Source organism: Pradoshia eiseniae, assembly GCF_002946355.1.
GTDB lineage: Bacteria > Bacillota > Bacilli > Bacillales > Pradoshiaceae > Pradoshia > Pradoshia eiseniae.
Window position 1 is genome coordinate 1 of the sequence record NZ_PKOZ01000011.1, and the last position, 100,259, is coordinate 100,259.

Genomic DNA, 100,259 nt, shown 5'->3' on the forward strand with positions numbered 1-100,259 from the left:
GCGGCTGTGGCGAAGTGGTTAACGCATCGGATTGTGGTTCCGACATTCGTGGGTTCGATTCCCATCAGCCGCCCCATAGATGCGGGTGTAGTTTAGTGGTAAAACCTCAGCCTTCCAAGCTGATGATGAGGGTTCGATTCCCTTCACCCGCTCCAAAAAGAATCATAATGGGCCTATAGCTCAGCTGGTTAGAGCGCACGCCTGATAAGCGTGAGGTCGATGGTTCGAGTCCATTTAGGCCCATATCATTATTCCGCAGTAGCTCAGTGGTAGAGCATTCGGCTGTTAACCGAACGGTCGTAGGTTCGAATCCTACCTGCGGAGCCATTTGGCCCCTTGGTCAAGCGGTTAAGACACCGCCCTTTCACGGCGGTAACACGGGTTCGAATCCCGTAGGGGTCATAAAGCCATGTACGATTTGTACATGGTTTTTTTATTTTCAAGCAACTTTCTAGTAGGTGCTGACCTTTAAGTTAGGCTCTTATAAATTGGTGCTAAATGTAGATTGAAGTAAAAAAATCAGTGTGAAAACTATTTATCCGGTAAAATAGGATGAGTAGAGGTGGTATTGATGAATGTCAAACCCTATATAGATTATAGTAAAGAAAATTATTGGGTAAGCTTAGATGATTCATACGGTAAGGAAGTATATAAAAGGCAATATAAGATAAATAGTGGATTTATCTATGGCGGGATTTCATTCATCATAGATGGCGAGAATCGTACAAGCATTCTTTCAACAGATGATTTGCATAGTACATGGCTGGATCTCGTTCGCTATTACCTCAATGACACGTTTAACTATAAAGAGAAATGGATTATTTTTATTGGCCATACAGACAATCAACTAATCAATCATGAGGATAAAGACCATCCACAAGTACAATTAAAATACTGTGAAAGTCATACAGAATGGATTCCGGTATCCGTTATGAAACAAGCCATTTTAGATGGGTTTCTTACCTTTATGCCAATCATTGAACATGATGTGATTGAAGATCTTTATGATGAAGACGGGAATCCCTTTGAATTTCCAACTGAACTAAAAGAGTTGCTTAGTACATATGATTCATTCGTAAAGCAGAATGGAAGCTAAAGCGTTAAAGAGTCTAACTATAGAACCCTTTGATGCATCATGCAGGACTACGCTTTAAGCGAGATATACTCATAGGGAATAACATTTCATGTTCAAAGGATATAAGATTGTAGACATCACTTTTACTGTCCATCTTGAAACAGTGCACAGCTTTAAAGAGTGCACTGTTTTTATTATTCCCTCCATTCATTGCATTATGAATAAGTGTACTTACCCTACTATATTTTACATTTATTCCTCTCTATGACATTGTGATATATTTACTATATGAAAATATAAAGAGGTGCTTTTGATTGAGTGACAAAGCAAAGCAGTTGTTTGAATATTTATTAGCTGTGAATAACCTGCGTTTTAAGGTTATCCGTGAATATAAAGAGTATGAAAAAACGTGGATTAAGTCGGCCCTTGAAGAATATGGGGAAGGCGTGTTTTTAATGGGGGAGGGAGAAGAGGAGGAAGCTATTCTAGAAATACATCGGCAAACCATTAGCGAGGAAGATAGCACGCCTCCGGATCCTGATGAATCTATAAGGGAGTGGATTACCTACTCGTATGATAACGAGAAGCATTCTCCGAAAATGCCTGATCCAAAGGTGATGACAGAAGGAGAGACAGAGGTAGAAGTCAAATTCGATGAGGAGTCAAATCGGGTTAAACTTTTTAACGAGTGGAAAGCGGCCTGGAGTGATTGGGCGGCTAATATGACGAGGATGAAAAGCGTTCAGGCTCTGTATGAACGTTTCTTTAAGCTGCATCAGGAATTCCAGGTGGAGGGTGAAGGACTGGAGCTGCTCTTAGGGCAGACCATCTTTACATGGAAACATGAAGTGGGAACCATTTCTCATCCCTTGTTCACGACAAAGCTGGATATTGAGCTTGATGCCGATAAGGGTATCGTCATTGTGAAGCCAACGAATCAGGGCTATAAGCTTGAATTGAACATCCTGAGCGGAATTCCGCTTCCGAATAATGATGAGATTCAATCGATTAGTCAAACCGCGCACTATAGAGATGTGTTCGAGGAGGATGTTCGTGATTTATCGAATCAATTTATGAACATCATCGATGCGAGCGGCCGTGTGGCGATGGAGGATGAACCAATCAATCCTTCTAAAGATCCTGTTGGACATGTGGATGAATATGTCCTGATTCTTCGGAAAAAGGATAATCAAGTCCTCAAAAATGATTTAGAGCAAATCATCGAATTGATGCAGCAGGAGGATTTTCAGGATCCAGCCACGATTGCCTCCATTGTCGGGGATGAAGTGAATTTTGATAAGGTAGAGAATAGCCTGAAATGGGATAAGGTAGCGACGGATTTATATTTCCCCTTACCAGCCAATGAAGAGCAGAAGGAAATCGCGCGCCGCCTGGCAACGAATTACGGTCTGACGGTTCAAGGACCTCCTGGAACAGGGAAAACCCACACGATTGCGAATATCGTCTCTCACCTACTGGCCCATGGGAAGAAGATTCTCATTACGAGCCAAAAGGAAAATCCGCTGAAAGTGTTGAAGGAGAAAATCCCGGCGGAAATCCGTGATTTATGTGTGCCGGTTCTCGGCGGAGGGAGAGATTCTCTTAGAGAAATCGAGAACTCCATCCGGACCATCTCCGAGCAGCTCGGGAATCTTTCGACGGAAAAGCTGGAGACGGAAATCGCACGCGACAAGGAAGAGCTGGATAAGAGCCGACGAAAGGAAGCCAGGCTCAAACACCAGCTGCTTGAATACAGCAAAAGCGAGAAGCTAGGCATCGAGTATAAAGGAAATCCGGTCACGAAAGCAGATGTCGCACAAATGCTGACGGAGGAATGTGTTGATTATCAGTGGATTCAAGATAAGGTTGCCATAGATACAGGATTCCCTTTATGCGAACAGGAATTCAATCAGTTATGGGAACTGAGAGGTACACTAGATGAAAAGGATCTCTGCTTGAAGGATTCCGTTCTCCCGGAATCACAGCTGCTAAAAAGCTCAGAGGAAATGCAAAGCTGGCTGGCGACAGGAAAAGAGCTGCAAGAAAAGCATGATCAAGCGATCACGTTTACTGATAAAGTTCAATTTCCTCATGACCTGGCCTATGCCGAGCAGGTAAAGCAGGAGCTTGCGGAGATTTTGACCTATGAAAATGGTTTTGAGGAAGGTTCCTCCTCACAGAAAATCCTCGATGATTATCTGGCTGGAGGCTCACGCAAAGAAAGATGGACGTCCTTCTTCTGTGACATGAAGGCATTGAATGAGGAAATGACGACCATGAATCGGGCAATCATTCAACACAAAATTACTCTTCCGAATAAGTCGGATTATGAGTTAGAGTCCGATATTCTAATTTTTGGCGAACGCTTGCGGGAGAATAAGAAACCGAATTTCATTTTTACGATGACGAAGGGGAAAAACGCTAAATATCTTTGGGAGACGCCTATTCTTAATGGCCAGCCCGTTCGAACAGTTGAAGAGATAGACATCCTGCAGCAGCATCTGCTCTTAAAGAAGAAAAAAGACGAGGCTGTCCGCACATGGAATGCGAATATCGATGAAATTGGCGGCACCCATATCGACCTCGAAGATAAGCGTCTCTTTAGTGCCATCGATCAAGAAATTTCGATCTATGAAAAGACCATGAAGCTAGGTCAATTAATCGAAGGCTTTAAAGAAACAGCTAATCGTCTATCCCTGAACCAGCCGAATTGGCTGGGCTATGCCTATTATGTGGAGCTGCAAACAGCCGTTGAGCATGTCTATGATGTCATCAACTATCAAGAGTGGGAAACAGGCTATCATGCCTACATCGGGCAGCTGAACGAGCTTTCAAAGGAGCAACATGTTCACCCGATTGTGGATTCATTTATCACCATTTTAGAAGATAAGGATGCCTCAAGATGGCATGAGAAGCTGGATGAACTAGAGGCTTTAAGGGAGAAGAAAGAAGAGGTTATTCAATTCTTAAATCTTCATGACAAATTCCAAACGCTTGCACATAAGACGGCGGAATGGATCATGAGCACGTTATCGAAGGATATGCCAAGACCTGAAGAGGTGCACAAGGCATGGGAGCTTAAAGCCCTGTATGATTGGATGACCATCAATGAGGAATTTGAGGCCGAGCGCATCGAGAATAATATCAAGGCGGAACAGGACTATCAGAAGAAATTGATTACCAGCATCGTGTCCAATTCGACCTGGTTGAATCAAATCAACCGGATCACCGATGAACAAAAGCGCGCCCTTGTTGCGTGGAAAAACTTCATCAAGCGCTATGGGAAAGGAACCGGGAACAATAAGCGGTTCTTGGCTGATGCCCGTAAGGAAATGGAAACGGCGCAATCCGCCATCCCGGTCTGGATCATGCCGGTCAATCAGGTCCTGGAAAACTTCCCAATTAGCAATGAGAAGTTTGATGTCATTATTTTTGACGAGAGCAGTCAATGTGACATCATGTCTGTCCCTGTGCTTCTGCGCGGGGAAAAGGTGGTCGTTGTCGGGGATGACGAGCAAATCAGCCCTTATGGAATAGGAACGAAGGATGCAGAGATTGAAGAGTTGATTAATCGTTATTTAGACGGCGTTCCGAACAAACGCTTGTTTGATCATAAAATTTCTCTGTATGAAATCGCGGATCAAATCTTCCCTAAGAACGGCCGCTTGATGCTGAAGGAGCATTTCCGCTGCGTGCCGGAGATCATTCAATTCTCGAATGATCTAAGCTACGGAGGCCAAATGATTCCGTTAAGACTTCCCTTTGATAATGAAAAAATCGAGCCGCCAGTGATGGCGATAAGAGTAGAGGACGGATACCCCTCAGAAGGAACGAATATGGTCAATGAACCGGAAGCGGACAGAATCGTCGAAGATATCGAAAGCATGCTCGCTGACCCGAAATATGATGGTCAAACGATTGGGGTCATTGCCCTGCAAGGGAATAAGCAGGCCGCGCTCATCGAGAATAAAATCCGGGCAACCATTCCGGAAAGTGAATTCGTAAACAGAAAAATCATCTGCGGAAATGCCTATAGCCTCCAAGGTGACGAGCGGGATATTATCTTCCTGTCCATGGTAATCGCCGGTAATCGACGCTTCATGGCCATGACCAAGAAAGACCAGCAGCAAACCTTCAACGTCGCCGCAAGCCGTGCGCGAAATCAAATGAGGCTCTATCACTCAGTCGAATTAGATGAGCTGAAGAAGGATTGCTACCGCTACAAATTATTGAGCTACTGCAAGAACCCGACAAGAGTGAACGACACACTAGAGAATCTAGAGGACAAATGTGATTCTCCATTTGAGGTCGAAGTGCTTCGTATGATTGTGGCCAGAGGCTATAAAGTCCAGCCACAGGTCAAAGTAGGCCAATACCGCATTGACCTCGTCATTGAAGGACTGAGAGACCGACTTGCGGTGGAATGTGATGGCGAGAGATGGCATGGACCTGAGAAATGGGAAGAGGACATGCAGCGCCAATACAATCTAGAGCGGGTCGGCTGGAAATTCTGGCGAGTTCGAGGCAGAGAGTTCTATTATGATAAGAAAAAGGCGATGGAGAGTTTGTGGAGAAGGCTAGATGAATTGGGGATTGAGGCTGATTCTTAGGATACTATGATTTTCTTTTAAGTGGACCAAATGATTTAGACGGCCTGAGTTCTTTATCTTAGAGAGCGCAGGCCGTTTTTCTTTTAGATATTATTATGGCACTGGGAGGTTTCTTCCGAATATTACTATAACAAACCTTTATATAGGACCGATTAGTGAGAAGAACTTAAGGAGCTTAGATTAACGATAGAATAAAATAATGTTAACAGTCTCCAATGGTTGTTAGTGTATGGAAGTTACTGAAATTACATATACAAAAAAATAATATTCTGTTATTTTGGTAGTGTGTTTTTATAATTCTGCGTTATTTATTTTGAATTAATCTTAGAAGGAGTGATTATGTTATGCCTTATAGTTTAGTTGTTAATACGATGACACAAAATTATGCGAACATTGTTGGAACGGTTAAAGATTATTCCCTAGTATATCAACCCCCATGTGATGTTGCTAACCTTATTTTAGAATATCCAACTTATAAGGCTATTGGTGACTATAGGCTTACCCTAAACGGAAAAAGTTTGTCACATGGGGATATTATTGATGTTATTGAGCATGATATCTTGTCACTCCCAATTAATAGAAGATTAGATAGAGCTATAGAGTTAAGTGATTTATTATTGAATATATTAAATAATGGTTTGGCTGCAAGGGCCAATCTTGATTTTAATATCATTATAGATAAAGAGAATTATACTGGAGATCAATTTGTAGAAATAATCTATTGGTTAATAGGACAAGAGGAGATAAACTACCCGAGTCATAGGGGGAAAATGGGGGTGAGATTGCCGATTACTAGGTATCATGAAGCTATTATTTCTGTCATCTATGGATTCTTTAATATTCAAGTTGTAAAACAAAGAGCTAATATAAGAAATCGAAGACCACCCTTATGTTTAGCAGGTGGTATTATCACTCTGCAACAACGTAATCAAATAGATGTCAATTTATTAAATAATATAAATAAAATATAGTCTAACATTAAAAGAGGGAGAAGTAGTACTATGACAGTAAATTATCAATATTATCCTAAGAATAATAGGTTGCCGGATTTCTTAGAGTGTGTTGTTGAAGTTTTTTCGGAAATGACAATTACAATTGCATCTACGAATAAAAGATATAAGAGCAATGATATATTAGAAGAATGTAAAGAAGGATTATTACAATTAGGTTATAAAGTAGAAGGAAATCATAATGTCGATGGAAAGTATATCGAAGTACCAGTTTTATTTGGAAGAAATAATGTATTAGAAAAATCTTTTCGTGCCGATGCATACAATGAAGAGCTAAGATCTGTTATTGAAGTTGAAGCTGGTAGAGGAGTATTGAATAACCAATTTTTAAAAGATTTATTTCAAGCCTGTATGATGCAAGACGTAGAGTATTTGACTATAGCAGTACTAAATGAGTATAGAACAACAAATAGGCTTAATTATAATTTTGAAGAAGTGTGCAAGTTTTTTGATGCACTATATTCAAGTGACAGATTAAAGTTACCTCTTAAAGGAATATTAATAGTTGGGTATGATACACCTATCGTCGAAGTAATAGAGGAACTACCAGGAAAAATAACTGAGTAATTCGATCCTAGTAATTAAGGGGTAGATTGAATTTACCCCGTTCACCTAAATGTGGGGCATAAACTCTCTTTGAAACGCAAGAGACTTGGTAATGCTAGTAAAAACTACTTGTTAACTTGCCACAACAAATTTTTAAAGATTTCCTGACATTGAGGTAACCACAAAAAATTAAGAATTATGAATAGACAGGTAGTTGGTTGGTGTGAAGATGGTATTTAACCGGACTCATCCAACCGATTTTTGCTTTAATGCGCTTGTATGGTAATAGTTGATGTATGTCTCAATTTGTCGTACATTTCCGACTCCTTGTGTTGATAGTGATATCCTTCATCGAAGTGTCAGTGGGCTAGGCTTTATTAGATAATAAGGCTTTTTGACCCTCTTTTGTATTTCAAATTAAGCGAACTTTTCTGATTTGTAGAAAAGGGATAATTATATCACAGGATATAGGTTAATAGTATGATGTCCGATTGGAATAAATTCATATATACGATAAAATAGTAGTATTCAATAACTAGTTAAAATATAGTGGGTAGGCTTGTATTTAAGGAGGTTGTTATGAGCGATTTTTATAATAATTTTGACATGAAGCAAGTTTTATCAAAACTCAAATCTTCAACTTACATAGAAAAACAATTAACAGCTTTTTATAAAGAAGAAGTGTTTCAGCGTGCAGAATATAAAAGCTTTAAAAAAAGAAGGCCGCTTTTAATAAAGGAGCTATATTTACTAATTTTGAAACTTGGTGATTTACCGACGTTGCAGCAGTTTCAAGATTATTATCTGTCAAAGCATTGCATAAAAAACAATAATTACTTTTGTGAAATGACGGCTTTGATGAAAGGTTATCGTTCATTAGTTAGAGATTTGCATTTTTATTTTTTATTAAAAGAAAGCGGATTATTTGATGAAGTGAAAGTTAGCTATTTATTTGACTTAAAAGGTAAAACGGACATTTTGCTTAGTAAGGGTCAAAAAAGGCTAGGGCTACAGCTATTCAGTGGTGGTAAACATATGAAGGCAATGAAGCAAGAAAAGTATAGAAAAAATGTTGGTCAAAATAATTTTGAGTTGATTTATTTTGGTACCAACTATAAGGGAAATCGAAAGTTTTTAACCACCGCATCTGGCGCAACGTTTATTTTATATAGTGAAGATGATGTGAAGATAGTATATGATTTGTTAGAAAATAGCAAATCGATTGAAAATTTAATTGATGATGAGGAATGCGAACAATTTGATGATTTTGTAGAGAGTGTTCCTCTAAGGAAGAAGTCATCGCCAGAAAGTCCTATAAAAGCCAAGCATTCTATTTTAGAAATCGGTAAGAAAACTGTAGAAGAGGTAGACTCTCTAGTAGATGAATGGCTTAAGCGTGGCATTACTTATTACTACTATGAACATAATTTGCCAAAGAATATTGTTATTGTGGATGGTAAAAACTTTGAACGGTATGAGCATTTATTTAATGATAAGACGCAAACAAACTTTAATGTAGAGCAATATAGAATAGAACATGCTATGACGGATATAGATATTTCAGTTATGGCAGGGGCTGGATCTGGAAAAACGTATACTCTAGTATCACGAGCACTTTATTTATTAAATATGGGGATTGTGGAACACGTCTATGAAATTGCAATGATTACATTTACAAATGAAGCGGCGAATAACATTTTAGAAAGCTTAAGGAAGCGTTTCTTACATATGTTTAAAATAACAAGTGAAAGCCGCTATTTGCAATACTTGGACGAACTAAGAGAGATGAAAATAATGACCATTCCAGCATTTGCGAAATTTGTATTGGTTGAATATGGCCATCAAATTGGCCTTGGGCAGGATTTTAAAATTTCACAGCTAATTGCTAAAAAGAATGAGTTCATTGATATGGAAGTTCATAACACATTTACTGAGAAAAACATAAGAGATGAAGATTTTAAAGGAATTGAGTTTTATCAAATTACAGAGTTTATAAAGGAATTCTCCAAAAAAGTCGAGCAAAAAGGTGTTTTTGCTGAAGACCTAATAAGCAATGTAACTAAAAACCCCTTTGAGCAATTAGTTGTTCATACGTTGGTACAAGTAGAGAAACAATTAACAAGTTACAAACAAGAGCGGGATGTTCTAGGGCTATCGGATTTAACAAGATATTTACGTCTACTAATTGAACGCAATGTTTCGATGGAGAGTTTAGGGGAAAAATTTAAATATTTATTTGTCGATGAGTTTCAGGATACGGATATTTTACAAATCGAATTTATTGCCAACCTGGCAGTTAAAGCTGGGATTTATTTGTTAGTTGTTGGAGATATTAAACAAGGAATCTATCGATTCCGTGGAGCAAATGTCACTGCATTTGACCTATTAAAAAAATATTTAGCTGGGTCCAACAGAAGTGTTCAGGTTGCACAATTAATTAAAAACTATCGTACTGCAGCTGATGTCTTAAATAACCTTGAGGATATTTTTGATATCTGGAAGAAAAACGGTCACCTTTCTGAAAGTGGAAGGCTTATTCCAACAAAGGCTAAAAGTTCGGCTGCTAAAAGTTATATTGAGTGCCATAAAGAAGTCAACGCAGATGCTATTGTTAGATTATTTAATGAAATGAGCAAACGTCCTCGTAAAGATCCGAAAGAGGTGCGTGTACTAGCTATTTTAGTACGTACGAATGCAAAAGTAAGTAGCATATACGAGCTTTTAAATGAGACATGTGAACAGCAAAATATTTCGTTACAAATTGTTAAGGACGGAACATTATTTAAGTCATCTGCAGCAAAAGATATGTTAGCTTTATTGTATTCTTGGTTATATCCTGATGATAAAATTGCACTTTTTGAGTTAGCGCAGACAGCGTTTTGTAAGCCTTTTACTTTACCACCGATAGAAATGACGCAATATTATGAAATGGAAAACATCCAATTTGAATTACCATCTACATGGTATGAGGCTAGCAAGCAGTTCAAGCTAGCACCAGGTCTAGTTGTATTAAATGAATTTATACAAAATACGCCGTATGCCGAACATCTATTTTTGCAAACAGGGAGTAAAGAGACGGTAAGGCAATATACTTTAAATATAGAAAAAATTTTAACGTTAATGGCAAACACAGTGCAAAATAACCAGGTTGATTTGTATTCACTTTATAATTGGTTAAGAATTGAGGTCACTACAAATGCGCGTGAGGATGAGGCAGATTTAAATGATGCAGATTTTGGAAAGGACTACATTAAAGTAATGACAGTCCATAAATCGAAGGGATTAGAATTTGATACTGTTATATTACCTTATGTAAAAGATCGATTTGTCTATAAATCACCTAGAAATTGTGAAATTATTGTCAAGGCTGAGGCTGATAACAATGAGATTGATGCTAAAAATGACAAAAAGATTGATTCAAATAAACTTGATACAAGTAGTATTCAATACAGCTGGTATTATAAGCCTTCGGATAAATTCACCAATATTGCGGAGCATTTTGAAGAAATGCGACAAAATGAGATTCCACAGCTAGTACAAGAAGAAACCCGAAATTTATATGTAGCTTTAACAAGGGCGAAAGAGTGTCTTGCCATTTTTGATATGAAAGGCTTTGTAAAAAATTGTTATGAGCAAAACCCATCATCATGGTTTCATTTAATTAAAGGAGGGCGAAATGATGTGGTCACAGAGTGTTTTGACTTATGCGACTGTCGATCAACTATTTGAACCACAATCACTATTTCATGATTATAGTGATGTTCTTCATATAACAGCAACATCAACATTGCGAAGTGGAATTACGATGTATATGGCTGAAGATAATCGACTAATCACAGCACCTATATTAACATTTGCCCAAATATTAAGTATGGTTGGCTGTGACATTTCAAAGAGTAATTCATATGATACTTGGCCATGGTATAGCAGTAAAACGCAATTAAAGCAATATACTCTCATTTCTCAAGTATTACGTGAAATTAATGAAGAAAACACACATGAAAATCCTAAAATTTATAATGCGGTTACGAAAAATAAGGATGTTTTATTAAGGACTTTAAGAATGTTTATAGAAGCTGGTGAAACATCAAAGACCGTTAAACAAAAGCTAGGACAATCAGTTGTATACGAGGAACGCTTGGCTTTAAAAGTATGGGAAAAGCTTGAGCAAGATGATACATATAAAGCATTTGAAAATTGGGGGCGGCAATTACAGGCATCAAACACTAAAAATATCGAAAATATGTTTATAAAAATTTTTTGTGATTTATTATATCAGGATAGTGAGCGGCAAAGCGCAAATATATTACCGATAGCTGGGGACATGGAAGAAGGACAACTTTTTACGGTTGCAAGCAAGCTTGCTAGAAAATATATAAGCAATAAAAGAATTGTGCTTCATGGCTTTTACTTCATTACACCTATTCAGCAGCGAATTATTGATGCTTTACAGGCTGCGGGCTTTGAAATTATTCATTTGATTAATTATCAGCATGAATATAAGAAGGTATTTGAAGTAGTTGATGTGTTTCTAGAAAAGGAACAAAATAAATTTATGCCTGTTAGTAAAAGAAGACCATTCTTAAATAAGATTGCACAAAAGTTCCTATATATTTGTGAAGGGAATTTTGAATTAGATTTAACGGATATGCCGGATAAATATTTAGAATTTAATCATATGTACCAATTTAAACAGTATATCCAGAACGAAATGCGATCAGAAAAAGAAGTGCATGATTTTATCATTTCACCTCGTGCTCGAGAGGTACGTTCTCAAGTTGAGGATATGGGTACATTGAGGCAACTTACGTTAAAAGATTACCCAATCGGTCAATTTTTACTAGATTTACACTCTTTGAGTATAACGACATTTAATGAAGAGACGGAACAATTTATAGATCGAGAGGAACTTAGTGTTGACATACTGATGCGTATTTTTTCACTCGGATATATTCATGTTCAAGATATTTCATCGCGATATTTAGTGAGGGACCTATCAAAGTTGCGTGAGCGACTAGTTGGGAAGGTAAGCTTCGCGGAGTGGAAACAAGAAATTATGAGTATCATGAAGGAAAAACAACTTTTAGAAGAAGCACTAACACCAGATAATGTTAAAGTAACCGATGACAATGAAGTATATATTTATAAAAATCGTATTCTATCATACTATGACATTACTTTCGAAAATTTAGAGCGAATTTATGAAGTATTAAAAGCAATTGAGAAGCTTTATGAGGACATTTTTTCTTCTGAAAGTACGATTCAGGTTAAAGATTATGTAATCCGTTTAGTGGAGCATCTAAACGAGGAGATTATTCCAAAAATCGAAATTGAAGAGGAAATTAATGTTGCACAGGAATTACTACGTGTATTCGAAGATATGGGTAATAGTGATTTTGATAATTTCGATCGGCAAGATTTAATTCAAGGGCTGAGGTTTTTCTTAAGTGAGGAACTGGCTAACAATGATAACTCGTTATTTGGCGAAAGTTTAATAGATAGTAAAATCGTTTCATTGCAGGATGGTGATATTCTACCATTTATCGAGAACCAGTCTGTTCATTTAGCGTTTTTAGACAACAAAGCATTACCGCTATCGCAAAATTTGGTAACTTGGCCTTTTAACAGTAATTCAATGGATATCCTCTATAAAAAAGCACCTGAACACCAAGGACAATATATTCATTTCATTCAAAGACGAAAAATATACGATGCGGCGATTACAAAATATTTATTATATGTAATCATGTTGAATGCTTCGTCTATTAAGTTTTCCATTGTTACCAATTTAGGGTCAGAGCACGGTCTGAAAAGGTCCTTTTATTTAGATTTGTTAGATCTTACGGAGGCATCTGAGAAAGCAAAAGAAAATGCAGACGTTCACGCGTTGAGTGGGATTGACTATGAAGAAGTTGAAATAGAGGTTAACAAGCCAAAGGTAACACCTTTAGTCGAATTCACAAGAAAATATTGTAAAAAACGTATGGTGTTAAGCTATATGTTACAAAAGACACCTAGTTTCGAAACGAATTATCATCACCGGTATATATATGAGAAATTAATCTCTCAATTAAATTATTTTACAAATAATAAACAAGGCAATTTATCAAAAGAAGATATTAGGGCTCTTGTATCTAGCATGTATCCACACTGGAGTGATACCAAGAAACGAATTTTAGCAGAACGTGGAGAAGGTTGGAATTATCAAACAGGGGAACTCCTCATTAATGGAATAAGATTTGCGGATAACTTAAAACAACTTCATTTATTTGGTAAAGAAGTAACTGAGTCGAATCAATTTGCAAATGCAGGTTCCCATTGTAAATATTGTCCGTTTCAAGATCGTTGTCATGAAAGTGAGTTTAGCAGAGATGAATAGAGAATTATTAGCTAAGTTGAAAATGCTGACAAATTTAATTATTGTAGTTGACACTGATTCATCGATAAAGAAAAATGAGCATCAGACACCAATTAATATATCTATTCGACGTGGTGGGAATCCAAGGAAATCCCGTGCAGAGAAAGCGGAAAACTTAAGAAATCAGTTGAATAATTTGTTTGATTAGAAGGGTGAAATCATGGTAAAAGTAACTTTAACCCCAGTACAGATGGACGCGGTAGACTCAAAAGGTGAGCATATTTTAGTGAAGGGTGTCCCTGGTAGTGGTAAAACGACTGTACTGATGATGAAGCTTCAAAATATTATTGAAAAAGATACCGATAGTAAAATTTTGTTTATTACATACAATAAGACATTACAAAGCTATATAAAAGAATATTTGCAAGAAGAATTAGTTGGAAGGGGTATTAGATATGATTCTACAAATATTCAAATATCAACGTATCATAGCTGGGCAAGAGGTATTTTATCGAAACTTGGTTATGATAAGCCACCTGAACAAAAGGCTATTTTTGATGCATTTTATAAAGGGTTAACCGGTACCCATCGTTTTTATAATAATGAAAAATACAAAAAGTTTTTAATCGAGGAATTCAATTGGATTAAAAATAAAGGAATTCAATCATTTAAAGAATATAAGGAAATTAAACGTACGGGTCGTGGTACAGCACTTCAAGCAGCCGATCGTCAAAAGGTGTATGAGATACTAGAGAAGTGGGATGCTTGCTTGAAACGTAAGAATAGATATAGTTGGTCAGACTATGCGAATGTATTAAATCGTCATATAAAAGAAGCAAATGAAAAGTTCCATTATGATTATATCTTCATTGATGAAGCCCAGGATCTCGCTGAGATTCAATTAATTACACTACGAAAATCTGCACATAAAGGGTTAGTCGTTGCAGCTGATTTAGGACAGAAAATTTATAAAACAGATTTCACTTGGAAGAGCGTCGGCATTAACGTGTTAGGTGGACGTACGAAAGTATTAAATGGTGCTTTCAGGAGTACGAAAGAAATTATGGATTTAGCAAATTCATTGTTACAACATGATTCCACTCTTTCGGAAGAAGATCTTTACCAAGAATACGATGCCGAAAAATCTGGAATGCTCCCTTCAGTTTTAGAAGCAAAATCATTTAAATTTGAAAATAACTTAGTAGCGGAAATAATTAAAGAAATTCAGCATCAATCAAAGTTAGATGGCTGGGATCCGATAATTGGTGTTTTAGTATTTGAACACTATAAGCTTGATAATTGGCGTAAGAGCTTGTACATAAATAAGCTGCCATCAGAAATTATTCATGAAGACAAGGGAAGTGTTTTAACACCTGGTATTAAAGTATTGACAATGCATGGTGCTAAAGGGTTGGAATTTGATTACGTTATTATTACTGGGTTAAGTGAAAAATTCCCCTATACTAAAAATCTGCTAGATGATGAAATGAAGCAAAATATTGATATTTATCGTCGATTATTGTACGTGTCGATGACGAGAGCGAAAGAAAACGTTTATCTAACATATAAAGGTAAACCTTCAATTTATATAGGTGAGCTTGACAAGAATTTATATGAGTTTTACGTAGTATAAATATGGAAGATATGAAGCAAAGAATGTTCTGCCTTATGCCGATCCTATATCTCCACGATACTTACAGTTTGGTGAGTATGGGTGGTTAAGGAATTAGAGATTAAATTTTATTGCGAAAGTTAAAATAACATAATTATTTAGCCTGTGCAGATTTTAGTGCTCAGGCCTTTGTAGTGTTTCTCTTGAGGTTTGAGTTTAAGAATGTTGATACGGATACAATTGGTTTATTGGAATTTTTTGATTATAGAGTCGAATGATATGATTTTGTGAAATTTAATCATTCCAGTAACTTGAAATATACCAATGTTTTGTGAGTTGGTGCGCATTTATTAATGGGAATATTAAAAAAGAAGTTTCAGCTTTAATAGTCTATACCTAAAGGAGCAAAATGAATATTAGATATACATTAAAGAACAAATTTTAGACAGCTAATGAATACCTCAAACACAGAGTGAATGCACCATTTGGTTATGAATCGCAATCTCATTTTTAAAAGATGAGGTAAAAGCCTTAGCGGTGATAGAGGATAATAGGGGCGAAAAAAACATTGTTAATAATCATGCTTATATGAATTTAATTTTAATCTTCTAAAATATGATAACTTATAAAAAGTGGATTTTTGATTAGAATTAGGAGGTTGGATCAAATGGTAAAATTCATCGATTTGATGGCAGGTATAGGAGGAATGCGTCTAGCTTTTGAACAGGCCGGAGCAGATTGTGTTTTCTCAAGTGAGATTGATGAGAAAAATCAAAAAACCTATGAATTGAATTTTGGTGAACGTCCTTATGGTGATATCTGTGATATCAATGAATATGATATTCCTGATCACGACATATTGATTACAGGCCTTCCTGCTCAGGCGCATAGTTCAATCAAAAACGGAAAGATGATTGTAAAATATGGTACGTTATTATATGAAATAACTCGTATTCTTCAGGCAAAGCAACCCCGTGCATTATTGGTTGAAACAACCGGCTCACTCTCTCATTCACATGATAAGCACATCAATGAAATGATAAATGTATTTAAAGGTTTGGGATATCGTACTTTTCATCAACTAATAAATGCCAAAGGATTGGTGCCCCAAGAAAGAAACCGAGTATATATTGTTGGTTTAAAAGACGCGTATAACTTTGAATTTCCGCATATTCCTGAACAGGGGCCAGCTCTTAAAACTATCCTGGAAGATTATGTTGATGAGAAGTATACCCTATCTGATAAGCAGTGGCTCCATATTCAGCAAAGACATCGACATCCCAAGCTACATGCTAGGTTGGCAGATTTAAATTCTATTACTAGGCCCTTACTTTCCGATTATATCCAAAACCCCAATATACTGATAATGTCCCAAAATGGGAGAAATCCAAGGAGATTGACACCAAGGGAATGTGCTCGTTTACAAGGTTTTCCTGATGAATTTGTCATTCCAGTATCAGATGTTGTAGCATATCGTCAATTTGGAGCGAGTTCAACCGTGCCAGTTGTTAGATTGATTGCAAATGAAATACTCCGTGCATTAAAGAAAGATGAACGACTGGAATCTTGTGTCAAATTTACTTCAGAAGAACAATTGTTAAATTACACTAAAGATATTATTGGAAAAAGTTTTAAAGAAATAGACAAGCAAAATATACTTCAAGGAAATAGCAAGGATAAGGGGAGGTTGGGTAAAGTTGTTGAAACCGGGTTCTATGGTTATCAACTTAATAATCGCTGTGAAGCTGATTTCAATGAGTTGGGGATTGAATTAAAGGTATCCGGCTTTAATAAACTTCGAGATGGATCTTGGTCTGCGAAGGAGCGAATCTCCTTAAGCATGATTAACTACAAGAAGATAATACATGAAGAATTTGAATTTAGTAGGCTTATTTCCAAGAACAGAAAACTACTAATTATTTGGTATGAATATGTAAAAGATGCCCCGTATGAAGATTTTATTATCCGTGATTTTCAGTTGTATGATATGTCTATAGATGAACCAATTATACGAAACGATTTTTATTCAATAAAACAGATGGTTGTAGATGGCCTTGCCCACGAATTATCTGAGGGTCAGTCCGTAATTTTAGGAGCAGCTACCAAAGGTCAAAAAGGACAAACCGCGGTACAACCTAACTCTCCTGTTCCTGCTCCAACAAGAGCGTTTTCTCTAAAAAATTCTTTTTTTCGTGGTGTTTTAAGAGATCATGTGCAAGGGATACAGAGAGAAAAAAGGTCAATTGATTTTGTAACACCGGAAGGGTTTGTTTGGGATAAATTAAAGCCTTATAAAGGCATGAGTCAAATGAATATTCTAAATCAATTTATTAAAAGAGACAAAGCTAAAGGAATACCTAAAAATGTGAGTAAGATGGTGTCGGATAGGGTCGTTGGTAAGGATAGTGAACTTTCTATAAAACATGAAGTATTTAGTAAATCAAATTTCCTTATAAAAAACATCCCGATTAGGGAGGATAATACACCTCTTGAGAAAGCTACTTTTAGTACCTTGCAGATTTCAGATTTCACATCTCCATGGGAGGATTCTGAGTGGAAAAGATTTTTTGAAGAAGTAACTTTTATTTATATTGCATATATCGGGCTAAAGGATGGTCAGGAATTAAAGAATGGCGACAGAATATTAGATAGAATATTTAAAGTAACGTTTTCTGCTGATGAAGTAGAGGATTTCGGCAAAACATACAACATGATAAAAAAGGCCATTGATGAAAAAAATATCGAGTTTCTTCCTACAGCGTCTTCTGATATAAATGGTGAATATAAGCTTGTTATTGCCCCTAAAGGAAATGCTGGTGGTGTATATGAACGATTTCTTGAAGATAAGCGGGAAACGTGTTTTATGTTGAATAAAGATTTTCTCTATAAGAAATTTAATGAGGCTGTGACTTTGTACTAAATCCACGAGATGAATATGATTTTTCTAAGAAATAAGTTTAAAGAGATGCTTTAAACTTATTTCTTAGGCTAATTACTAAAGCTTCCTCTCATAAACCCCCAGCATCTGCAAGTAAAATCACTCCCAGCGTAGCCGCTTTAAAAACTCCTCGGTAAAATTTAAATGCTGTTTCATGTTATCATGATTCACTAGTATCCACATCTCATCCCGCTGGATGACACAATGGCTATTAACTTTATGCATCAGATATGGAATCACGAGGCGGCATGGTGCAAGGGTTATAAAAAAGTGATTAAGCAAGTTATTACCTTCGCCATCTTTCTCACATATATAATGGAAGTATCCTATAAAAGCGAGGTCATATAAAATGAACTCTATCATCAAGAATGCTGCTAAATGTAAAACGTGCGGAGAAGTAATTGAGTCCACGTACCGACATGATTTTAAAACCTGTTCCTGCGGAAAAGTTTCAGTGGATGGCGGGAAAGATTACATTAGACGAGGTTTCCCTAAGCAACCTCCCGAGGATTGGTTTGAAGAGCTTTCTATATTTGAAGACAAACAAGAATAAAACTCAACGGATATGAACATGTGCTGAATTGAATTACACCATAATAGATATGCTCCCCATAGGGCAGACAGATTATATTTTTAATCTGTTTGCCCTATGGGGAGTTTTTTAATATAGCTTTTAATAGAGGTAAACTAGAGTGCTAAAGTCTGTGTCATGGTCGGTTTTACTTGGGTCTTTCGCTTTCTATTCTAATCATGGTTTTCTATCCTTACAGTTACTGTAATCCTTCCAATATATTGCTAGGTAGATCTTGTTCATAAGGGGGAATACTATAAAGAGAAGGGGTTATTAAGCTTTTAAAACAAACATAGAAGGAGGTGAGCAACGTGGCTGTTAGAGAGTTGTTGAAGCACAAATTTGTTGGAGTGACTAAAGACGACGTTTGCAGCCAGATAAATGAGTACATCGAACAATTAGAGGGGATGCATCAAGGGGTTAAGATTCACGAAGTCACTTTTTCAAAAAACACAGAGAAAATAGAAGCCGTACTAGAATATTACTTAGCCGATTAAAACTGGGGGAGTCAGCCCCCGGTTTTTGTTTATAAACTGCTACAGAGGAGTGTAGCGCATTAACGATGATAGATAGGTTACTTAGTCATCATTGTTTATTGAGTATGCGTTTATTAAGATTAAAAGGTTGCTTGGAAGCAACCTTTTTTGTGTTCTTTATACGAGATGAAGGTGAGGTTTAGTAGAACGATATATTTTACCATTGACTAACTGTTCGCGGGTCACGCATTCATAGATCAGTCTTGCGACAGCTAACGGGATGAGTGTCAATGTGATTATCAGGCAATGATTTATAAGGGATTGGAAGGGTACAATAGGGTAAGCAATATAAACATAGGATACGACCAGTATGGAGAGGGACATATTAATTCTGGTCGTTAAATCATCCATTCTGTAAGTGAATAAACGATATATGAAGAAAGCGACAAGACCAATTAGGCTATATGCGATAAAAATCCATGCATATTCATCCCATTGCAGATGGGAGGTGAAATAGGGGCCAATCCCCATTTGAATAAGAGCGTTTCCTTCTTCAAAAAGATTCGTATACAGGATGCAATAGGTGATATATGCATATATAATGATTTGAATGTCCGCCATTAAACCAATTAATAACGAGCCAACTATGTTTTTCACCATTATGAACGCCTCCTATGCCTTAAATAGTTGTTTACTATACTAATACCTCGTTTGCTTCGGTTTGAAATATGTTTTTTGAGAAACTCCGTACGAAAGCATATTCCATCAGGAAATATCAATCCTGAAAATAAGTTCCCATCCAGGAATGTGTCTTTTCATGGATCTGTTAGTAAAGGAGTCAATTGCACAATCAGCTATTTTTATCATCGAAGTATCCTAGTTACAATGAACTAACATATCCGAAACCAAAAACTTTGTAATGATGTGTACGCAAAAAGTTAAAGATGAGAATCTAAGGAACACGTATCACATTTGATTGTAGAGATCTTTTTATGATGGTATTCATTAATATTGTAGCTATTTTTTAATTCCTTTACTAGAAATTATGTAAGGGGATTTAATTATATTAATATATTAATAGAAGGTAACTGCTTGATGTAAGTTTTCCGTGAAAATATGCATACTAATACGAATATGAGAAAAAGAGGGATAACGGATGATTGGAGCCATTATAGGTGATATTGTTGGATCACGTTTTGAATTTAATAATCATAAAAGCAAGGAATTTGAACTCTTTCATGAGGATTGTCGGGTGACAGATGACAGTATTATGACGCTTGCCATTGCAAAAGCCCTTATGGAGACGGAGAAAGTTATTCAGTCTTCTACCGCAATGGAGGATGATTCTGAATATGACTCACTCCTTAACCGAATGTCGGTTACATGTATGCAGAGATTAGGGCGCATGTATCCGAATTGTGGTTTTGGCGGGAAGTTTTCGCAATGGATTTTCAAAGATAGTCCTGAACCTTATAACAGTTTTGGGAACGGAGCGGCGATGCGGATAAGTCCTGTGGGCTTATTCGCAAGAACGGAGAGGGAGGTAAGACGATTATCCGGGATTATCACCGAGACAACGCATAATCATGATGAGGGGATGAAAGGTTCCGAAGCTGCAGCGATGGCTATTTTTATGGCAAAACATGGATACACCAAAAGTGAAATCCGACATTCGATTAACAGAGATTATTATCAATTGGATTTTACGATGGATGAGATCAGAGGCACCTATACCTTTGATGTGACATGTCAAGGCACTGTCCCGCAGGCGATTGTAGCTTTCCTAGAATCAGCCTCGTTTGAAGATGCCATTCGGACGGCCATTTCCATTGGTGGTGACAGTGATACGCTGGCAGCCATTACTGGGGCTATTGCGGAAGCCTATTATGGGGTTCCAGATATTTTGAGAGAGAAGGCCTTAACCTATTTAGATCATGAGCTCCGTACTATTTACGATGAATGGTGCAAGTTTAATAAAAGTGAAAGCTCTCCTGGTAAGTTTCACGTACTAACAAAATATATAGGAAAAATAAGCGAGGCCGATTCCTTCGGAGAATGGGTGATTGATAACGAAAACGATGGCACAGCGGAAAATCCGATTCATATGCCATTTGTCCATTATAAAGAGCTTGTCGATTCATTTGTCAAAGAGTTTTATCAATTCTCCTCAAGCCATCGAGAGTATGAATTGACCGATTATCTATCCATTCTAGAGAGGAAGGGTCTTACATTGGCTAGTGCTAGTATGCATGACGTGGATTCTCTGGATGCTCAATGTATTCTAGCGCTAATGATGGGGGCCATTCGTGCGGATCGATTCAGTGAGGGCACGCTGCTGAGTTTGTTTAAGGATGGTTCAGTTGAGAAGTGGTTAAAGAGGCTGAAATCGATTGATGATGAAAATAGTGAAATGGAAATTGAGTGATAGTGCCTGTCACCACCCGAAAAATCTCGTTTCACAGGATGTTCCGCATGGGATTGCGTATACATTCTCATTGTAAAGGGTCAGGGGTTTATAATGAATTACTTTTGTTAAACTGGTTATGAAGAATTCTATCAATAACTAAGTGCTAGGGACTTTTTGTAGGTGTTGCTCTATCCAGCATGCGCCTCCAAAGGTCTCTTTTTGTATTGTGATGGACCTTCAGTTTAGACATTTCATATATACACCTTGCTAATCGATCAGGTATGCTACATCTTAAACATTTCACCATATGTTCAATTCTCTTTGTTTCAGAATCAGACTTTATACAGGGGTATGAACTTTCAGACTTTCTTTCACTTGGACAATACATTAGCACAAAAAGATGGAATGGAAACGTTTTTTCCTCCATCTTTTTTCATGTCTCTTTTTAAGTGAAATGATTCTATTTCTGGTTGTTGACTCCTCATGTGTGGAAAGAAGATCGACACCAAGCATTGATAAGATATTCTTTGTCTCACATTAACTTTAAAAATAGTCATTCATCATCCTTTAATAACTTGTTAAGTAGAGGATTACAGGTTATTGAAAAATATTCTAAAATTGTTGACATTTATTAAAATAATCGTGTAAGTTATATGTAACCGGTTACACAAATTGGTTATTGAGGTGATATATGACTACGATAAGAGATGTTGCCAAACGAGCTGGTGTCTCAGTAGCGACTGTATCCCGTTACTTTAATAATGGATATGTCAGCGAGAAAACACGCGAGAAGGTAGAAGAAGCCATCGAGATACTGGCATACCAGCCAAGCCATATTGCTAGGTCGCTCAACACGAAACAAACGAAGGCAATCGGGCTTATCATTCCTGATATTATGAATCCGTTCTTTCCTGAGCTGGCTAGAGCTGTAGAGGATGTGGCTGTTGCCAATGGATACACGCTCATCTTATGCAATTCTGATGAGCAGGGAGAGAAAGAAAAGAATTATATTGAAACCTTATCGAGGAAATATGTTGCTGGTATGATTCTGGCGACTAGTGAGTTGGAGAAGAAATATTATGAGCAGTTGAATGTGCCAATTGTCGCATTGGACCGGCCGATCGGGAGCGGTTTTCCGACCGTTATGACAAGGAATGAAGAAGGAGCGCAGCTTGGCACAGAGTATTTAATCAAACAAAATGCGCGCCATATTGCTTGCTTAAGAGGGCCGGAAGGATTAAGGCCGGCAGAAGATCGTTTAAAAGGATTTGTGAAAGCGATTTCAAAGACTTCGGTCTCTATTACGGTTGTTCCTTGTCCTTTTGAATTTAAGGAATCTGAGAAAATCGTGAAGAATCTATTACAAAAAGATGAAACGATTGATGCCATATTTGCATGCAGTGATATATCAGCCATTGGCGCCATAAAAGCGGCTCATTCTTTAGGAATCCGTATTCCTGATCAGGTACAAATAATGGGCTTTGATGGAATTAGCTTGGGAGAAATGATGAATCCGAGCTTAGCCACAGTCGCCCAAAATATATATGAGCTTGGATCAAGAGCAACGGAAATGCTAATCAAACAAATCGATGGAAACACAATCGATCGGTTAGATGAATATGTTTCCCCACAATTAATCATACGAGAATCAGTCAAGGGGGCTAGTAAATGATTACGGTTATCGGAAGTATCAATATGGATTTAGTTTGTGAAACAAATAATCTCCCGAAACATGGAGAAACCGTCCTAGGCGGGCGATTTGAAACCGTACCTGGAGGCAAGGGAGCCAATCAAGCAGTTGCTGCGGCGCGCTTAGGAAGTTCAATCACGATGATAGGCGCGGTCGGACATGACAGCTTTGGCTCAGTGCTAAAGCAAAAACTGGAGGATGAGAAGGTAGACACAAGCTATATAGAATGTGTAAGCACCAATACGGGGATTGCCAATATTATTGTCTACAATGGCGATAATCAAATTATTGTCGTTCCCGGAGCTAACTTTCAGGTGACCCCATCTATGGTGGGAAAACACAGGGAGTTGATTAGTCAATCAGCGATGGTCATCATGCAGCTGGAGATCCCGCCTCAGACGGTGGAGTACATCTTGGAATTATGCAGGGAATTACATGTACCAGTCATTTTAAATCCGGCTCCGGCAGAGAATTTTCAAATCGAGTGGATGGACAAGATTACATATCTGACCCCGAATGAGACAGAGGTAACAGAGATATTCGGCACATCACCTGAACAAGCTGTCCGCCAGTATCCGAATCAATTAATTGTGACTCTTGGTGAAAGCGGAGCGATGTACTTTGATGGCCGAGATATCATCAAAGTAGATGGCTACCCGGTCGTACCTGTTGATACAACCGGGGCAGGGGACACATTTAATGGAGCGTTTGCTCATGCGATTACAGAAGGGAAATCCATTAAGGAAGCTGTCCGTTTTGCGAATATTGCCGGGTCATTGTCCGTTGAGAAATTTGGGGCTCAAGGCGGCATGCCTACCGAAGCGGAAGTGGTAGCCAGGATGAAGGGGGCAGCGCTATGAAGAAGAAGGGGATTTTGAATCGTGAGCTTGCAGGGATTTTTGGCAAGCTGGGCCATACGGATCAAATTGTTATTGCCGATTGCGGTCTGCCTGTACCAGAAGGAACAAAGTGTATCGACCTATCCTACAAAATAGGTGAGCCTGGTTTTTTGCCAGTAGTTGAAGCTGTTTTGGAGGATTTAGAAGTTGAACAGGCCGTTATCGCCGAAGAGATGGAAGAGAATAATCAATCTCTCCATACATGGATTAATAAGCGTTTTAAAGATATACAGGTGGTTTCTCATGAGGATTTTAAGGAGCGGACAAAATCAGCCAAGGTGATTATTCGTACAGGCGAAGCAACTCCATATGCCAACATCATTTTACAAAGCGGAGTTATCTTTTAAAAGAAAGCTGGTGACACTTTAATGATACAAATGTCAGGGATTTCGAAAGCATTCAATGGAAATGTCGTTTTGAACAATGCTCAGTTTGAATTAAAGCAGGGTGAGATTCATGCCCTAATGGGAGAAAATGGAGCTGGAAAATCGACCTTGATGAAAATTCTGGCGGGAATCTATACAAAGGATAGCGGCGAAGTAAGAGTGAACGGGAAACTGATGGACTTTAAGTCAACGAAGGATTCTGAGAAAGAGGGTATTCATGTCATTCACCAGGAATTGAATATCTTGCCGGATCTCTCTGTTGCTGAGAACTTATTCCTTGGAAAAGAATACACGTACAAGCTAGGATTCCTGAAACAAAAGAAAATGGAAAAAGAAGCGAAAGAATTGCTGGCCAAGCTTGGCCTGCACATAAATCCGAAAAAAAGAGCAGGAGATCTATCCGTCGGTAAACAGCAAATCATCGAAATTGCGAAGGCTATTGCTTCTGATGCGAAATATATTGTCATGGATGAACCGACAGCTGCGCTGACTGACCGTGAAATCATGACCCTTTTTCAAACGATTAGAGAATTGAAAAGCAAAGGGATATCCTTTGTCTATATATCTCACCGGATGGAAGAAATATTTTCAATTTGTGATAAGATTACCGTTTTAAGGGACGGGCAGTATGTTGGGGTGAAACGAATTGAGGAAACAAGCTTTGATGAGATTGTTTCCATGATGGTCGGGCGAGCGCTTGGTAATCGGTTTCCGATAAGGGAATCTAATATTGGTGAGATAAAGCTTGAGGTGCGTGGGTTAAGTGCTGATGAAGCTTTTGATGATGTATCATTCACGCTGAGAAAGGGCGAGGTGCTAGCGCTGGCCGGTCTAATGGGAGCGGGTCGTACGGAGGTTGCTGAAACATTATTTGGCTATCGGAAGGCTTCCAAGGGTGAGATTCTAATAGATAATCAGCCCGTTAAAATGAAAGATCCGATTGAGGCCATGAAGTATGGTATTGGTTATGTATCAGAGGACAGAAAATCGAAAGGATTAGTCCTGGATTTTTCGATAAAGGAAAATATCATGCTGGCTAATCTGGAAAAAGGTTCGAAGGGCGGGTTCATTCAGCCCAAAAAGGAAGAGAAACTGGTCGATCATCATATGAAACAATTACGCATCCGGGCCTCAAGTGCAGAGCAGCTGGTGAAATCCCTGTCAGGGGGGAACCAGCAAAAAGTGGTCATCGCAAAATGGCTTGAAACAAACCCTGAGATATTAATACTCGATGAGCCTACACGTGGTGTTGATATCGGAGCCAAAAAAGAAATCTATCAGATTATTAATCAATTAGCTGAATCAGGTGTAGCGATATTGATGATTTCTTCAGAACTACCTGAGGTGATCGGAATGGCTGATAGAGTCATCGTCATGCAGGAAGGCAAATTAACGGGCGTAGTAGAAAAACATGAAATGACACAAGAGCGGATCATGCATTTTGCGACAGGAGGAGAGAAAGTTGTCCAAAGTAAATTATAAAGAATTACTGCCAAAGCTCGGCCCTCTATTTGGATTGTTATTGCTAATTGTGGTCTTAACATTGCTTAACCCCAATTTCTTAACGGTATCGAATCTATTAAATGTACTCAGGCAGGTTTCCATAAGCGGATTGATTGCATTCGGTATGACATTTGTTATTCTGACTGGCGGCATTGATCTATCCGTTGGTTCCACGCTGGCATTAACCGGAGCTGTAGCTGCTAGTCTTATAGCAAGCGGGACAGACCCCATTATTGCCATGGGTGTAGCCCTCGTTCTCGGTTTAATCCTGGGAGCAATCAATGGAATTATCATCACAAAGGGCAGGGTTGCACCATTTATCGCAACACTGGCTACCATGACGGTTTATCGTGGATTAACGCTTGTTTATACAGAAGGTAAACCAGTCTCCGGACTAGGTGATTCAGTCGCATTCCAGATGTTTGGGAAAGGATACTTCCTAGGCATTCCTGTACCTGTCATCACCACAATCCTGGCATTTATTGTCCTTTATCTCATTCTTCATAAAACAAACTTTGGCCGCCGCGTATATGCCGTTGGCGGAAATGAAGAAGCATCTAAATTATCGGGTATCAACACAGATCGTGTGAAGATTTGGGTATATGCCATCACAGGGCTTTTAGCTTCTGTGTCTGCTCTAATCCTGACCTCCAGATTGAATTCCGCTCAGCCAACGGCAGGGGAATCTTATGAGCTTGATGCCATCGCGGCTGTTGTACTTGGTGGCACTTCGCTGACGGGAGGAAGAGGATGGATATTTGGCACATTGGTTGGGGTCTTAATTATAGGTGTTTTAAATAATGGAATGAACTTAATTGGGGTATCTTCATTCTTCCAACAAGTTGTGAAGGGTGTAGTTATATTACTAGCAGTAATGCTAGATAGAAAGAAACAAGCATAATTAAAAGGAGTGTTAGGAAATGAAAAAGTTTTCAATTCTTGTACTGGCTGTATTTATGTCTATTGTACTGGCTGCTTGTTCGATGGAATCGGGTGGAGGTTCTTCATCTGAATCTGATTCCTCTTCCAAGGATGATGAGGTTGTCATTGGCTTCTCTGTATCTACATTAAATAACCCATTCTTTGTTTCTTTAAGTGATGCTGCTGAAGAAAAAGCAAAGAGTGAAGAAGCAAAAATCACGGTTGTAGACGCTCAAGATGATGCTTCTAAGCAAGCATCTGATATCGAGGACTTAATTCAGCAGAAGGTAGACTTGATCATGATTAACCCAGTGGATTCCTCTGCCATTGCATCTGCTGTTGAATCAGCTAATAGTGCTGGCATTCCAGTGATCACGGTAGACCGTTCCTCTGAAGGTGGAGAGGTAGTATCCCACATTGCCTCTGATAATAAAGCCGGCGGTGAAATGGCAGGCGAATACTTGCTTTCTCAAGTAGATAAAGGGGCTAAGATAGCCGTATTAGAAGGAGTAGCAGGTTCCTCAGCAGCTATTGATCGCGGGGAAGGTTTTGAGAAAGCGGTTGAAGGTCAAGTGGATATCGTAGCGAGCCTTACAGCGAACTTTGACCGTTCCGAAGGATTAACGGTTATGGAGAACATTCTTCAGGCTAATCCGGATGTAAAAGCAGTATTTGCCCAGAATGATGAAATGGCATTAGGCGCTCTTGAAGCGATTCAAGCTGAAGGAAAAGATATTGTAGTAGTTGGTTTTGATGCGACAGATGATGCGGTAGCAAAAGTTGATGCAGGCGAAATGGCCGCAACCGTTGCCCAACAGCCTGGATTGATTGGTGAAACGGCCGTGAAAACAGCTGTAGCATATTTAAATGGTGATGAACCACAAGACTTCATTCCAGTAGATTTGGAATTAGTAACGAAAAAGTAAAGCCAGCAAATAGATCAAGCAGGGAGAAACTCTGCTAGTAGAGGGTGCAGTAATACACGAGGGACAAAGTAAGAATGAACCCATTCTTGCTCTGTCCCTTTTATCATTTTTGAAAGCCTTCTTCACGGGCCATTCTTAAGCATTGGAACTTAAGGTGCAGGCAACGACTTAGTAATTGTGTTTGATTAGGAAAAAGTGACTGTCATCATCTGATTAAAACATATTTCTTTCTTTGTGAAACACCTTGTGTAACAAGAAATTTCGGGTGGTGACAGGCACTTTCTATGAGCAGGAAAATGAATGGTTGCCGTTGTATATAGATAAGAAAGAGGGAGGGGGAGGGAAATGGAAATAAAGGTGGTGCCTGCACCACATCGATATGCCATTTGTGCCTGGGAGGATATGTCGATAAAGGAATTTTACCGAGGGGTATTTGATGAGGTATTTATATTTTTCCATCCTTTTATTAAGCCGGTGACCATTGAGTATGAATTGTTTGAACCTGATACCTATCCAAGCAAAAGTCAAATCATCCAGCATTGTGAGGGTGTGACTTGGGAGGAGTTTATCGATTTATCTGGAATAACGTCCATCAGACAATTGGATATTGGGCTCAGAACAAGTATTCTCGGTTTAGGGGAAAAGTTTGCTGATGAATCTGCAGCTAAGATTATTTGGGATGTATGTGAATGGAATCAATTAATTCCTCCTTGTAAGGGGCATTTTCCTGAGCTGCTCATCAATAAGATTCTCCATTCTGTTCAAGGGATTGGGCATGATTGGATATGGGGAGGGGACGAGTTTTGTACGGAAAGGAAGCTGGAGTTAATCAATGATTTAATTGATGAAGATGAAATCGCGTATCGAAACCTATTCACCCATGATCAACAGCTTCTATTAACCACCCATTGGGATAGCCATTTTTCCCTTTTGTGTTCAGATAAAAAGACCATTGCTCATATTGTGAATGAATGTAGTTTGGAAGGCTTCTATTGCAATGAAGAGACGCAGATTTATTGGAGTGTGTGGAACTAGAGGAAACGCCTTTGCGAGGGTATTTTATATCCTGTGCAGACTACCTGCATAGATAGACTTTAAATACTTTGGTTTGACGATACGTAGGAAAAGACCTTGATAGTGAAGTACTCACTCATCAAGGTCTCTTTTGATACAGCGTAATTAAAGCTTCCTTACATCACCCCAAGCTTCCGCAAGCGGAATCCCGCCAAGCGTAGCCTTTTCAAAAAACTCCTCAATTGAATTGAAATGCTGATCCTCTTCGCCACGGCTTTCTAGTATCCATTTGCCTTCCCTCTGGATGATAAAGTGGCTATTCCCCTTATACCTGATTCTCGAGATGACATCATATCCGTAATCGCTGTTTTGGTCGTACATCTCTCTCTTTAAATCTTCTAAGGAGTAACTGATTTTCTCTAAGATCATTTCTGCATAACTCCTGATATCGGAATCTGTATCTGCTTGGAATATATTGATGAACTGGTTCAGCCGTTCGCTATCAAGTTCGGAGGTATACCAATTCCAAATATTATATGCGACGGACGTTCTGATATCATCATCATGATGCGTGCTTAATTGCAAGAGTTTTCCGATATACCAATCCTCATCTGCATCGACTTCATAATTATCATATTCAAGAATGTTATATAGACTATCCACATCATCTTGCTTCATCATGTTTTCAAACTCTTCCTTGCTATAGGTAACTGGAGAATATTCTTCATCATCCTCATCGAGCAGTTCGATTTCAGCTGTATAAAGATTTTCCAGGAACTCATCAAAGTTATCGGCGATTTTAATCACCTGAGGAAACTCATCATAATTGTCCACATAGACGATTGGCGGATTAGCATTCGTCTCCCGATAATCAAATGCCAGCCACGTATGACCATCTCCACTGAATAAGACTAGACCCTTAGGCAATTCCCATTCCTCGATTAATTCTTCGCTTTCCAGTATTCCGTCATTTTTCCCAATGCCTTCGATGTACTCGACCTCGATGAAGGGTTCGTCAAAATCTTCATGCTGGGGAGCGGGGTGGGCATTATGTATGAACCTTCCGCCATTTTGTTGTTTTAATAGTTCTTTATAGGATGGAGGCAAAGTTACTTGCAGCTTAGCTTCAGCCGTATGAACCAATTCATCACTGACTGGCTTCGGCTTATATTCATCATCTTTTTCCCATATATTATGTGCCACGAGCTTCGCCTCATTTCTTCAAGATATATTCCTATACTTAATTCGGCTACTTTTTGATTAATCCTGCTTCTTAGAAAGGTTTGTGAAAAAATATCTAATAATAGGCATAGAACAATAGATTTATATGTTACTAAAACTGGGTAAAGAAAAATAAGGATAAATTATATAAGAATAGAAAGTAGAGAGAGTGGTAGTTGGGGAAAACAGGAGGGAGTGATTATCTATGAATGAATATAGTGATTTAACTACTTATGAAGGAATTCCGGCAAGGGATGACAGGCACTTTTTTATTATTTTGAAGATAGTATTAGAGATATTATTTGTATCATTTCTTATATTTATTATGGCTGATATAGCGGTATGGATGGAGGCTCATCCTCCTCACTTTGAATTTTATGGATTACATGTTTCTTATGAAGCTTTTTTCATGGCCAAGTTTGGTTCGATTATTGTCTTTTCCTCATGGCATATTGCTTCATATGTACGAAAACTTTTTGATCCGTCATATGACAGGAGTCAGGATTTAGGGTATAAGCTCATCTTTTGGTTGGCGTCGATTGTATCTCTTTCCAGTATTCTCATTATTACAGTTCCTTTTGTCATCGTTTTTTGGCCAATGTCACAACAAGGTGTAGTTGTTGCTTGGTATGAGTATATTCCTGCTATAGCCTTTATCGTAGGTGTGCTTTTGGCTCTACGTACTTTAGTTCCAGCTGTTTGGAACCATATGCAAGAGGCTGGGGGTGGCAGTGGATTTACATTTTTTCTCATTCATCTTATCGGCTGGATTTCTCTTGCGGGTGGACTGCTATTCACTGCCATAATAATATTCGTAATATTCATTATAATGGCGAGATTTATTTTTACCGTTATGCGATATATTGAATAGAGAGGAAGAAGAATAATGGATATTAAAAAAAATCTCTATATTCAGCTGATAGCTTTTGTGTGTTTTCTGCTATTTTTTGTACTGATTATTGTTATTGAGAAAAATACTGGTTTTTTTGAGGAATACCTGTTTGATTTATCAGGTTGGTCTGTCTCTAAATTTATGAATCTATTGCTTGAAGGCTGATTTGCAGGGAGTATATATGAAAAAGAACTGGCATAATTCAGAATAGCTCTTCAGAATACACTAGATGATCATCATTGAACAGCTGCAATAGTATCTATGAATTCATCATGAGATATCAAGTATTCTGATTGAATTATCTCCTTCCTAATAATCAAATTATTGAAACGAGAGAAAGATGTGAAGGCATATCTAGTTGTGAAGCTAACAGACAGCAATCGCTGTCTGTTTTGAATTGTGTTCATATGATAAGGAATTGTCGTTAGTCGCAGGAAGTTACATCGTTAAGGTCTAAATAAGCCACTGCACTACCTAATCCAAACCTTCTCATTAATTGTTTCTATTGGTTTTGCAGACATATTAATAGATCTTTCGGGGCTTCTACGCCTTCAAAATACTTTCGTCCCTTTCTTTTCCCTTCTTTAACAGTACTCCACTTTATCGGAAATACAAGTCCTGGTCCAAAAGCCTATTTTGAAATCAATCATAAGCATTTCCCATAGAGAATCCAGCATGATGACAACTATTTTTCTGTTCGATTCTTCATGATTCTCCAGTATTTTGCTTTTTGCATTGTTAATAAAACTGGTCTTTCCCGCGAGACAGGGTGAAAAGGCTAGGGTAATAGGGAGGATTATCAGATTTGCGGGTGATGAATTCTATGTTTTTATATGGCTTGCTATGTGTATCGCCTCATTTTTGTCATGACAGCAAAATATGACATCAAATTCTGCTGATTTTCTATAGATTTTAATCTATATAGAGTAAAAAAAGTAGAATTGGGGTGTATGTATGAAGAAGAAGCAGGCGAAGAAAGGCTTTGTCGCATTATTGGCTGTTTCCAGTCTCACGTTGGCGTCATTTTACCCTCAGGGGGCGATGGCGAAGACGGGTGCCAATGATCAGGCAGTTGCACCGATAGCGAAGGAGGAAACCTCATCCATCGTCAAACTGGAAATCCCGAATCGCAAACTATTCGATAAGATGCAGGAGATGGGGATTGACTTGACGCATAGTGTGCATGAGCATGATGGCGTGATTGAAGCAGATGTGGTTGTGACGCCTAGCGAGTTAGCAACACTACAAATCTTAGGGGTTAAAAAGAAAGAGACGATTGTAACGGAGTCCCAATGGCGCGGGAATGTAGCGGAGCGGAATACATCACAGGCGCTGGAGCAGGAACTAGCCTCGGAAGTAGATACGTTGAAGGTATTACGCGCTAATTACTTTACCAACCAGTCAGGTGATTTCCTGTACTTAGAGGTCAAATCCAGTGCAGGTGAAACAGCTAGCACCGCTTTGACGGCAAAATGGATGGAAGGCGAAAGTGAAAAATCGGCGACTCTTTCACGGAAGGTGGATTATGGAGAGTATCTGTATCACACGATTCTAATTGAGGTCGATGAGATTCCGAGGGAAGTAACCATTGAATCAAATTTGGGAGGAAAGGCGACTCACAAGCTGACGGAATGGCTTGGCGATCTTCCTGATGAGCCGAATGAACATTATGTAAAAGACTTTGTTGATCATTATATGGATCCAAATGAATTATATGAGCGGGCAGAAAGCCTGGCGGAGGAATTTCCTGAGCTGATTGAAATTGTGGAGATGCCGTACAAAACGGATGGATATCGCAGGCATGCTCAAGCAACAATCGGCGAGATGACGAATAATGCCATCGTCCTGACATCTAAAGCTTGGGGACATAAGGGTGGAAATGATATTTCCGTCCAGCTGGTGGACCCTGATAAGAAAAACGCCAACCTGAAGGTAACGGTGAAAAAGAATGTCATCACGGTCCAATTAGCGACGAATCGAGACAAGGAGATAACAACGACAGCTGCTCAGGCGGTAGCAGCCATTAATAGTCAGGCAAAATCATTGGTCAGTGCCACAACGTATCGTGGAAATGATGGAGCAGGTGTCCTATCTGCTGCGACAGCTCAGCTGACAGACGGATTGGATGCACCTGAATCTGTTTCTCGGGAGCCGCAAACGATGAAGGTCATCCGCATCGGGAAACAAAAGAATGGCACGAAGCCAGGTGTATTGGCTTATTCACAGGAGCATGCCCGTGAATGGGTGACACCACTCGTGACAATTGAGACAGCAGAGCGACTAGTCCGAAATTATGCGCATGACAAGCCAACGAGACAATTGGTTAATAACCTGGATATCTTCTTGATTCCGACGATGAATCCGGATGGGGCCAATTACAGCTTTTATGACTATAATATGCAGCGGAAAAACATGAAAAATCATTGTGGCCCGACCCAAAGTGATCCGGGTTATCAAAACTCCTGGGGTGTCGATCTAAACAGAAACTATACAGTTGGATCGGTTTTTGACGGATTTATCGGCGCTTCGACCTCATGTACGAGCTCTACTTTTGCGGGTCCAGAGGAAGGCTCTGAAGTGGAAATGAGAAATATGGCCTGGCTTGTCGATGAATACAGCAATATCAAATTTGCGATGAATGTTCATAGCTATGGCGGATATTTCATGTGGTCTCCAGGCTCGTATGATGCGGAAAGAAACACCTTGCCGCGCCCGACTGCCGGAGAGGAAGCTTTTTATTGGTCCGCATCCAGTCATATCCTCAATAAAATCCAAGACCACCGCGGAACCGTCATCCTCCCTGGAAGGACTGGCCCGATTCCAGATGTATTGTACTCAGCAGCAGGTAATTCGGCCGATTATCTATGGTATGAAAAAGGTATTTACGCTTGGAATTTCGAGGTCGGTGCCGACCTTTATAATAAGTCCACAAAACGCTGGGAAGCTGTCGGGTTCCAGCCTGAATTTGATGAAGGACATGAAGAAGCGATGGAATTCTCCAACGGTCTGATCGGGTTGATGGAGGTTGCGCATAATCAGGCAAAGGATAAAGCAAATCCGCGGACCATCGCTGACCCTGGAAGCGGCACCTATAAGGACAAAGTGGATGTATCCTTCATTACAAGCGAACCGGCGACAATCTACTACACATTAGATGGCAGCCGACCAAACTTTGATTCTCCAAAATTGATGCTATCTGGTTTGAGGGAATCAGCCGAATCAATCGAAATTACCGAGACGAGCACCCTTAACTGGTTCTCTGTCGATATCGCTGGTAATATTGAAAATAATTACAATCCGTTCGGCAATGGCAAAAAGTATAATACCGCTACATTTAAAATTAAATGATTTAGCAAATAAGGCAACCCAATTGTATTGGGTTGCCTTATTTAATAGAATCCTTTTTTCTGTTGCCCGGAATCTGAACCCGGAGAAAATCTTTTATCCACCTTTTCCTGCTCCCATCAACAAGAAGACAGTGAAGCATGATTCCGATTAATCAGAATCAGCCTTATCTATATACCATCAACAAACAAGCTGTTACTCAAAAATAGATATGTGTATGAACCTACCCATAGAGAATAGGGTATTGCATTCATACGGATAGCTATACTGTCCTTCTGCTTGCAGAAGTATGTATGGATAAAAGATAGTAGGACTGCATTCTTCTTATTTAGAAATAAACTGCTGTGTCCAAATATGTCCGTTTTTAGCGTAGCCTACGCCAATATGGGTGAACTTTGTGCTCAAAATATTGGCTCTGTGTCCGGAGCTATTCATCCACGCTTTAACCACTTGCTCTGGTGTGGATTGTCCTTTAGCGATATTTTCACCGGCAGCTTTATAATTGATGCCGAAGTTCTTCATCATATCAAACGGAGATCCGTAGACAGGGCTGTTATGGCTAAAGTAATTATTATCTCTCATGTCCTCTGACTTGTATCTGGCTACTCTAGCAAGCTCCCAATCATATTTCAATTCTTTGAGACCTTGTTTCGATCTTTCTACATTGACGAGTCTGATGACTTCTTGCTCGTATTCTTTTATTTGATCCTGAGTCGGTATATTAATTTTTTGGCCTGGATAAATGAGGTTGATATTAGAGATTTGGGTATTGGCAGCAATCAATTCGCTGATGCCAGTCTCCGTTTTGTTGGCAATCTTCCACAAAGTATCTCCAGATACAACCGTATATTGATAGTCTGCAAATGCAGATGCGGTTGGAAGCAATAAAGCTCCTGTGAGTATGAATGTCGTGATTTTTTTCCTCATCATCTTTCCTCTCCTTAAAAGTGAATTCACAAACGATTATAACGGCAAATGGAAAAGAAATGGCAGGAAAATCTTGGGTCGTAAGTAAACAGACTCTTACTAATAGTAAAAATATACAAATATTATCATAGAAAATCCTATGCTAATAGGCTTTACAGCCGTTTGTCAACTAGTTTCCTTAAATTGGATTGTGGTAGTATTTTCTTGCAGGTGTAAGAAGATACCAGTGAAAAATAGATTGAAATTGGGAAAGGGAACTCTTAAATCACGTCGATAGTCCAATAACTGAATGGGTTTGAGTATCGGATTTCTGCTGATTCCATGTGAGGAATACGAGGGAAATTTGTGATGCGATTAAATAATAGTAGCTTCTTCAACAAACAAGTATGAGAATGAATAACAAGAGCCATGAAAACGAGGTGAGAGGAAATTGAAGTTTACCTATTATCTTGATGGTAGTGGATGGGCTACTTGTATTCTTGAAGTGAATGGACAGAAGCTAGAATTTACAGCAAGCTATTTATCAGATTGTTTGTCTGACTTTCTGCAATCATTAATGCTTTTAAACCCTCTTTGTGTACCAAGAGATGAGACTAGAAGAGAAACAGAGTGTGAATGGGAGGGGGAACCAGACGGGATCATTTGGTCTTTTGAATTAAAAGAGAATAATAGATTAAACATAATAGCCGACTATTATGAAGATGAACACAATAAAGAGAAAACGACAACACTGATAAATACCGAATACCCGTATGATGATTTTTTAAGGATTGTTTTAAAGGAAATTGATGCACTTATAAAGAGACACGGAATTATCGGTTACAGAGAAGATTGGGATGAGTTTGACTTTCCTTTGTCTACTTTTCTAAAACTAAAACATTATATCATCCATAAACAAAAATACCCTGTAATAGAAGCACAGGGAGAATTCGATATCGAGACCAGAAGCGAATTGATTTATGATTTAGGGTTATTGCTAGAGGAAATCAAATAACCGTTATAGAAAAACTAACATTGTCATTATGATGCTAAATTGAGCAGCTGATATATAGGCGATTACGCCTAGAAGTTGTTAATGCTTGAGGAACAAAAGGTATGTTAGAATAATACTGTACGAATTTTCCGAATTAGTGTAGTGAGTCATACATACTTAGTCTCTTAAAACACGATGAAAGGAAGGTCCATTAATGAAAAAACGTTTAATCAGCGCCAATGCCTCCGAAATCCTGGCAATGAATGCGGAAGAATTGAAGCAAAGCATTAAAGCAAGCGAAGGGCGCGTCATTTTGTCGGAGAATATCGTGACCCGTGAACCGTTTATCGGGGATATCACCAATGCAGAAATCGCCCGTGCATTTGGGGCAGACCTGATTCTTTTGAACATGGTTGACGTGTTTGCACCAAAGATTGCTGGATTGGAGGAGGAAGAGGGTTCCTTCGTCGATGCGCTTCACCGTTTGGTCGGCCGTCCAATTGGGGTGAATTTAGAGCCCGTGGATGACTCAGCGAATATGGCAGAGGAAAGATTGATCATTTCAAAAGGTCGTCAGGCGAATCTGGAAACCATTCAGGAAATCGAAAGGCTGGGACTTGATTTTGTCTGCTTGACAGGCAATCCTGGAACCGGTGTTACAAATGAGCAAATTCAAAAAACGATACAGCTAACAAAAGAACATTTTTCAGGATTGATTATCGCAGGGAAAATGCATGGATCTGGTGTAAATGAGCCAGTTGTGGAAGCTGAAGTCGTGAAGGATTTCATTGAGGCGGGTGCAGATATCATTTTAGTTCCAGCAGTGGGAACTGTGCCAGGCTTCGATGACCAAGAGCTAAAGCAGATCGTCAAAGCTGCCCATCAAAGTGGTGCGCTAGTCTTATCCGCCATTGGCACAAGCCAGGAGGGGGCGGATGAAGATACAATCAAGCAAATTGCTATCCGCAATAAAATTTGTGGGGTCGATATTCAGCACATCGGTGATGCTGGATATGGCGGACTTGCCCCTGTAGAAAATATATTCGCGATGAGCAAAGCAATACGCGGTATTCGGCATACGGTTTCCATGGTTGCCCGTTCGATCAATCGATGAAATTTTCGCGCTGATGAAAAACGTATTCTCTCTAAAAATTAAATAAGACTAGTAAACAGAGACCTCGTGTAAAGGTCTCTATTTTTTTACAAATAACGAAAGGAATTAAGTAGCTCTTTGTTGAAATGAACACGTATTTAATATGGAGGTGGTGAAATGGATAAAGTCGTTCATATACATCATAGCTTCTATACAGATTTAGTAAGGAACCAAGAAGTCAATGAGATTCTTGATCGGGAAAAGATAAGCGTGTTGGATGGATTTAATCAGAACCTGGATCTAGTTTGCACCTACTATCAAAAGGTTTATGCCGAAGAGTCTAATAGAGTAGTTTTGTGCGGGATTAACCCTGGCAGAAATGGAGCTGGCAGGACTGGTATACCATTTCTTGATTTTACGGCAGTTTCGCACGTACTTTCTCATACTGGGAGTGATGAGAGAGAACGGAGTGCCCAATTTATTTTGACTATCATTAATGAAATGGGAAGAGACTTCTTTTATCGAAATGTTTATATGACCAATATTTCGTGGCTTGGTTTTACGAAAAACGGCAGGAATTTGAATTATTATGATTTGCCGTCACCCTTACCAACATTCTTCACTCACACATTTATTGAAGAAATGGAGCTGGTTGAACCTAAGGTCATTGTCCCATTAAGTGAAAGGGTGGAACAGACTTTAAAGCAAATGGAGTTGGACGGAAGATTACGCTATCCTATTGCTGAACGCTTGCCGCATCCTTATTATTGTTCGATAGGCCGAAATGCAGAAAGATACAAGGAGATTTATGTGAACAAGATTAATGACCTAATTAATCAGCATTAAGTTTGTTCATAAAGGTTCGATTAGAATAACTGCCTCTTGCTTAATGGTTTTTAGGCAGCAGGCTGTTATTCTATTTTTATTTTGTATAAATAATTCTAAATACTTAGTTTGTTTACTAGATAAACAAAGTTTGGTTTGTTATAATCATAATGCGTCAGGAAGATTAGCTGCAAGAATATTTGAAAGCCCTTACAAAAAAGTTTCTGGCCAAAATTAAAATGGAGGGGAGGGCAGTTAACGTTTTTCAGCTCTAAAATAGGAAGATAAGGGGAGATAACATAATGAAATTGCGTAAACCGCTTTTATCAGGAGTAGCTTTAGCATTTTTATTATCTGCTGGTCTGACCAGTGTTTCTGCAGCGGAAAAGAAGCCGATCAGTGCAATGAAAGCACCGGTTGAACTGGATGAACGATATAAAGATTCTTTTGATATAGGGGCTGCTGTTGAGCCGCATATGCTGAATGGGAAGGATGGACAAGTCCTGAAGCGCCATTTTAATAGCTTAGTTGCCGAGAATGTGATGAAGCCGATTAATATCCAGCCAGAGGAAGGGAAGTTTACCTTTAAGGAAGCGGATAAGATTGTCAAATTCGCCAAGAAGAATAAAATGGAGCTGAGATTCCATACGCTTATTTGGCATAGCCAGGTGCCAGAATGGTTCTTCCTTGATAAAGAAGGAAACCAAATGGTCGATGAGACAGATCCTAAGCAAAGAGAGAAGAATAAGCAGCTCTTATTAAAGCGCTTAGAAACGCATGTGAAAACAATCGTCAAGCGATATAAGAATGACATCACCTCATGGGATGTAGTGAATGAAGTGATCGATGAGTACGCTGGAAATGACAAGGGACTCCGAGAGTCGCCATGGTATCAAATCACGGGTACGGATTACATTAAAGTAGCCTTTGAGACTGCTGACAAATATGCCAAAAAAGATGCGAAGCTCTTCATCAATGATTACAACACGGAGGTCGAACCGAAGAGGACCTATCTCTATAACCTAGTCGAGGAGCTCGTTGAAGATGGCGTGCCGATTGACGGAGTTGGCCATCAGGCCCATATCCAAATCGGCTGGCCAACCCTGACAGAAATAGAGGATTCCATTAATATGTTCGCAGACCTTGGTCTTGATAACCAAATCACGGAGCTCGATGTCAGTCTATATGGCTGGCCGCCAAGACCGGCTTATCCAACGTATGATGCCATTCCGGAAAGCGAATTCGAGCGGCAGGCTGTTCGCTATGATCAACTATTTGAACTCTATGAGAAACTCGATGACAAGATCAGCAGTGTGACATTCTGGGGTGTGGCGGATAATCATACATGGCTGAATGACCGTGCCGAGGAATACAATGACGGAGTAGGCGTGGATGCCCCGTTTGTATTTGATAATGAATACAATGTGAAGCCTTCTTATTGGGCGATTATTGATTAAGAGCTGAAGATACATGGAAATGAGATGACTCCAAAGGACCGGGGTCATCTTTTTTGATGTGATAAATAGATAGCCTTTAGTCTTTTTGAATAAAAACTTATCGAATTCCCAGTTTATTCCTCTTCTAATCCTCGAAAATTATTTTCAACCAATCCAGATAGGTAAACCCTCATACCAGCTAAATTTTCCTCGTGAACTGGCAGAAAATGAAGAAATAAAGCTGATGTTCATTTCCTTTAGGAAAACTTCAGCTAATGTATTTTAGCCATTATCCGAGAAAATCGAAATTTTTTCCAAAAAATTTAAATATAAAGAAAATTATTTACAGTTAATCATCACCATGTTATATTGAAATTGGAAATGATAACAAAATATGTTAGAGAGTGTGAGAGAGATGGGATTGGACAAATTTAAAGGAATTTTTCCGGCTTTTTATGCTTGTTATGATGATGCTGGCGAGGTGTCGGAGGAACGCACGAAGGATTTGTGTACGCATCTTTTAGAAAAAGGTGTAAATGGTTTGTATGTAGGCGGAAGCTCAGGCGAATGCATTTATCAGAGCCTGGACGAAAGAAAAGCAACCTTGAGATATGTCGCTGAATGCTTGGAAGGGAAACTCACGCTCATCGCGCATGTTGGGGCGCCGTCAACGAGAGATAGTGTTATCCTGGCTAAATATGCGGAGGAATTAGGATACGATGCCTTATCCGCAATACCGCCGATCTACTTTACGCTACCGGAAAGATCCATTTATACCTATTGGTCTGAGATTATGGATGCGGCAGAACTTCCTTTCATTATCTACAATATCCCGCAAACGACTGGCTATAGCTTGTCTATGAATCTGTTCAAGAAATTGCTGAAGAACGAGAAGGTAATTGGGCTGAAAAATTCATCGATGCCCGTGATGGATATTGAAAGATTTAAGGCGGCTGCTGGTGAGAATTTCATTGTATTCAATGGTCCAGATGAGCAATTCGTCTCCGGCAGACTGATTGGAGCGGATAGCGGGATTGGCGGAACATATGCCGTCATGCCTGAGCTATTGCTGGCAGCAGATAAAGCGGTTACATCCGGCAGCTTTGATGAGGCGAGAAAGATTCAAAAAGAGATCAATGACATTATCATCGCTCTTTGCTCATTGAATGGCTCGATGTATTCGGCCATCAAGGAAGTGCTGAAATTAAAGGGTGTCAACATAGGAAGTGTCCGAGGACCATTAGAACCTGTGAGCGGTGAGGATTTGCACAAAATTGCTGCTATAAAAATTCTTATCGATCGGTCTATTGAAAAATATGCGAACTAACATCACCAGAAAAAGAATCGTTTGCTTTGGAGACTCGAATACATGGGGATTTAATGCGAGCGATGGAGGACGTTTTCCCGAAGGAATACGGTGGACGACTCTATTGGATAGCCTGCTCGGCGATGAGTATCAGGTCGTGGAGGAAGGTCTGTCCGGAAGAACGGCTGTCATGGATGACCCTTTATTTGAAGGATTGAATGGCCATACATATATACATCCCTGTTTGATGAGTCATTCACCCCTTGAGCTTGTCATCATCATGCTTGGAACGAATGATACGAAAGAAAGATTCAGCCTTACGTCCTTTAATATCGCACAAGGAATCACGAGGCTTGCTCTTAAAGCTAAGCAAACAATGGCTGGCCCGAATGGTCAACCTCCCCGTGTGTTAGTCATAGCACCGCCGCCGATTGGAAAAGAGTACAGGAATACGGATGTCGGGAAATCAATGGGGGAGGGCTGTGATCGTAAATCAGCGTCATTAGCCGCCCATCTAGAGGAGCTGTTATCCACCACGGATATCGATTTTCTCGATACAAAAGGCAAGGTTTCGATGAATGAGATTGATTTCATGCATCTCGATGAGGAAGGTCACGAGCTTTTAGCTAAGCTTGTCTTCAATAAGGTTAAGCGTATTTTATAAAAGGATAGGGGGAAAGGTACATGGTTAAAAAACGTTTTTTTGCTTTACTAACCGCCATGCTCATGCTGGCTATTGCTGCGGGATGTTCGAATGACTCTGACAAAACATCTGGCAAGGAAGATGGGCAAGTGGAAATCTCGGTTTGGCTGACACCTCAATGGAAGGGAGTCATGGATGGTTCAGAGGAAGGTGCAGATTATGATAGCTTCTTCAAGCATGCCGGCGAAAAGTTTGCCGAACAGTATGAGGAGCATGATGTAAAAGTCAATGTAGAGGTTATTGCAGGAGACCAGAGGGATGAGCTCTTGAATGTAAACCTTAATGGCGGCACACCTCCTGATGTTTTCTTTGAGAGCGTTTTCGCGATGGGGGATTATGCGCATCGAGGAGCGTTAGCACCTTTGAATGATATTGTCGATGATGAAGCAAAGAAGGATATCCCGCAAAACTACTGGGATAACGTAACGTTCGGGGAGGATATTTACTTCTATCCATTCTCCCATATGCCAGGTACATTAGCATACAATGCCGATATGTTTAAAGCGGCTGGACTTGATAAATTTATTGGTGACGAAAATGAAATTAAATCGTGGACATTAGAAGAATATGAAGAAATCCTCAAGAAATTAAAGAATGATTTGCCGAAAGATAAATACCCAAATGCCTATCCAATGGGCCTATATGCGCTAAATAACCAAGGGGATACATGGAACTTGGCTTACCTAAGAATGTTTGGCAACTCATTCTTTGATAAAGATGGCAACATCACCCTTGATGACGCTGATGGTGTGAAGGCGGCAGAGTGGATGAAAGAAATCTATGATAACGGTTATACCAACCCTGGCGCTGAATCGGTATCCTCCAATGATGCGAACGCCATGTTCCAAAATCAGCAGCTGGCGATTAGCTTCACAAACTCTGTCTTGGCAAGCAATGCAAAAGCAGACATGGAAAGCGGGAAAGCAGCCAAGTTTGATATGAGACTTGCCAATATTCCATCTGAAAATGCCGATCCTCTAACATTCACGTATGTGACAGGCGCAGCTGTATTTAATACAGAAGATGAAACAAGAATGAAGGTCAGCAAGGATTTTGTTAAATTCGTCTCATCTGACCCAGAGCTCGTCAAGGCTTCCAAAAACGGGATTCCGGTAAGAGCTTCGGTTGTAGAAGAATTCAAGGATGATAATCCGCTCTTCGCGGCCTACGATGAGAATGCGAAGTATATGTTTAACTTTACAGGAAATGTTCCTGGATACAACCAATTAAGGCAAGTTCTTTACCCAGAGCTTCAAGCCCTTTTCACGGGTGAGAAGAAAGCTGAGCAAGTCGTGAAGGATTATCAGGAAAAAGGAAATCAAATTATCGAAGAATCAAAAGCTAACTCGGTTATCTATCAGAAGTAAGCCTCCAATGTACTATATTATAACAATCTTAAGCTCTGAAATTGAGCTTAAGATTGTTATAGAAAGGTAAGGGAATACCATGCAGATGAAGAATTCATTGAAGGAAAACATTACTGGGTACCTATTCATTGCCCCGCAGCTTTTACTGTTTCTCGTTTTTATTGTCTATCCCATAATTGAAGGAGTCCGGCTGAGCTTATTTCGAATTAATTACCAGCAAGAGACCTTCATAGGATTTGAGAACTATCAGCGGCTATTCGCTGACCCTGTCTTCATGAAATCAACGCTTAATACCGTGATTTTTGTTGTCTGTATTGTTGCGTTGACTGTCGTGTTTGCTTTATTTGTTGCCTCGGCCGTTTTTGATAAGAATGCGAAGTATGTATCCTTTATCCGAGGCAGCTATTACATACCTGTTATGGTGTCCATGGTGGTAATGAGTATGGTATGGAGCTTTTTGCTTAATCCAGCCAATGGCCTTATCCCGTATGCCGCAAGAGAATTAGAAATGGTTTCTGTGAACTTTCTGGGCGATAAAAGCCTCGTCCTGCCTGTTATCATCTTTATCACCTTTGCGACCAACATCGGTCAAGCCATCATTCTGTATATAGCTTCGATGATAGGCGTTCCGAAGGATGTATTTGAGGCGGCTGAGATTGATGGCGCTAACAGAATGACGATTATCTTTAAAATTCTCATTCCGCTCGTTAAGCCTACGACGATCTATATTATCATTATGAACATCATCGCAGTCTTAAAAATCTTCGTTGTCATCCAGCTTTTGACCGGTGGAGGACCGAATAATGCCTCCACGACACTAATGTACTATTTATATAATAATGCCTTTAAGTATAACCAGCTCGGTATTGCTTCGGCAGTCGGCGTTATTATGTTCTTGATTACCTTATTCTTGTCCATACCACAATTAAGAATGATGTTTAAGAAAGAGTAGGAGGTGAGACGCTTGTTTGGAAACAAAAATAAGAACAAGAAGAAAAAAGAGAAGATAGACATCGTGTTCAACTTGATCGTTATTTTCTTTGCCATTCTGAATTTATTTCCGCTTTACTGGCTGTTCACGAGTTCCTTCAAAAACAGCTCAGATGTCGTGAAAATGCCGCCGGATTGGTTTCCGAAGACGTTTTCATTTCAAAACTATATAGACGTATTCAATAATCAGCCAGCGTTTAAATGGGCCTATAACAGTATATATGTATCACTGGTGGCAACGGTTGCCTTAGTGGTCGTGAGCAGTCTCGCTGCCTATGCCTTTTCTAAGCTGAAGTTTAAGGGAAAGAATATTATCTTTATCATCTTCATTTCAAGCTTGATGGTGCCAAAGGAAGTCATGATTGTGCCTTTGTTCAGGATTATTCAAGATTTTGGCATGGTTAATACGCTGAATGGGATGATATGGCCGAATGTCGCCACCGCTTTTGGTGTCTTTATGCTCAAGGGATTTTTTGACTCCATACCGGATTCCCTGCGTGAATCTGCCAAAATGGATGGCGCGAGTGAGTTTACGATTTTCTATAAAATTATGCTTCCTATGGTGAAGCCGGGAATTGGGGCATTGTTTATTCTTAATTTTGTCCAAGTATGGAATGATTACCTATGGCAGCTAGTTGTCGGCCAAAATGAACAATCCAAGACATTAATGGTCGGGATTGCGACACTGATGCAGGATTTGAATCCTAACTTCGCTTACAAGATGGCTGGAGCCACTGTCGCCGCGGTTCCTATGTTAATCATATTCATCCTATTCCAGAGATACTTCACAAAAGGCATATCGATTGGAGCAGTGAAGGAATAAATTGATAGATGGAGATGGAAAAATGAGCATCAAGAATAAGGTGTTTGAACAACTGGAAGGAAATTTAATCGTATCATGCCAAGCTTTGCCAGATGAACCTCTTCATAGCCCCTATATTATGGGGAAAATGGCGCATGCCGCTCTGCTCGGCGGGGCTAAGGGAATCAGGGCAAATAGCGTTGAGGATATTCGGGAAATCAAAAAGACTGTTAATCTGCCAATCATCGGAATTATCAAGGAAGTCTATGAAGGCTCAGATGTCTTTATCACGCCAACGATGAAGGAGATAGATTTACTCTGTCAGGAAAAGGTAGATATTATCGCGCTGGATGCGACCAAGAGGGTTCGTCCTGATGGGAAGATCATCTCGGAGGTGTTTCCACTCTACCGTGAGAAATATCCTGAGCAGCTGTTTATGGCAGATTGCTCCACGATAGAAGAGGCAGAGGAAGCCTATCGTTTAGGCTTTGATTGTCTCGGGACGACCTTAAGCGGCTATACGGAATATACAAAGGGTAAGGAATTGCCTGATACTGAATTGATTGCCAAAATGGTCGAGCGCTTTGATATTCCCATCATTGCTGAAGGGGGAATCTGGACACCTGAAGAACTAAGGTCAGTCTTTGAACATGGCGTCCATTGCGCGGTTGTCGGGACTGCTATAACACGACCTATGGAAATCACAAAGAAATTCATGAGTGCCATTGAGGGATGATGCAAATGAAGATATTAGGAGTGGACATTGGAGGGACAGCGATCAAAATTGGCCTAGCCGATGATCATGGAAATCTAGCCAGTTTCCGTGAATATTCATATAATAGTAAACTTGGCGGCAAGCATTTAGTCGAAAAATTGATTCAATTTATAGCTGAGAATCCCAGCTTTGACCGAATTGGCATCAGCACGGCCGGACAGGTCAATGTGGAAGACGGATCTATTTTATATGCCAATGATAATATTCCCCGATATACGGGGACGAAATTAAAAGAAATCCTTGAGCGTGAATTCCAGGTTCCGGTTTTGGTTGAGAATGATGCCAATGCTGCCGCAATTGGGGAGGGTTATTTTGGGGGAGGGAAACCGTATGATGATTTCCTCTGTTTAACCTTTGGCACAGGGATTGGGGGAGCAATTGTATTGAATTCCCAAATTTATAGAGGGTATAATGGCATTGCAGCAGAGTTTGGCCATATGATTACCCATCCTCAAGGCAATCCCTGTAACTGTGGAAGAAGCGGATGCTATGAGACCTATGCCTCGACCACCGCTTTGGTGAGAAAAGCAGCTGAAATAGATAAGGAATTAACGAATGGCAAAGCGATTTTCCAAGCTATTGATCAAGGGGATACAAGATTAGAGCCTCTTCTAGATGACTGGGTGACTGAGGTGTCGCTAGGCCTGACATCGTTAATTCATATATTTAACCCTTCCGCTATCATTATCGGCGGAGGAATCATGGAACAAGAAAAACTGGTGGATATGGTGGATAAGAAAGTCAAGGAGCTCATCATGGAGAGTTATTCAGACGTTCAAATCATAAGAGCTGTTCTTGGCAATAAAGCTGGCGTTCTTGGGGCAGCATCCCTCCATCGAAACTAAGAAATAGCAGGGGAGGTGCATAAATGGCATACCAAGATATCTATTCGCTCATTCATTCAAGGTACACTACATTCACGAACACAGAAAAAAAAGTGGCAGATTACATCCTTGCCAACGCAAAAGATGTCCTTTATATGTCGATAACCGATTTAGCGGATGCCTGCTGTGTGGGCGAATCAAGTGTTTTCAGATTCTGCAAATCGATGGATTTAAAAGGATACCAGGAGTTTAAAATTGTTTTGGCTCACAGTGTCTCTTTAGAGGATGAAACCCCGCAGCTGTCTAGTCAAATTACGATGCAGGATACGATACCGGAATTATCGTCTAAAATATTATCGACCAATATAAATGCTTTGACGGAAACCTATAATCTTATAGAAGAGAAGGATATCCAAAGGGCTGCTGAGAGCATGATTAAGGCAGAACGGATTCATTTCTTTGGCGTTGGCTCATCATTAGTGACAGCATTGGAAGCGAAAAGCAAGTTTATGAGAATCACGAACAAAACGGAATGCTCGATTGATTCCCATCTTCAAAGCATGTCCGCTTCGCTGTTAACGGAAAAGGATGTCGCCATTGTGATTTCCTATTCCGGGTCCACAAAGGATACGATTGAAATTGCGAAGACGGCCAAAGAAAAGGGAGCTACCATTATCTCCATCACAAGATTTGCTAAATCGAATCTTACCTATTATTCAGATATCACCTTATTATGCGGCGCGAATGAAGGCCCCCTCCAAGGCGGGAGCCTGACGGCGAAAATTTCACAGCTATATCTCTTAGATCTCCTTTATTTTGCTTATTTTAAAGGAACAAACAAGGAATCAATTTATAATAAAGAGCAAACCGCAAAAGCTGTGGTTGAAAAAATGCTATAGGATAGGATAAATGGCTTCTCATGAGTTCGGTGTTGAACTTGTGGGAGGCTTTTTAATTTGTTTTCGGGTAAAGCTGTGTTTGTGATTGCTTCTGTTAACTCAATTCTGCCATACAGAAACAGGTGAATAATAAGGAATACCCCTTAATAAGAGGCTCTATTGAATGAATCAAGATGAGTCTTCATGAAAAAAGGGCTCCATAAGTCATCAAGACTCATGGAACCCTTCAATTTGAATATTATCAAGCATTCGATTCTTTTAACTCAGAAGCCTTCACATTCTCTTGTCTCACTTTCGTCTTACGTGTGATTGAGAACACCGCACAAGCGAGCGCAACAAGAACAACCGCGCCTCCATACCAAGCTGTGTGTGTCACAGAGCCCGTCTGGTTTAATACGATACCGCCAAACCCGGATCCGAGGGAAATCCCAATTTGCAGGGCTGAGTTGTTGAAGCTTTGCTGAATATCAGCGGTGGCTGGGTCTGTTTCGATTAAATAGCTTTGCTGCGGCGGTGATAGACTCCAGCTGAGCGCTCCCCAAATCAGCATCACAGGGATGAAGACAACCATGGAGAAGGTTGTGAATGGCAATAGGAACAGCACGACCGCAAATGACGCGATGAGGATAATGATACTTTTTTTCGAACCAATCGTGTCAGAGAGCGTGCCTCCCAATGCGCCGCCGCTTACTGCCGCGATCCCGAATAAGAAGTAGAAGATACTGATCCATTTGGCATCCAGATTCATCACCGACTCAAGGAACGGCGTGAAGTAGGCATAAATCGTGTAATGTCCTGCGAGCACAAACATGGTCGCCAGATGGGCACTGCCGATTTTCGGACTTGCTACCGCTTTTAATTGCTGTGACAGAGGCATCGCTTTTTCCCCAGGAATGGATTCCAGGAAAATCGAGACGAGCATAAACGAAACAATCGAAAGAATGGCAATTCCAAGGAAAAGGATACGCCATCCGAATTGCTCCGAGATCAAGATTCCGAGCGGAACACCCATTACAAGTGATGAGCTGATCCCCATTACGACAAGACCGATGGCCTTTGCCCGGTGTGCCGGAGAAACGACTCTGGCAGCGATGACTAAGGATAGGACCATAATCAATGCCGTGCTCATCGCCGTTAATACACGGGCAATCATCATGATGGTGTAGTTCGGGCTGAAGTAGGTCATAATATTGCCAAGGAAGAAGATCGCCATGGAAATAAGGTACACCTTTTTACGGTCGTATTTGTTTGTCATGACCAATAACACGGGTCCGGCGATCGCATAAATAAGGGCAAAGACCGTGATAAGCTGTCCGGCCGAGCTCAAGGAAACATTTAAATCATCCGCGATATTTGGCAGAACCCCGCCGATAATCAGTTCGACCAATCCAACCGCAACCGCTGATATCGCTAGAATTATTACTTTTAAATTCATTGGTTTTAAAACATCCTTTCAGTATGAAAATAAAAAAGTCCTGACTGCAAAAAATGAAATTGTTCATTTTCTGTAGTCAGGACTTTATGGTTCCTGGTAGAGACCCTCACGCCATATTCTGAGGTTATACAGGTTATTATTATTCGTTTGTAAAAGAAGCACACTTTGAATAGTTTACTAGGTGAAAGGAAATTTATCAAGATTTATTTTTCGCTGAAGAAAAATGATGGTATGACTTCAAGTGTAGCTGCAACATTTGTTAAAATAGATGGTAGGAGTCAAATTAACCATTTCACGAATAATACTATGTGAATTATTGAACGAAATAAAAGGTTAGACAATCATCATATGCGTTTTCATGTAAACGTAGAATGCAAGAGTGGTTTTTATTTTGTTTATTGAAAAAGATAAGTGAAGGGGGTATAGTAAATGACCTGGTCCTGATTACTTGGAAGTGGTTTAAGCTATTTTAAGAGAATATCAGAGCCAGAATCAATAACTGAAATGGCCTTTGGCGGTATTGGACATATGCTTGCAGGTAAGGCAGTTGACTTTTCCTAACATGATAATGGGACAGAAATATGAACCTCTGCATGAAGTAGTTTCGTTTTGTAGAGTATTAATAGTAAAAACATATGAATGGGTTTCTCATTTAGCATTTGGATTATTTACATTTTTAATTTTATATTGAAATAGAAACTATTACGGGAGAATTTGAACATGAAAAAGATTTATACCTTTATAGCTTTACTTTTATCAACCGTTCTTATAGTGGGTTGTACAGATACAGACACTGCATCCACAAAAGATGTAGAAACACAGCCACAAGAAGAAACGACCGTTGACACAAATGAAACGAGTCAAAAGGAAGAAACTGAAACGACCGTTACTGAAGAACCAAAAGAAGAACCAACTGAAGAGCCGCAAAAAGAGGAAACACCAGCGCAACAAAATGATGACCTGTTCGCAGGGTACAAACGTATTGAAGTGGACGGCGGCAATTTATCCGGATATCGTCAGCCTAACGTCGTTGTTGACATTGGGTTTGGGGACCGTGAATACTGGGCATTTACGAATGAACACGGGCAACTAGTGCGTGTCGTTGCTGACGAAATCATTCTGCAAGATGACAGCAGTGAACCTGTCACATCGTCTGGCAGATACTATTCTGATGAGGCCAAGGTTCCTGGTGTCGAACGAAGCGACTTAGATGAAGGACATATCATTGCTGATTCCCTCGGAGGGGTATCCAATGCGTATAATATTACCCCGCAGGATAGTACGCTCAACCGACATGGTGACCAGGCCTATATGGAAGACGTGATCCGCAAGGCAGGCGGAGCCACTGATTTTGAAGCGATTATCAAATATCCAAATACGAAAACGCAGATTCCTTCAAGCTATCAGTATACGTATACGGTAAGGGGAAACAAGGTTGTTGATACCTTTGACAATGTGAACCCGGATGAAGTGAACGAATCTCTTGGTTTAACAGAGAGCAAGCCCTCTGAATCAACGGACAGTAAACCTTCTGCATCAACTAGTTCAAGCACAAGCGGAGACCTTTCCAGTGTTGATACAAATGGGAATGGACAGGTGACGATTAAGGAAGCAAAGGATGCAGGATTCAGCATGCCGATTACGAGAGACCATTGGTTATACCCTTATATGCGTGATAATGATAATGACGGTATGGTGGGTGAGTAATCATCTAGAACCTGAACAATGAGCTTGGGATATCCCAAGCTTATTTCATTTGACTTGCTTTTTTGTCAAATACTTTTCGATCGTTCTTGAATATAGGACTAATTAAATGGAATAAGATATAAAATTGGTTTTTCGGATAGATATCCTGCATAATCATTTTGGCAGATGATATGCTTAACCAAATAGATAAGGAATGGTGGAAACGAATGCAAAATTGGAAAAGGCAGGCTGTATTATTCTTGTCGAGCCAAGGTGTGTCCATGTTTGGTTCGTCAATCGTGCAATACGCGATTATGTGGCATCTGACGCTAACGACGCAATCGGGCTTAATCATGACGTTTTATATCATTTGCGGCTTTTTGCCTACATTCTTCCTGTCGCCTTTTGCAGGGGTGTGGGCGGACCGATATAATCGGAAAAAGCTGATTATCAGCGCAGATGGAGGAATTTCGATTGCCACTTTGATTTTGGCGATTTTGTTTTTGAGCGGGATTCAACACATTTGGCTGCTGTTTATTGTCGTGACGATCCGCGCAATTGGAGCGGGTATCCAGACACCGGCGGTCGGGGCGGTATTGCCGCAAATCGTTCCAGAAGAGAAACTAATGAGGGTGAATGGGATTAATGGGACGATTCAATCGATGATTTTCTTCGGAGCACCTTTAATAAGTGCGGCGTTGCTGTCGATTACGACTTTAGAAATGATTCTTTTTGTTGATGTCGTGACAGCGTTGATTGCGATTGTAATCATGTTCTTTTTAAAGCTGAAGCATGTGAGAAATGAAACGGCTAGCATGGGCTATTTGGCTGATTTCACGGCGGGTCTGCGCTATGTGAAGTCCTCGGGCTATCTTAAGTGGTTCTTTATTTATTTCTCGATTCTATTTTTCTTGATGGCGCCCGCATCGTTTTTGACTCCGCTCCAGGTAACACGTGTGTTCGGCGGAGATGTTTGGCGGCTGACAGCGATTGAGCTGACCTTTTCCGTTGGGATGATGATTGGAGGAGCCATTATTGCAGCATGGCAGGGATTCCATAACCGCGTCCATACGATGGTGCTTGGTGCGGCAGTGTTCGGCTTGTGTACAATGTTATTTGGCCTTGTGCCTAATTTCATGATTTATGTGGTCGTCATGGCCATTTGCGGCATCGCGATGCCAATCTTTAACACGCCAACGATGACGATGCTGCAGGAAACTATCGACCCAGCTTACATAGGCCGTGTGTTTGGCTTATTCAGCATGATATCTTCCTCGATGATGCCGATGGGCATGGTTCTTTTCGGTCCGTTAGCAGACGTTATTGATATTAAGTGGATCCTTATCTTTACCGGGGTGATCATGATGATTTTATCGATTGCGATGCTGAAGACGAAGGCACTTGTCAGAGCGGGAGTGAAAAATACCGATCCAGCGATGTGAATGGAAAATGGGGGCTTTCTATCAGGTTTCTATCCTGATGGGAAGCCTCGTTTTATTTCGGAAATGTCAAAAGTTTTTGAAATGAAAAATCATATTAGAGAGTTAAGAAAATCAGCCAAGCTATCACAAGACGAGCTGGCCAAACGTTGCCATGTTTCCAGACAAACCATCAATGCGATTGAGAATGATAAGTACGATCCCACTTTGCAATTAGCCTTTAACATTGCCATGGTATTAGGTACCACTGTTGATCAGCTTTTTATCCATGAATTTGCGAGTGAAACATAAAGACTAATCTGTTTCTGCTTTCCTCGCCAAATAATAAAAGAAACACTGATTCTGTTCGATTAATGACGGATATCAGTGTTTTTTTCTATGCAGTTGGCACATGTTGTTTGGATGAATTTTGCAAGGGAATTTGTCGAACGGAAAATATTTACAAATTAGATATAGGCATTGTATAGTTGGTTACAGGGGTAATCAACCGAACAAATACTCCGCATGGATTGAACAGAGATAAGGAAGGAGTATTCCTATTGAAGCCAGTATTAGATGAGTCGCTGCCCATATTTCAGCAAATTGCCCAAATTATACGTAATAACATTATCGAAGGAATCGTAATGGAAGGGGAAAGAGTCCCATCAGAAAATGAACTTTCCAGCTTTTATAACATCAATCGAGCGACAGTAAGGAAAGGACTGCAAACGTTAGCTGATGAAGAAATCATATACAAAAAGCGTGGAATTGGCATGTTTGTTGTGGAAGGTGCCAAAGAAAAATTATTAAATGAGAGGAAAAAGCAGTACAAGAAGGAATATATTTGGCCATTGCTAGAAGAAGGAAATCGGTTGGGGATGAGTGTTGATCAAGTCATCGAATTAATCAAAGAGGAGGGTGAGAAATGATTCGAGTGGAGAACGTTACCTATGGTTATGGGAACGCATTAGCACTTAAGGATATTTCTTTCAGTGAAAAGGAACCTGAAATCATCGCCATTTGGGGTCGCAATGGAGCGGGGAAAACAACACTAATGAAACTTCTTGCAGGACATGAAAGGCCGGACAAAGGAATAGTTGAAATTCTGGGTATGGCTCCATATAACCATCCAGAGGCTGTCCAACATGTATGTTATATGCAAGAGGATCATCCATTTAGTTCTATTTGGAATGTGAGAGATGCGTTAAGGATTGCCAGTTATTATTATGCCAATTGGGATGAGGATTTAGCTCAACGACTATTAAAGACCTTTCAACTGAATGAAAGGAAGAGAATTTCTAAGCTGTCAAAGGGAATGAAGTCCGCTCTGCAGTTTATCATTGGCCTTTCTAGTCATGCGGAAATTACCATTCTCGATGAACCGAGTAATGGATTGGATGCAAGCATGCGGAAGAAAATGAATCAGTCTTTGCGGGAAAGCCATGAAATGCATCCGCGATTAATCCTTTTATCGACTCATCATATCGAAGAAATACAGACTTTATGCGAATCACTTATTGTCATACATGATAAAAAAGTCCTCATGCAGGAATCGATTGATGACATAAGAGAACATGGAGTCTGGTTGGCAGGCGAAAAAGTCAAGGTAGAGAGAATCTTAAAGGGACAAAAACCATTAGAAGTATCCAGACTAGGTTCAAATATGAAAGTGATGATGGATGTTCCATATAATGATGAGTGGAGAGAATTAGCCTCCTCACACGGACTCTCGATTGAAAAAGCAAAGCTTCAAGATTATTTGCTAAATAAAACAGAGGAGGCAGTATAGGGATGAATTCTTTATACGGGACGGTGCGATTAGTGTCTGAGGATTCCCTATGGTTTTTCGGAAAGCTTTTATTTCTATATATTACGATTCCCATAACATTAGTTTGGCTCCTTATTGGGTATTTATTTGGACTTGGGGATGAAACAGTCGTATCGATAACAGGTCCAGCTTATTTCTTTGCTCCAATTTTCGCGATTGCCGGTTTTAAGTCGCTGTACCCCATAGCAATCGGGTTGGGCAGCACAAGGACACAATTCCTCAAAGTGTTCTATAGTGTTGGTTTAGTAAGTGTTGTTTTAAGTATTTTATTTGTAAATGGATTGCATGGTTTGTTAAAAGCTGTATTCCAGCAATGGGATATTGATTCAAATATCTTTCAACTTGGATTATTCTTAGTAAATGACTATCATTTCTTGACGTATCTATGGATTGATCTCATGTTTGTTCTGTTTCTTTTGGGTATTTCTTTCTTGCTGTACAGTATCAAGTTTAGATTGGGAACGCGCAAAAGCTTGTTCGCTCTTATGCTGCTGTCATTGGTGACGATGTTTCTGTATTATGGTGGTTATTTGACTACTAGCATGGACTGGTTTATGGAACTGGATTTAGCTGCTTTAAAAATGAAGCTCATTTCTTTAATTGGTTTATCTGGTATCATAGCATTGCTAGTTACTTATCCAATCATGCGAAATGCTTCGTTAAAGCCGAAGGCGAGAAAAGAATAACTCTCCTGAGCAAAAAGGCCAGCCAAGTTAGTTTTCCTAAACTAGTAAAAGTAACGGAAGGCCGTGGCACCTCTGCATCTTGTAAGGTTGAGCGCGTAAAGTAGGGATGGTTACTTGGATTAAATAGAAGCAAGGCAGGAAAACCGACAATTGATGTGGGTTCGCTGCCTTGTTTGTTTATATATCATTGTTCAGAAAAGCCCCTCAAAATGGCGGACTTTATCATTAGTTGGAACAAACCTGCTATCTTAGTAAGCACTCCAGCCGCCATCTGCCGTAATCGTAACCCCGTTAATTAAATGGGATTGATCAGAAGCTAGGAAGAGGGCGATATGAGCGACATCGGCGGGTGTTCCAGCCTTTGTCATCATGCTTGTTCCGCGGGTTGCCTGCTTCATGCCAAATGGATCGATATTGGTCATTTTGGCATTGAATCCTGTCACGACATGGCCCGGGGCAATCGCATTGGCACGGATATTGAGCGGGCCGTAGTGAGATGCAACGTTTTTGGTCATCCCGACAACAGCATGCTTAGCTGCCGTATAGGTCAAGCCGCCGCGGCCGCCCATGACACCAGCAAGAGAGGCCATATTTACGATAGTGCCGCCGCCGTTTTCTTCGAAATGCGGGAGAATAGAGCGCATGCATCGCATGACACCGGTTACATTGATGTCCATGACACGATTCCAGACATCATCCTGCACATTAGCGGCCGCCTGCATATTATCACCGACACCAGCGTTATTTACTAAGATATCTACACGTCCGAATTTCGCGATAGATTCTTTGACCATGTGCTGTACATCCTCTTCATTTGAAACATTGACTTTGACGCCCATCGCCGTAAGCCCGGCACCAGTCAGTTCTTTCACGGTCGCATTCATAACTTCCTCGTTAAAATCGGCAATGACCACTTTCGCTCCCTCTTGTGCATAGGCAGTGGCTATTTCTTTTCCAATTCCCGCTCCACTTCCAGTTATAATGGCCACTTTGTTTTCTAATAGCTTCATATTCATATCCAATCCCTCCTAGATGTATGCCCTTTCAAATCTAGTATACTACAAATTAACTATTCTGAAAAAACGATATATTCCTATCTAGAATATGGGCAACAGGTTAAGGATGGTGACCTTCCAAAATCCGGGAATGTTCTGGACCTAAATCTTGTCTGGGGAGTCAAAATGGCATTCACGAGCCAATAAAAAAAGAGAGTGCAGCTTAGCTAACACTCTCTGATCAATGAATCCATATGGTCAATAAATAATAAAGAAGCCCAGATAAAAGGAAGGCAGGAACGATTCCTATGCCTGCTCGTATTAAATATAATTTGATGGGATTTGAAGCATAATGGTCTAATGGGATTTTATTGACATAGTGGGAGACAATCCACAGGGTTGATAGGACAATGAAAACGGCAGCTAAACCAGTATTCATGAAGACCTCCTTTTCCAAGTGAGGCAGTATGGAATGCCCCTCTAATAGTATATTTATAAATTATTAGCTCGATGTGTTCGAAAATCCCTTATGAATATTTTATGCGTGAATGCCAAAGTAAAGAAAGAGTCTTTTTACTTAATCTTAATAAGCAGGAAAAGGGGATGAGAATGATCAGGAAGTAGTCCATTTAAGGAGAGTAAAAGCCTTTATTAGATTGTATTTGACAGAAAGGAAAAACGTGCGTTAGAATCGAACTTGTAAACATTTACCATATGGAGGTGGTGGTCTCGCAGCTTAAAGAACGGATTCTTGCCACATCTCTCATGCTTTTTGAAAAGCATGGCTTTCATGGTGTCACCGTCAATGACATAGTGGAGGCGAGCGGTACTTCAAAGGGCGGTTTTTATCATCATTATCGTTCTAAGGACGATCTTCTATTTTCCATCCATGACACGTTTATCTCCTATGTATTGGCAAAAGCGAAAGAAGCCAATCGTACTTGTCAGACCCCAGCAGCGAAATTAGCTCAGATCATTCATTCATTTGCAAGAGTATTTGATTTGTATCAGCCCCATATATCCGTATTTTATCAAGAGAGCAAGTATTTGAAGCCAGAGCTCGACCAGCTCATCAAGGTGAAGCGCGATGAGTATCGCCTGCTCATCAATGAGGTCATTGCGAGCGGTCAGGCGAGCGGCGAATTTAGAAGGGAAATCCCGTTTGATATTAGTGGTATGGCCATTTTAGGCATCGTCAATTGGACATCCAAATGGTATCAGCGAAACGGGGAACGCTCGATTGAGGAGATTGCGGATATATTCACGGATTTCATTATGCATGCCCTATTGACGGAAGAAGCGAAGGAAACGTATTCCTTTTATTTTTTGGACAAAAGTAAAGCGCTTACAAACACAAAAGGCAGACCAACCAGTCGGTCTTAAATGATGGAGGTTAGGATATGGATTTTGAATTATCGGCAGAACAACGAATGGTCAAGGAACTGGCGCGCGATTTCGCCCAGGCTGAATTGAAGCCGCTGGCAATTGAGCTCGACCGTGAATCACGCTTCCCAGAGGATATTTTCAAGAAGATGGGAGAGCTTGGACTGCTCGGCATTCCGTTTCCGGAGGAATATGGCGGCTCAGGCGGGGATACGATTTCCTATGCGCTGGCTGTTGAGGAGATTGGCCGTGCTTGCGGCGGAAGCGGACTTAGCTATGCGGCGGCCGTTTCACTTGGGGCAAGCCCGATTTATTATTTCGGGACGAAGGAACAGAAGGAAAAGTATTTGACGCCGCTTGCGAGCGGGAAGGGACTGGCCTCATTCGGTTTAACAGAGCCAAATGCCGGATCTGATGCCGGCGGCACGCGGACGACAGCTAAGCTTGAAGGGGACGAATACATCATTAACGGGGAGAAATGCTGGATCACGAATGCCGCCTTTGCGGATTTCATCACTGTGACAGCGGCTGTCTCCGGAAAAGAGAAAAATGGCAAGAAGGTCATCTCTGCCTTTATCGTCCCGGCTGATGCAGAGGGTGTCAGCATTCGCAGCGATTACGAAAAAATGGGGGTGCGCGCCTCTAACACATGCGAAATCATCTTAGAAAATGTTCGAGTGCCGAAGGAGAATGTGCTCGGTGACCCAGACGGCGGGTTCAAGCAATTCCTCTACACATTGGACGGCGGCAGAATCTCAATTGCCGCTTTGTCAGTGGGCATCGCGCAGGCTGCCTTTGACCGGGCGCTTGCTTACAGTAAGGAAAGGGTCCAGTTCGGTCAGTCCATCTCCAAGTTCCAGGCCATCCAGTTCAAGCTGGCAGATATGGCGATGGAGATTGAGCTGGCACGGAATATGGTGATGAAGGCTGCCTGGCTGAAGGATCAAGGAAAGCCATTTACGAAGGAGTCGGCCTATGCGAAGCTATTTGCTTCAGAAATGGGCTTTCGCACCTGTAATCAGGCCATCCAAATTCATGGCGGGAACGGGTATATGCGCGAATATGAGGTAGAGCGTTATTTGAGAGATATCAAGCTAATGGAAATCGGGGAGGGAACATCAGAGATCCAGCGCCTTGTCATATCCCGCCAGCTAGGTTGCTAGTCTGTATGGATAAAAGATTAGGAGGATTGATGTGATGGCAGATTTGGTCGAGTTAACAGTTGGAGGGTTATTGGAAGAGGTAACGATGAAATTTGGCAGCAGGGAGGCCGTCGTTTACCCCGAGCTTGGAATCCGCCTGACTTATCAGGAGTTTGATGAGCTGACGAATGAAGCAGCAAAGGCGTTTATGGCACTCGGCATCGAAAAGGGCGACCATCTGGCCGTTTGGACGACCAATCAGCCTGAATGGCTGACGGCCCAATTCGCCACAGGAAAAATGGGAGCTGTGCTCGTGACGGTCAACACGAGCTATCGGGCACGTGAGCTTGAATACCTGCTGCGCCAGTCAGATAGCAGCACCTTCATTCTGCAGGAGAGCTTTAAGGACAACTCGTATATAGAGACCTTGTATGAAATCGTTCCAGAGCTAAAAGACAGCAAACCAGGCGAGCTGAAATCTGAAAGATTCCCGCATTTGCGCAATGTGATTGTACTCGGGGAAACGCGGTATCCAGGCACATACACATGGGCGGATGTCATGCAGATGGCTGGCCAAATCTCAGATGCCAAGCTAGGTAAGCGCAAGAAATCCCTTCATCATGATGACGTGATCAATATGCAATACACCTCAGGAACGACTGGTTTCCCGAAAGGGGTCATGCTTTCGCACTATAATATCGTCAATAATGCCATCAATATCTCCGAGGGCATGAAGCTGACGCAAAGGGACCGAATGTGTATCCCTGTCCCGTTCTTTCATTGCTTTGGCTGCGTGCTCGGCACCCTGACGGCCGTATCGGCAGGCGCAGCGATGGTGCCGCTTCTTGAATTCAATCCGCGCAGGGTGCTCCAGACTGTCCAGGATGAGAAATGCACGGTCCTGCACGGGGTGCCGACGATGTTTATCGCCGAGATGAACCTGGAGGATTTCGACCGCTATAATCTATCGACCCTTAGAACGGGCATCATGGCAGGCTCGACCTGTCCGATTGAGGTCATGAAGGGCGTTGTTGAGCGGATGGGGGCAAGAGAGCTGACGATTGTGTTCGGGCAGACGGAATCCTCACCGGGCATCACTCAGACAAGGACAGATGACCCGCTTGATTTGCGCGTAACCTCCATCGGGCGGCCCATGCCAAATATTGAAGTGAAAATCGTCGAGCCGGGAACGGAAAGGGAGGTCCCAAGACTCGAGCATGGGGAGCTCATCACACGAGGGTATCATGTGATGAAGGGCTACTATAATGACCCTCACGCGACCGCAGCAGCCATCACGCCAGACGGCTGGCTTCATACGGGGGACCTCGCTGTCATGGATGAGAACGGCTATTGCTCGATTACAGGCAGGCTAAAGGACATGATCATCCGCGGCGGGGAGAATATTTACCCGCGCGAAATTGAGGAATTTCTCTACCAGCATCCGCAAATCATGGACGTTCAGGTCATTGGCGTGCCGGATGAGAAATATGGGGAGGAGCTGATGGCGTGGATCATCCCGAAGGATGGACATGACCTTACAGCTGAGGATGTGCGAGCCTACTGTGAAGGGAAGATTTCACGTTTTAAGATTCCTCGCTATATCGAATTTACGGATGAGTACCCGATGACAGCCTCTGGGAAAATCCAAAAATACAAGCTTCGTGAAAAATCAGCAGAAATATTGACGCAATAGGAGGGAGCTGGGGAGATTATGTTCAAGAAAATATTGATCGCTAACCGAGGTGAAATCGCCTCCCGCATCATCCGTGCCTGCAGGAGGCTGAATATTGAATCGGTCGCTGTCTATTCAGAAGCGGACCAGCAAGCACCGTTTGTGAAGGAAGCCGACCATGCCCGCCTTCTTGGCGGACCAAGGGTCAATGAGAGCTACCTCAATGCGGCAAAAATCATAGAAATCGCCAAGGAAGAGGGAGCTGAGGCCATCCATCCAGGCTATGGGTTCCTTAGTGAGAGCGGGCCATTCGCCCGCTTGTGCAAGGAGGAAGGAATTGTCTTCATCGGACCCTCTGCCTCAGTCATTGAGGCGATGGGCATTAAGACGAAGGCACGCAAAATCATGGAGGAGGCTGGGGTACCGGTCGTCCCAGGCCTGTCAGATGCAGCCGTGAGTGTCGAGGATGCGCTTAGTGCGGCAGAGCAAATCGGTTATCCGGTCATGCTGAAGGCATCCGCTGGCGGAGGCGGGATAGGCATGCAGAGAGTCAATGATGCAGCCGAGCTTGAGAAGGCCTTCTCCGGCAACCAAAAGCGGGCGGAATCCTTCTTCGGCAACGGGGAAATGTTCGTCGAGAAATTAGTCGAGAATGCCCGTCATATCGAGATCCAGGTGCTCGCTGACCGTCATGGCAACGCCGTTTACTTAGGAGAGAGGGAATGCTCAATCCAGCGCCGCAACCAAAAGGTCGTGGAGGAGGCGCCGTCTCCATTTGTGGACGGGGAACTGAGGCGCAACATGGGCGAGTCGGCGATCCGTGCCGTGAAAAAATTAGGCTATGAAAATGCCGGCACATTAGAATTCCTCGTGGATTCCGAGAAGAATTATTACTTTCTTGAGATGAATACGAGGCTTCAGGTTGAGCATCCGGTTACCGAGGAGGTCACTGGCATTGATATCGTGACCGAACAAATCCGCATCGCTTATGGGGAGGAGCTCTCCATCAGACAGAAGGATGTCACCATTATCGGCCATTCGATTGAGGTAAGAATCTATGCGGAGGACCCTGTGACCTTTTATCCGTCACCAGGGCAGATTACGAGGCTTTCCTTCTCGGAAGGTCCGCGAATCCGCCATGAGATGGGGATAGATGGCCAGAGCTTGGTCAGTCCTTTTTACGATCCGATGCTAGCGAAGCTCATTGTCACTGGGGCTGACCGGTATGATGCGATTATGGGTCTTGCCGATGCGCTTCGGGCGTACAAAATAGAAGGGATTAAAACCAATATTCCTCTTCTTCAAGACATCATCAATCATGAGGCCTTCAAGAACGGGGACATGAATACAAGCTTTATTGACACACATCTGAAAAAACAACGAAAAGGATAGGAGGAAGAAAGATGGCACAAGAGATTAAGGCAAGCATGGCAGGGAGCGTTTGGAAGATTCAAGTAGGTGTTGGGGATAACGTGACAAGCGGGGATGATATTGTCATTTTAGAGTCGATGAAGATGGAGATTCCCATAGCGGCTGATGCGGATGGACGGATTGCTGAGGTGCTAGTCAACGAAGGGGATTTCGTGAATGAGGGAGATGTGCTCGCCCGCATTGACTGACAGGATGAGAAGAGGATGAAGGGAGAGATGAGTGTGCTTGAACAATGGAGTGAGGATACAGGAGTTCGCATCATCAGGCTCAACAGGCCGAATCAGGCTAATGCCTTATCTATGAGCCTGCTAAAAGAATTGCAATCCACCCTTCAGGAAATAAAGAATAACGAAGAAATCCGCTGCATCATCTTTACTGGCAGCGGGGATCGAGTGTTCTCGGCTGGAGCCGACTTGAAGGAGAGAAGGGAGCTGCCGGCTGAACAGGTGCCAAAGGCGGTCTCCTTGATTAAGGATACGATCAATCTGATTGATGAGCTGCAACAGCCGACCATTGCCTGCCTGAACGGGTCTGCCTTTGGCGGCGGGCTTGAATTGGCGCTCGCGTGCGATCTGCGAATTGCCGTAAGTGAAGCCAAGCTTGGCCTGACAGAGACGACGCTTGGCATCATTCCCGGTGCCGGCGGAACGCAGCGCCTCCCGCGAATTGTCGGAGTCGCCAAGGCGAAGGAATTGATATTCACAGGTAAACGCATTTCAGCGGAAGAAGCGAAAGAAATCGGCCTTGTGAATGAGGTCGTGCCAAATGGAGAATCGATGAAGGCAGGCTTGGAATGGGCCGGCCAAATCGCTGCAAATGGGCCGATAGCTGTTAAGGCAGCGAAGAAGGCGATTACCAGCGGGCTTGATACCAATCTTGCCCATGGAATAGAAATAGAGAATCAATGCTATCAGCTGACCATTCCGACAGAGGACCGTCTGGAGGGCTTGCGCGCATTCCAGGAAAAGAGGAAGCCTGTTTATAGAGGAATCTAGCTCTCGAAAGGAAGGATATGAATCATGGATACTATTCAAGCAGATTTGAACGAGCGGATCGCCCGCATCAAGGAAGGCGGGAATGAGAAATACCACCAAAAAAACAAGGAAGCAGGGAAGCTGTTCGTACGCGACAGGCTGAATCTTCTGCTTGATGAGGGACTAGAATCAGAGGATGCTCTTTTCGCCAATTGCGAAGCGGAGGATTTGCCGGCTGATGGTGTAGTGACAGGTCTTGGTTCCATTAATGGTCAGCCGGTTGCGGTCATGGCGAATGACTCGACCATTAAGGCCGGCTCATGGGGTGCAAGGACCGTGGAGAAAATCATCCGTATCCAGGAGACTGCTGATAAGCTTCAAATCCCGTTGCTGTACTTGGTTGATTCGGCAGGTGCGCGTATCACGGACCAGGTGGAGATGTTTCCTGGCAGGCGCGGGGCGGGGCGCATTTTCTATAACCAGGTGAAAATGTCCGGCAAAGTGCCGCAAATCTGTCTCTTATTTGGTCCATCCGCTGCCGGGGGCGCCTATATACCAGCCTTTTGTGACATCGTCGTCATGGTTGAGGGCAATGCCTCCATGTACCTTGGCTCACCGCGTATGTCAGAGATGGTCATTGGTGAGAAGGTTTCTTTAGAGGAAATGGGCGGTGCGAGAATGCATTGCTCTGTGTCCGGATGCGGGGATGTGCTGGCGAAAAGCGAAGAGGAGGCCATCGCGTTTGCCCGCCGCTATTTATCCTATTTCCCTGCCAATTACACAGAAAAGCCAAAAGCGGAAAGTCCTAGAGCCGCAGCCCAATTAGCGAAACCGCTTGAGGAGCTGCTTCCGAAAAACCAGAACGCCCCATTTGATATGTATGATCTGATTAAAGGAATCATTGATGAGGATTCTTTTTGTGAGATCAAAAAACTGTTTGCGCCTGAACTGATCACAGGGCTCGCTCGCCTGCAAGGAAAGCCGGTCGGTATCATTGCCAATCAGCCTCGCATGAAAGGCGGTGTGCTTTTCCATGATTCTGCGGATAAAGCGGCGAAATTCATCCATTTATGTGATGCCTATCATATCCCGCTTCTTTTCCTCGCCGATATCCCAGGCTTCATGATTGGGACGAAGGTGGAGCAGGCAGGAATCATCCGCCACGGGGCGAAGATGATTGCCGCGATGAGTGAGGCGACCGTTCCGAAGATTTCTGTTATTGTCCGCAAGGCATATGGCGCGGGTCTTTACGCAATGGCTGGTCCTGCCTTTGAGCCGGATTGCTGTCTCGCATTGCCGAATGCCTCGATTGCGGTTATGGGGCCAGAAGCTGCCGTTAATGCGGTATATGCCAATAAGATTGCGGCATTGCCCGAGGAGGAGCGTCAAGCCTTCGTCATGCAAAAACGGGAGGAATATAAAGAAGATATTGATCTCTACCGTTTAGCTTCTGAGATGATTATTGACGGGATTGTGGAACCGCAAAACCTCCGCAGTGAGCTTTCGACAAGATTCCGACTCTATGAAAGCAAGCATCAGGTATTCACGGAGAGAAAGCATCCGGTTTATCCGGTATAACAGGAGGGACTTGGCATGCAATTGTCCAAATGGGTACCTGATGATAAGACAGTGAATTCGATAAGGCTCGTGCAGTGGATGAAGGAATTAGGTATTCCTGAATATGACGCCTTTTACCAAAAGTCGATTGACGAGCCGGAATGGTTTTGGAAGGCGGTTGAACAGGAGCTCGGCTTCGTCTGGAAGAAACCGTATGACAAGGTTTTAAACCTTGAGAACGGGATTCCCCATCCTAAGTGGTACGTGGGAGGGGAATGCAATCTCATCGATACGGCGTTGGGGAAATGGGCGGATATGGACCGCCCTGCCATTGAATGGGAGGGTGAACAAGGAGATTCACGCACAATCAGCTATGCGGAGCTCGATGAATGGGTGAGCCGGGTCGCCTCGGGTTTGCAGCAAGCCGGCATTCAAAAGGGTGACCGCATTACCCTCTTTTTGCCGATGATTCCAGAGGCCGTTGTCTCCATTCTTGCCTCAGCCAAGGTTGGGGCCATCATCTCTCCGATTTTCTCCGGCTATGCAGAAGAAGCGTTAAAGACACGGGTTCATGCAGCAGGGGCGAAGATGATCATTACCGCAGAATCCTTCCTCCGCCGCGGCAAGCGGGTGGATATGCTGCAAACCGTCAAGAACGCGCTGCCAGACCTTCAGGATGTGGAATCAATCGTGGTTGTCGGCGGCAAGGATTTAGAGGCGCCGTACATGGATTGGTCAGAGCTTGAGACGAAGGGCTCCCTTAAAGAGTCAGTCCGCATGAATAGTGACGATCCCTTCATGCTTATCTACACCTCCGGGACGACGGGCAAGCCGAAAGGAACCGTGCACACGCATGCTGGGTTTCCGATAAAGGCGGCTGTCGACGCCAGGATTGCCATGGATTTAGTGGAGGGGGATAAGCTCCTTTGGGTGACGGATATGGGCTGGATGATGGGGCCATTTCAGCTGTTCGCGAGCCTCATGAACGGGGCGACGATGGTCATGTATGATGGTGTGCCCGACTATCCGGAGCCGGACCGATTGTGGAAGCTTGCTGAAAAGTGGAATGTCACGCAGCTTGGCATCTCCCCAACCTTGGTCAGGTCCTTAATGGCGAAGGGGGAAGGCTGGCTTGAAGGATATCATCTCCGTTCCTTAAAGGTGTTCGCCTCGACGGGTGAGCCGTGGAATCCTGAACCTTGGCTATGGCTATTTAACCAGGCGGGAAAAGGAAAAATCCCGATTATTAATTATTCCGGCGGTACCGAAATCTCTGGCGGAATCCTCGGTAATGTGCTCGTGAAGCCCATCACCCCGGTAACATTTAATACGCCTTTGCCAGGGATGGAGGTCAAAGTCCTGGATGAAAATGGCGAACCGGTTCTGCATAAGGTTGGCGAGCTTTGTTTAACAAGACCGTGGGTCGGGATGACGAACGGGTTCTGGAATGAGCCGGAGCGCTACATAAATACCTACTGGAGTACCTATGACGGCTATTGGGTCCACGGTGACTGGGTAGAAACTGACGGGCAATTCTGGGAAATCAAGGGTCGTTCTGATGACACGCTGAATATTGCCGGCAAGCGCGTAGGACCGACGGAATATGAGTCCATCCTCGTCAAGCACCCAGACGTCGTGGAAGCAGCCGCAATCGGTGTGCCAGATTCAATAAAAGGGGAAGCCTGCCTTTGTTTTGCTGTGTTATCGGGGCATATCAAGGGGAGCAAGGAGCTTGAAGAGGAATTGGTCCATATGATTGGGCAAGGTCTCGGAAAAGCGTTAAAGCCGAAGAAAATCTATTTCCTCTCAGACCTGCCGAAGACGAGGAACCAGAAAGTCATGAGACGGGTCATTAAATCAGCCTATTTGCAGGAGGAACCGGGAGATTTGTCTTCATTAGTGAATCCGGAGGTTGTTGAGGAAATCGCGCATATTAATATATTCTAAGAACCTGTTTTTAAACTACCGTTCATACTCATGGACGGTCTTTTTTTATTGCAAAAGTTAGAAAATTAAATATTATTTACAACTTTTAAAAAAATGTTGAATTAACTTATTATGTATTTCTTCATTATTACAATATTTAAATTATAAAAAATACCTCCTGTATAAAGGGTTATCAGTTGGTTATAAAGGATAAAACAACCTAAATAATGGGAAAAGTTCATGAGCAGAGAGGTGGTAAAGAATGAATAGTATGATCATGGCAGAATCACTAATGGTAATGGAAAGGAATGCGTTACAATTCAACTATGCACTATTACATGACACAAATATTATTAAAATGTTAATCCCTTTTGCAAAAGAAAAAATTAGTAAAAAAGGGAAATCAAAAATCATGGAAATGGTTAATCGGAAGTCTAGATATTATAATGATTACCCTTCAAATAAACTAAGGATTAATCTGTTAAATGAATTAGGTAAAGTATATGGCATTCCACCAAAAAGATATTCTACTAAATGGGACGTATCTGACCAATGTGACAGAATAATAAATGAAATGTATAATTACACGTCAAAAACAAACAAGAAATTCAAAAGGTTTTCGAATAAGAATAATAATTTGAACAAATTGGAAGTGCTTTTGAAGTTTCAAATGCTTAGTCTAATTGATTCAATAGGTGATAAGGAAATTAATGATGTACAACTTAAGGAAATAGGGGATTCACTAGAAGATTTTCTTAACAGGTTACCAGAAGATCAACAAAGAACAATTGCAGAGAAGTTAGGTATAAATAAGATTACTAGTTCTACTATTCAACAATTAGTAGCTACCAATGGTGCAGCAATTGTTTTTGCAAGCATAGTACAAGTTGCTGGATTTGCTTTTTATACTACTTTAACTTCTGTTGTAGCCGGAATATTTGGGATAGTTGGGATAACTTTGCCTTTTGCTGTATATGTTAGTTTGACTTCTGCTGTAGCAGTAATAGCAAACCCTTTATTTTTTATTCCCATTGTAATTGCAGGAGGGGGAGGATTATTAAAGTGGCAGAATGATAAAATGAAAAAAGCTATTGCACCGGTTATTTTAATGCAAATTATGATGTCATCTGATCAAAGCTTAAATCCTGAATGGGAGGAGTTTCTGTATGAATGAAGATAGGTGGAGCTCCTTCATAGAATTATGGGACAAGCAGAAATACAGTGAAGCTGTAAACCTTCGATATTTTGATTATATTTATGGAGGAACTAATGTCTTAAATCAACTTTTTCGAGATGCAAGTAATACAATACCTTCAGTAGGAATCTCATTTATAGACATTATATATGATTACTTAATGGTTAATCCTGCTGTGATTAAAACGATTGATTTCTCTAAAAAGGAAAATTTGAGCAACTTCTTTACTTTCCAGCAGGATACAGAAACTATTGATTTTGATAATTATGATGAAATAACGCGCTTGGAAGGCAATACTTCAGAGCAAATGATTGCATTAGAATTGCAAGGAAAAGGACATGAAGTTATATTTCAGGAAAAATCAAATCAATCGGGCTATAATCTACTAGTTGACGGATATCCATTCCAAGTGAAATGTACAAAGAATCCAAGTGATGTATATGAGCATTTGAGGAATTACCCTTATATTCCAGTTCTAGTTAATCAGGAATTAATACAAACATTTGAGAACAATCCTTTAGTATATGGAACAGAGGTCTCTATCCATACTGTAAAAGCGATTGTTAATAAAACTATACAGCATGCCGAAGAACTATCTAATTTTGATATTCCGTTAATTAATATAGCTTTAGCCAGTTTGGTGAACGGATATAAGATTTTATTTGACGGTTTAGATATAAGGATGGCGGGTTTAAATGTAGTAAATAATGTAGTTGTAAAAGGAATAGGTGGTTTTGCTGGGAAAACTGCTGGACTAATAATGGGACCAGTCTTTGGACCGGCTGGTGTAGTTGTCCTACCTATGTTTTTTGGTTGGGCAGGGGCATATAATGGAAAAAAACTCACTAATTATACTAAAAGAATCTATTCTTTTAAGAAACGGGAAAACTTAAAAAATGACATAATTTTGTTAATCGATAAAGTTTTGAACTATTTACCAGAAAAAATAAGTATTCGAGAACAATGCTTTAATTATTCCAAACAACAAATAATGAATGATCCGGTTTTAACAAACATTATTTTTCCCTTAAAAGATAAATATAATGAGAAGCAAAGATATACCGCTAATAAAGCAATGGAGTTAGAAGAATGGCGCTCTCATGTTATTTCAAAGAAATTTAATATTGAAAAAGATGTTAAGCATATATTAGACACAGTTTTACGAAGTCAAGTGCACCCCATTATATTCCAGAAAGAACTCCACAATGTCGGTTTAAGTTATAAAGAAATACTGAAATTATAATAATTTTTCATAATAATATTATGTAAACAAAAACAATTTTCGATTTTTCCGCTGACTTCTGTATATAATGATACCTATAGATAAGAAGTAATATGTTGATGGGAGTACTTTAATAGTGGATATTTTGGAAAAAGGGTACATCGCTGCTGTTGAGAAAGCAAAAAATGATGTGCTGAATGATATATATCTTTATTTTGAGCAAACGGATGAAAAGCCTTCTTTTCAGGATTATTTGAAGAGAACGGGCAGTCATTTTGAGCAAATTTGGAGACTGGCTTGGAAGAGCAAGACCGTCCAGCGGATGAACCGTCATGAAAAGCTCCGTTTCTTAGAAAAACGCGGTTTGTCGGCTGATGGGTTATCCAAAAAGGGAATCAACAAGCTCATTGAACAGGAGCTTGAAGGCTATCGAACATTCGATTTGCAAGATTGGGTCATTGATTATTTTAAACAGTCCCCGCATTTATGGGATAAATTATATGAAGATGTGAAGGTGAAAAAGCAAAAGGCTTACTTTGAAGCCAATGTCCTCAGAAAAAGCATGCTGGATAGTTTAATGCAGGCACGCATGAAATTATACATTTCCTTGCGGGCAGATGTGGCAAAGCACCTCGCCTTTGAGCTGGACGGCATTCCGAAAGCGAAGCTTCATGGGGCCAAAACCTTGGTGGATTTATTTTATTTGGAGATTGAGCGGAGTCCTGGGGAATGGATCTTAGAGGATTTTGAGCTGGAGGCGTTCATTGGGCGGCTGACCTATGAGAAGATCATCCCGGGCATTCAAAATGATCTCTCCGATGAATTGAAACGCCAGTATGAGCTTCTGAGCGGCGATAAGATCAGCCGGCATCTTATCTGGCAGCTGATCGGAACAAGGATTGAAGAGCTGGAATGGGAATTTCAGGAGGAGCTTGAACAGGAGCAGGTAAGCGAGCTGCTTGAGGTTGCGGTCACACCTTTTCAGTATGAAGCCCATTACAGGCTTTATCATGAACAAGCTGAAAGGAGAGAGCGCAAAAGAGCAGAAGAGCTGGCTGAGCAAAAAAGGCTTGAGGAAGAAAAAAACCGTCAGCTTGAGGATATATTCGGCAGGGAATACCGGACATCCATTTACCAAAACACGCGATATGTCCTCCATATCGGCGAAACGAATACTGGCAAGACCTATCAGGCATTAAAGCGGATGAAGGCTGCGCCAACCGGTATATATCTGGCTCCCTTGAGGCTCTTGGCGCTTGAGGTTTATGAGTCCTTGCGCAATGAGGGCATTTCCTGTGCCCTTAAGACTGGTGAGGAAGAGAAGAATATTGATGATGCGACCCATTTCTCCTGCACAGTGGAGATGTTTCATGAGAAGGATGCGTATGACGTCATGGTCATTGATGAAGCGCAGATGATTGCTGATAAGGATCGCGGCTTCTCCTGGTATCGGGCCATTCAAAAGGCACGGGCAAAGGAAGTTCATATTATCGGGAGCCACAGCGCGAAGAAGATGCTCATGAATATGCTTGAGGGCAATGATGTGGAGCTTCATGAATACAGCCGTCAAGTTCCGCTGAAGGTGGAGAAAAAGCCTTTCAGCTTCTCGAATGTTAAGCAAGGGGATGCCTTGATTGTCTTCTCGCGGGCGAAGGTGCTCCAAACGGCCTCCCGTCTTGAAAGGGATGGACATAAGGTCAGCATTATTTATGGAAGCATGCCGCCTGAGACAAGGGCGAAACAAATGAAGCGATTCATCGATAAGGAATCGAAGGTCATCGTCTCAACCGATGCCATTGGGATGGGGCTCAACCTGCCGATTCGCCGTGTCGTCTTTTTGGAAAATGAGAAATTTGACGGGACGAGAAGAAGGATGCTTACCTCACAGGAAGTGAAGCAGCTCGCGGGTAGGGCAGGGCGCAAAGGCCTCTATAATGTGGGGCTCGTCGCCTTCACCTCACAAATTGACGTGATGACGAGGCTTCTTGAGGAAGATGATCAGTCGATTAGCACATTTACGATCGCTCCTACCCAGCAGGTGTTTGACCGCTTCGCCCGTTACCATTCCTCCTTAGAGCACTTCTTCTATTTATGGGGAGAATTCAAGAATCCGCATGGAACGAAGAAGGCGCCCTTAACCCAAGAACGGGAGCTGTATGAGCATATCCGCAATACGGAAATTGAAAGGCGGTTCTCTGCCAGTGATTTATACGGATTTCTCCACCTGCCGTTTTCAAGCAATGAGCCGGCCCTTGTGAGGCAATGGATGGCTAACATGAAGGCCGTCATGAACAATAGTGACTTGCCGGAACCAATCGTGAAGCGGGATACACTCGATGAGCTGGAGCTATCCTATAAATCGATTGGCCTGCATTTATTATTCCTCTATCGTCTCGACCGCAGGACAGAGGCCTATTATTGGGAGCGAATACGGGAAGAGATCAGTGCACGCGCCCATTCTAAGCTCCGGACAGATGTGAAGAAATATCAAAAGAAATGCCGGTCTTGCGGCAAGCAGCTGCCGTCTGAATACCCGTATAACATCTGCCAGTCCTGCTATGATGACAGGATCCTGAGTAAGTATCATTATAGGAGACGGGATTATTAAGCAATACGTTATTACGTCTAAGACATAAGTGAACTCGCCTGTTTAAGGCGAGTTCCCTTGTTTTTTTGGCTGTGTACCTTTCCCTAGCTACTCATAAATAGCCTGTTCAAAACGATTAATCAGGCTATTAGGGAGATTGACATATATGCAGGTGTAGAGATAGGTGCTAGTCGTTCTTCTGATTTATCGCTTTGGCAAAAAGTGCAGAAAGAATAATGCATTCATAAATGTATTATATGAGTATATAAAAATGGGAGGGTTCATAAATGAAACTCTCCTTTTTTTGGTGTAAAATGAAAATATAGAATATTGATATATTTTTTTACGAAAGAAAAGAGATATTGAAAAAATATTCTAGGAATAGGAGGGATTGAATATGCAACAGAAAAAGAAGAAAATTCATTTTGCTTGGTGGGTATTGTTGGGATTAGCCATTATGATGGGTGTTGCACGTGGTGGGATCAATAATGCTGCTAGTTTATTTTTAACCCCTGTGTCTGAGGACATAGGCGTTGGTATGGGACAACTTACCCTGTATTTGAGTGTTTCATCCATCGCGATGATGGTTTTCTTGCCGTTTGCCGGAAAAATAATGGGTAAATACGATATTCGTATGATCTTGATTGTAGCCATTCTGTTACAAGGTGGCGCATTCGCGTTATTTGGGATGATGAATTCGGTATGGGGCTGGTATCTACTAGCGATTCCGCTCTCTGTCGGTAGTGTGCTTGTGACACAATTGGCAGGTCCCGTTCTCATCAACCAATGGTTTAAAAAACGAAACGGACTTGCCCTTGGTATTATGATGGCAGCAAGTGGTTTGTTTGGCGCTATCATTCAACCGAATGTAGGAACCTTAATTGCCTCACAAGGCTGGAGAGCTTCTTACATCATCGTAGGGGTTGCGGCGATTATCATTGTGATACCAGTCGTTTTACTGTTCATTCGTATGTCACCACAACAAAAAGGTTTATTACCTTATGGCTTCGAAAAGGCAGAAGGTAACGATTCGAATGCTGCACATACGGTAGAACACAAAGGTGTCACAGCCGCAGTGGCGAAAAAGTCATTGGCCTTTTATGCTCTATTATTCTTTTTATTCTTAATTACCGCGGTTGCAAGTTTTGCTCAATTTATTGCCCCTTACGCTCAAAGCATTGGATATGATGTCCAGTTTGCCGGAAATGTCATGGGTGTGTTCATGTTTGGTGTATTAGTTGGTTCTTTGGTATTCGGTTTCTTGACCGATAAAATGGGTGCAAAGAAAACGACCTTTTTGTCCATGTTCGTTGGATTGATTTCCGTTTTCTTATTGATCTTCTTACCAGACAATCCACTGGTATTTTCAGTGGCAATCGGATTATTTGGATTTGTTTCCTCTTCTGTTGGAACGCTAGGACCGTTATTGACTACATCTATCTTCGGCATTAAAGAATATGGCGCGATTTATGGAACGGCAGCATTAGGATTAGCATTCGCAGGCATTACGGCACTCCCTGCTTATGGGTTTGTATTTGATGCAACGGGCAGTTATCTATACGTGTTATATGCTGTTGCAGCTATGATTCTATTAAGTGTCTTGTTAATCATCATTGCGTTCAAAGGAAAAGAAACATTAGAAAAAGCGGGTCATTGGGATTAAGCGATATTGTTAAAAAGCTAGCGAAATCACATTTGTGGTTTCGCTTTTTTAGTTAATATGATTATCTCTAGATTATTGCTTTTGAATAATAAGGGAAAATCAAATTTGTGATACCATAAAATGGAGATACCTTCTTCAACTAAAGGAGCAGGTTATCGGAAGAAGGAATGCAAATTATTGTACCGAGTTTAATGCTTGTACATCCTTAAATAAGGAGGGAGAAAACTGAAATTCATACCCATTGATTTAAGTAAACATAAGGAGTATGTTATTCCTTTTCGTAGAGATTCTTTCAGTGTTAGCTTTGGTACAGATGAGGAATTTGGAGATGAAAATAATTATTTGAAATGGTTACAACAACAGTCAGAAAAAAATCCTAAAGGCCTTGTATTAGTTGTAGACAACGAGCTGCCAATCGGTCAACTTGAACTGACTGTAAAGGAGTATGAGGGGAAAGAAATTGGTTATGTAAATCTCTATTACCTTATTCCTGAAAAGCGAGGAATGGGTTTGGGTTCCCTTTTACACGATTATGCTATTAGATTTTTTAAGAATAATCATGTTCGTGAATATCATCTCCGTGTTTCTCCAACGAATAACACTGCCATTGCATTTTATAAGAAAAATGGAATGAAACAGATAAAAACTGAAATGGATGGAAAAATGCTAAGAATGTCTGGCTATATAAAGAACAAACTGATTACGTAATGACTACTCTTTCACAAAAAGATTGTGACATATACTTAAACAAACCGGGGCATTGATCAAGGAGGTTTAATGCTCATTTTTGTTGAATTCCCTATTGTAGAGACGGGGCAGGTTAGCTTAATAAGGATTAATTTGGTAAAAAATAGTTAGGGATATTCATATCTTTAGAAATACCATTAGAGAATTTGGGAGGAGAGTTGTTATGAAACATACATTAATTGTTTTGCTCTTTTCGATTGCAGTGTATATAATTCTTATCCTTATTAGTAATGCCATATTTCCTGTTACAGATAATGTTATTATAAATAGAACTATCTCTGGAGTTTTAGGTGTTATTAGTGTAGCTGTTGCACTGTTAGTTACGAAGAAAACAATTATTAAGAAACCTAGGTAGTTAATCAATTTCAAATTTAAACTTACTTTACTAACGGGGCATTGATCTAGGAAGGATTAATGCCTTTTTGTGTTGAAATTCTTATGGAAGTAAAGGGGCAGGATAGCGTAAGAAGGAAATTCCTATTAGAGGTATCATCTGAATTACATTTTAGAGTTAAATTTTTGCCCGATTGCCTGTGTTATACCCCAAAATAGAAATCGATAGACAACAGCAATAAGTAATAACATACAAACAAAGTCAAAAAGGGAGAAAGGTTCATAATCAATTAAATAAGAATTAATAAATATTATCGACAAACACAGTAGCTCCATTAAGGAATCTTTAATTCCGATTTTCTCATACAAATATTTTGTTTTTTCAATGTTATAGACGTCTTTTAATTCTTCACTAAAATATCCCTTAATAAAGATTAAACCTATTAAATAAGCCCCCATAGCAGGTATATAGCCTATATTCAAAACCTGCGTTATTACACAATAAATTATGGTGAATAAGAACAGATACATTTTTGAAGTCCCCCTTTTTGTTTATATACTTACAATATTATACTTTTAAATATCAAGGATAGGTTTATTTTGGAGGAGATATACTTAAATTATCGAGGTGTTGATCCAAAGAGGATGAATGCCCTTTTCTGTTGAATTCCTTAATGGGGATATGTGGCAGCATTCCTGTAACAAATGAACAGTGAAAAATCTTCGCTTGTGAAGAATGATACATAAACAAACAGGGGGCTTTATCTCAATAACGGAGGCAGCAAAAAAGCAGTCTCTATTTTATGGCATTTGCAACAATCCTTACGAAAACAGCCAATAAAAAACAGGTCAATCCCTTCATATCAATATAAATTTAATGGTTTACCATTAATTGCGCTGCTCACTTAAATAAAATATCTGATAAGTCAGAAAGATGATATATCTATGTCACTATCGACGATATAATGGAGTAAAAGTGAAGAGGTGGTCTGGATGGAGGCACGAAACATATTTGATCCATTTCCCGAATTGGAAACCGAACGACTCATCTTAAGGAAAATCAGGATGGAGGATGCCCATGATATGTATGCCTATGGCTCCAATCCTGAAGTAACGAAATATATGACATGGAACACGCATCAATCCATTGAGGATACGAAGGAGTTTTTGGTGTTCGCCCTCTCACAATATGAACAGAAGGAACTCGCTCCATGGGGAATCGAACGGAAAGGCACTGGCAAGCTGATTGGAACGATTGATTTTGTTGGATGGAAAATCCCGCACAGAGTGGCGGAGCTAGGCTATGTGCTCTCGCAAGACTTCTGGGGGCAGGGAATAGCCGCTGAGGCAGCGAAGGAAGTGATTAAGTTCGGGTTTATGAAGATGAACTTGATGCGAATTCAAGCAAGATGCTTTGTGGAAAATACGGGGTCTGAACGGGTCATGCAGAAGGCGGGAATGACGTATGAGGGTGTCATTCGAAAAGGAATGTATGCCAAGGGGAAGCATCAAGATTTGAAGATGTATTCCATCCTGAGAGATGAGTACTTTTCTAAATAATAGGTTGTATTGAATGCTTGAAATGACTTCAAGCATTTTTTTGTTGTGTATAAACTCTAGTAATCCAGCATATAGTCTACTAAGAATCTAGTAAGTTAAATGAAAGAACCAGCCGGAATGCTTGGCTGGTTCAGTATTAATGAATATTTCTATATAGGCCGATGACTTTCCCTAGGATGCTGACATTCTGAAGGATGATTGGGTCAAGCATGGAATTTTCAGGCTGAAGGCGGAAATGGTTATCTTCCTTGAAGAAGCGTTTCACCGTGGCTTCATCGTCCTCGGTCATGGCGACGACAATCTCGCCATTATTGGCTGTATGCTGCTGGCGGACGATGACATAATCTCCATCAAGGATGCCGGCTTCAATCATACTGTCACCCATAATCTCTAGCATAAATACGTTTTCGTCGGCTGGAGCCATATGCTCTGGCAATGGGAAGTATTCTTCAATATTCTCAATCGCCGTGATCGGCTGACCTGCAGTAACCTTACCAATCAGAGGGACGCTGACAGAATTGGCTTTTGGAATATGCTCATGCGGATCCATATCCAGTACTTCAATGGCACGCGGCTTTGTCGGGTCACGTCTGATGAGGCCTTTGCTTTCCAATCTGGCCAAATGTCCGTGAACGGTAGAGCTTGAGGCTAGTCCGACTGCTTCCCCAATCTCTCGCACGGAAGGCGGATATCCCTTCGTTTTAACTTCTTCTTTAATATATAGTAAGATATCTTGCTGTCGCTTTGATAGTTTTGTTGTCATCTCCCGCACCTCTTTATCTGATCTTTACCGCTATTATAGCATGAGGCGAACACTAGTACAAACATAAGTTCGATTTTTCTGTTGACACAAAACATTTGTTCGGTTTATACTAAGAACAAGAAATACGAACATACATTCTGTGGAGGGGTTTTTAATATGAAACAAGTTTGGTCTTCTTATTCGTATACCATTATTTTTGCAGTTGGACTTTTTCTGTTAATCTTATTGATGACTTTCACGAATTTAGAAAAAAGCGATAATCAATATATGCAAGTGAAGGTTGAAAGCGGAGATACGCTTTGGGCCATGGCTGAACAATATGAGGATGCCAATATGTCAACGACTGAATTTGTGAAATGGGTGAGAGAGGCCAATGAGTTGGAAACGACTCATATCCAAGAAGGCCAGACCATTATCCTTCCTATCGAAAGAAACACAGATATCCTGCATTTGGCAGACTCAAATAAGGAATAAACGTTATAATGATAGTAGTGAAGGCCGGGGCATTCGTTCCGGCCTTCGGTGCATATCTCGAGAAGAAATATATAGAGAATGGTGAGAGAAATGAAGGTTGGAATTTACTGCAGAGTCAGTACAGAAAAGAGCACACAGGAGACATCTCTTGAAAGACAGGAACAGGAGCTGACACAGCTGGCCGCGATTAAAGGCTTCGAGGTCGTGTCGATTGAAAAGGAGCAAGCGAGCGGATATGATCTGGAGCGAGAGGGTATTCTTATTCTATTAGAACAAATGCGCAATAAAGAAATCGAGGGACTGCTCATCCAGGATGAGACACGGCTCGGCCGAGGAAATGCGAAGATTGCCTTAATGCATTGTATCTATAAGGAAGGCATCAAGCTATATACAGTCACCCATAACGGGGAGCTTGAGGTATCTGAAACAGACGCCATGCTTCTTCAGATAATCAGCATTGTGGAAGAATATCAGCGCAAGCTTCAAAACAGCAAGATTCGCAGGGGCATGAAGCGCGCGATTGAGAATGGGTATAATCCTGTCAAGAATCTGTCGAACCAGCATGTCGGTGGAGGAAGAGAGCGGACTGAGGTTCCAATCCAGGAGATCATTGCCCTCCGGATAAAAGGTCTGACATTTGCCGAAATCACGGAGAATTTGAACCGCAGGGGCTATGAGGTATCAAAAGCGACTGTGCACCGCCGATATGCCGAGCACGCTGAAAAACAGAGGCATATATAGTAGATACTTCTTGAAATAGGCCGCGTTTTTCTATACGATGACAGTAATTGATTTTTTATGAAAAGGAGCAATCCATATGCTGCCAAAGCACAAAATAAACAGAATAAATGAATTATCCAAAAAAGCAAAGGCTGGCGGCCTCACAACAGAGGAAGCGAAGGAACAATCCTTGCTGCGCGCCGAGTATTTAGAGTCCTTCAGGTCTTCTATGAGAAATACGATTGAGGGCGTAACCATCATTGACCCGAATGGAAATGACGTGACACCTGAAAAGGTTAAGCAAATCCGTAATAAAAGACTCCACTAATGGGTAAGAGATAGTAATAGGTATTTTTAACAATTGAAATTTATGTCAATTCTGTAGAATTGCCTAAATAATGTTGTCAATATAACTTTGTATCATTTATAGTTAGACTGAAGTATGTTAATCGGAAAGGATGTAGACTGACTATGTTTACTGAAAAGGATCAATTAGCAATCACTGCTATACGTACACTTTCAATCGATGCAATCGAAAAAGCCAATTCCGGACACCCTGGCATGCCAATGGGCGCTGCGCCAATGGCTTATACATTATGGACTCGTTTCATGAACCATAACCCTAATAATCCAGATTGGTTTAACCGCGACCGTTTTGTATTGTCAGCCGGACATGGATCCATGCTTTTATACAGTCTTCTTCACTTATCCGGATATGGACTTGATATGGAAGAGATCAAGAACTTCCGTCAATGGGATTCTAAAACCCCTGGTCACCCTGAATATGGTCACACACGCGGCGTTGAAGCCACAACTGGACCATTAGGACAAGGAATTGGGATGGCTGTCGGGATGGCAATGGCTGAGCGTCATTTAGCCGCTACTTATAATAAAGAGAACTATGAATTAGTTAACCATTTTACATACAGTATCTGCGGAGACGGCGACTTAATGGAGGGTGTTTCTGCTGAAGCGGCTTCCTTGGCTGCGCACTTGAAGCTAGGCCGTTTAGTCGTTCTTTATGATTCCAATGATATTTCCTTGGACGGAGAATTGAATATGAGCTTCTCCGAAAGCGTCGCAGACCGCTTTAAGGCCTATGGCTGGCAGTATATCCGTGTAGAGGACGGAAACGACTTAAACGAAATCGCCAAAGCGCTTGAAGAAGCGAAAACAGATCTTGACCGCCCAACCATGATTGAGGTGAGAACAATCATTGGGTATGGCGCGCCGAATAAATCCGGTAAAGCGGCCGTTCACGGCGCTCCGCTTGGTGAAGATGAAATGAAGCTTACAAAAGAATACTATAAATGGACATTCGAAGAAGACTTCTATGTGCCTGAGGAAGTATACGCAACATTCAAAGAAACAATCATTGATGCAGGTGCGAAGAAAGAAGAAGAATGGAACCATTTATTCGCAAATTATAAAGAAGAGTATCCAGAGCTTGCAGCACAGCTTGAAACAGCCATTAAAGGTGAGCTTCCAGAAGGCTGGGATAAAGAGATTCCTGTCTATGAAGCAGGCAAAGCTGTTGCGACGCGTAATTCCGGAGGCGAGGTCCTTAATGCCCTTGCGAAGAATGTTCCGTCCCTTTTCGGCGGTTCTGCTGACTTGGCTGGCTCTAATAAGACCATGCTAAAAGGCGAAAAAGACTTCTTGCCAGGTTCTTATGAAGGCCGCAACATTTGGTTTGGTGTCCGTGAATTCGGAATGGGCGCTGCATTAAATGGAATGGCGCTTCATGGAGGACTTCACGTGTACGGCGGTACATTCTTTGTCTTCTCTGATTACTTGCGTCCGGCTATCCGCTTGGCAGCACTCATGAACCTGCCTGTCACATATGTGTTCACGCACGACAGCATTGCAGTTGGGGAAGACGGTCCTACGCATGAGCCAATTGAGCATCTTGCTGCCTTGCGCGCAATGCCGAACGTTTCCTTGATCCGTCCTGCGGACAGCAATGAAGTGGCTGCTGCCTGGAAAGCGGCTCTTACTAGCAAGAACAAACCAACAGCGCTTGTTCTATCTCGTCAAAACCTCACCACTCTGCCGTTATCTGCTAAATTGGCAGAGGAAGGCGTTCAGAAGGGGGCATATGTCGTATCACCTGCTAAAAAGGATGAAGCAGATGCTATCCTTCTTGCATCAGGCTCTGAGGTTGGTCTTGCTGTTCAGGCACAAGGCGTATTGGCTGGCGAAGGCATTGATGTATCGGTTGTCAGCGTACCATCCTTTGACCGTTTTGAAGAGCAATCTGCGGAATACAAGGAATCCGTAATCCCTAAATCCGTTAAGAAACGCTTAGCAATTGAGCTTGGCACTTCCTTCGGCTGGGAACGCTACACAGGTGATGAAGGCCGCGTTCTAGCGATGGATCGTTTCGGCGCATCCGGTCCGGGAGAACTATTGATGGAGAAATTCGGTTTCACGCCATCAAACGTTGTTTCTATCGTAAAAGATATGCTTAAATAATCTGTTTTAATGAAGGCTAGTCTTGCGTGCTGCTGCATGCAAGGCGGCCTTTTTTATTCTCTTAAGCAAGAATCGTAAGTTTTCTGCTCATTCTTGGTAAACTAGAGAGAGAAAGCACACCTGTGCTAAAACAGGCCTATCCACGTATATACATAAGCAATGGACAAATGAACAGGAGGCAGTCAGATGAAACAGTATAAAGACCGAAGTGAAGTGGCGGACCATGAGAAATGGGATTTAACCGACCTGTACACAAGTACAGAAGAGTGGGAGAAGGATTTTCAGGCAGTTGAAAATCATGTCGGGGAACTTGCCGCCTATAACGGGGCTATCCATAATGGTAAGGACTTGCTGAATTATTTAACGAAGAATGAAGAGACAGACACTATTTTCACCAATATATATGTGTATGCCATGCTGCTTGGTGACTTGGATACACGGGAATCCTTGGCACAAAACCTGATGGCGAAAGCACGCACGCTAAGCGTAAAGCTCAGTGAGGCTGGGGCCTTCTTCATGCCGTATTTATTAAGCCTAGACGAAGGGACTTTGCGTTCCTATATCGAGGAGAATGAGGGACTGAACTACTTTGAAAAGGACCTATGGGATGCCTTCCGCTATAAGGACCATACCTTGAACCAGGAGCAGGAAGAGCTTCTCTCTAAGCTAGGGGAAACCTTTTCGGCGCCAAATAACACCTTCCAAATGTTCAATAACGCGGACATTCAGTTCGGTGAAGTATCTGATGGAAATGGTGGCACGGTAGAGCTCACGCGCGGCATGTATTCAAAGCTGATTGAGGACAAAGACCGAAATGTCCGAAAAGAGGCGTACAAGGCTTATTACAAGCCTTATCTCCAATATGCGAATGTGATCGCCTCTACTTTATCAGCCAATATTAAGAACAATGTCGTAAGGACGAAAATCCGTAACTACCCATCTGCCCTTGAAAAGGCGCTATTCGCTGATAAGGTACCGGTTGAGGTATACGAGAACTTAATTGCGACGACACGAAAGAATCTCGATGCCAAGCATCGCTATAATGAGATTCGAAAGGATATTCTTGCGCTTGAGGAGCTGAAGCCATATGATTTGAGCGTGGATTTAGTGGAGGGCGTGAAGCAGGATATCACTTACCATCAAGCCTACGAAACGATGCTAAAGGCACTCCACCCGCTTGGTGAGGAGTATTTAAGCATCCTCAGCAGCTTCCGTGACAAACGGTATGTCGATGTGCGGGAAACACCAGGGAAGCGCTCCGGAGCGTATAATCTCGGGGTCTATGGTGTTCATCCATTCGTTCTATTGAACCATCATGATGATATTGACAGCCAGTTCACGCTTGTTCATGAAATGGGGCATGCGATGCATAGCTATTATTCCTCTAAGCATCAGCCGCGGATCACAGCAGGGTATTCCATCTTTGTGGCAGAGGTCGCCTCAACGGTCAATGAGGTGCTTCTGATCCATTACTTGCTGAAAGAAACGACAGACCCTAAGAAAAGAAAATACTTATTGAATTACTTTATAGACCAGTTCAATGGAACATTCTTTACGCAGGTTATGTTCAGTGAATTCGAGAAAATCACGCATGAGATGGCTGAGGAAGGCCAGCCGCTGAATAAGGAATCCTTCAATCAAATCTACGGGGAATTATCGAATGCCTATAGCGGGGATGTCGTAGAAGCGGAGGAAGAAACCGTCTATGGATGGTCACGGATCCCGCATTTCTACCGTCCATTCTATGTGTATAAATATGCGACAGGCTTTGCCTCTGCGATTCATCTCGCAGGCGAATTGCTGAAGGGCAATAAAAAAGTTCAAGCATCTTATCTGGAATTCTTGAAGAGCGGCAGCTCCGAATATCCACTTGATCTGCTCAAAAAAGCGGGCGTAGATTTAACCTCTCCTGAACCAATTGATAACGCGATGAAGCAATATCGTGAGTTGATTGAGGAATTTGCTTCGTTATAAGTAAGAAATGAGTGAAATGCGCGGGAAAGCTGCTTTCGCCAGCTCGCCTTTTAGCACATGTATATAAAACAAAGCCGGTGAGGATCAATCTCACCGGCTTTTTCAGTTTAGAGGTAGGTTTTGTCCCAACCGACTCTTCTAAAAATTAACTCTCAAGTGATTTAAATTTTGCTGATTCCTTTTTTCCGTGCAGGATATAATAAAGGGCTGAGGTGGCCAAAATGACACAGCCTAAAATCTTGTATAGAGATGGATATCCAGTAATCGGGATAAACAAACCGAGCAGTGAAGGACCAAAACCGGCACCCATTTCAAAAAAGATAAAGAAGGTTGCTGTAGCAAGGCCTAACCGCTCGGGTGATGCTGTCGTAATAGCAATGGTTTGAGCAATGGATGATATATTTCCAAAGCCAAGACCAATAATCAAACCTGCTAATAAAAAGGCACCGCTGTTAGTAGTTGAACCAAGCAGGATCATTCCGATTCCGAAAAGGAAAAAGGCAGGATACATAATGTAGTTAGCCCCTTTTCTATCCGCTAATCGGCCCGTAAATGGCCGAGACACTAATACAGCAGCTGAATACATAACAAAGAAGAAGCTTGCTACACTCCCTAAGCGAATCTCAGAGGCATATATATTGATATAAGATAATACACTGGAGAAACAAAGAGCCATTGTAAGAATGATAATGGAGATTGGGATGGCTTTTGGTTCAACAAAATGAGAAAGCTTGAAGCCTTGTCTAGTTGGTTTGTTATCATTATTCCTCGTATTTTCAATTGATATTTTAATAAATAAGACCGTGAATAGACTGATGATCCCAAGTATTAGGCACAGGCTGAAAATCGTTTGGAAACTGGTCCGTTGACTCAGAAAAAGACCTATAAACGGTCCAATGCCAGTCGCCAATGCTGTACTGATCGCAAAATAACTGATGCCTTCTCCTTTTCTATGCTGTGGTATCGTAATCGCTACAACGGTTCCAATGACAGTAGCGGCAATACCAAATGTAAATCCATTCAATAATCTGCTTAGGATGAGAAACCCAATTCCAAGGTCCGCAAAGTATAAAAGTGCAGTCACGATATAAAAGCTTAATCCTAAAATAATGATTTTTTTAGGATTGGTAGAATTAATCATCCTTCCAATAAATAATCGTCCGATTAAAGTCCCGATAATAAAAATACCAGCAACAAGGCCTGCTTGACTTGTAGAGGCATGAAATTCATTTATCGCATAAGCTGCGATTGTCGCATTTAGTAAAAAGAATATAAGGGTTAAGAAAAAATTTACGATGGAAAGAATAATGAAATTCTTTGTCCATAATGGTTCTTTATACATTTCCACTTTCATCACCATTTGTTAGCTTACCGTATGAGGAATAGAAAGTCATTTGGTAAATACTTGTTTCTTGGTGCATCTAGACTGGCTGATTTTATATGATTTACAGTTTGTGAATTTATATGAAGGTAAACGAGACTCTGTTTCTTATTAATGAGTTACATAGAAAAATAAGTTCGTTTCATTGCGCTTTCGTCGACTCGCTTTCCGCAGGGAAGAAGGCTTTTGCCTCCTCGGCTACGCCTGCCGGGTCTCGGCCTTTCTTTGATGAAATAAATAATATAATTAGTATATGCCTAATTGGTGTAATTTGTGGCGGGTTGGGGTACATATGAATCATAGTTATTATTTTTCTTCTATTTGAAAGGAGTTGATTCTAATGCTTTGGACTATCGCTGCAGTATTGGTTATCATTGTTTGTTTGATGATCATTTTTTAATCTCGTTTACTTCTCGGAAAAAGCCTAAATATGGGGACTGCTACTTTTCGCCTTCGATAAGGTCTATATTCTGTTCCCAATAGAAATTTAATCCTATTTATTAATCTTTTTTAACTGCTAAAAGCTATCACTCTTATATACATCATTTACGTAAGATAGAGTCTCCGTTATCCAAGAAATGACTCACTTCCTTTGGAGACATAAGCTTGTCCTTCGTTCTTTTATCATTCTACAACTATTGTAGACTATTCAAAGGTATGACGAACAGTGTAATTCCCCCAATTCCTCTGCGTTATATCGGAACCACAAAAAGAGGAGCGGGATAATGTATAAATATCATTGATTCTCATTGACTGAAATACATATATCCCGGTCCCTTTTTGATGTTCATTCCTCCATATCCTCCTGTTCCTTAACACGTAGCCGATAGATGTAATAGATGGGAATGATTCCGCAAATAAAGAGGATGGAGCCGATGAGGAGGGCATCCGGTAATCCGAACCCAGGTGTCAATAAGGTGAGAGTGGAGACAATGATGACGATGGTCATTAATACGAGCAGGCTTATTCGAAAGGATCTGGCCGGATTTTGAACAGATTGTTCGTTTTCTACACTTACCCTCATGGATAAATAGGCAGAGAGTATCGTTGTCAGCATAAAGAGGAGCCATAGCGGGTTCGCCCGCATTTCGTCAGCCCCGCCCTGTAAAAATGAATGACCAAGAATGCCTAAAATGCCGATTGTTTGAACAATATAGACGGTCTTTATGTTTTGTAAATTCCTCATAATCAGGCGTTCGTCTTTTATTTTCTTCACTAGAATTCCTCCTTTTCTATCCAAAAGATCTCATCTAAAGATGCGTTGACTGCATAGCAAATGAGCAAACATAGTTTTAAGGAAGGGTTGTATTTTCCTTTCTCAATGAGGCTTACAGTCTGTCTTGTTATGCCAACTTTTTGAGCTAACTGAAGCTGTGTTAATCCGGCATTCACACGCGCTTTTTTAACTGAATTTTCCATAAACACCCCTTTTCAACGTAACATATAGATTCCATTATGTAAAATATAATTTACATATTTAGGTCGATAAATTTTTTCGGTTTCAATTCATTAGGCAGAACACCTAACCCTCCGATATAATGACTGATAAGAGGTGAATAGACATATGCTGAATAAGTTTCGAGATAAACTGAAGGACATGAGTAAAAATGGAGTGACCATCCCAATTAAGCCAATGATGCTTGAGCAGCTGATGAAAAGGCAAGCAGACTTGAAGGAAATCAAAGTAGAAATCACGTCAGAGCACTTAGTTATTCGCGGCGCAACAGGAGAAGGAGATCGAACAGGAAGGAATCCCATAAGCTTTGAGGCAGCATTAAAGCCTGTTCACATGGAGAAGAGAGTAATCGTGTTTGAGGTTAGCCAAGTTAAACCAGCAGATTTGAACCTGACAGATATAAACATCTTTAACCAACCGCCATTCGCCCAATCCTCCACACATACCGTAAAAATTGATTTCAACTCATGGGATATCGTTAGTAAAATACCGGTGGGCAAAATTAAACATTATGAGATGACCAATGGGGCGATTAATTTAACTCTTTCCCTGTAAATAGAGAGGAATTTCCCCAGACTAATAGAACTAGACATTTAAACAGTAGGAATCTCCATTAATGAGATTCCTTTTTAGTGGATAAGGAGAATTTATGGCACAAAGATATAATAGCTGGGCTTTTTATTTGATGCTTATTTGTTTAGGGTTAGCATCCTACTCGGTCTATTCTAATCTGAATCATGGATGGCAGATTGCTCCTCCAAATTATGTTTTATCGCTCATTAGTTTGCTAGCCTTCATCATGGGGATGATTGGCTTTAAGGATAAGAGGAATTGGAAAACAAAAACAAGAAGCTGGCTGACCTTAATTTTATCTTTTTTCTTGGGCAGTGCACTGCTTTTGGTGGTCATGCTGTCATTCGCTGCTTCTGCAATAGGAGCGAATGAATATTTAAAAACAGTACAATCACCTAATGATCATTATACAATTGATTTTTACCGGTATGATGCGGGAGCGTTTGGATCATTTGGTGTGAGGGGTGAACTTAATGGTCCGCTATGGTTTAAAAAACGGATTTTTTACCAGGATTCAATAGAGAAGGTTCATGTGGAATGGAAGGATAGTACTACAGTATACATTAACGAACATCTCCTCGATTTGAAAGAAGGAGAGACATATGGATATTAGATTTTCTCCTTCGAATATGATTCTTGCGGTAAAGGGAAATGGTGTCAGCTGTTTCCTTTTTTGCGTTGCTTATGAATTCGGTGAGGGAAGTCAAATGTATCTGACAGTAAATGTCTGTTTCCAGTTAAAAATGTTTGAGTGTTACTTAGAAAGGATATAAGATTCAGTTAGAGTATGGTGTAGTTATTTATACCACACTGTATTTGACATTATTCTCAAATGATTTGAGGAAATATATACGAATTCTACAAAAATATGACGAATGATGGAACCATTAGATGCTAGTAATCGTATTAATAGAATAAGATACTATATCGAAGGATGATTCATACTTGTTAAACTATAAAATATACAGTCAAGAGCATGCAGAATGGGTAGTTTTAGTCCATGGAGCTGGCGGAAGCTCAACGATTTGGTATAAGCAAATTCGAGCATACCGTAAGCATTTTAATGTGTTGGCAGTAGATCTTAGAGGACATGGTGCTTGCCGTATTGATAACAGTCCGACAAAATATACGCTTGATTTGGTCAGCAAAGATATTCTGGATGTACTAGATTCATTGGAAATCGAAAAAGCCCATTTTGTGGGGATCTCATTAGGGACTATGCTGATTCGTCATTTAGCTGAGACCAATCCCGAACGCTTCTATACGATGCTGCTGGCTGGAGCGGTGATCCGCCTTACACCGAGGCTTCATATGTTATTAGGGATAGCCAATACATTCAAAAAAATGATTCCGTTTATGTGGTTATATAAAATGTTTGCTTGGATTTTAATGCCTAGAAAAAGGCATCAATCCTCCCGTTATCTCTTTATACGAGAGGCAAAGAAAATTAAGCATCGAGAATTTTTGCGCTGGTTATCGCTAACAGGCGGGTTGGCGAAATATTTAGTGAAAATCAATGAAAAGGATACAGGCATTCCATCCCTCTATATTATGGGAGATGAGGATTATGTCTTTTTGGAACCGGTCAAGCGATTGGTGAAGCTGCAGCCTTCTAGTCATTTAGTGATTCTGGAGGAAAGCGGCCATGTGTGCAATGTGGATCAGGCTGAGAAATTTAATGAAGTATCCTTGCGATTTTTAAATAATTCATGTGGTAAAAATGCGTCTTTCGTGTAATAGCACCCTGAATGATATTAGAGCAGCGGTGATAACGTAACTGTTTTGATATAAGATGATCTATATCAGTAGAACCTCCAATCCGAAACTTTTGTACTATTTTGTACTTATGCAAGTGAAACCTACTCATTCGACAAAACTAGAGTATTTCTGCATCAGGTTTTTACAGAATATGTATATTCCGTTAGCTATAATAGATGCAAAGGAATGGGAGGGACAGTATGCGCACATATATAATCTATCTAATCGAAAAACAATTCGCCAATCATTTTTATGGGCGTGAACATATGTTTTATGACTTATTCCATGATTATGAGGAAACTGAGGGAGAAGAAAAGCGAATTCTTCGCCGCCAGATCATGTGTGTGACAAAACGAATACCCGCTGGCCTGTTCAGCTCTTATATGGACGAAAAAATCACGAGTAAGCAAGGATGCTTTGAAGAAAATGGGGTATATTATATCCGTAAGAATAGAAATGGAGCGGTCAGTGAGGCATCTCTTGCGTTTAGGAATCACTCATTGATCCTGCATGCTTCAGGAAGCTACGAGAGTGAGACGATCTTCTTTGAATGGCTCAGACAATGGAATCCTTACTTCCTCGCACTCGATACAGGAGAAGGACGCTGTGCATGGCTCAGACCAATCAAGCAGCCGAAATTCATTCTTTCTTGAGCATGGAAGCCATGACCTAACCTCTCTAGCGCTAAAATTGCTACTTTTCAAGCGATAACAGCATAATACGCCAAAATCTGATAGAAATATCACCCCACATATGGTATTATTACTCTTGGTTTAATAATGTCTGTTAGACAGCACGGAGGAGGTTATTAAGGATTATGTTATACTATATTCTAACAGGAATCATTGCTTTGCTTGCTGGTGTAGCTTTAGGATTCTTCATCGCTCGTAAATACATGATGGACTACCTAAAGAAAAACCCGCCAATCAATGAGCAAATGATCAAGATGATGATGACACAAATGGGAATGAAACCTTCCCAAAAGAAAGTAAATCAAATGATGAATGCAATGAACAAGCAGCAAGGGAAATAAGCCCTGTTTATGCCTGGTTAACGCATCATTATGCTGATTTTGGTTTATGATAGTTATCTTTTTACATAAAAAGATGTAACCTTCATCTAGTGGATGAAGTTTTCATAGCCGGCATTTCTAAACCACTTTTTCTGTAAATGTCCACTGACATTTATAGAGGAGTGGTTTTTATTTCGTTACAATATTTTCTTTTTGTTACAAAATATTACAAAATGAACTACCTGATTCTAATTTATGGTAAAATAGTATCCTCAACTATACAAGCATAAAGGGGATACGGAATTGGCAAAAGTAAAACATTTTATTAAAGAAGGGAAAATAATTAGAGAAACGAAGATAGGAAAAAATATTGAGCAGGAAGAAGTGACTCAGGAAGAGTTTGAAAGGCATGAGTCTCGCAAAAGTGCTAATGGCTGTATATGGAATACCTTTATTTTTATCATAAGTATGATTTTTATCTACATAGTCATCTCTCAAATTTGATCAATCTGCATGATTGGTCTTTTTTATTGGCTCGTTTCTACCTTTTGTTAATTTTAAGTGGGTGAATTTGTCATTTCTGCTAAAATAGTAATATAAGAATGTCATCTGTATTAAATTTTCATCTAGAAAGAAGGTAAGGTATGGAGTATATAAAAGACAAACCCACACATTCAGAGAAGGATATAAATCTTAAAGACGCAATATTTGTATTTTCATCCTTTACGTTTATTTGCTTAGCAGTCGTTTTTGCTCTTATCGTTTATGATGTACTCACAATTCAAAGCTTCTTATCATTTGAGAAACCCATTGCCATGGCCATATGTATAGTTGCCGCTTCCATTGGTCTGCTCTTGTTCGGTGTGATTTTAACGCGTTATATTCCCTCAAGATACATTGACGATACAAACAAAGATTATCAAAACGGTCCGTTGTTAGGTGTTTTTTTCTTAATGTTTACGGGGGCATTATTTGAAGAGATCTTATTCAGGGGAATTATTCAAAACTTGATTTACGTATTTATCGAAAACCAATGGATTGCCATCATAGCAACAACGGTATTGTTTTTAGGTTTTCATATTCAATATTTCAAAAAAACGATCATGTTAGTCAATATAATGGTTCCAAGTCTGACTTTTGGTTGGATTTATTTCGAAACAAACAATATTTTTGTTCCATTTCTTGTGCATTTTCTCATGAACTTTGGGATAACGTTATTATTTAAATACAATTTTATCAGGGTTAAAAGGTAATTTTATCGAACTGTTCTCAACCTATTAACAGCTATACAAACCAATTTTTATATGTCTAACAAATCTTGAGGTTGTCACTGTATCTGTACATAGCAAAGCAGAAGGGTGAATATACTCACCTAATCGCAGTATCTATTTGAGATAAGCAGAGAAACTCTGGCAACAAGTATATGCATGCGCTAAAAAATGATTTTTTAATCCATTAAATCCATACATACTTCAACCAATCATTCAGTCCCATGGAGTCTTGTTCAATAGGTATGACGACTAAGTTATCGTATTAGCATAATAAACGTTGTATGCCCTTATGGTTAATCGTCTGCATACAATCGGCTTTTCAATTCAGCGATTATGAAGGAGGGGACGGATTGAAGGAGGATCATGCAGCCGTAACAAAGAGGAAAAAGAACACGATCATCTATTTGATTGTTCTGGTCATTGGTGTGTTCTTTTTAACCGTTTTCCTTTGGTATCAAGGATTCTTAATCCCAAACGCCAGGTTTGCTAATGAATATCCCATCAAAGGAGTGGACGTATCGGCTTATCAAGGTGAAATAGTGTGGGATCAACTGGAGAAGCAGGATATGCGGTTTGCTTTTATCAAAGCGACTGAGGGAAGTGCCCATGTGGATCGGTACTTTGAGATGAATTGGCATGAAGCGAAGGATACGAGACTGCGTATAGGTGCTTATCATTTTTTTAGCTTTGACAGTGATGGCAAGACTCAAGGCCAGCATTTCATCAATACGGTACCAGCTGATAAGGATTCCTTGCCGCCGGTCATTGATGTGGAATTTTACGGTGATAAAGAGAAACATCCCCCTGATGTGAAAGAGGTTAAGAAAGAATTAGACAATATGGTTCGGATGCTTGAAAATCACTATGGAAAACGGGTAATTATATACACGACCAGTAAAGCATATAATTTTTACATAAAGAATCACTTCGAGGATTGCGATATATGGATAAGGGATGTCTATGGCAAGCCATCCTTGCCGGATAAGCGAAAGTGGACCTTTTGGCAGTACACAGACAGGGAACGTTTGGATGGATATGAAGGAGAGGAGAAATTTATTGATGTGAATGTTTTTAAGGGTGATGAGGAGGCATTTAGAGAGTATGGACGATAATACTCCGTATGTGAAGCTGCTTAATCGATTAAGTGGCTTTTTCTTATGTGAATGTAGGATATCGCTATAAATTAGGTTGATATTTCCTTTCTTGAGAGCGATTAGTCAAGGTGGAGAATCAATTGACATCATCGGGCAACTAAAATAAGAGGGAGGCAGTGCATAAGGATGGTAAAGAGAAAGATACTCACTGCGATGGTCGCAAGCTTTATATTTGCCCTGCTTTTTATGATGGATGGCTTTAGTGTGAATGGCTTCCTTAATTTATTTTATATAAACATAATGATAGCCAGTACCTATGGAGTGAGTACATCTGTCTTTAGTGATTGGCTCAGTAACAAGATTACGGATAGAACCTATGCACGTGAAATCATCTCCTTCATCTTTCATTGTTTTTTTGGATTAATATTTTTTGTCTTTGGTTTCCTATCCGCCATCCTATTTTTTATTATCGATCGTTTATTCATAAAAGCAAAAGTGGAGATTGGGTGGATGCCAGTTATCATCGCATTCATAATGGTTGTGCTGGCATTTTTCCTTTTGATTAATCGTTAGCCCAACTTTTCGACCCTACCAGGAATAGAGTCAGTCTGTATCATCCTGAAATCTTTCACAGGACAAAGAGTAAGATTCTCCAATTAGCGAATACAAGGCTCATGACGATGCCATTTTTGATAACATTGACGATAATCCTGTTGTATTTCTGTTCTTTTGCTTTATCATGGCTTCGGTATAAAGGCAGATTAATATTATGTGGATCTCTCTCCATGTAGCTAAATAGGAGCCATACCAAAATTCCGATGAAGGGGAGTCCTAGGATGCTTATTTTATCTCCTCGGTGTGAAACATGCTCGTTTCCATCAATATTCATAGGGATATGATTAGGCAGTGCTGTCCATTGGATGAATATGTAGGTGAAACTAGTGATCAGCAAAATGATAACCATTAAATCGAGTAAGCGTTCAAAGCGGGTAGGGGAATGGATTTGGGTTTTCTTCAATGATTTCGAGCCTCCTTATCGTTTGACAAATATTTCTATTTAAGTATGCTAAAGTTTCAATGGTATGGCAACCATCTATAACTAGAAGTTCAATAGCCTATTCCTGTTTGGTTTAGGATTAATAGGAAGTTGGATGGTGAATAGATAGTGTAAGACTATTTAATGGAATGGGGAATGAACGATTGAAGGATTTCCTTGCCGGTTTTTCGATTTTCCTTGTTATATTGGCTCTGTTTGTCCCGGTCGGTTTAGTTTATGCGCTGATTATTCATTTTACCGGTCAGTACTATGCATCTATCATTATTTTAGTTCTGTTCCTTCTTTTGTTTTGCTACATCGATATAGGTATTAGTACTTTGATAGATAGCTTCTTGCAAGCGTCTAAGGAACGGTATGAGGGCTTGTATCTGCCAAAGCTAGTTGGCAATCTGCTGGAATTTTGCGGGACATTGATTGTGTTAAGTGCGCTCGATTATTTCATGGATGGGATTGAGCTGTCGATTCTCATTAAATTGGTCATCGCGCTTATTCACGAGATTGCGAGTCTTTTCCTGGAGGGATTGGAGACAGGGGAAGAGGTGGAAGGGGCTGATCTTGCTCCTGAGGTCATGAATGATATCCATCACTGTCTCAAGCAAGCGAGCTGGACTGATTGCGTGGCGATGATGCATGAAAAATATCCGCATATTCCAAAGGGTGAAATCATCCATGCAGTCCGCAAAGTTTATATCGATAATAAAAAAGGTTCCAGTGAATAAATGCTGGAACCTTTTGATTTTAAAGGGAGTCCTTAATCAGTTTCTTGTAATAAAGCACAGACAGGAGACCGAAGATGGAGTAAAGGACCGTATAGATGACCATGACAATCAGCATTGGAGCCCAGAGCTCCGTCCCGAAGAGGAACCATCCTGATTGAACGGCAAAATAGCTGTGCGAGAGTCCCAGGATGAGCGGGATGCCGAAGTTAAAGAGCTGCTTGGCCGCTATGCCTTTGAGCATGTCCTGTTCGGTGAAGCCGAGCTTGCGCAAGATCGTATAATTCGGCAGTTCATCCTCTCCTTCATCCATCTGTTTAAAGTAGAGAATACATCCAGACGTAATCAGGAACGTCAGTCCAAGGAAGGCGACAATGAACATCGTCAGCCCCATCATGGTCTTCATATCAACAATTAATTGAGGACGGGATTTATTCATGTAATCATCCGTAGAAGCCTGCATGAAAAGCTCGTTCGCTTTATCAAGATTGGCCTCATGATTAATCGTAATGCCGTTATAGACAGTTGACTCCATTTGAATAGAGGGGTCGGGTTTTTTGGCGATTTCATCAAAAACAGACTGATCGACAAGGAGAACCGGCATGCCGAACGTGAAATAGGAGGAAACAAGGAATTCCCTTTCCAATCCCATAAACGATGTTTCAATCGCCCCATTTGGTCCTTCAATGATTAATTTCCCTGAATCCTTCATTTGAAAAAGACTTGCGTCATCATCGCTGAACCCTGACATCATCGATTCATCCTTGGCTAAATCTAGCCCCTTAATGGCTGTTTCGCTTATGACAGGCATTGTTTTGCGGGTTTGATTATAGTCCATTGCTTCAAAATATCGGGTGCTCATCACATCGCTTAAGTCTGTATAAGCTTGAACGATTTTCACTTCTTTGTCGGTAAAAGTGATCTGGTTCTCTGCTAATAAATCAGTGAATGTTGCATAATCTTCCTGATTCGCGAATGAAAAGTCAGCTGCCACATTACTTTGTGCGGTTTTTTCCACCGAATAATAGGAGATGTAGCTCAGAGACAAGAGGCCGATGGCGAGCGCTGAAACGGTCGTAATGATTGTCAGCAAGAGTGCATTCGACTTCATTCGAAACATAATGGATGATAAAGACAGGACATCTCTAATCGTTAAATAGCCGTTCTTCTTTTTCCGCAGCAGATTGAAGAGGAAACGAATAGAGCCCTTATAGAAAAGATAGGTCCCGATAATGACGGCGGCGAGTATAAAGAGCATAGCAAACAACAATTCATTCGTCGTGGAAAAGTCACCGCTGAAAAGCTTGGAAGAAACATAATAGCCAGTCGCGATGGACAGAATGCCGATAAGACCAATCAGTATCTCCCAAATGGAAATTTTGCCTGCCTTCATTTCCGTGGTTGATTCGGTATGGAACAAGGAAAGGATGCCTTTTCGTTTAATATAGAAATAATTCATCAATAAGGTGATGAGAAAGATCCCGAAAAAGACGATAAGCGTCTGGGCAAGTGCCGCACCGGAAAACCTTAATGAAGCCACGTCCTCCGTTCCTGCTATATTGATTAAGAGCATCATCAATAATTTGGAGGAGGCGAATCCAAGGAATACGCCTCCAAGCAAGGCGCCAAAATAAAGGATGCTGTTTTCGACAGAGAGAATCCAAAAGACTTTCTGCTTGCTCATTCCAACTAATTGATACAAGCCGATTTCCTTGCTGCGTCTTTTCATGAAAAGATTATTGGCGTAGGCAAGAAAGACGGCAACAATGGCAATCAGTAGGATAGACGCCACACCCATGGCAGCTTCTCCTTTAATGGAACCTTCTGCAGCATCCATGGCCGGATCGTACTGCAGTGTCACGAAGGAAAAATAGAGGGCTGCGCTGAAGATAAGGGCAAACACGTACAGATAATAATTCTTCAGGTTCTTCTTCAGGCTTTGGCTGATTAGCTTTCCTGTGCTCATACTTGAACACCGCCTAAGATACCTTGCGTTTTCATGATGGCCTTGAAAAATTGCTGGCGATTTTCTTCCCCTTTATTTAGCTGGGTATAAATCTGCCCGTCCTTAATGAAGATGACACGGCTGCAATAGCTGGCCGCGAGCGGGTCATGGGTGACCATCACGATTGTGGAGCTTAGCTCCTCATTCAGCTGGCTGAGCTTCTGCAATAGGTCTGAAGCTGACTTGGAGTCTAATGCTCCCGTCGGCTCATCCGCGAAGATGATGCTTGGCTCATGAATGAATGCTCTGGCCGCGGCCGTCCGCTGTTTCTGTCCGCCTGATATTTCATTCGGATACTTGTTTTTGACCTCCATGATGCCTAAGTTTTTAGCGATTTCATTGAATCTTTGTTCGGCCTCTTTTTTGTTTACTTTCTGGACAGAAAGGGGGAGGAGGATATTCTCCTTGACCGTTAATGTATCTAATAGATGGTAGTCCTGAAAGATAAAGCCTAAATGGTTCATGCGAAACTGGGCGATTTTCTTATCCTTCATTTTAGTCGTTTCCTGGCCCTCGATGTTAATCGTGCCGCGGCTGGCCTTGTCAATGGAGGAAAGAACATTAAGAAGGGTTGTTTTTCCGGAACCGGAGGCGCCCATGATTCCGATGAATTCGCCCTTTTGAATCGTCAAATCAATCCCCTTTAACACTTCCTGCTTGTTGAACTTATTGCCATAAAATTTATGAACCTTGACTGCTTCGAGAATATTCATGTAATTCGTCACTCCTTTTCCTATTGACTCAAGTATATAAGAAGGGGAGAGTCCGTCTCCTGCTATTTGGCGAACAAATAAGAAAAGCATGTGACATTTTTGTCACACACTTATGACGGACTCAAATTCATTTCGTTTCGGGAAGAGAAGGGTGAAGGTCGTACCTTCTCCAACCGTTGATTCAACACTGATTTTGATATGCAAGGCTATGGCAGCCTGCTTCGTTAAATAAAGGCCCATCCCGCTTGAGGAACGGTCATCATGCGCGGTTGTTGACGTGAATCCCTTATCAAAGATGCGGGATAAGTCCTTTGAGTCAATGCCTCGTCCATGGTCGGTGATTTGCACATACGTATGATAGTCATCCTTATAGCTTTTCAGAAGAATATCATCGTGCTCGCTGTATTTCACGGCATTCGTTAATAGCTGCCGGATGATGAAGGCGGTCCATTTCCCATCCGTCAATACGGTATCTGCCTCAAGCTCCAATTCAAAGCCGATTCCTTTTTGCAGGCACCAGGATTGCAGCATTTTGATTTCCTGCACAATCAAAGGCTTCAGTGATACCTTCTCGATCAAGAGGTCATTATGCATGAAGGGCATCCGCTTTTGATGGAGCTGTGTATCAAGTAAAAGGTGAATTCTCAGCCATTCATACATGAGCTGAGCCTTCATTTCCTCATCCTCCGTCCGGTCGATGATCAATTTCATCGCCGTGAGCGGGGTCTTCACCTCATGAATCCATGCCAGTAAATCATCCTTCTCATACTCGAGCATGGCCGTGTTTTCGTATGCCTCATCCCGAAGGGCATTCGTTTGCCGAAGGAGAGCCTCCAGGGCAATTCGCTCAAATGGGCTCGAAGGAGAAGGGAGGAGCTCGGTATCCAAGTCAGATGTCCACTCATCCAGCTCCTGATAGAATTTCGTTTCTTTCCTATATCTGAAGCAAAGAAAGATGACAAAGAGAATCATTGATAAAAAGACGGCATACAGAACAGGCATGAACGGAATCGAATGGTCCAGCCAGGAAACCAGAAGAATCAGACCCTGTATCAAAACCATCATCAAAATCCAGCTTATTCTCTCTTTCACGAATCTCCCGATCATGTGGCCGGCTCCTCTTCTTTCGCGATATAGCCTTGGCCGACCTTCGTCTCAATCATGTGTCCTAGGCCAATACTCTCAAGCTTTTTGCGGAGACGGTTCACGTTAACGGTGAGCGTGTTATCACTGACAAAGCGCTCATCCTCCCATAAAGCGCGGATCAAGGAATCTCGGGTGACAATCTTGTCTTTATGCTCGATCAATTGCTTGAGTATAAAGCACTCGTTCTTCGTCAGCTCAATCTCTGTTTCTTCCTTGCTGATTGTATTTCGCTCAAAATCAATGAGCGCTCCGCACCATGTCTTAAGAGCGGATGCTTCCGCATTATAATTATAGGTCCGCCTGAGAATCGCCTGAATCTTCGCCAGCAGCACATCGAAATGAAACGGCTTTTGCACGAAATCATCGGCCCCTAGCTGCATCGACATGACCATATCGGTCGGATGATCACGCGAGGACAGGAAAATAATCGGTACATTCGAATGATTGCGAATCATCCGGCACCAATGGAACCCATCATATTTAGGAAGCTGGATATCAATGATGACTAAATCAGGCTTGGCATTCGTGAACTCAGCCAGCACATTGGAAAAATCCGCAATTCCACACACATCATAGGACCAATTCGAAAGCCGGTCCTGTAATTCCTGGAACAGCGTTTTGTCATCTTCAATGACTAGAATTTTAAACAAAGGTATCACCACATTCTTATCTATATCTTTACTTAAAGCGTACCATAAAAGATTTGAAAGAGGAACGGCAGGCTAGAGGGGGGTCTTCGATTATAAGCGAAGACCAGAATAAAAATGATGGAGGGCTTTATGATTGCAAACAAGTCCCTGAATTTGCTTAAGCTAGGACTTCAGGAAGTATCAAGTATACTATGGGAAAAAGTTTAAACAGCAACCATAATGAGAGTTAAAATTATTTAGATTATTCAATTAATTTATGGTAATCTAAGAGAATCATAATCAAAAAACAGAGACTAAAGGAAGATTATCTATGAACAAGAAATCACCGAATCCACAGATTCTATTATTTGCCGCAATTACCGCGACCATCATGACCATATCGGATTCGATGATGGAATGGGAGAAAAAAATACATGCGGGAATTTTTGCTTTTTTAACAGCCATAGTGGCAGCGAAAATCGCTCAGTTGATCATTAAGGATGAACCATCAGAAGACTAGATTTTCCTCAATCTTGAGCTTTTACCATTTAAGGCAGATCAAAAGAGTCTACTCATCTCTTCAGAACATCTGCTCAAGTCTCCGAAACTCCAACATATAGAAGGCACTCCGAATAAAGGGAAGTGATATTGCTGAAATATGATCTCTTCGTCATCAGTAATCTTATAACCTCTTCTTTTACAGCCATCAAAGTACCGCTTACACCAATTAAATGAATCATCGGATAATCGAAAAATCCGTATAGACAATTTGGTCAGAATGAAAATCCAATAGCTGAATATAATCATTTTTAGCTTATTGGTCTAGTATGGAGTACTTAGCATAAGAATCTAGTCGATTACAGCCATAGGTAAGCTATGAACGGTTAGGAGAGATGCAAGATGAGTACTATTATTCTTGATTTTCAAGAAATCAACCGCACGAAGGCTTCGCTCATCGGCGGTAAGGGGGCAAGATTAGCTGCTTTACGGCAAATGAATGAATGGAATGTTCCTGATGGTTTTTGTGTGACAACAGTGGCCTACGACATGGCATTTAAAGAGTATAAACAATTTCATGAATTATTGAATCAGCTCACAGGGATTGAAATGAACCGCCTCGATGAGATCCGTGAAATCAGCGCTGCGATTCGCCAGCTCATTATGGATATTCCGATACCTGCTGAGATTAGAGATAAAGTGACTCAAACACTCTCCCGTTTTGGTGCGGAACACGCCTATGCCGTGCGTTCTAGCGCGACAGCAGAGGACTTGCCGCATGCCTCTTTTGCCGGTCAGCAGGACACTTTTTTAAATGTCATCGGTGTCCCTTCCATATTGCGTCATATCAGCAAATGCTGGGCTTCTTTATATACAGAGCGCGCTGTCATTTACCGGATGCAAAATGGTTTTAGCCATCAGGATGTATCGATAGCTGTTATCGTTCAGCGGATGGTTTTTCCTGAAGCCTCAGGAATTCTGTTCACGGCTGATCCTATAACCTCCAATCGTAAGGTCCTGTCCATTAATGCCAGCTATGGATTGGGAGAAGCGCTCGTTTCAGGTGTGGTTACGCCTGATTGTTACCGAGTTAAGGGAGATGACATTATCGAGAAGATGATTGCGGCTAAAGAGATGGCTGTTCTGAATGTGAAAGATGGAGGAACCAGGCAAGAGCCCATTGAGCAAGCTTTGCAACGTGTACAAACGCTCACTGACGCGCAAATTTTGCAATTGGCGCGCATTGGCAGACAAATCGAGGAGTATTTTAACTGCCCTCAGGATATCGAGTGGTGTTTGGCAGGTGATACCTTTCATATAGTACAAAGCCGTCTGATTACAACCCTATACCCTATTCCGGAAGCGACCGATCAAGAAAACCATGTATACGTATCTGTTGGCCATCAGCAAATGATGACGGCTCCGATGAAGCCGCTGGGCCTATCCTTTTATCTGTTAACGACGCCAGCACCGATGCGCACTGCAGGCGGGAGGCTGTTTGTGGATGTGAGCCAGCAGCTAGCTTCACCTGCCGGCAGAGATTTATTGCTCCATACGTTAGGAAAGTCAGACCCGCTCATAAAAGATGCCCTCATGACCATTATCAAGCGGGAGGATTTCATTAAAAAGCCGCCTCAGGAGAGTCAGCCGATAGCCGCGGCTCAAAAAAGGCCCGCGTCACTTGCACAATCAGCGCCCGAACCGAATATTTCCGTTGTGTCAGATTTAATCAGAAGCAGCAAAGCATCGATCGAACAGGTAAAGAAGCAAATTCAAACAAAATCAGGTATGGATTTAATTGAATTTATTGAAGAAGATCTGAAGGAATTTAAAAAGGAGCTTTTTAATCCTGTCAGCATGGGAGTGATTAACGCTGCCATGTCCGCTGCAGCTTGGATTAATGAACAGATGAATAAATGGTTGGGTGAAGTGAATGCCGCAGATACTCTTTCTCAATCCGTTCCAAATAATATAACCTCCAAAATGGGTCTTGAATTATTAGATGTTGCTGATGTGATTCGTCCCTTTCCGGAGGTGATCGCTTACCTGCAGCAGGTGAAGGATGACCGCTTTTTAGATGAGCTGGTTTCACTGGAGGGCGTTGAAAAATGCAGGGAAGCCATTTATGGCTTTCTCGAAAAATATGGAATGCGCTGCAGCGGGGAGATTGATATTACGAAAGAAAGGTGGATTGAAAGACCGAGTATGCTAGTGCCGCTTATTCTTAGTAACCTGAAAAATGCCGCCTTAAATGCCGGCCAATCGAAATTTGAGCAAGGGCGCCAGGAGGCACTGAAAAAAGAACAGGAAATCATAAAACGGCTGAAAACATTGCCTGACGGGGAGCAAAAGGCGCGAGAAACGAAGCAAAAGATCGACCTCCTCCGCCATACAATCGGCTACCGAGAATACCCTAAATACCACATGGTGAACCGTTATTTCGTTTATAAACAGGCTTTGCTAAAAGAAGCGGAACGGCTCAAACAAGCAAACGTCCTTCAGCGGAAAGATGATTTATACTATCTCACCTTTGATGAGCTTCGAGAAGTCATCCGTACGAAAAGACTTGATAACGATATCATTGATAGACGAAAGGAAGAGTACCGCTTATTTGAAAAGCTCACACCCCCGCGAGTCATCACGTCAGATGGAGAAATAGTGACGGGTACTTATAATCGGGAAAGCATCCCGGACGGAGCTTTAGCAGGGCTGCCTGTTTCCACTGGAATGATTGAAGGGAGGGCGCGCATCATCTTAAATATGGAAAAGGCAGATTTAGAAGCAGGCGACATACTCGTAACGGCATATACGGATCCGAGCTGGACGCCATTGTTTGTAACCATAAAGGGACTGGTCACTGAAGTGGGGGGACTAATGACCCATGGAGCGGTGATTGCACGCGAATACGGATTACCGGCGGTTGTTGGCGTGGAAAAGGCAACAACGCTCATTAAAGACGGTCAGCAAATTAGAGTGGATGGAACAAATGGGTTTATTGAAATTCTATAGGGGCAAGGATTGGCCGGTTTTCATGAGGTGAAAGCCGGCTTTTAAAATAGCTGTTTCCTAAAGTTCGTTGCTTTATAATAGGCTGTTTTCGTAAAGATTGCTGCTTTTGAATATAAAGGGACGCTGCTATCCTTCTTACGGTACTATTGAGTGGGGAGCACCTTCTTGAAGAAAAGGGGCAGGTAGCTTAAGAAGGTGTTTTTATCAGCATTGGAGAATATGTTAAATGCCTTGTTAAACGCAGTAACTGGAGGATATCAATATGAACCAAAAAGAATTAGATTCGATAATTAAACAGCCACCAAATATAAGATATGAGTATTTTATTAAAAAGGTCGCTGATTATGAGGAAGTCTGGGGTTTATATGACGATGGTTGGGCGACAGCACAGGATGATGATGGAAATATGTTATTCCTTTCTTTCCTAGAAAAGAATTTGCAGAATACTGTGCCGTTAATGAGTGGAATAACTTCAAAGCTGAACCAATTGACTTAAATGAGTTTATTGAGAACTGGCTTGTTGGTATGAGGAAAGATAGAGTTAAACCATCCATTTTCCCAATCAATGAAGACTCAGTAATGGTGGAGATCGATGTGATATTAAGAGATTTAAATAGTGAGTTAGAGAATTATTAAGTAAGGTTTGCGTTTCAATATCAAGGGCTGTGGTTCAGCTCTTTTTTAGTTATTCCACAAACGGGGCAGTTGTGCGGCCGAGCCTAGGTCGTATCATATAGCGGGTGGGATTCCCGCCGAGTAAGAACTAGCCATTCGC

General features: G+C 41.2%; 87 protein-coding genes, 5 tRNA genes, 1 pseudogene and 1 riboswitch. Of the genes and pseudogenes, 77 read left to right on the forward strand and 16 right to left on the reverse strand.

The features are described from left to right. The 15 genes from CYL18_RS14735 to CYL18_RS14810 all read left to right on the forward strand — a co-directional run bounded on the left by CYL18_RS14735 (position 1) and on the right by CYL18_RS14810 (position 19,217). Positions 1-76 (forward strand) — tRNA-His (locus CYL18_RS14735). Positions 77-81: 5 nt separating this feature from the next. Next, positions 82-155: transfer RNA gene (locus CYL18_RS14740), tRNA-Gly, on the forward strand. 14 nt (positions 156-169) lie between these two features. After that, positions 170-243 (forward strand) — tRNA-Ile (locus tag CYL18_RS14745). A gap of 9 nt (positions 244-252) precedes the next feature. Continuing rightward, positions 253-327 (forward strand) — tRNA-Asn (locus tag CYL18_RS14750). Between the two features lie 3 nt (positions 328-330). After that, a tRNA-Glu gene (locus CYL18_RS14755) sits at positions 331-402 on the forward strand. A gap of 169 nt (positions 403-571) precedes the next feature. Further along, positions 572-1,096, forward strand: coding sequence for a hypothetical protein (locus CYL18_RS14760; RefSeq protein ID WP_104850296.1), 525 nt, complete (start codon positions 572-574; stop codon positions 1,094-1,096). Between the two features lie 293 nt (positions 1,097-1,389). Then, the gene (locus tag CYL18_RS19760) at positions 1,390-5,685 is read left to right on the forward strand and encodes an AAA domain-containing protein (RefSeq protein WP_104850297.1); all 4,296 of its coding nucleotides are present in this window, start codon (positions 1,390-1,392) and stop codon (positions 5,683-5,685) included. A 344-nt stretch (positions 5,686-6,029) separates the two neighbouring features. Continuing rightward, positions 6,030-6,656 (forward strand): hypothetical protein, encoded by a 627-nt coding sequence (locus CYL18_RS14770; protein WP_104850298.1) that lies wholly within the window; start codon positions 6,030-6,032, stop codon positions 6,654-6,656. Positions 6,657-6,686: 30 nt separating this feature from the next. Continuing rightward, a complete protein-coding gene (locus CYL18_RS14775; protein WP_104850299.1) occupies positions 6,687-7,262 on the forward strand; it encodes a hypothetical protein in 576 nt (191 codons plus the stop codon). A 558-nt stretch (positions 7,263-7,820) separates the two neighbouring features. Next, a complete protein-coding gene (locus CYL18_RS14780; protein ID WP_104850300.1) occupies positions 7,821-10,970 on the forward strand; it encodes a UvrD-helicase domain-containing protein in 3,150 nt (1,049 codons plus the stop codon). Then, positions 10,918-13,620 carry a hypothetical protein gene (locus CYL18_RS14785; protein ID WP_146102851.1) on the forward strand — a complete coding sequence of 901 codons (2,703 nt, stop codon included), beginning with the start codon at positions 10,918-10,920 and terminating at the stop codon, positions 13,618-13,620. The genes CYL18_RS14780 and CYL18_RS14785 overlap by 53 nt, the downstream gene beginning before the upstream one ends. Positions 13,621-13,819: 199 nt before the next feature. Next, positions 13,820-15,232 (forward strand): 3'-5' exonuclease, encoded by a 1,413-nt coding sequence (locus tag CYL18_RS14795; protein WP_104850303.1) that lies wholly within the window; start codon positions 13,820-13,822, stop codon positions 15,230-15,232. A gap of 646 nt (positions 15,233-15,878) precedes the next feature. Next, entirely contained in the window at positions 15,879-18,131 is a 2,253-nt protein-coding gene (locus tag CYL18_RS14800; protein WP_104850304.1) for a Sau3AI family type II restriction endonuclease, read from the forward strand. 367 nt (positions 18,132-18,498) lie between these two features. Continuing rightward, positions 18,499-18,702: a DUF7695 domain-containing protein gene (locus tag CYL18_RS19765; protein ID WP_104850305.1), complete on the forward strand. Its 204-nt coding sequence runs from the start codon at positions 18,499-18,501 to the stop codon at positions 18,700-18,702. 329 nt (positions 18,703-19,031) lie between these two features. Continuing rightward, the gene (locus tag CYL18_RS14810) at positions 19,032-19,217 is read left to right on the forward strand and encodes a hypothetical protein (protein ID WP_104850306.1); all 186 of its coding nucleotides are present in this window, start codon (positions 19,032-19,034) and stop codon (positions 19,215-19,217) included. Positions 19,218-19,373: 156 nt separating this feature from the next. Here CYL18_RS14810 and CYL18_RS14815 read toward each other — a convergent pair whose 3' ends face one another. Further along, entirely contained in the window at positions 19,374-19,856 is a 483-nt protein-coding gene (locus CYL18_RS14815) for a hypothetical protein (protein ID WP_104850307.1), read from the reverse strand. A gap of 496 nt (positions 19,857-20,352) precedes the next feature. Here CYL18_RS14815 and CYL18_RS19540 point away from each other — a divergent pair, with 496 nt between their 5' ends. The 8 genes from CYL18_RS19540 to CYL18_RS14855 all read left to right on the forward strand — a co-directional run bounded on the left by CYL18_RS19540 (position 20,353) and on the right by CYL18_RS14855 (position 28,963). After that, the gene (locus CYL18_RS19540; RefSeq protein ID WP_104850308.1) at positions 20,353-21,621 is read left to right on the forward strand and encodes an ADP-ribosylglycohydrolase family protein; all 1,269 of its coding nucleotides are present in this window, start codon (positions 20,353-20,355) and stop codon (positions 21,619-21,621) included. A 673-nt stretch (positions 21,622-22,294) separates the two neighbouring features. Continuing rightward, positions 22,295-23,275 carry a LacI family DNA-binding transcriptional regulator gene (locus CYL18_RS14825; RefSeq protein WP_104850309.1) on the forward strand — a complete coding sequence of 327 codons (981 nt, stop codon included), beginning with the start codon at positions 22,295-22,297 and terminating at the stop codon, positions 23,273-23,275. After that, a complete protein-coding gene (gene rbsK, locus CYL18_RS14830; protein WP_104850310.1) occupies positions 23,272-24,153 on the forward strand; it encodes a ribokinase in 882 nt (293 codons plus the stop codon). Before CYL18_RS14825 ends, rbsK begins: the two co-directional genes overlap by 4 nt. Next, positions 24,150-24,539: a D-ribose pyranase gene (rbsD, locus tag CYL18_RS14835; protein WP_104850311.1), complete on the forward strand. Its 390-nt coding sequence runs from the start codon at positions 24,150-24,152 to the stop codon at positions 24,537-24,539. Before rbsK ends, rbsD begins: the two co-directional genes overlap by 4 nt. A 21-nt stretch (positions 24,540-24,560) precedes the next feature. After that, on the forward strand, positions 24,561-26,060 hold the full coding sequence (locus CYL18_RS14840; protein ID WP_104850312.1) for a sugar ABC transporter ATP-binding protein: 1,500 nt from the start codon (positions 24,561-24,563) through the stop codon (positions 26,058-26,060). Then, a complete protein-coding gene (locus tag CYL18_RS14845; protein ID WP_104850313.1) occupies positions 26,041-26,982 on the forward strand; it encodes an ABC transporter permease subunit in 942 nt (313 codons plus the stop codon). The genes CYL18_RS14840 and CYL18_RS14845 overlap by 20 nt, the downstream gene beginning before the upstream one ends. Positions 26,983-27,001: 19 nt before the next feature. After that, a complete protein-coding gene (locus CYL18_RS14850; RefSeq protein ID WP_104850314.1) occupies positions 27,002-27,928 on the forward strand; it encodes a D-ribose ABC transporter substrate-binding protein in 927 nt (308 codons plus the stop codon). 345 nt (positions 27,929-28,273) lie between these two features. Then, a complete protein-coding gene (locus CYL18_RS14855; RefSeq protein ID WP_104850315.1) occupies positions 28,274-28,963 on the forward strand; it encodes a DUF2711 family protein in 690 nt (229 codons plus the stop codon). Between the two features lie 144 nt (positions 28,964-29,107). On the opposite strand, the gene CYL18_RS14860 is transcribed toward CYL18_RS14855, so the two are convergent. Continuing rightward, the gene (locus CYL18_RS14860) at positions 29,108-30,145 is read right to left on the reverse strand and encodes an SMI1/KNR4 family protein (RefSeq protein ID WP_104850316.1); all 1,038 of its coding nucleotides are present in this window, start codon (positions 30,143-30,145) and stop codon (positions 29,108-29,110) included. 223 nt (positions 30,146-30,368) lie between these two features. On the opposite strand from CYL18_RS14860, the gene CYL18_RS14865 reads away from it, so the two are divergent. The 3 genes from CYL18_RS14865 to CYL18_RS14870 all read left to right on the forward strand — a co-directional run bounded on the left by CYL18_RS14865 (position 30,369) and on the right by CYL18_RS14870 (position 34,403). After that, complete coding sequence (locus tag CYL18_RS14865; RefSeq protein WP_104850317.1) at positions 30,369-31,034, forward strand: hypothetical protein; 666 nt, start codon at positions 30,369-30,371, stop codon at positions 31,032-31,034. A gap of 15 nt (positions 31,035-31,049) precedes the next feature. Further along, positions 31,050-31,220 (forward strand): hypothetical protein, encoded by a 171-nt coding sequence (locus CYL18_RS19300; RefSeq protein ID WP_161497150.1) that lies wholly within the window; start codon positions 31,050-31,052, stop codon positions 31,218-31,220. Between the two features lie 789 nt (positions 31,221-32,009). Beyond that, positions 32,010-34,403 (forward strand): M14 family metallopeptidase, encoded by a 2,394-nt coding sequence (locus tag CYL18_RS14870; RefSeq protein WP_201741292.1) that lies wholly within the window; start codon positions 32,010-32,012, stop codon positions 34,401-34,403. A 321-nt stretch (positions 34,404-34,724) separates the two neighbouring features. Here CYL18_RS14870 and safA read toward each other — a convergent pair whose 3' ends face one another. Beyond that, positions 34,725-35,330: a SafA/ExsA family spore coat assembly protein gene (gene safA, locus CYL18_RS14875; protein ID WP_104850318.1), complete on the reverse strand. Its 606-nt coding sequence runs from the start codon at positions 35,328-35,330 to the stop codon at positions 34,725-34,727. 427 nt (positions 35,331-35,757) lie between these two features. Between safA and CYL18_RS14880 the strand changes: the two genes are divergently transcribed. The 12 genes from CYL18_RS14880 to CYL18_RS14935 all read left to right on the forward strand — a co-directional run bounded on the left by CYL18_RS14880 (position 35,758) and on the right by CYL18_RS14935 (position 47,320). After that, on the forward strand, positions 35,758-36,321 hold the full coding sequence (locus CYL18_RS14880; protein WP_104850319.1) for a hypothetical protein: 564 nt from the start codon (positions 35,758-35,760) through the stop codon (positions 36,319-36,321). A gap of 193 nt (positions 36,322-36,514) precedes the next feature. Then, complete coding sequence (locus tag CYL18_RS14885) at positions 36,515-37,414, forward strand: DUF7916 family protein (RefSeq protein ID WP_104850320.1); 900 nt, start codon at positions 36,515-36,517, stop codon at positions 37,412-37,414. 156 nt (positions 37,415-37,570) lie between these two features. Beyond that, the gene (locus CYL18_RS14890) at positions 37,571-38,239 is read left to right on the forward strand and encodes a uracil-DNA glycosylase family protein (RefSeq protein WP_104850321.1); all 669 of its coding nucleotides are present in this window, start codon (positions 37,571-37,573) and stop codon (positions 38,237-38,239) included. A 281-nt stretch (positions 38,240-38,520) separates the two neighbouring features. After that, on the forward strand, positions 38,521-39,675 hold the full coding sequence (locus tag CYL18_RS14895; protein ID WP_104850322.1) for an endo-1,4-beta-xylanase: 1,155 nt from the start codon (positions 38,521-38,523) through the stop codon (positions 39,673-39,675). A 394-nt stretch (positions 39,676-40,069) separates the two neighbouring features. After that, positions 40,070-40,981, forward strand: a complete 912-nt coding sequence (locus CYL18_RS14900) for a dihydrodipicolinate synthase family protein (protein WP_104850323.1) — start codon at positions 40,070-40,072, stop codon at positions 40,979-40,981. After that, entirely contained in the window at positions 40,971-41,624 is a 654-nt protein-coding gene (locus CYL18_RS14905; RefSeq protein WP_104850324.1) for an SGNH/GDSL hydrolase family protein, read from the forward strand. The genes CYL18_RS14900 and CYL18_RS14905 overlap by 11 nt, the downstream gene beginning before the upstream one ends. A 20-nt stretch (positions 41,625-41,644) precedes the next feature. Beyond that, positions 41,645-43,030, forward strand: a complete 1,386-nt coding sequence (locus tag CYL18_RS14910; protein WP_104850325.1) for an ABC transporter substrate-binding protein — start codon at positions 41,645-41,647, stop codon at positions 43,028-43,030. Between the two features lie 85 nt (positions 43,031-43,115). Next, positions 43,116-43,982, forward strand: a complete 867-nt coding sequence (locus tag CYL18_RS14915; RefSeq protein ID WP_104850371.1) for a carbohydrate ABC transporter permease — start codon at positions 43,116-43,118, stop codon at positions 43,980-43,982. A 12-nt stretch (positions 43,983-43,994) separates the two neighbouring features. Then, the gene (locus CYL18_RS14920; RefSeq protein WP_104850326.1) at positions 43,995-44,843 is read left to right on the forward strand and encodes a carbohydrate ABC transporter permease; all 849 of its coding nucleotides are present in this window, start codon (positions 43,995-43,997) and stop codon (positions 44,841-44,843) included. Positions 44,844-44,865: 22 nt separating this feature from the next. Then, positions 44,866-45,558, forward strand: a complete 693-nt coding sequence (locus CYL18_RS14925) for an N-acetylmannosamine-6-phosphate 2-epimerase (protein WP_201741294.1) — start codon at positions 44,866-44,868, stop codon at positions 45,556-45,558. Positions 45,559-45,563: 5 nt separating this feature from the next. After that, positions 45,564-46,442, forward strand: a complete 879-nt coding sequence (locus CYL18_RS14930; protein WP_104850373.1) for an ROK family protein — start codon at positions 45,564-45,566, stop codon at positions 46,440-46,442. Positions 46,443-46,465: 23 nt separating this feature from the next. Continuing rightward, the gene (locus tag CYL18_RS14935; RefSeq protein WP_104850327.1) at positions 46,466-47,320 is read left to right on the forward strand and encodes a MurR/RpiR family transcriptional regulator; all 855 of its coding nucleotides are present in this window, start codon (positions 46,466-46,468) and stop codon (positions 47,318-47,320) included. A gap of 241 nt (positions 47,321-47,561) precedes the next feature. On the opposite strand, the gene CYL18_RS14940 is transcribed toward CYL18_RS14935, so the two are convergent. Continuing rightward, positions 47,562-48,755 carry an MFS transporter gene (locus CYL18_RS14940; RefSeq protein WP_104850328.1) on the reverse strand — a complete coding sequence of 398 codons (1,194 nt, stop codon included), beginning with the start codon at positions 48,753-48,755 and terminating at the stop codon, positions 47,562-47,564. A 53-nt stretch (positions 48,756-48,808) separates the two neighbouring features. Further along, a riboswitch (purine riboswitch) is annotated at positions 48,809-48,907 on the reverse strand. 568 nt (positions 48,908-49,475) lie between these two features. On the opposite strand from CYL18_RS14940, the gene CYL18_RS14945 reads away from it, so the two are divergent. The 6 genes from CYL18_RS14945 to CYL18_RS14970 all read left to right on the forward strand — a co-directional run bounded on the left by CYL18_RS14945 (position 49,476) and on the right by CYL18_RS14970 (position 54,373). Continuing rightward, the gene (locus CYL18_RS14945) at positions 49,476-50,462 is read left to right on the forward strand and encodes a DNA/RNA non-specific endonuclease (protein WP_146102852.1); all 987 of its coding nucleotides are present in this window, start codon (positions 49,476-49,478) and stop codon (positions 50,460-50,462) included. A gap of 206 nt (positions 50,463-50,668) precedes the next feature. Beyond that, a complete protein-coding gene (locus CYL18_RS14950) occupies positions 50,669-51,883 on the forward strand; it encodes an MFS transporter (protein ID WP_104850329.1) in 1,215 nt (404 codons plus the stop codon). 81 nt (positions 51,884-51,964) lie between these two features. Continuing rightward, positions 51,965-52,171 (forward strand): helix-turn-helix transcriptional regulator, encoded by a 207-nt coding sequence (locus CYL18_RS14955; protein ID WP_104850375.1) that lies wholly within the window; start codon positions 51,965-51,967, stop codon positions 52,169-52,171. Positions 52,172-52,419: 248 nt separating this feature from the next. Then, positions 52,420-52,788, forward strand: coding sequence for a GntR family transcriptional regulator (locus CYL18_RS14960; RefSeq protein WP_104850330.1), 369 nt, complete (start codon positions 52,420-52,422; stop codon positions 52,786-52,788). After that, entirely contained in the window at positions 52,785-53,648 is an 864-nt protein-coding gene (locus tag CYL18_RS14965; protein WP_104850331.1) for an ABC transporter ATP-binding protein, read from the forward strand. The genes CYL18_RS14960 and CYL18_RS14965 overlap by 4 nt, the downstream gene beginning before the upstream one ends. Before the next feature lie 2 nt (positions 53,649-53,650). After that, complete coding sequence (locus CYL18_RS14970; RefSeq protein ID WP_104850332.1) at positions 53,651-54,373, forward strand: hypothetical protein; 723 nt, start codon at positions 53,651-53,653, stop codon at positions 54,371-54,373. Between the two features lie 248 nt (positions 54,374-54,621). On the opposite strand, the gene CYL18_RS14975 is transcribed toward CYL18_RS14970, so the two are convergent. Together CYL18_RS14975 and CYL18_RS14980 are read right to left on the reverse strand one after the other, a co-directional pair. Beyond that, positions 54,622-55,389 carry a glucose 1-dehydrogenase gene (locus CYL18_RS14975; protein ID WP_330847600.1) on the reverse strand — a complete coding sequence of 256 codons (768 nt, stop codon included), beginning with the start codon at positions 55,387-55,389 and terminating at the stop codon, positions 54,622-54,624. Positions 55,390-55,609: 220 nt separating this feature from the next. Beyond that, positions 55,610-55,807, reverse strand: coding sequence for a hypothetical protein (locus CYL18_RS14980; protein ID WP_104850333.1), 198 nt, complete (start codon positions 55,805-55,807; stop codon positions 55,610-55,612). Between the two features lie 275 nt (positions 55,808-56,082). Here CYL18_RS14980 and CYL18_RS14985 point away from each other — a divergent pair, with 275 nt between their 5' ends. The 14 genes from CYL18_RS14985 (at position 56,083) to CYL18_RS15050 (ending at position 73,222) form a co-directional block, all read left to right on the forward strand. Continuing rightward, positions 56,083-56,751, forward strand: a complete 669-nt coding sequence (locus CYL18_RS14985) for a TetR/AcrR family transcriptional regulator (RefSeq protein WP_104850334.1) — start codon at positions 56,083-56,085, stop codon at positions 56,749-56,751. A gap of 17 nt (positions 56,752-56,768) precedes the next feature. Beyond that, a complete protein-coding gene (locus CYL18_RS14990) occupies positions 56,769-57,914 on the forward strand; it encodes an acyl-CoA dehydrogenase family protein (RefSeq protein WP_104850335.1) in 1,146 nt (381 codons plus the stop codon). A gap of 34 nt (positions 57,915-57,948) precedes the next feature. After that, a complete protein-coding gene (locus tag CYL18_RS14995; protein ID WP_104850336.1) occupies positions 57,949-59,586 on the forward strand; it encodes an AMP-binding protein in 1,638 nt (545 codons plus the stop codon). Positions 59,587-59,604: 18 nt separating this feature from the next. Beyond that, complete coding sequence (locus tag CYL18_RS15000) at positions 59,605-60,957, forward strand: acetyl-CoA carboxylase biotin carboxylase subunit (RefSeq protein ID WP_104850337.1); 1,353 nt, start codon at positions 59,605-59,607, stop codon at positions 60,955-60,957. Between the two features lie 11 nt (positions 60,958-60,968). Then, positions 60,969-61,184 (forward strand): acetyl-CoA carboxylase biotin carboxyl carrier protein subunit, encoded by a 216-nt coding sequence (locus tag CYL18_RS15005; RefSeq protein ID WP_104850338.1) that lies wholly within the window; start codon positions 60,969-60,971, stop codon positions 61,182-61,184. A 15-nt stretch (positions 61,185-61,199) separates the two neighbouring features. After that, on the forward strand, positions 61,200-61,991 hold the full coding sequence (locus tag CYL18_RS15010; protein ID WP_407984573.1) for an enoyl-CoA hydratase: 792 nt from the start codon (positions 61,200-61,202) through the stop codon (positions 61,989-61,991). A gap of 24 nt (positions 61,992-62,015) precedes the next feature. After that, a complete protein-coding gene (locus CYL18_RS15015) occupies positions 62,016-63,548 on the forward strand; it encodes an acyl-CoA carboxylase subunit beta (protein ID WP_104850339.1) in 1,533 nt (510 codons plus the stop codon). A 15-nt stretch (positions 63,549-63,563) separates the two neighbouring features. Then, positions 63,564-65,474, forward strand: a complete 1,911-nt coding sequence (locus CYL18_RS15020) for an AMP-binding protein (protein WP_104850340.1) — start codon at positions 63,564-63,566, stop codon at positions 65,472-65,474. 241 nt (positions 65,475-65,715) lie between these two features. Continuing rightward, positions 65,716-66,627, forward strand: coding sequence for a hypothetical protein (locus CYL18_RS15025; RefSeq protein ID WP_104850341.1), 912 nt, complete (start codon positions 65,716-65,718; stop codon positions 66,625-66,627). After that, positions 66,620-67,891: a hypothetical protein gene (locus CYL18_RS15030; RefSeq protein WP_104850342.1), complete on the forward strand. Its 1,272-nt coding sequence runs from the start codon at positions 66,620-66,622 to the stop codon at positions 67,889-67,891. The genes CYL18_RS15025 and CYL18_RS15030 overlap by 8 nt, the downstream gene beginning before the upstream one ends. Before the next feature lie 115 nt (positions 67,892-68,006). Beyond that, the gene (locus CYL18_RS15035) at positions 68,007-70,478 is read left to right on the forward strand and encodes a DEAD/DEAH box helicase (RefSeq protein ID WP_201741295.1); all 2,472 of its coding nucleotides are present in this window, start codon (positions 68,007-68,009) and stop codon (positions 70,476-70,478) included. Positions 70,479-70,854: 376 nt separating this feature from the next. Next, positions 70,855-72,120: an MFS transporter gene (locus CYL18_RS15040; protein WP_104850343.1), complete on the forward strand. Its 1,266-nt coding sequence runs from the start codon at positions 70,855-70,857 to the stop codon at positions 72,118-72,120. Positions 72,121-72,390: 270 nt separating this feature from the next. Next, positions 72,391-72,828 carry a GNAT family N-acetyltransferase gene (locus CYL18_RS15045; RefSeq protein WP_330847602.1) on the forward strand — a complete coding sequence of 146 codons (438 nt, stop codon included), beginning with the start codon at positions 72,391-72,393 and terminating at the stop codon, positions 72,826-72,828. Between the two features lie 202 nt (positions 72,829-73,030). Next, positions 73,031-73,222, forward strand: a complete 192-nt coding sequence (locus tag CYL18_RS15050; protein WP_104850345.1) for a hypothetical protein — start codon at positions 73,031-73,033, stop codon at positions 73,220-73,222. Between the two features lie 143 nt (positions 73,223-73,365). Here the strand turns inward: CYL18_RS15050 and CYL18_RS15055 are convergent, their stop codons facing one another. After that, a complete protein-coding gene (locus tag CYL18_RS15055) occupies positions 73,366-73,731 on the reverse strand; it encodes a hypothetical protein (protein ID WP_104850346.1) in 366 nt (121 codons plus the stop codon). A gap of 462 nt (positions 73,732-74,193) precedes the next feature. On the opposite strand from CYL18_RS15055, the gene CYL18_RS15060 reads away from it, so the two are divergent. Beyond that, positions 74,194-74,760 (forward strand): GNAT family N-acetyltransferase, encoded by a 567-nt coding sequence (locus tag CYL18_RS15060; RefSeq protein ID WP_104850347.1) that lies wholly within the window; start codon positions 74,194-74,196, stop codon positions 74,758-74,760. A 136-nt stretch (positions 74,761-74,896) separates the two neighbouring features. Here CYL18_RS15060 and lexA read toward each other — a convergent pair whose 3' ends face one another. Continuing rightward, positions 74,897-75,523 (reverse strand): transcriptional repressor LexA, encoded by a 627-nt coding sequence (lexA, locus tag CYL18_RS15065; RefSeq protein WP_104850348.1) that lies wholly within the window; start codon positions 75,521-75,523, stop codon positions 74,897-74,899. A gap of 156 nt (positions 75,524-75,679) precedes the next feature. Here lexA and yneA point away from each other — a divergent pair, with 156 nt between their 5' ends. The 5 genes from yneA (at position 75,680) to pepF (ending at position 81,166) form a co-directional block, all read left to right on the forward strand. Beyond that, complete coding sequence (gene yneA / locus CYL18_RS15070) at positions 75,680-75,997, forward strand: cell division suppressor protein YneA (RefSeq protein ID WP_104850349.1); 318 nt, start codon at positions 75,680-75,682, stop codon at positions 75,995-75,997. Between the two features lie 90 nt (positions 75,998-76,087). Then, positions 76,088-76,738, forward strand: a complete 651-nt coding sequence (locus CYL18_RS15075; protein ID WP_104850379.1) for a YneB family resolvase-like protein — start codon at positions 76,088-76,090, stop codon at positions 76,736-76,738. A 76-nt stretch (positions 76,739-76,814) separates the two neighbouring features. Further along, the gene (locus tag CYL18_RS15080) at positions 76,815-77,045 is read left to right on the forward strand and encodes a DUF896 domain-containing protein (protein ID WP_104850350.1); all 231 of its coding nucleotides are present in this window, start codon (positions 76,815-76,817) and stop codon (positions 77,043-77,045) included. A 143-nt stretch (positions 77,046-77,188) separates the two neighbouring features. Further along, entirely contained in the window at positions 77,189-79,192 is a 2,004-nt protein-coding gene (gene tkt / locus CYL18_RS15085; RefSeq protein ID WP_104850351.1) for a transketolase, read from the forward strand. Positions 79,193-79,378: 186 nt separating this feature from the next. Then, positions 79,379-81,166 (forward strand): oligoendopeptidase F, encoded by a 1,788-nt coding sequence (pepF, locus tag CYL18_RS15090; protein WP_104850352.1) that lies wholly within the window; start codon positions 79,379-79,381, stop codon positions 81,164-81,166. 145 nt (positions 81,167-81,311) lie between these two features. Here pepF and CYL18_RS15095 read toward each other — a convergent pair whose 3' ends face one another. The 3 genes from CYL18_RS15095 to CYL18_RS15105 all read right to left on the reverse strand — a co-directional run bounded on the left by CYL18_RS15095 (position 81,312) and on the right by CYL18_RS15105 (position 83,966). Beyond that, positions 81,312-82,520, reverse strand: coding sequence for an MFS transporter (locus tag CYL18_RS15095; protein WP_407984579.1), 1,209 nt, complete (start codon positions 82,518-82,520; stop codon positions 81,312-81,314). An 814-nt stretch (positions 82,521-83,334) separates the two neighbouring features. After that, positions 83,335-83,763 carry a hypothetical protein gene (locus tag CYL18_RS15100; protein WP_104850354.1) on the reverse strand — a complete coding sequence of 143 codons (429 nt, stop codon included), beginning with the start codon at positions 83,761-83,763 and terminating at the stop codon, positions 83,335-83,337. Beyond that, positions 83,763-83,966, reverse strand: a complete 204-nt coding sequence (locus CYL18_RS15105) for a helix-turn-helix transcriptional regulator (RefSeq protein ID WP_104850355.1) — start codon at positions 83,964-83,966, stop codon at positions 83,763-83,765. Before CYL18_RS15105 ends, CYL18_RS15100 begins: the two co-directional genes overlap by 1 nt. Positions 83,967-84,111: 145 nt before the next feature. On the opposite strand from CYL18_RS15105, the gene CYL18_RS15110 reads away from it, so the two are divergent. The 9 genes from CYL18_RS15110 (at position 84,112) to CYL18_RS19415 (ending at position 90,284) form a co-directional block, all read left to right on the forward strand. Beyond that, positions 84,112-84,558, forward strand: coding sequence for a hypothetical protein (locus tag CYL18_RS15110; protein WP_104850356.1), 447 nt, complete (start codon positions 84,112-84,114; stop codon positions 84,556-84,558). Between the two features lie 94 nt (positions 84,559-84,652). Then, positions 84,653-85,189 carry a DUF5412 family protein gene (locus tag CYL18_RS15115; RefSeq protein WP_104850357.1) on the forward strand — a complete coding sequence of 179 codons (537 nt, stop codon included), beginning with the start codon at positions 84,653-84,655 and terminating at the stop codon, positions 85,187-85,189. A gap of 332 nt (positions 85,190-85,521) precedes the next feature. Continuing rightward, the gene (locus CYL18_RS15120; protein WP_104850358.1) at positions 85,522-86,313 is read left to right on the forward strand and encodes an alpha/beta fold hydrolase; all 792 of its coding nucleotides are present in this window, start codon (positions 85,522-85,524) and stop codon (positions 86,311-86,313) included. Positions 86,314-86,534: 221 nt separating this feature from the next. Beyond that, positions 86,535-86,987, forward strand: a complete 453-nt coding sequence (gene sirA, locus CYL18_RS15125; protein WP_161497151.1) for a sporulation inhibitor of replication protein SirA — start codon at positions 86,535-86,537, stop codon at positions 86,985-86,987. A gap of 164 nt (positions 86,988-87,151) precedes the next feature. Further along, entirely contained in the window at positions 87,152-87,367 is a 216-nt protein-coding gene (locus tag CYL18_RS15130; protein WP_049671032.1) for a YneF family protein, read from the forward strand. Between the two features lie 282 nt (positions 87,368-87,649). Further along, positions 87,650-87,850, forward strand: coding sequence for a hypothetical protein (locus tag CYL18_RS15135; protein ID WP_104850360.1), 201 nt, complete (start codon positions 87,650-87,652; stop codon positions 87,848-87,850). Between the two features lie 140 nt (positions 87,851-87,990). Then, positions 87,991-88,599 carry a CPBP family intramembrane glutamic endopeptidase gene (locus tag CYL18_RS15140; RefSeq protein ID WP_201741296.1) on the forward strand — a complete coding sequence of 203 codons (609 nt, stop codon included), beginning with the start codon at positions 87,991-87,993 and terminating at the stop codon, positions 88,597-88,599. Positions 88,600-88,967: 368 nt separating this feature from the next. Then, positions 88,968-89,729, forward strand: a complete 762-nt coding sequence (locus CYL18_RS15145; protein WP_236636497.1) for a GH25 family lysozyme — start codon at positions 88,968-88,970, stop codon at positions 89,727-89,729. 168 nt (positions 89,730-89,897) lie between these two features. Continuing rightward, the gene (locus CYL18_RS19415) at positions 89,898-90,284 is read left to right on the forward strand and encodes a hypothetical protein (protein WP_201741297.1); all 387 of its coding nucleotides are present in this window, start codon (positions 89,898-89,900) and stop codon (positions 90,282-90,284) included. Positions 90,285-90,339: 55 nt separating this feature from the next. Here the strand turns inward: CYL18_RS19415 and CYL18_RS15155 are convergent, their stop codons facing one another. Further along, positions 90,340-90,729 carry a hypothetical protein gene (locus CYL18_RS15155; protein WP_104850362.1) on the reverse strand — a complete coding sequence of 130 codons (390 nt, stop codon included), beginning with the start codon at positions 90,727-90,729 and terminating at the stop codon, positions 90,340-90,342. A 182-nt stretch (positions 90,730-90,911) separates the two neighbouring features. Between CYL18_RS15155 and CYL18_RS15160 the strand changes: the two genes are divergently transcribed. Next, on the forward strand, positions 90,912-91,487 hold the full coding sequence (locus CYL18_RS15160) for a YrvL family regulatory protein (protein ID WP_161497152.1): 576 nt from the start codon (positions 90,912-90,914) through the stop codon (positions 91,485-91,487). Positions 91,488-91,506: 19 nt separating this feature from the next. Here CYL18_RS15160 and CYL18_RS15165 read toward each other — a convergent pair whose 3' ends face one another. From CYL18_RS15165 to CYL18_RS15180, 4 genes are all read right to left on the reverse strand, one after another. After that, the gene (locus CYL18_RS15165) at positions 91,507-93,450 is read right to left on the reverse strand and encodes an ABC transporter permease (protein WP_104850364.1); all 1,944 of its coding nucleotides are present in this window, start codon (positions 93,448-93,450) and stop codon (positions 91,507-91,509) included. Next, positions 93,447-94,202, reverse strand: coding sequence for an ABC transporter ATP-binding protein (locus CYL18_RS15170; RefSeq protein WP_104850365.1), 756 nt, complete (start codon positions 94,200-94,202; stop codon positions 93,447-93,449). The genes CYL18_RS15165 and CYL18_RS15170 overlap by 4 nt, the downstream gene beginning before the upstream one ends. A 102-nt stretch (positions 94,203-94,304) precedes the next feature. Then, positions 94,305-95,309, reverse strand: coding sequence for a sensor histidine kinase (locus tag CYL18_RS15175; RefSeq protein WP_104850366.1), 1,005 nt, complete (start codon positions 95,307-95,309; stop codon positions 94,305-94,307). Beyond that, positions 95,306-95,998 carry a response regulator transcription factor gene (locus CYL18_RS15180; protein WP_104850367.1) on the reverse strand — a complete coding sequence of 231 codons (693 nt, stop codon included), beginning with the start codon at positions 95,996-95,998 and terminating at the stop codon, positions 95,306-95,308. The genes CYL18_RS15175 and CYL18_RS15180 overlap by 4 nt, the downstream gene beginning before the upstream one ends. Before the next feature lie 310 nt (positions 95,999-96,308). Here CYL18_RS15180 and CYL18_RS15185 point away from each other — a divergent pair, with 310 nt between their 5' ends. The 3 genes and pseudogenes from CYL18_RS15185 to CYL18_RS15195 all read left to right on the forward strand — a co-directional run bounded on the left by CYL18_RS15185 (position 96,309) and on the right by CYL18_RS15195 (position 100,120). After that, positions 96,309-96,497 carry a hypothetical protein gene (locus CYL18_RS15185; protein ID WP_104850368.1) on the forward strand — a complete coding sequence of 63 codons (189 nt, stop codon included), beginning with the start codon at positions 96,309-96,311 and terminating at the stop codon, positions 96,495-96,497. 380 nt (positions 96,498-96,877) lie between these two features. Continuing rightward, entirely contained in the window at positions 96,878-99,484 is a 2,607-nt protein-coding gene (gene ppsA / locus CYL18_RS15190; RefSeq protein ID WP_104850369.1) for a phosphoenolpyruvate synthase, read from the forward strand. Between the two features lie 262 nt (positions 99,485-99,746). Next, positions 99,747-100,120 (forward strand): annotated as a pseudogene (locus tag CYL18_RS15195) (DUF2750 domain-containing protein). The last annotated feature ends 139 nt before the right edge of the window (positions 100,121-100,259 follow it).

Coding starts and splice junctions, on each gene's coding strand:
- CYL18_RS14760 (WP_104850296.1), top strand. CDS start 572: ATGAATGTCAAACCCTATATAGATTATAGTAAAGAAAATTATTGGGTA.
- CYL18_RS14770 (WP_104850298.1), top strand. CDS start 6,030: ATGCCTTATAGTTTAGTTGTTAATACGATGACACAAAATTATGCGAAC.
- CYL18_RS14775 (WP_104850299.1), top strand. CDS start 6,687: ATGACAGTAAATTATCAATATTATCCTAAGAATAATAGGTTGCCGGAT.
- CYL18_RS14780 (WP_104850300.1), top strand. CDS start 7,821: ATGAGCGATTTTTATAATAATTTTGACATGAAGCAAGTTTTATCAAAA.
- CYL18_RS14785 (WP_146102851.1), top strand. CDS start 10,918: ATGATGTGGTCACAGAGTGTTTTGACTTATGCGACTGTCGATCAACTA.
- CYL18_RS14795 (WP_104850303.1), top strand. CDS start 13,820: ATGGTAAAAGTAACTTTAACCCCAGTACAGATGGACGCGGTAGACTCA.
- CYL18_RS14800 (WP_104850304.1), top strand. CDS start 15,879: ATGGTAAAATTCATCGATTTGATGGCAGGTATAGGAGGAATGCGTCTA.
- CYL18_RS19765 (WP_104850305.1), top strand. CDS start 18,499: ATGAACTCTATCATCAAGAATGCTGCTAAATGTAAAACGTGCGGAGAA.
- CYL18_RS14815 (WP_104850307.1), bottom strand. CDS start 19,856: ATGGTGAAAAACATAGTTGGCTCGTTATTAATTGGTTTAATGGCGGAC.
- CYL18_RS19540 (WP_104850308.1), top strand. CDS start 20,353: ATGATTGGAGCCATTATAGGTGATATTGTTGGATCACGTTTTGAATTT.
- CYL18_RS14825 (WP_104850309.1), top strand. CDS start 22,295: ATGACTACGATAAGAGATGTTGCCAAACGAGCTGGTGTCTCAGTAGCG.
- rbsK (WP_104850310.1), top strand. CDS start 23,272: ATGATTACGGTTATCGGAAGTATCAATATGGATTTAGTTTGTGAAACA.
- rbsD (WP_104850311.1), top strand. CDS start 24,150: ATGAAGAAGAAGGGGATTTTGAATCGTGAGCTTGCAGGGATTTTTGGC.
- CYL18_RS14840 (WP_104850312.1), top strand. CDS start 24,561: ATGATACAAATGTCAGGGATTTCGAAAGCATTCAATGGAAATGTCGTT.
- CYL18_RS14850 (WP_104850314.1), top strand. CDS start 27,002: ATGAAAAAGTTTTCAATTCTTGTACTGGCTGTATTTATGTCTATTGTA.
- CYL18_RS14855 (WP_104850315.1), top strand. CDS start 28,274: ATGGAAATAAAGGTGGTGCCTGCACCACATCGATATGCCATTTGTGCC.
- CYL18_RS14865 (WP_104850317.1), top strand. CDS start 30,369: ATGAATGAATATAGTGATTTAACTACTTATGAAGGAATTCCGGCAAGG.
- CYL18_RS19300 (WP_161497150.1), top strand. CDS start 31,050: ATGGATATTAAAAAAAATCTCTATATTCAGCTGATAGCTTTTGTGTGT.
- CYL18_RS14870 (WP_201741292.1), top strand. CDS start 32,010: ATGAAGAAGAAGCAGGCGAAGAAAGGCTTTGTCGCATTATTGGCTGTT.
- safA (WP_104850318.1), bottom strand. CDS start 35,330: ATGATGAGGAAAAAAATCACGACATTCATACTCACAGGAGCTTTATTG.
- CYL18_RS14885 (WP_104850320.1), top strand. CDS start 36,515: ATGAAAAAACGTTTAATCAGCGCCAATGCCTCCGAAATCCTGGCAATG.
- CYL18_RS14890 (WP_104850321.1), top strand. CDS start 37,571: ATGGATAAAGTCGTTCATATACATCATAGCTTCTATACAGATTTAGTA.
- CYL18_RS14895 (WP_104850322.1), top strand. CDS start 38,521: ATGAAATTGCGTAAACCGCTTTTATCAGGAGTAGCTTTAGCATTTTTA.
- CYL18_RS14900 (WP_104850323.1), top strand. CDS start 40,070: ATGGGATTGGACAAATTTAAAGGAATTTTTCCGGCTTTTTATGCTTGT.
- CYL18_RS14905 (WP_104850324.1), top strand. CDS start 40,971: ATGCGAACTAACATCACCAGAAAAAGAATCGTTTGCTTTGGAGACTCG.
- CYL18_RS14910 (WP_104850325.1), top strand. CDS start 41,645: ATGGTTAAAAAACGTTTTTTTGCTTTACTAACCGCCATGCTCATGCTG.
- CYL18_RS14915 (WP_104850371.1), top strand. CDS start 43,116: ATGAAGAATTCATTGAAGGAAAACATTACTGGGTACCTATTCATTGCC.
- CYL18_RS14925 (WP_201741294.1), top strand. CDS start 44,866: ATGAGCATCAAGAATAAGGTGTTTGAACAACTGGAAGGAAATTTAATC.
- CYL18_RS14930 (WP_104850373.1), top strand. CDS start 45,564: ATGAAGATATTAGGAGTGGACATTGGAGGGACAGCGATCAAAATTGGC.
- CYL18_RS14935 (WP_104850327.1), top strand. CDS start 46,466: ATGGCATACCAAGATATCTATTCGCTCATTCATTCAAGGTACACTACA.
- CYL18_RS14940 (WP_104850328.1), bottom strand. CDS start 48,755: ATGAATTTAAAAGTAATAATTCTAGCGATATCAGCGGTTGCGGTTGGA.
- CYL18_RS14945 (WP_146102852.1), top strand. CDS start 49,476: ATGAAAAAGATTTATACCTTTATAGCTTTACTTTTATCAACCGTTCTT.
- CYL18_RS14950 (WP_104850329.1), top strand. CDS start 50,669: ATGCAAAATTGGAAAAGGCAGGCTGTATTATTCTTGTCGAGCCAAGGT.
- CYL18_RS14955 (WP_104850375.1), top strand. CDS start 51,965: ATGAAAAATCATATTAGAGAGTTAAGAAAATCAGCCAAGCTATCACAA.
- CYL18_RS14965 (WP_104850331.1), top strand. CDS start 52,785: ATGATTCGAGTGGAGAACGTTACCTATGGTTATGGGAACGCATTAGCA.
- CYL18_RS14970 (WP_104850332.1), top strand. CDS start 53,651: ATGAATTCTTTATACGGGACGGTGCGATTAGTGTCTGAGGATTCCCTA.
- CYL18_RS14975 (WP_330847600.1), bottom strand. CDS start 55,389: ATGAATATGAAGCTATTAGAAAACAAAGTGGCCATTATAACTGGAAGT.
- CYL18_RS14980 (WP_104850333.1), bottom strand. CDS start 55,807: ATGAATACTGGTTTAGCTGCCGTTTTCATTGTCCTATCAACCCTGTGG.
- CYL18_RS14985 (WP_104850334.1), top strand. CDS start 56,083: ATGGAGGTGGTGGTCTCGCAGCTTAAAGAACGGATTCTTGCCACATCT.
- CYL18_RS14990 (WP_104850335.1), top strand. CDS start 56,769: ATGGATTTTGAATTATCGGCAGAACAACGAATGGTCAAGGAACTGGCG.
- CYL18_RS14995 (WP_104850336.1), top strand. CDS start 57,949: ATGGCAGATTTGGTCGAGTTAACAGTTGGAGGGTTATTGGAAGAGGTA.
- CYL18_RS15000 (WP_104850337.1), top strand. CDS start 59,605: ATGTTCAAGAAAATATTGATCGCTAACCGAGGTGAAATCGCCTCCCGC.
- CYL18_RS15005 (WP_104850338.1), top strand. CDS start 60,969: ATGGCACAAGAGATTAAGGCAAGCATGGCAGGGAGCGTTTGGAAGATT.
- CYL18_RS15010 (WP_407984573.1), top strand. CDS start 61,200: ATGAAGGGAGAGATGAGTGTGCTTGAACAATGGAGTGAGGATACAGGA.
- CYL18_RS15015 (WP_104850339.1), top strand. CDS start 62,016: ATGGATACTATTCAAGCAGATTTGAACGAGCGGATCGCCCGCATCAAG.
- CYL18_RS15020 (WP_104850340.1), top strand. CDS start 63,564: ATGCAATTGTCCAAATGGGTACCTGATGATAAGACAGTGAATTCGATA.
- CYL18_RS15025 (WP_104850341.1), top strand. CDS start 65,716: ATGAATAGTATGATCATGGCAGAATCACTAATGGTAATGGAAAGGAAT.
- CYL18_RS15030 (WP_104850342.1), top strand. CDS start 66,620: ATGAATGAAGATAGGTGGAGCTCCTTCATAGAATTATGGGACAAGCAG.
- CYL18_RS15040 (WP_104850343.1), top strand. CDS start 70,855: ATGCAACAGAAAAAGAAGAAAATTCATTTTGCTTGGTGGGTATTGTTG.
- CYL18_RS15050 (WP_104850345.1), top strand. CDS start 73,031: ATGAAACATACATTAATTGTTTTGCTCTTTTCGATTGCAGTGTATATA.
- CYL18_RS15055 (WP_104850346.1), bottom strand. CDS start 73,731: ATGTATCTGTTCTTATTCACCATAATTTATTGTGTAATAACGCAGGTT.
- CYL18_RS15060 (WP_104850347.1), top strand. CDS start 74,194: ATGGAGGCACGAAACATATTTGATCCATTTCCCGAATTGGAAACCGAA.
- lexA (WP_104850348.1), bottom strand. CDS start 75,523: ATGACAACAAAACTATCAAAGCGACAGCAAGATATCTTACTATATATT.
- yneA (WP_104850349.1), top strand. CDS start 75,680: ATGAAACAAGTTTGGTCTTCTTATTCGTATACCATTATTTTTGCAGTT.
- CYL18_RS15075 (WP_104850379.1), top strand. CDS start 76,088: ATGAAGGTTGGAATTTACTGCAGAGTCAGTACAGAAAAGAGCACACAG.
- CYL18_RS15080 (WP_104850350.1), top strand. CDS start 76,815: ATGCTGCCAAAGCACAAAATAAACAGAATAAATGAATTATCCAAAAAA.
- tkt (WP_104850351.1), top strand. CDS start 77,189: ATGTTTACTGAAAAGGATCAATTAGCAATCACTGCTATACGTACACTT.
- pepF (WP_104850352.1), top strand. CDS start 79,379: ATGAAACAGTATAAAGACCGAAGTGAAGTGGCGGACCATGAGAAATGG.
- CYL18_RS15095 (WP_407984579.1), bottom strand. CDS start 82,520: ATGAAAGTGGAAATGTATAAAGAACCATTATGGACAAAGAATTTCATT.
- CYL18_RS15105 (WP_104850355.1), bottom strand. CDS start 83,966: ATGGAAAATTCAGTTAAAAAAGCGCGTGTGAATGCCGGATTAACACAG.
- CYL18_RS15110 (WP_104850356.1), top strand. CDS start 84,112: ATGCTGAATAAGTTTCGAGATAAACTGAAGGACATGAGTAAAAATGGA.
- CYL18_RS15115 (WP_104850357.1), top strand. CDS start 84,653: ATGGCACAAAGATATAATAGCTGGGCTTTTTATTTGATGCTTATTTGT.
- sirA (WP_161497151.1), top strand. CDS start 86,535: ATGCGCACATATATAATCTATCTAATCGAAAAACAATTCGCCAATCAT.
- CYL18_RS15130 (WP_049671032.1), top strand. CDS start 87,152: ATGTTATACTATATTCTAACAGGAATCATTGCTTTGCTTGCTGGTGTA.
- CYL18_RS15140 (WP_201741296.1), top strand. CDS start 87,991: ATGGAGTATATAAAAGACAAACCCACACATTCAGAGAAGGATATAAAT.
- CYL18_RS19415 (WP_201741297.1), top strand. CDS start 89,898: ATGGTAAAGAGAAAGATACTCACTGCGATGGTCGCAAGCTTTATATTT.
- CYL18_RS15165 (WP_104850364.1), bottom strand. CDS start 93,450: ATGAGCACAGGAAAGCTAATCAGCCAAAGCCTGAAGAAGAACCTGAAG.
- CYL18_RS15170 (WP_104850365.1), bottom strand. CDS start 94,202: ATGAATATTCTCGAAGCAGTCAAGGTTCATAAATTTTATGGCAATAAG.
- CYL18_RS15175 (WP_104850366.1), bottom strand. CDS start 95,309: ATGATCGGGAGATTCGTGAAAGAGAGAATAAGCTGGATTTTGATGATG.
- CYL18_RS15185 (WP_104850368.1), top strand. CDS start 96,309: ATGAACAAGAAATCACCGAATCCACAGATTCTATTATTTGCCGCAATT.
- ppsA (WP_104850369.1), top strand. CDS start 96,878: ATGAGTACTATTATTCTTGATTTTCAAGAAATCAACCGCACGAAGGCT.